Annotated in this window: 99 protein-coding genes, 4 pseudogenes and 1 riboswitch; of the genes and pseudogenes, 46 read left to right on the top strand and 57 right to left on the bottom strand. The window is 71.4% G+C overall.

What is annotated here, in order from left to right:
• Positions 1 to 77: 77 nt before the first annotated feature.
• The 5 genes and pseudogenes from OG331_RS42485 to OG331_RS42465 form a co-directional block, all read right to left on the bottom strand.
• Positions 78 to 1,277, bottom strand: a complete 1,200-nt coding sequence (locus OG331_RS42485) for an esterase-like activity of phytase family protein (protein ID WP_406207141.1) — start codon at positions 1,275 to 1,277, stop codon at positions 78 to 80.
• A gap of 58 nt (positions 1,278 to 1,335) precedes the next feature.
• On the bottom strand, positions 1,336 to 2,814 hold the full coding sequence (locus tag OG331_RS42480) for an MFS transporter (RefSeq protein WP_406210675.1): 1,479 nt from the start codon (positions 2,812 to 2,814) through the stop codon (positions 1,336 to 1,338).
• A gap of 199 nt (positions 2,815 to 3,013) precedes the next feature.
• A pseudogene (locus OG331_RS42475) lies at positions 3,014 to 3,678 on the bottom strand (cytochrome P450); the annotation flags it as partial.
• Between the two features lie 105 nt (positions 3,679 to 3,783).
• Positions 3,784 to 5,181 (bottom strand): FAD-binding oxidoreductase, encoded by a 1,398-nt coding sequence (locus OG331_RS42470; protein WP_406207138.1) that lies wholly within the window; start codon positions 5,179 to 5,181, stop codon positions 3,784 to 3,786.
• 223 nt (positions 5,182 to 5,404) lie between these two features.
• A complete protein-coding gene (locus OG331_RS42465; RefSeq protein ID WP_406207135.1) occupies positions 5,405 to 6,130 on the bottom strand; it encodes an ankyrin repeat domain-containing protein in 726 nt (241 codons plus the stop codon).
• 126 nt (positions 6,131 to 6,256) lie between these two features.
• Positions 6,257 to 6,340, top strand: a riboswitch (cobalamin riboswitch).
• A gap of 154 nt (positions 6,341 to 6,494) precedes the next feature.
• Between OG331_RS42465 and OG331_RS42460 the strand changes: the two genes are divergently transcribed.
• Genes OG331_RS42460 through OG331_RS42450 form a run of 3 tightly spaced genes read left to right on the top strand, consistent with a single transcriptional unit; the run spans position 6,495 to position 9,341 of the window.
• On the top strand, positions 6,495 to 7,547 hold the full coding sequence (locus tag OG331_RS42460; protein WP_406210672.1) for a FecCD family ABC transporter permease: 1,053 nt from the start codon (positions 6,495 to 6,497) through the stop codon (positions 7,545 to 7,547).
• A 2-nt stretch (positions 7,548 to 7,549) separates the two neighbouring features.
• Positions 7,550 to 8,317 carry an ABC transporter ATP-binding protein gene (locus OG331_RS42455; RefSeq protein ID WP_406207132.1) on the top strand — a complete coding sequence of 256 codons (768 nt, stop codon included), beginning with the start codon at positions 7,550 to 7,552 and terminating at the stop codon, positions 8,315 to 8,317.
• A gap of 25 nt (positions 8,318 to 8,342) precedes the next feature.
• Positions 8,343 to 9,341: an ABC transporter substrate-binding protein gene (locus OG331_RS42450; protein ID WP_406207129.1), complete on the top strand. Its 999-nt coding sequence runs from the start codon at positions 8,343 to 8,345 to the stop codon at positions 9,339 to 9,341.
• Here the strand turns inward: OG331_RS42450 and OG331_RS42445 are convergent.
• The 15 genes from OG331_RS42445 to OG331_RS42375 all read right to left on the bottom strand — a co-directional run bounded on the left by OG331_RS42445 (position 9,311) and on the right by OG331_RS42375 (position 24,864).
• A complete protein-coding gene (locus OG331_RS42445) occupies positions 9,311 to 10,282 on the bottom strand; it encodes an L-tyrosine/L-tryptophan isonitrile synthase family protein (protein WP_406210668.1) in 972 nt (323 codons plus the stop codon). The two genes, OG331_RS42450 and OG331_RS42445, sit on opposite strands and share 31 nt — an antisense overlap.
• A 170-nt stretch (positions 10,283 to 10,452) precedes the next feature.
• Positions 10,453 to 11,715, bottom strand: a complete 1,263-nt coding sequence (locus OG331_RS42440; protein WP_406207127.1) for a cytochrome P450 — start codon at positions 11,713 to 11,715, stop codon at positions 10,453 to 10,455.
• Positions 11,716 to 11,727: 12 nt separating this feature from the next.
• Positions 11,728 to 13,554 carry an asparagine synthase (glutamine-hydrolyzing) gene (gene asnB, locus OG331_RS42435; RefSeq protein ID WP_406207124.1) on the bottom strand — a complete coding sequence of 609 codons (1,827 nt, stop codon included), beginning with the start codon at positions 13,552 to 13,554 and terminating at the stop codon, positions 11,728 to 11,730.
• A 13-nt stretch (positions 13,555 to 13,567) separates the two neighbouring features.
• Complete coding sequence (locus tag OG331_RS42430; protein ID WP_406207121.1) at positions 13,568 to 14,926, bottom strand: MFS transporter; 1,359 nt, start codon at positions 14,924 to 14,926, stop codon at positions 13,568 to 13,570.
• A 112-nt stretch (positions 14,927 to 15,038) separates the two neighbouring features.
• Positions 15,039 to 15,263 carry a hypothetical protein gene (locus OG331_RS42425; RefSeq protein ID WP_406207119.1) on the bottom strand — a complete coding sequence of 75 codons (225 nt, stop codon included), beginning with the start codon at positions 15,261 to 15,263 and terminating at the stop codon, positions 15,039 to 15,041.
• A 29-nt stretch (positions 15,264 to 15,292) separates the two neighbouring features.
• Positions 15,293 to 16,153 (bottom strand): ABC transporter ATP-binding protein, encoded by an 861-nt coding sequence (locus OG331_RS42420; RefSeq protein WP_406207116.1) that lies wholly within the window; start codon positions 16,151 to 16,153, stop codon positions 15,293 to 15,295.
• Positions 16,150 to 17,217, bottom strand: coding sequence for a FecCD family ABC transporter permease (locus OG331_RS42415; protein ID WP_406207113.1), 1,068 nt, complete (start codon positions 17,215 to 17,217; stop codon positions 16,150 to 16,152). Before OG331_RS42415 ends, OG331_RS42420 begins: the two co-directional genes overlap by 4 nt.
• A 2-nt stretch (positions 17,218 to 17,219) precedes the next feature.
• The gene (locus tag OG331_RS42410; RefSeq protein WP_406207110.1) at positions 17,220 to 18,284 is read right to left on the bottom strand and encodes an ABC transporter substrate-binding protein; all 1,065 of its coding nucleotides are present in this window, start codon (positions 18,282 to 18,284) and stop codon (positions 17,220 to 17,222) included.
• 112 nt (positions 18,285 to 18,396) lie between these two features.
• Positions 18,397 to 19,077 carry a sigma-70 family RNA polymerase sigma factor gene (locus tag OG331_RS42405; RefSeq protein ID WP_406210665.1) on the bottom strand — a complete coding sequence of 227 codons (681 nt, stop codon included), beginning with the start codon at positions 19,075 to 19,077 and terminating at the stop codon, positions 18,397 to 18,399.
• 250 nt (positions 19,078 to 19,327) lie between these two features.
• Positions 19,328 to 20,059, bottom strand: a complete 732-nt coding sequence (locus OG331_RS42400) for a hypothetical protein (RefSeq protein ID WP_406207107.1) — start codon at positions 20,057 to 20,059, stop codon at positions 19,328 to 19,330.
• A gap of 184 nt (positions 20,060 to 20,243) precedes the next feature.
• The gene (locus tag OG331_RS42395) at positions 20,244 to 20,816 is read right to left on the bottom strand and encodes a copper chaperone PCu(A)C (RefSeq protein WP_406207104.1); all 573 of its coding nucleotides are present in this window, start codon (positions 20,814 to 20,816) and stop codon (positions 20,244 to 20,246) included.
• Positions 20,813 to 23,143, bottom strand: a complete 2,331-nt coding sequence (locus OG331_RS42390; RefSeq protein WP_406207102.1) for a heavy metal translocating P-type ATPase — start codon at positions 23,141 to 23,143, stop codon at positions 20,813 to 20,815. The genes OG331_RS42395 and OG331_RS42390 overlap by 4 nt, the downstream gene beginning before the upstream one ends.
• Positions 23,143 to 23,358, bottom strand: coding sequence for a hypothetical protein (locus OG331_RS42385; RefSeq protein ID WP_406207100.1), 216 nt, complete (start codon positions 23,356 to 23,358; stop codon positions 23,143 to 23,145). Before OG331_RS42385 ends, OG331_RS42390 begins: the two co-directional genes overlap by 1 nt.
• A gap of 107 nt (positions 23,359 to 23,465) precedes the next feature.
• On the bottom strand, positions 23,466 to 24,209 hold the full coding sequence (locus tag OG331_RS42380; protein ID WP_406207098.1) for a DUF1775 domain-containing protein: 744 nt from the start codon (positions 24,207 to 24,209) through the stop codon (positions 23,466 to 23,468).
• 55 nt (positions 24,210 to 24,264) lie between these two features.
• Positions 24,265 to 24,864, bottom strand: coding sequence for a DUF998 domain-containing protein (locus OG331_RS42375; protein WP_406207096.1), 600 nt, complete (start codon positions 24,862 to 24,864; stop codon positions 24,265 to 24,267).
• Positions 24,865 to 25,078: 214 nt separating this feature from the next.
• On the opposite strand from OG331_RS42375, the gene OG331_RS42370 reads away from it, so the two are divergent.
• Positions 25,079 to 25,567 carry a hypothetical protein gene (locus OG331_RS42370; protein ID WP_406207094.1) on the top strand — a complete coding sequence of 163 codons (489 nt, stop codon included), beginning with the start codon at positions 25,079 to 25,081 and terminating at the stop codon, positions 25,565 to 25,567.
• Here the strand turns inward: OG331_RS42370 and OG331_RS42365 are convergent.
• A complete protein-coding gene (locus tag OG331_RS42365; protein WP_406207092.1) occupies positions 25,536 to 25,940 on the bottom strand; it encodes a hypothetical protein in 405 nt (134 codons plus the stop codon). The genes OG331_RS42370 and OG331_RS42365 overlap by 32 nt on opposite strands.
• Positions 25,941 to 26,160: 220 nt before the next feature.
• Between OG331_RS42365 and OG331_RS42360 the strand changes: the two genes are divergently transcribed.
• Positions 26,161 to 26,316, top strand: a complete 156-nt coding sequence (locus OG331_RS42360; RefSeq protein WP_406207090.1) for a hypothetical protein — start codon at positions 26,161 to 26,163, stop codon at positions 26,314 to 26,316.
• A gap of 12 nt (positions 26,317 to 26,328) precedes the next feature.
• Here OG331_RS42360 and OG331_RS42355 read toward each other — a convergent pair whose 3' ends face one another.
• Positions 26,329 to 27,564, bottom strand: a complete 1,236-nt coding sequence (locus tag OG331_RS42355) for a PP2C family protein-serine/threonine phosphatase (RefSeq protein ID WP_406207088.1) — start codon at positions 27,562 to 27,564, stop codon at positions 26,329 to 26,331.
• A 345-nt stretch (positions 27,565 to 27,909) separates the two neighbouring features.
• Here OG331_RS42355 and OG331_RS42350 point away from each other — a divergent pair, with 345 nt between their 5' ends.
• Together OG331_RS42350 and OG331_RS42345 are read left to right on the top strand one after the other, a co-directional pair.
• Complete coding sequence (locus tag OG331_RS42350) at positions 27,910 to 28,473, top strand: hypothetical protein (protein WP_406207085.1); 564 nt, start codon at positions 27,910 to 27,912, stop codon at positions 28,471 to 28,473.
• 156 nt (positions 28,474 to 28,629) lie between these two features.
• Entirely contained in the window at positions 28,630 to 29,817 is a 1,188-nt protein-coding gene (locus OG331_RS42345) for a cytochrome P450 (RefSeq protein WP_406207083.1), read from the top strand.
• Between the two features lie 104 nt (positions 29,818 to 29,921).
• Here the strand turns inward: OG331_RS42345 and OG331_RS42340 are convergent, their stop codons facing one another.
• Complete coding sequence (locus OG331_RS42340) at positions 29,922 to 31,346, bottom strand: DEAD/DEAH box helicase (protein ID WP_406207080.1); 1,425 nt, start codon at positions 31,344 to 31,346, stop codon at positions 29,922 to 29,924.
• Positions 31,347 to 31,524: 178 nt separating this feature from the next.
• Positions 31,525 to 31,728, bottom strand: coding sequence for a cold-shock protein (locus OG331_RS42335; RefSeq protein WP_062705208.1), 204 nt, complete (start codon positions 31,726 to 31,728; stop codon positions 31,525 to 31,527).
• Positions 31,729 to 32,318: 590 nt separating this feature from the next.
• Between OG331_RS42335 and OG331_RS42330 the strand changes: the two genes are divergently transcribed.
• The 3 genes and pseudogenes from OG331_RS42330 to OG331_RS42320 all read left to right on the top strand — a co-directional run.
• Positions 32,319 to 32,888: a YceI family protein gene (locus OG331_RS42330; protein ID WP_406210662.1), complete on the top strand. Its 570-nt coding sequence runs from the start codon at positions 32,319 to 32,321 to the stop codon at positions 32,886 to 32,888.
• A gap of 89 nt (positions 32,889 to 32,977) precedes the next feature.
• On the top strand, positions 32,978 to 33,259 hold the full coding sequence (locus OG331_RS42325) for a hypothetical protein (RefSeq protein ID WP_406207078.1): 282 nt from the start codon (positions 32,978 to 32,980) through the stop codon (positions 33,257 to 33,259).
• Positions 33,260 to 33,752: 493 nt separating this feature from the next.
• A pseudogene (locus OG331_RS42320) lies at positions 33,753 to 34,175 on the top strand (6-phosphofructokinase); the annotation flags it as partial.
• 145 nt (positions 34,176 to 34,320) lie between these two features.
• Here the strand turns inward: OG331_RS42320 and OG331_RS42315 are convergent.
• Positions 34,321 to 36,660, bottom strand: coding sequence for an FdhF/YdeP family oxidoreductase (locus OG331_RS42315; protein WP_406207076.1), 2,340 nt, complete (start codon positions 36,658 to 36,660; stop codon positions 34,321 to 34,323).
• 166 nt (positions 36,661 to 36,826) lie between these two features.
• Complete coding sequence (locus tag OG331_RS42310) at positions 36,827 to 37,978, bottom strand: glutathione-independent formaldehyde dehydrogenase (RefSeq protein ID WP_365054973.1); 1,152 nt, start codon at positions 37,976 to 37,978, stop codon at positions 36,827 to 36,829.
• Between the two features lie 789 nt (positions 37,979 to 38,767).
• Here OG331_RS42310 and OG331_RS42305 point away from each other — a divergent pair.
• Entirely contained in the window at positions 38,768 to 39,865 is a 1,098-nt protein-coding gene (locus tag OG331_RS42305; protein WP_406207072.1) for a hypothetical protein, read from the top strand.
• Between the two features lie 11 nt (positions 39,866 to 39,876).
• Here OG331_RS42305 and OG331_RS42300 read toward each other — a convergent pair.
• The 6 genes and pseudogenes from OG331_RS42300 to OG331_RS42275 form a co-directional block, all read right to left on the bottom strand.
• A pseudogene (locus OG331_RS42300) lies at positions 39,877 to 40,140 on the bottom strand (alkaline phosphatase family protein); the annotation flags it as partial.
• 235 nt (positions 40,141 to 40,375) lie between these two features.
• A complete protein-coding gene (locus OG331_RS42295) occupies positions 40,376 to 41,191 on the bottom strand; it encodes a BTAD domain-containing putative transcriptional regulator (protein ID WP_406207070.1) in 816 nt (271 codons plus the stop codon).
• Between the two features lie 330 nt (positions 41,192 to 41,521).
• Positions 41,522 to 42,736, bottom strand: a complete 1,215-nt coding sequence (locus tag OG331_RS42290) for an alpha/beta hydrolase family protein (protein ID WP_406207068.1) — start codon at positions 42,734 to 42,736, stop codon at positions 41,522 to 41,524.
• Positions 42,733 to 43,419: a TetR/AcrR family transcriptional regulator gene (locus OG331_RS42285; RefSeq protein ID WP_406207066.1), complete on the bottom strand. Its 687-nt coding sequence runs from the start codon at positions 43,417 to 43,419 to the stop codon at positions 42,733 to 42,735. Before OG331_RS42285 ends, OG331_RS42290 begins: the two co-directional genes overlap by 4 nt.
• A gap of 5 nt (positions 43,420 to 43,424) precedes the next feature.
• A complete protein-coding gene (locus OG331_RS42280; RefSeq protein WP_406207064.1) occupies positions 43,425 to 45,032 on the bottom strand; it encodes a DHA2 family efflux MFS transporter permease subunit in 1,608 nt (535 codons plus the stop codon).
• Between the two features lie 351 nt (positions 45,033 to 45,383).
• Positions 45,384 to 46,040 (bottom strand): 4'-phosphopantetheinyl transferase family protein, encoded by a 657-nt coding sequence (locus OG331_RS42275; protein WP_406207061.1) that lies wholly within the window; start codon positions 46,038 to 46,040, stop codon positions 45,384 to 45,386.
• Positions 46,041 to 46,433: 393 nt separating this feature from the next.
• Between OG331_RS42275 and OG331_RS42270 the strand changes: the two genes are divergently transcribed.
• The 9 genes from OG331_RS42270 to OG331_RS42230 are packed head-to-tail and all read left to right on the top strand — an operon-like array spanning position 46,434 to position 57,021.
• Positions 46,434 to 48,254, top strand: coding sequence for a fatty acyl-AMP ligase (locus tag OG331_RS42270; protein WP_406207058.1), 1,821 nt, complete (start codon positions 46,434 to 46,436; stop codon positions 48,252 to 48,254).
• A gap of 35 nt (positions 48,255 to 48,289) precedes the next feature.
• A complete protein-coding gene (locus OG331_RS42265; RefSeq protein ID WP_406207056.1) occupies positions 48,290 to 48,622 on the top strand; it encodes an acyl carrier protein in 333 nt (110 codons plus the stop codon).
• Positions 48,619 to 51,675 (top strand): type I polyketide synthase, encoded by a 3,057-nt coding sequence (locus OG331_RS42260; protein ID WP_406207053.1) that lies wholly within the window; start codon positions 48,619 to 48,621, stop codon positions 51,673 to 51,675. Before OG331_RS42265 ends, OG331_RS42260 begins: the two co-directional genes overlap by 4 nt.
• Entirely contained in the window at positions 51,675 to 52,697 is a 1,023-nt protein-coding gene (locus OG331_RS42255) for a 3-oxoacyl-ACP synthase III family protein (protein WP_362379112.1), read from the top strand. The genes OG331_RS42260 and OG331_RS42255 overlap by 1 nt, the downstream gene beginning before the upstream one ends.
• Positions 52,694 to 54,628, top strand: a complete 1,935-nt coding sequence (locus OG331_RS42250) for an HAD-IIIC family phosphatase (protein WP_406207050.1) — start codon at positions 52,694 to 52,696, stop codon at positions 54,626 to 54,628. The genes OG331_RS42255 and OG331_RS42250 overlap by 4 nt, the downstream gene beginning before the upstream one ends.
• The gene (locus OG331_RS42245; RefSeq protein WP_250081147.1) at positions 54,625 to 54,864 is read left to right on the top strand and encodes a phosphopantetheine-binding protein; all 240 of its coding nucleotides are present in this window, start codon (positions 54,625 to 54,627) and stop codon (positions 54,862 to 54,864) included. Before OG331_RS42250 ends, OG331_RS42245 begins: the two co-directional genes overlap by 4 nt.
• On the top strand, positions 54,861 to 55,112 hold the full coding sequence (locus OG331_RS42240; RefSeq protein ID WP_328883286.1) for a hypothetical protein: 252 nt from the start codon (positions 54,861 to 54,863) through the stop codon (positions 55,110 to 55,112). Before OG331_RS42245 ends, OG331_RS42240 begins: the two co-directional genes overlap by 4 nt.
• Complete coding sequence (locus OG331_RS42235) at positions 55,109 to 56,218, top strand: alpha/beta fold hydrolase (RefSeq protein WP_406207046.1); 1,110 nt, start codon at positions 55,109 to 55,111, stop codon at positions 56,216 to 56,218. The genes OG331_RS42240 and OG331_RS42235 overlap by 4 nt, the downstream gene beginning before the upstream one ends.
• A complete protein-coding gene (locus OG331_RS42230; RefSeq protein ID WP_359053961.1) occupies positions 56,215 to 57,021 on the top strand; it encodes a thioesterase domain-containing protein in 807 nt (268 codons plus the stop codon). Before OG331_RS42235 ends, OG331_RS42230 begins: the two co-directional genes overlap by 4 nt.
• Here the strand turns inward: OG331_RS42230 and OG331_RS42225 are convergent.
• Genes OG331_RS42225 through OG331_RS42205 form a run of 5 tightly spaced genes read right to left on the bottom strand, consistent with a single transcriptional unit; the run spans position 56,960 to position 63,712 of the window.
• On the bottom strand, positions 56,960 to 57,838 hold the full coding sequence (locus OG331_RS42225; protein WP_362379105.1) for an MBL fold metallo-hydrolase: 879 nt from the start codon (positions 57,836 to 57,838) through the stop codon (positions 56,960 to 56,962). The genes OG331_RS42230 and OG331_RS42225 overlap by 62 nt on opposite strands.
• A gap of 35 nt (positions 57,839 to 57,873) precedes the next feature.
• On the bottom strand, positions 57,874 to 59,922 hold the full coding sequence (locus OG331_RS42220; RefSeq protein WP_406207043.1) for an AMP-binding protein: 2,049 nt from the start codon (positions 59,920 to 59,922) through the stop codon (positions 57,874 to 57,876).
• Positions 59,919 to 61,094, bottom strand: a complete 1,176-nt coding sequence (locus tag OG331_RS42215) for a thiolase family protein (RefSeq protein WP_406207040.1) — start codon at positions 61,092 to 61,094, stop codon at positions 59,919 to 59,921. Before OG331_RS42215 ends, OG331_RS42220 begins: the two co-directional genes overlap by 4 nt.
• A gap of 6 nt (positions 61,095 to 61,100) precedes the next feature.
• Positions 61,101 to 62,513 (bottom strand): MFS transporter, encoded by a 1,413-nt coding sequence (locus OG331_RS42210; protein ID WP_406207038.1) that lies wholly within the window; start codon positions 62,511 to 62,513, stop codon positions 61,101 to 61,103.
• Positions 62,510 to 63,712 carry an alpha/beta fold hydrolase gene (locus tag OG331_RS42205; RefSeq protein ID WP_406207035.1) on the bottom strand — a complete coding sequence of 401 codons (1,203 nt, stop codon included), beginning with the start codon at positions 63,710 to 63,712 and terminating at the stop codon, positions 62,510 to 62,512. The genes OG331_RS42210 and OG331_RS42205 overlap by 4 nt, the downstream gene beginning before the upstream one ends.
• A gap of 108 nt (positions 63,713 to 63,820) precedes the next feature.
• Here OG331_RS42205 and OG331_RS42200 point away from each other — a divergent pair, with 108 nt between their 5' ends.
• Positions 63,821 to 64,438 carry a TetR/AcrR family transcriptional regulator gene (locus OG331_RS42200; protein ID WP_328429343.1) on the top strand — a complete coding sequence of 206 codons (618 nt, stop codon included), beginning with the start codon at positions 63,821 to 63,823 and terminating at the stop codon, positions 64,436 to 64,438.
• Positions 64,439 to 64,491: 53 nt separating this feature from the next.
• Here OG331_RS42200 and OG331_RS42195 read toward each other — a convergent pair whose 3' ends face one another.
• A complete protein-coding gene (locus tag OG331_RS42195; protein ID WP_406207031.1) occupies positions 64,492 to 64,899 on the bottom strand; it encodes a DUF2690 domain-containing protein in 408 nt (135 codons plus the stop codon).
• Between the two features lie 22 nt (positions 64,900 to 64,921).
• Here OG331_RS42195 and OG331_RS42190 point away from each other — a divergent pair, with 22 nt between their 5' ends.
• Positions 64,922 to 65,380, top strand: coding sequence for a hypothetical protein (locus OG331_RS42190; protein WP_406207029.1), 459 nt, complete (start codon positions 64,922 to 64,924; stop codon positions 65,378 to 65,380).
• On the opposite strand, the gene OG331_RS42185 is transcribed toward OG331_RS42190, so the two are convergent.
• Entirely contained in the window at positions 65,353 to 65,775 is a 423-nt protein-coding gene (locus OG331_RS42185; protein WP_406207027.1) for a secondary thiamine-phosphate synthase enzyme YjbQ, read from the bottom strand. The two genes, OG331_RS42190 and OG331_RS42185, sit on opposite strands and share 28 nt — an antisense overlap.
• Positions 65,776 to 65,920: 145 nt before the next feature.
• Here OG331_RS42185 and OG331_RS42180 point away from each other — a divergent pair, with 145 nt between their 5' ends.
• The 6 genes from OG331_RS42180 to OG331_RS42155 all read left to right on the top strand — a co-directional run bounded on the left by OG331_RS42180 (position 65,921) and on the right by OG331_RS42155 (position 71,200).
• The gene (locus OG331_RS42180) at positions 65,921 to 66,004 is read left to right on the top strand and encodes a putative leader peptide (RefSeq protein ID WP_349817350.1); all 84 of its coding nucleotides are present in this window, start codon (positions 65,921 to 65,923) and stop codon (positions 66,002 to 66,004) included.
• Between the two features lie 143 nt (positions 66,005 to 66,147).
• Positions 66,148 to 67,038 (top strand): ABC transporter permease, encoded by an 891-nt coding sequence (locus OG331_RS42175; protein WP_406207024.1) that lies wholly within the window; start codon positions 66,148 to 66,150, stop codon positions 67,036 to 67,038.
• On the top strand, positions 67,011 to 67,814 hold the full coding sequence (locus OG331_RS42170; RefSeq protein WP_406207021.1) for an ABC transporter ATP-binding protein: 804 nt from the start codon (positions 67,011 to 67,013) through the stop codon (positions 67,812 to 67,814). The genes OG331_RS42175 and OG331_RS42170 overlap by 28 nt, the downstream gene beginning before the upstream one ends.
• Before the next feature lie 26 nt (positions 67,815 to 67,840).
• On the top strand, positions 67,841 to 68,866 hold the full coding sequence (locus OG331_RS42165) for an ABC transporter substrate-binding protein (RefSeq protein ID WP_406207018.1): 1,026 nt from the start codon (positions 67,841 to 67,843) through the stop codon (positions 68,864 to 68,866).
• A gap of 1 nt (position 68,867) precedes the next feature.
• A complete protein-coding gene (locus tag OG331_RS42160; protein WP_406207015.1) occupies positions 68,868 to 70,037 on the top strand; it encodes an LLM class flavin-dependent oxidoreductase in 1,170 nt (389 codons plus the stop codon).
• Between the two features lie 74 nt (positions 70,038 to 70,111).
• Positions 70,112 to 71,200, top strand: a complete 1,089-nt coding sequence (locus OG331_RS42155; RefSeq protein WP_406207012.1) for an NAD(P)-binding domain-containing protein — start codon at positions 70,112 to 70,114, stop codon at positions 71,198 to 71,200.
• Positions 71,201 to 71,326: 126 nt separating this feature from the next.
• Here OG331_RS42155 and mltG read toward each other — a convergent pair whose 3' ends face one another.
• The gene (gene mltG, locus OG331_RS42150; protein ID WP_406207009.1) at positions 71,327 to 72,193 is read right to left on the bottom strand and encodes an endolytic transglycosylase MltG; all 867 of its coding nucleotides are present in this window, start codon (positions 72,191 to 72,193) and stop codon (positions 71,327 to 71,329) included.
• A 43-nt stretch (positions 72,194 to 72,236) separates the two neighbouring features.
• A complete protein-coding gene (locus tag OG331_RS42145; RefSeq protein WP_406207006.1) occupies positions 72,237 to 74,039 on the bottom strand; it encodes an ABC transporter ATP-binding protein in 1,803 nt (600 codons plus the stop codon).
• Between the two features lie 93 nt (positions 74,040 to 74,132).
• On the opposite strand from OG331_RS42145, the gene OG331_RS42140 reads away from it, so the two are divergent.
• Positions 74,133 to 74,582 carry a MarR family winged helix-turn-helix transcriptional regulator gene (locus OG331_RS42140; protein WP_406207003.1) on the top strand — a complete coding sequence of 150 codons (450 nt, stop codon included), beginning with the start codon at positions 74,133 to 74,135 and terminating at the stop codon, positions 74,580 to 74,582.
• Positions 74,583 to 74,724: 142 nt separating this feature from the next.
• On the opposite strand, the gene OG331_RS42135 is transcribed toward OG331_RS42140, so the two are convergent.
• From OG331_RS42135 to OG331_RS42125, 3 genes are all read right to left on the bottom strand, one after another.
• Positions 74,725 to 76,236: a cation:dicarboxylate symporter family transporter gene (locus OG331_RS42135; RefSeq protein WP_406207000.1), complete on the bottom strand. Its 1,512-nt coding sequence runs from the start codon at positions 76,234 to 76,236 to the stop codon at positions 74,725 to 74,727.
• A 175-nt stretch (positions 76,237 to 76,411) separates the two neighbouring features.
• A complete protein-coding gene (locus OG331_RS42130; protein ID WP_406206997.1) occupies positions 76,412 to 78,049 on the bottom strand; it encodes a peptide-N4-asparagine amidase in 1,638 nt (545 codons plus the stop codon).
• A gap of 51 nt (positions 78,050 to 78,100) precedes the next feature.
• On the bottom strand, positions 78,101 to 78,847 hold the full coding sequence (locus OG331_RS42125; protein WP_406206994.1) for a hypothetical protein: 747 nt from the start codon (positions 78,845 to 78,847) through the stop codon (positions 78,101 to 78,103).
• Between the two features lie 630 nt (positions 78,848 to 79,477).
• Here OG331_RS42125 and OG331_RS42120 point away from each other — a divergent pair.
• From OG331_RS42120 to OG331_RS42105, 4 genes are all read left to right on the top strand, one after another.
• Positions 79,478 to 81,328 carry an ABC transporter transmembrane domain-containing protein gene (locus tag OG331_RS42120; RefSeq protein WP_406206991.1) on the top strand — a complete coding sequence of 617 codons (1,851 nt, stop codon included), beginning with the start codon at positions 79,478 to 79,480 and terminating at the stop codon, positions 81,326 to 81,328.
• The gene (locus OG331_RS42115) at positions 81,325 to 83,118 is read left to right on the top strand and encodes an ABC transporter ATP-binding protein (protein ID WP_406206988.1); all 1,794 of its coding nucleotides are present in this window, start codon (positions 81,325 to 81,327) and stop codon (positions 83,116 to 83,118) included. The genes OG331_RS42120 and OG331_RS42115 overlap by 4 nt, the downstream gene beginning before the upstream one ends.
• Before the next feature lie 805 nt (positions 83,119 to 83,923).
• The gene (locus tag OG331_RS42110) at positions 83,924 to 84,391 is read left to right on the top strand and encodes a DUF5709 domain-containing protein (RefSeq protein WP_406206985.1); all 468 of its coding nucleotides are present in this window, start codon (positions 83,924 to 83,926) and stop codon (positions 84,389 to 84,391) included.
• Between the two features lie 108 nt (positions 84,392 to 84,499).
• Entirely contained in the window at positions 84,500 to 84,748 is a 249-nt protein-coding gene (locus OG331_RS42105; protein ID WP_362379083.1) for a type B 50S ribosomal protein L31, read from the top strand.
• 113 nt (positions 84,749 to 84,861) lie between these two features.
• Here OG331_RS42105 and OG331_RS42100 read toward each other — a convergent pair whose 3' ends face one another.
• Complete coding sequence (locus OG331_RS42100; protein ID WP_383419229.1) at positions 84,862 to 85,656, bottom strand: metal-dependent hydrolase; 795 nt, start codon at positions 85,654 to 85,656, stop codon at positions 84,862 to 84,864.
• A 145-nt stretch (positions 85,657 to 85,801) separates the two neighbouring features.
• Between OG331_RS42100 and OG331_RS42095 the strand changes: the two genes are divergently transcribed.
• Positions 85,802 to 88,315: a DEAD/DEAH box helicase gene (locus OG331_RS42095; protein WP_406206981.1), complete on the top strand. Its 2,514-nt coding sequence runs from the start codon at positions 85,802 to 85,804 to the stop codon at positions 88,313 to 88,315.
• 19 nt (positions 88,316 to 88,334) lie between these two features.
• Positions 88,335 to 89,204 (top strand): acyl-CoA thioesterase, encoded by an 870-nt coding sequence (locus tag OG331_RS42090; protein WP_406206979.1) that lies wholly within the window; start codon positions 88,335 to 88,337, stop codon positions 89,202 to 89,204.
• On the opposite strand, the gene OG331_RS42085 is transcribed toward OG331_RS42090, so the two are convergent.
• Complete coding sequence (locus OG331_RS42085) at positions 89,191 to 90,105, bottom strand: DUF6397 family protein (protein WP_406206976.1); 915 nt, start codon at positions 90,103 to 90,105, stop codon at positions 89,191 to 89,193. The genes OG331_RS42090 and OG331_RS42085 overlap by 14 nt on opposite strands.
• A 126-nt stretch (positions 90,106 to 90,231) precedes the next feature.
• Positions 90,232 to 90,645, bottom strand: a complete 414-nt coding sequence (locus OG331_RS42080) for a roadblock/LC7 domain-containing protein (RefSeq protein WP_328883211.1) — start codon at positions 90,643 to 90,645, stop codon at positions 90,232 to 90,234.
• A gap of 96 nt (positions 90,646 to 90,741) precedes the next feature.
• On the opposite strand from OG331_RS42080, the gene OG331_RS42075 reads away from it, so the two are divergent.
• Positions 90,742 to 91,170: a PPOX class F420-dependent oxidoreductase gene (locus OG331_RS42075; RefSeq protein WP_406206972.1), complete on the top strand. Its 429-nt coding sequence runs from the start codon at positions 90,742 to 90,744 to the stop codon at positions 91,168 to 91,170.
• An 86-nt stretch (positions 91,171 to 91,256) separates the two neighbouring features.
• On the opposite strand, the gene OG331_RS42070 is transcribed toward OG331_RS42075, so the two are convergent.
• The 5 genes from OG331_RS42070 to OG331_RS42050 all read right to left on the bottom strand — a co-directional run bounded on the left by OG331_RS42070 (position 91,257) and on the right by OG331_RS42050 (position 96,217).
• Positions 91,257 to 91,862, bottom strand: a complete 606-nt coding sequence (locus OG331_RS42070) for a GTP-binding protein (protein WP_406206969.1) — start codon at positions 91,860 to 91,862, stop codon at positions 91,257 to 91,259.
• A gap of 123 nt (positions 91,863 to 91,985) precedes the next feature.
• The gene (locus tag OG331_RS42065; RefSeq protein ID WP_406206966.1) at positions 91,986 to 92,399 is read right to left on the bottom strand and encodes a DUF742 domain-containing protein; all 414 of its coding nucleotides are present in this window, start codon (positions 92,397 to 92,399) and stop codon (positions 91,986 to 91,988) included.
• A gap of 22 nt (positions 92,400 to 92,421) precedes the next feature.
• A complete protein-coding gene (locus OG331_RS42060) occupies positions 92,422 to 92,859 on the bottom strand; it encodes a roadblock/LC7 domain-containing protein (protein ID WP_406206963.1) in 438 nt (145 codons plus the stop codon).
• A complete protein-coding gene (locus OG331_RS42055) occupies positions 92,856 to 95,378 on the bottom strand; it encodes a nitrate- and nitrite sensing domain-containing protein (RefSeq protein ID WP_406206960.1) in 2,523 nt (840 codons plus the stop codon). Before OG331_RS42055 ends, OG331_RS42060 begins: the two co-directional genes overlap by 4 nt.
• Before the next feature lie 65 nt (positions 95,379 to 95,443).
• Positions 95,444 to 96,217 (bottom strand): MHYT domain-containing protein, encoded by a 774-nt coding sequence (locus tag OG331_RS42050; RefSeq protein ID WP_406206957.1) that lies wholly within the window; start codon positions 96,215 to 96,217, stop codon positions 95,444 to 95,446.
• A 152-nt stretch (positions 96,218 to 96,369) separates the two neighbouring features.
• On the opposite strand from OG331_RS42050, the gene OG331_RS42045 reads away from it, so the two are divergent.
• Complete coding sequence (locus OG331_RS42045) at positions 96,370 to 96,969, top strand: class I SAM-dependent methyltransferase (RefSeq protein WP_406206954.1); 600 nt, start codon at positions 96,370 to 96,372, stop codon at positions 96,967 to 96,969.
• Positions 96,970 to 96,973: 4 nt separating this feature from the next.
• Here OG331_RS42045 and OG331_RS42040 read toward each other — a convergent pair whose 3' ends face one another.
• Positions 96,974 to 97,729 carry an alpha/beta fold hydrolase gene (locus OG331_RS42040; RefSeq protein WP_406206951.1) on the bottom strand — a complete coding sequence of 252 codons (756 nt, stop codon included), beginning with the start codon at positions 97,727 to 97,729 and terminating at the stop codon, positions 96,974 to 96,976.
• A 143-nt stretch (positions 97,730 to 97,872) separates the two neighbouring features.
• On the opposite strand from OG331_RS42040, the gene OG331_RS42035 reads away from it, so the two are divergent.
• Positions 97,873 to 98,397 (top strand): PadR family transcriptional regulator, encoded by a 525-nt coding sequence (locus OG331_RS42035; protein WP_406206948.1) that lies wholly within the window; start codon positions 97,873 to 97,875, stop codon positions 98,395 to 98,397.
• Between the two features lie 38 nt (positions 98,398 to 98,435).
• Here OG331_RS42035 and OG331_RS42030 read toward each other — a convergent pair.
• Positions 98,436 to 98,763: pseudogene (locus tag OG331_RS42030) on the bottom strand (DUF2236 domain-containing protein); the annotation flags it as partial.
• 126 nt (positions 98,764 to 98,889) lie between these two features.
• Between OG331_RS42030 and OG331_RS42025 the strand changes: the two are divergent.
• The 3 genes from OG331_RS42025 to OG331_RS42015 all read left to right on the top strand — a co-directional run bounded on the left by OG331_RS42025 (position 98,890) and on the right by OG331_RS42015 (position 101,804).
• On the top strand, positions 98,890 to 99,186 hold the full coding sequence (locus tag OG331_RS42025) for a hypothetical protein (protein WP_406206946.1): 297 nt from the start codon (positions 98,890 to 98,892) through the stop codon (positions 99,184 to 99,186).
• A gap of 135 nt (positions 99,187 to 99,321) precedes the next feature.
• Positions 99,322 to 100,203 (top strand): hypothetical protein, encoded by an 882-nt coding sequence (locus OG331_RS42020; protein WP_406206943.1) that lies wholly within the window; start codon positions 99,322 to 99,324, stop codon positions 100,201 to 100,203.
• 203 nt (positions 100,204 to 100,406) lie between these two features.
• A complete protein-coding gene (locus OG331_RS42015; RefSeq protein WP_406206940.1) occupies positions 100,407 to 101,804 on the top strand; it encodes a tannase/feruloyl esterase family alpha/beta hydrolase in 1,398 nt (465 codons plus the stop codon).
• Here OG331_RS42015 and OG331_RS42010 read toward each other — a convergent pair whose 3' ends face one another.
• Positions 101,805 to 101,987, bottom strand: coding sequence for a hypothetical protein (locus tag OG331_RS42010; protein WP_406206937.1), 183 nt, complete (start codon positions 101,985 to 101,987; stop codon positions 101,805 to 101,807).
• Between the two features lie 397 nt (positions 101,988 to 102,384).
• Between OG331_RS42010 and OG331_RS42005 the strand changes: the two genes are divergently transcribed.
• The 3 genes from OG331_RS42005 (at position 102,385) to OG331_RS41995 (ending at position 108,140) form a co-directional block, all read left to right on the top strand.
• Complete coding sequence (locus tag OG331_RS42005; protein WP_406206935.1) at positions 102,385 to 105,252, top strand: SNF2-related protein; 2,868 nt, start codon at positions 102,385 to 102,387, stop codon at positions 105,250 to 105,252.
• Positions 105,249 to 106,550, top strand: a complete 1,302-nt coding sequence (locus tag OG331_RS42000; protein ID WP_406206932.1) for an SWF or SNF family helicase — start codon at positions 105,249 to 105,251, stop codon at positions 106,548 to 106,550. Before OG331_RS42005 ends, OG331_RS42000 begins: the two co-directional genes overlap by 4 nt.
• A 225-nt stretch (positions 106,551 to 106,775) precedes the next feature.
• The gene (locus tag OG331_RS41995; RefSeq protein ID WP_406206929.1) at positions 106,776 to 108,140 is read left to right on the top strand and encodes an esterase-like activity of phytase family protein; all 1,365 of its coding nucleotides are present in this window, start codon (positions 106,776 to 106,778) and stop codon (positions 108,138 to 108,140) included.
• Positions 108,141 to 108,181: 41 nt separating this feature from the next.
• Here OG331_RS41995 and OG331_RS41990 read toward each other — a convergent pair whose 3' ends face one another.
• Positions 108,182 to 108,481, bottom strand: a complete 300-nt coding sequence (locus tag OG331_RS41990; protein ID WP_406206926.1) for a hypothetical protein — start codon at positions 108,479 to 108,481, stop codon at positions 108,182 to 108,184.
• Positions 108,482 to 108,877: 396 nt separating this feature from the next.
• Complete coding sequence (gene xylA, locus OG331_RS41985; RefSeq protein ID WP_406206923.1) at positions 108,878 to 110,044, bottom strand: xylose isomerase; 1,167 nt, start codon at positions 110,042 to 110,044, stop codon at positions 108,878 to 108,880.
• A gap of 191 nt (positions 110,045 to 110,235) precedes the next feature.
• Here xylA and xylB point away from each other — a divergent pair, with 191 nt between their 5' ends.
• Both xylB and OG331_RS41975 read left to right on the top strand, forming a co-directional pair.
• Entirely contained in the window at positions 110,236 to 111,681 is a 1,446-nt protein-coding gene (xylB, locus tag OG331_RS41980) for a xylulokinase (RefSeq protein WP_406206920.1), read from the top strand.
• Between the two features lie 24 nt (positions 111,682 to 111,705).
• Positions 111,706 to 112,914 carry an ROK family protein gene (locus tag OG331_RS41975; RefSeq protein WP_406206918.1) on the top strand — a complete coding sequence of 403 codons (1,209 nt, stop codon included), beginning with the start codon at positions 111,706 to 111,708 and terminating at the stop codon, positions 112,912 to 112,914.
• The last annotated feature ends 357 nt before the right edge of the window (positions 112,915 to 113,271 follow it).

Genomic DNA, 113,271 nt, shown 5'->3' with positions numbered 1-113,271 from the left:
CAGCGGCTCCGGCACGCCCTGGTCGAGCGCCCGCGCCGGCCGGTCACCCGCTCGACCGGCCGGCGGCCTCACAGCCTTCAGCGCAACGCGCGCCTGTCCGCGTGCAGCGGGGCCGAGAGCCGGATGGTGATGAACTCGTTGTCGTCCGCCTTGCCCGCCGTACGGCCGGACGAGAAGGGGAAGTTGTTGTCGTTGAGGACCGCCAGCGTGCGGTCGTCGACGAGGTTCACGTCCTCGATCGTCTGGAACGGGAAGCGGAAGGTTTTCCCGAAGCCGCCGAGCCCCTTGGGGTTGGCGATGTCCAGCAGGTCGGCGACGAGGGTCTTGTCCATCAGGCCGTCGCCGTCGCGGTCCCGGGTGTCGGCCAGATAGATGCGCTTGAACTGGGCCGTGTCGCCCTGTCCGCCGTCGCGCTCGATGACCAGGAAGCGGTGCCGGTCGACGGCGATGGCGTCGCCGATGGCGTTCACGGTCGACTCCAGCCGATAGACGAACCGCTTGCCGGTGTAGGCGCGCTTACGCAGGTCGAACTCGCTGAAGCGCAGGTCGCCGGGGGTGTCGCCGGTCACCGTGCCTTCGAGGAGCGGGTAGAGGCGACGGCCGTCCACGGAGCGGACCATGCCCTCGAAGCCCTTGCTGCTCGCTATGTTCGGCTCGCCGCCGTTCAGGTACGGGTTCTCCGGCGCCCTCACCCCCTCCAGCGCGATGGGAGCCTCCAGGAGACGGCCACGGGCGGAGAAGTGCAGCAGCCAGGGGCCGAACTCGTCGCCCGTCCAGTACGTCCCGTCCGGCATCCGCACGATCGACTCGACGTCGAAGTCGGGGCCGGTGAGCACCCGGTCGGCCCGCGTGAGCGCGAACGGCACGTGGCGGTCGGGGTCGCTCAGGTTGAACCCGCCGAGCACCTTGACCTTGCCGGTCCGCGTGTCCGGCTCGACGCGGTGGACGCGGAGCAGGAAGTCGGCGCTGTTGGCCTTGTTGCCGTACCCGTTGTCCGAGAGCACGTCGAAGGTGCCGTCACGCCGGTTCACGACACCGCTGAAGCCCTGCACCGGCTGGTGTGCGAAAGGCGCCGCGATCCCGTTGAAGGGGCCGGCTCCGATCGCCGAGCCGGACGGCTCGCTGCCCGGCACGAACGTCTCGGCCGGCAGCGACGCGAAGCCGGTCAGCGTGGCCCGGCCGAAGTCCTGTCCGCCCCGGTCGGCCACGGCGGGAGAGGCGAGGGAGACGGTCAGCACCGCGGCGCTGACCATGATCGAAATCGAAGTTCTTCTCATGGCGTGCACGGTAAGAGCACCGAGTGACGGATGTGCCAACGACGGACGTCCTGCCGGTTCAGGGCGTCGGCGTCCCTCCGCCCCGGAGCCGCTCCAGGTCGGAGGGGCGGACCTGGATGACGAGGAGGGCGATCACCGCGGCGATGCCCGTGAAGATCGCGGCCACGATGAAGGCGGCGGAGACACCTGAGGTGAGGATCTCGTCGGCGTACTGCGACGGCAGCTGCCCGGTGCGTTCGAAGCGCAGCCGCTCCAGTGGGGTCGCCTGGGACAGGAACGCGGGGATCTGTTTTTCGGCTTCGTTGCTGCTGGCCGTGCCGAACGTGGTGACCAGGATGGACAGTCCTAGGGAGCCTCCGACCTGCTGGGTGGCGTTGAGGAGTCCGGAGGCCGCGCCCGTCTCCCGCGTGGTCACGTTGGACAGCGCCATCAGGGTCAGGGACACGAACTCCATGCCCATGCCGAGACTGAAGACGAGCATCGGGCCCAGGATGCTGCCCAGGTAGGTGGAGTCGACGTCGGTCAGGGTCAGCCAGGACAGGCCCGCGGCGGCCAGGATCCCGCCCGTCACCATGAACGGCTTGGGCCCGTACTTCGGCAGGAGCTGCGAGGCGATCCCCGCGCCCACCGCGATGACCGCGCTCACCGGCAGGAAGGCCAGGCCGGCCTGGAGCGGGCTGAAGTTCAGCACGTCCTGCACGAAGAGCGTGAGGAAGAAGAACATGCCGAAGATCGCGGCGGCCAGGCTCAGCATCATGCCGTACGTGCCCGCCCGGTTGCGGTCGGCGAACATGTGCAGCGGCGTGATGGGCTGTCTGGAGCGCTGTTCGACCAGGACGAACAACAGCAGGAAGACGACGGCCGCCCCGAACGCGGCCAGGGTGAACGCGTCCCGCCAGCCGTCCTGCGCGGCCCGGATGAACCCGTACACCAGCAGCACCATGCCGATGGTGGAGGTCAGCGCGCCGGCGATGTCGAAGTGCCCGGGGTGGCGTTCGGACTCCCGGATCCAGCGCGGGGTGGCGAGCACGATCAGCAGCCCGATGGGCACGTTGACGAACAGCACCCAGCGCCAGTTGAGCCACTCCACGAGCATGCCGCCCGCCAGCAGTCCGATCGCGCCGCCGCCCGCCGAGACCGCGGCGAAGACTCCGAACGCGCGGTTGCGTTCGGGCCCTTCACGGAAGGTCGTACTGATCAGGGCGAGGGAGGTCGGGGACGCGATGGCGCCGCCGACACCCTGCAGGGCGCGGGCGGCGAGGAGTTGCCAGGAGTTCTGGGACAGTCCGCCCAGCAGCGAGGCGAGGACGAAGAGCAGCACGCCGAAGACGAACACGCGTCGTCTGCCGAGGATGTCGCCCATCCTGCCGCCGAGCAGGAGCAGTCCGCCGAAGGTGAGCGTGTAGGCGTTGACCACCCAGGACAGGCTCGTCGTGGAGAAGTCGAGCGAGCGCTGGATCTCCGGCAGGGCGATGTTCACGATGGTGATGTCGAGCACCACCATCAGCTGGCACGAGGCGATGACCAGCAGCGCCATACCGCTGCCACGGCCCTCGCTCCGCTCCGTGTCCTGCGGGGTGGTCCGTGCTTGGGGTGTCGGCTCGGGATTGCTCATGGCATCGCGCCGTGACGGGGGTTCGGTGGCTGGTTCCCGCCACCATTCGACGGTACGCCGCTGCCGGACGGGCCTCCAGTCGATCACAGGGCCGGGCCGGGCCCCCCGCGACTCACGCAGGTCAGCGAGCGCCGCGGATCAGGCCCGTCAGGTAGCGCCACAGCGAGGAGCGCTGCCGTGCCGACCGGTCCGGCAGCACCGCGTCGGCCGATGCCGATGCCGGTGCCATCTCGGACGCCGTGCCCGCTGCCGACCCCGATGCCGTCGGCTGTGCAGGCCCGCGCTCGGGCGTCGCAGCGAGTTCGTACCGTACGGGCAGCGAGCGCAGGCCGCGCATGAACGGCGAGGAGCGCCACGGGAGTTGGTCGGCCGGCAGGGCGAGGTCCAGATGGGAGAACCGCTCGAAGAGCCGGCCCACGCCGACCGCAGCGACCGTCGACGCCAGCTCGCGGGCCGGGCACTGGCGGCGGCCCGCGCCCCAGGACAGGTGTGCCCGGGTGCTGATCGTGCTGCCCTGCGCGACATGGTCGGCGAAGAGCGGGTCGGCGTGCGCGGCGGCGGAGGAGACCCACACCGGGTCGCCCGCGCGGATCGTGTAGTTGCCGAGCGCGGTGTCCTCGGCGGCGAAGCGCGGTACGAAGTTCACCAGCGGCGGCTTGCGCATGACCACCGGTTCATGGTCTCCCTGATCATCCCGGCGGACAGGCTGGCGCGCACGCCGCCGTCGCCGTCGCCGTCGCCGTCCGAGGAGATGACCTCGCCCACCTGGGATTCCATCGTCCCGCCGCCCTCCGACACTCCCCGCACCGGCGTACTACCAGACAGTAGCCGACAACGCTCGGGACCCTGTCCCAGCGGTCCCGCACGGGTGCACGACGGGGGCGGCGGACGTCAGCCGCCCGTCGGCGGGATGTTCTGGTTGGCGTGGAAGAAGTTGTCCGGGTCGTAGGTGTGCTTGGTCGCGGCAAGGCGGTCGAAGTGGCCGCGGTAGGTGGCCCGGACACGGTCCGTGCTCTCGGCCTCGCCGATGAAGTTGACGTAGGAGCCGCCCATGGAGTGCGGGTGCAGGTCGGTCCAGTAGTCGACGCTCCACTGCCGGATCAGATCGGCGTTGGCGGGGTCCGGGTCGATTCCGGCGATCACTCCGGACCAGACGGCGTCCCGGTAGGCCCAGGCCGTGTCGTCGGGGCCGACCTCGTGGGCCGCCGCGTCCACGGGGTACAGGTGCATCAGCGACAGCGCGGTCGGGATGTTCTCGCCGTACTTGTGGTGCACCTCGATCGCGGCGTCGGAGATCGAGTCGAAGAAGTCGCCGCGCCAGTACCACTGGTAGCCCTTGGGGATCAGCTCGTCGAACATGCCCTGCAGCGCGGGGTAGGGCATGGGCGTGGTGAAGTGGAAGGCGGGCGGCGCCGGTTCGTTCACCGCGGTCAGCGTCTGCTCCAGGCGGTCGCCCTGCATGTCACCGGTGTAGCACCAGACGACACCGCACATCTTCTGCCCGTGGATCGGCTCGGGGAACGGCGGCCCGGGCGGTATGACGAAGACGCTGAAGAAGCCGTACAGGTCCTGTGGCGCCGCGGGCAGGAACTCGCGGTACCAGCGCAGCACTTCGGGGGTGCGGTCGACCGGCCACACCGTCACCGCGACGCCGACCGTGTCCACCGGGTGCAGCCGGAAATTGAACGACGTGACGACGCCGAAGTTTCCTCCGCCGCCTCGCAGCGCCCAGAACAGGTCCGGGTGATCCTCCTCGGAGGCGGTGACGAACGTTCCGTCGGCGAGGACGACGTCGGCGGACTGGAGGCTGTCGATGGTCAGGCCGTACTTGCGGGTGAGGTAGCCGTGGCCGCCGCCGAGGGTGAGGCCGCCCACGCCCGTCATCGAGATGATGCCGGCCGGCACACCCAGACCGAAGGTGTGGGCGGCGTGGTCCAGGTCGCCCAGCTGCGCGCCGCCGGCGACCTGTGCCGTCATCGCGGCGGGGTCGACGCGCACCCCGCGCATGGTCGACAGGTCGAGGACGAGCCCGTCGTCGACCAGGCACAGGCCCGGTCCGCTGTGGCCGCCGCCCTTCACCGCGAGCTCGACCCCGGTCTCCCTGGCGAAGGAGAGCACCGCCCGCACGTCCGCCACGTCCACGCACTGCGCGAAGGCCGCGGGGCGCCGGTCGATCATGGCGTTGTAGATGCTGCGGGCCGCGTCGTAGCCCGGGTCCTGCTCCGTGATGACGGGCCCCCGCACTGCCTCACGCAGACCTTCGAGTGCCGTTCCGTTGATGCCGCCCATGGCCGGACCCCTCTGTGTGGCTACGGTGAGCCGCGGACGGATGACGGCGCTTGACGTCCGGGCGGGCAGCGGGGGCGTGGTGCGCGGGTCCGTTCGCACCTCGTGTCGATGTCGGCAGGACGCATGGGCCCCGCCACATCCCAGTCTTCACCCAGCCGTGGACGGCCGCATGTCGGCGGCAGGCGTAGGTTTTCTCGTCCGCCCGGTGTCGGTCCGCCCGGTGTCAGACCAACTCCTCGGCGGACCTCGCCCCTTGATCGCGCAGCCAGGCGACCAGCGTGGGGTGGCCCGAGCGCTCGGCGGCGTCCAGCGGGGTCAGCCGGTCGTAGCCGACCCAGTTGACGTCACCGCCGCGTCGCAGCAGGTAGTCGGCCATCCCCTGCTGTCCGCCATGGCAGGCACACCACAAGGCGGCGGTGATGTCCTGCGCGGCCGGCGGCTCGGACTCGGACGTGAAGCACGCGGCTACCCGGTCGGCCTCGCCGAGGGCGGCGGCCTGCCACAGGTTGGCGCGGGCGCCGCGTGCCACCAGCCGCCGTGCGCTCTGCCACTGCCCGAAGGCCACCGCGTCCGCCAGCGGCGTGCCGTCGCCGATCACCCCGCCGTCCGCCTCGATGTCCGCGCCCAGGTCGAGGAGGGTGTCGAGGACGGGCACGTCGTCGCTGCTGGCCGCCCAGTGCAGCGGGGTCTCGCGGTGCGCGCCGGTGAACCGGGCGTTGACGTCCGCGCCCGCGTCGACCAGCACGGTCACCGTGCGGGGACCGCCCGGCACGTGGCCGGGCCAGTCGGTGGCGACGTGCAGCAGGGTCCGGGTGCTCTTCATGTTGCCCACCCGCGCCGTCGCCAGTCCCGGATGCGCGGTGAGCAGGTCCTGCAACGCCGCCACGTTGCCGGTCCGGATCGCTTCGACGGAAGCACGGGCCAGCGGAGCGGTCGTATCGATCAACATCGGGTCACCTCCCAGGTCCCCACCTGCATAACACGGCCGACTGACAACGCCTCCGGCGGCACCGCACGGCGGCCCTGCCCCGCAGCTCCCCGACACCCCTCTGTTACGCTCCCCGGGCCTCCCGCGGGGGAAGTCCGGTGAGAGTCCGGCGCTGACCCGCAACGGTGTGCGTGGGGACCTGTGCGGTCCGTCGCGTGAGCCCGATTGCCCGTGGTGGGTGCGACCCGTTGACTGCTCGCCGCGGACTGCGAGAGGGGACCGCGCGGCCGGCACGGTCGTACGGGCTGCCTCCCTGCTCGACGTTCACAGGCGGCCCCAGGCGAAGGACCGCCCGCCCGTGCACCGAAGTCCGCCCCGGACACCCATACCGAGATCCGGTCCGTCACGGCTGTCCGTGGTGTCCCTCGTCCCCGGCCTGGTCATACTCCTGCTCGTCTCGCTCCTGTGCGGTGTGGGGCTCGGAGCCGCCGGGATCGGGTGGGGCGAGGTCCTGCGGCTGCTCGGTGCCGGGCTGACCGGCGGGACCATCGACAGCCAGGACGTCGCCGCGTACACGATCGTCTGGGAGATCCGGCTGCCGCGCGTCGTGCTCGGCGCGGTCGTCGGAGCCGGGCTCGCGGCCGTCGGCGTGGCGGTGCAGGCGATGGTGCGCAACGCACTCGCCGACCCGTTCGTGCTCGGCATCTCCTCCGGCGCCGCGGTGGGCGCCAACGCCGTGATCCTGCTCGGCGCGTTCGCGGGGCTCGGGGTCTGGGCGCTGTCGCTGTCCGCCTTCGCGTCGGCGCTCGCGGCGATGGCGCTGGTGTACGCGGTGGCCCGGTCGCCGCACGGGCTCACCCCGCTGCGGCTGATCCTGACCGGGACGGCACTGGCGTACGGCTTCGAAGCCGTCACCACCGTCATGGTGTTCGGCGCGGCCCGGGGCGAGGCGGCCCGCTCGGCGATGATGTGGCTGCTGGGGAGCCTGGGCGGGGCGACCTGGGCCCAGGTGCCGCCGGCCGCGGTGACCGTGGCGGCCGGGTGGGTGTGGCTGCGATGGCGGGCCGAGGCGCTCAACGCCCTCGCGATGGGGGACGAGACGTCCGCCGCGCTCGGCGTCCGACCGGCACGGCTGCGCAGGGAGTTGTTCCTCGTCACCGCGGCCGTGACCGGCACGGTGGTCGCGGTCAGCGGCGCCATCGGGTTCGTCGGACTGATGGTGCCGCATGTCGTACGGATGCTGGTCGGCGCCGATCACCGGCGGGTGCTGGCCGTGGCGCCGCTCGCCGGAGCCGTGCTGCTGGTGTGGGCGGACCTGCTGTCACGGCTGCTGCTCGCCCCCGCCGAACTGCCCGTCGGCGTGATCACCGCCGTGGTCGGAGTCCCTGCCTTCCTGCTGCTGATGCGCCGGGGCGGCTACGCGTTCGGAGGCCGGTGACGATGAGGCTCGACATCGAGGACGTGACGGTCGAGGCCGCCGGTGTCCGGCTCGTCGAGGACGTCCGAATCGCCGCGGACAGTGGCGCGTTCGTCGGGCTCGTCGGCCCCAATGGGAGCGGCAAGTCGTCGTTGCTGCGCTGCGTGTACCGGGCGTTGCGCCCGGCCCGGGGAGTCGTCCGCCTCGACGGGACCGACCTGCACGCGATGGATCCGCGGGCCACCGCGCGGGAACTGGCGGCGCTGCCGCAGGAGTCGTCCGCCGAGTTCGACTTCACCGTCGCCGAAGTGGTCGCGATGGGACGCCTGCCGCACCGAAGCCGCACGGCCGCACGGGACCGCGCCCTGTGCGACGAGGCCATGACCCGCACCGGCGTCACGCATCTCGCCGACCGGGGGTTCCTCACCCTGTCCGGCGGTGAGAAGCAGCGTGTCCTGATCGCCCGCGCACTCGCCCAGCAGCCGCGGGTACTGGTCCTGGACGAACCCACCAACCACCTGGACATCGCGCACCAGTTGGACGTGCTCGCGCTGGTGCGCGGCAGCGGTCTCACCGTCCTCGCCGCGCTGCACGACCTCAATCTGGCCGCCGCGCACTGCGACGTCCTGTACGTCATCGACGGCGGCCGGATCGTGGCCTGCGGGCCTCCGCACGATGTGCTCCGGCCTGCCCTGCTCGCCGAGGTGTTCGGGGTGCGCGCCCATCAGGTGCGGCACCCGGAAACGGGCGCGCTCCAGCTCCTTTTCGATCTCCTCCAGCCCGTCCAGTGACCCTGTGAATCCCAGTGAGGACCCCATGCGCAAGTTGCTCGCCGCGGCCCTCTGCCTCGCGGCCGCCGCCACCGGCTGCGGTGCGAACGTCGAGTCGTCCACGGACGCGAAGTCCGCCTCCGTCACTCTCACCAACTGCGGCCGCAAGGTCACCTACGACAAGGTCCCCGAGCGCGTCGTCACCAACGACGTCGGCATCACCGAGCTGATGTTCGCCCTCGGCCTGGAGGACCGCATGGCCGGGTTCGCCATGCCCGACGACAAGGGCGATCTGAGCTCCGTGCCGTGGAAGGACGGCTACGACAAGGTCACGTGGCTCTCCAAGGACCAGCTCACCAAGGAGAACGTCGTCGACGCCCGCGCCGACCTCGTCTTCGCCGGCTGGAACTACGGCTTCCGTGAGGACGGCGGCTTCACGCCCGACGCCCTGAAGAAGCTCGGCATCCCGTCGTACGTCCTCACGGAGTCCTGCCACAACGGCCGTACGGAGACCGCGCGCGGCATCATGCCGCCCCTGGACGCCCTGTACGCCGACCTGACCAACCTCGGGAAGCTGTTCGGCGTCGAGAAGCGGGCCGCCACGCTGATCGCCGGCTTCAAGAGGCAGATCGCCGATGTGCGGGCGAAGGCACCCGAGCCGGCCGACCGGCCGAAGGTGTTCCTGTACGACAGCGGACAGGACCAGCCGTTCACCTCCGGCCGCTACGCCGCCCCGGAGCAGATCATCAGCGCGGCCGGCGGCGTCAACGTCATGCACGACCTCCAGGACTCCTGGACCACCGTGGGCTGGGAGAGCGTCGTCCAGCGCAACCCGGACGTCATCGTGATCTGTGACTACGGAAACGTCAGCGCCGAGCAGAAGAGGAAGTTCCTGCTCTCCTACGCGCCCCTGCGCAACGTCTCCGCCGTCAAGCACAAGAGGATCTTCGTCCTCGACTACGTCGACCTGGTCGAGAGCCCCCGCAATCCGTCGGCCATCGCCCGGCTCGGCACCTATCTGCGCAACGTGGCCAAGGAGCGCTGACCGTCGTCGCGTGACCGCTCGAAGTGGCTAGGTCTGCCGTCGCGGTGGACCATGCGGCCGAGCCGCTGGGCGCGGGCCCGCGGCATCAGGGTCCAGCTGCCGTCCTGCTCGCGCAGGGCGGCGGAGTGCCACGGGGTGGTCCAGGCGTCGGGGGCGTCGAGGAGGCGGATGCCGAACTTGGCGGCGCCGACCGGCTGGGGATGGATCGACAGGCGTACGGCGTGCGGGTGATGCTCGGCGATCAGCTCGCCCCAGGCCCGGCTGCGCTGGATGACGCCGTATGCCCGCCTCCGGCACTCGCGTTGGAGGGCGGAACGGGTGCCGGTGAAGCCGGCGGTGTCGTCGACGAGGAAGCGGGTGATACCGCGGTAGAGCGCGAGGGTGGGGGCGTCGGCGCGGACCTCGGCGCGCAGGGCGTCCAGGGTGGGGGCGTAGCGGTCGTGGACGTGGGCGCGTTTGGCGTCGTGGGGGAGGTCGCCGAGGACGTCGCGCAGGTCGAAGACGGAGAGGCGCGTCAGGTCCAACCGGCCGATGAGCGCCCTCAGTTCGTCGGCGTAGGCGTCGATTGGGTCATCGGGCACGCCGATCAGATCACCGAAGACATGGCCGTCGGAGCAGATGACGACGCGGGCGCCGGGCGGGTGGATCTTCTCGATCTCGCTGCACAGTGAGTCGAGGAAGGTGAGGGAGAGGCGTTCGCCCATGTCGGGGAGGTGCCCCAGGGTCTTGGCGGGGTTGGGCGACTTGCACGGGAAGCCGGGCAGGGTGAGGACGACGGGGGCACCCTCCCTGACGAAGTCCGCGATCCGGTGCAGTTGATGCGGGAAGTCCTCGGCCGAGGCGCGGTTCGGGTCGGTCGTGCGGTGGTGCGGCAGGAGCAGGTTCAGGATCTCGGCGCCGATGGTCGTGGGCGCTGTGTCCGGAGCGGTCATCAGCGGCATGTCGTTCCTCCGGGGGCGTGCGGGCATGGCGGAAGGGCGCCTTGGCGGGTGAGGCGCTGTCGGTGGGGGCTCGGCTCAGCCGGAGATCGGCTTCACAGCCGTCGGCCGCGGATCGGCTTCACAGCCGTCGGCCGCGGATCGGCTTCACAGCCGTCGGCCGGGGATCGGCTTCACAGCCGTCGGTCGTAGCCGACGGGCAGGCGGTTGGTGCCGCGGCCCAGGACGGCCGGGATCCACTCGATGTCCTCGTCGCCGATGGCGAGGTGCAGCCCGGGCAGGCGTCGCAGCAGGGTGGCGAGGGCGATCCGGAGTTCGGCGCGGGCCAGGGCGGCGCCGGGGCAGAAGTGGATGCCGTGGCCGAAGGCGAGGTGGGGGTTGGGCGAGCGGTCCAGGTCGAGTGCGTCGGGGTCGTCGAAGCGGCGCGGATCGCGGTTGGCCGCGCACAGGGAGACGATCACGGAGTCGCCGGCCGGGATCCCGGTGCCGTGCAGGTCGCTGTCCTGGTCGAAGAAGCGCCAGGTGGTCAGCTCGAAGGCACTGTCGTGGCGCAGGAGTTCCTCGACCGCGCGAGGCATGAGGGCGGGATCGTCGCGCAGCCGGTCGAGCTGGTCGGGGTGGCGGAACAGGGCGATCAGGGCCGTCGTGATCTGGTTCGTGACCGGTTCCTGACCGGCGACCAGCAGCTGGAAGATCATCGAGTCCAGCTCTTCCTGGGACAGTTCTCCCTGGTCACGGGCCACGACAAGGCGGCTGAGCAGGTCGTCGTCCGCGTGTTCCCGCTTGTGGGCGACGACCTCGGCGATGTAGTTCTGCAGCCCCTTCAGTCGGGCTTCGTACAGCGGGCGCCCCGGGTCCGTCGGCCCCACCGGCTGGACGACCTTGCCCCAGTCGCGGTCGAAGCCCGCGGCCAACTCCCCCGGCAGGCCGATGACTTCGGCGAGGACCCGGAACGGGAAGTGAGCGGCGAAGCCGGCCACGAGGTCGGCGGGCCCGGCCTCCGGGAGCGCGTCGACGAGCGCGTCGGCCAACTCCTGCAACCGGGGCCAGAGTTGTTCGACTCGGCGTGGCGTGAAGGCGTCCGTCACGAAGCGCCGCATGTGCGTGTGCTTCGGCGGGTCCTGGTGGAGGAGATGGACCTGGAGCTGCGAGTGCTGCGGCTCGGGCATGATCGAGGCGCGGGCCCGCCAGCGGTCGTTGCCCCGGTCGTGGTTCTTGCCGAGCCGGTCGTCGTTCAGCGCGGCGAGCGCGGCGTCGTACCCGGTGACGAGCCAGGCCTGTACGCCGCTGGGGAAGAGGACCCGGTGGACCGGCCCGGCCTCGCGCATCCGCTCGTACAACGGATAGGGGTCGGCCTTGTACGGGCACCCCTTCAGCGGGACCGGGTCGGTGAGCGGCTGCGCGTCCACGGCCGGAAGGGGCTCCTGGATGGTCATGGATGAGGCTCCTCAGAGGGCGAGTTCGGGCTGGTGGTGGTCCAGCCACAGGGCGAGGTCGACGACGCGTTCGAGGCGGAGGCGGTGGCCCCACTCCAGGTGCTCGGGCGGGGTGTCGAGGCAGGGCTTGATGCGGGTCTCGTCGGCCAGCGCCCGGACCTGCTCGACGGACAGGGCGTCGCGGGCCAGGTCCTGCAGGCCGCGGTTGTAGTCGGGGTGGTGCGTGGCCGGGTAGTGGTTCTTGGGACGCTGCAGTACCGAGTCGGGAGCCAGTCCCGCTCCGGCGGCGCGCAGCAGGCTCTTCTCGCGGCCGTCGAAGCTCTTCAGCGCCCAGGGCGTGTCGAAGGCGTACTGGACGAGCCGGTGGTCGCAGTAGGGGACGCGGACCTCCAGCCCCTGGGCCATGCTCAACCGGTCCTTGCGGTGCAGGAGTTGACGCAGCCAGCGGGTCAGGGACAGGTGCTGCATCTCGCGTTGCCGATGCTCGGTGGGGGTTTCGCCGTCGAGGTGCGGGACGGCGGCCAGTGCGTCGCGGTAGGTGTCGTCGCGGAACTCGCCGATGCGCAGGTCGAGTTCGGGGTTGAGCGGCATGGCCGCCTCGTCGCCGGTCACCAGCAGCCAGGGGAAGGTGGCGGCGGCCAGCGCCCTGGGGTTGTGGAACCAGGGGTAGCCGCCGAAGACCTCGTCGGCGGCCTCGCCGGACAGGGCGACGGTGGAGTGCCGCCGTATCTCCCCGAACAGCAGGTACAGCGAGGTGTCCATGTCTCCGACGCCGATCGGCGAGTCACGGGCGACGACCACGGCCTTGCGGTGCTCGGGGTCGAGCAGCGCACGCGGGTCGAGTACGACCGTGCTGTGGTCGGTGCCGATGAAGGCTCCGGCCTCGATGGCGTACGGGGTGTCGTGGCCGGTGCGCAGGACGTCGCCGGTGAACTGCTCGGCCTGGTCGCTGTAGTCGACGGCGTAGGAGCGGATACGGGCGTCGGGCCCCTCGCGCAGTCGGAGTTCGTCGGCGAGCAGGGCTGTCAGGACGGTGGAGTCGATGCCGCCGGAGAGGAGGCTGCACAGGGGGACGTCGGCTTCGAGCCGGCTGCGGGCGGCGGTGCTCACCAGGTCGTGGACGCGTGCGATGGCCGCGTCCCGGTCATCGGTGTGGGCACCGGCCTCCAGCTGCCAGTAGCGGCGCTCGCGGATGCCGTCGCGGTCCAGGACGAGCAGCCCGCCCGGCTCGACCTCCCGTACACCGGACCACACCGTCGGCCCGGTGTTGAACAGCAGGCTGTACGCCTCCCGCAGTCCGTCCGCGTCCACCCGGGGCCGTATCTCGGGGTGCCGGAAAAGCGCCTTGGGCTCGGAGGCGAAGGCCAGGCCTCCGTCGACGGCCGCCCAGAACAGCGGTTTCACGCCGAGCCGGTCGCGGACGAGCAGCAGCCGCTCGGCGCGCTCGTCCCAGACGGCGAACGCGAACATGCCGTCCAGGTGCTCGGCCACCGCTTCGCCCCACTCGGCGTAGGCACGCAGCACGACCTCCGTGTCGCTGCGGGTGCGGAACACGTGCCCGCGGCCTCGGAGTTCGGCGCGCAGTTCGTGGTGGTTGTAGATCTCACCGCTGTGACTCAGCACGGCCGTCGGCTCGCTCGGCCGGTCGGTCATCGGCTGTACGCCGCCTTCGAGGTCGATGACCGCCAGGCGGCGGTGGCCGATCGCGGCACGCTCGCCCAGCCATACGCCCCCGGCGTCGGGGCCGCGCCGGGTGAGCTCGGCGGTCATGGCCTCGATGACCGGGGCCTGGCTGCGGGCGTCCTGGTGAAAGGACGCCCAGCCGGTGATTCCGCACATGGGGACTCCTGGATCAGGTCGAGACGGTGTCGGTGGTGCGCTCGGGCACGGCGGCGTTCCGTCGGCCGGGCAGGGCGAGCAGCGGTACGGCGAGACAGGCGGCCACGGCGGCGAGAGCCAGCCCGGCCCGCGCCCCGTCGCCGGGGCCGGAGCCGGCGAGGGCCCAGGCGGCGGTGGCCAGGGCGGGGCCCAGGGTGAAGCCGAGGCCGCGGGCGACCTGCACGGTCGAGCCGACGGTGGCGGTGCGCTCCGCCGGGGCTGCGCCCATGACCAGAGCCTGGGTCGGGCCGCCGTTGAGGCCCATGCCGACGCCGGCCAGCGCCAGCCGCCACGCCACCTCGGGCGGGGACCAGGCATCGCCGAGCGGGATCAGCAGCAGGAGCCCGGCCGCGGTGAGGGAGGCGCCGGTGACCGCGACCCGTCGCAGGCCGTACCGGTCGGCGAGCCGTCCGCCCAGGGGCCCGGCCAGCGCCATGCCGAGCGGGAAGGCGAGCACGGTCAGTCCGGTCGCGGTGGCGCTGATGCCGTCGTCACGCCGGAGGTGCAGGGCGACGACGTAGTGCATGGCGGCGAACCCGGCCGCCAGCGTCAGCACCGAGCCGTGTGCCCGGAACAGCCCCGCCGCCCGCAGGACGCCCGTCACCGGACGCCCGCCCGGTCCGCGCAGCCACCACCACAGCGGCGGCACGGCGGCCACCGCGAGCAGGAACCACGGCGGCTCCCCGGACCCCAGAGTCAGGGCGAGCAGCAGCGCTGCCAACCCACCGGCCACCGCCGACGCGTCAGCCAGGGCCCGTCGACCGGGCACGCGCATCCTCCCGTCCTCGGGCATCGCCCTCCAGGCCACGATCAACGCCAGCAGACAGAACGGGATCTTGACCAGGAAGACCCAGCGCCAGCCCAGGTGGTCCAGCAGCAGCCCGCCCACCGCGGGGCCGGTCACGGCGCCGAGCGGGCCGAGCGTCGCGGGCACGCTCATGGCACGGGCGCGCGCTGCGGGCCGTACGGCACGGATCACCAGTACCGGCATCAGCACGAACAGCACGGCCCCGCAGGCGCCCTGGCCGATCCGGGCCGCGATCAGCCAGGCCGCCCAGGGAGACAGGGCGGCCAGGGCGCTGCACAGCGCGAATCCGACGGTGGCCGCCAGCAGCGCGGGCCGCGTGCCCGCGCCGTCCAGCCACCGGCCGACCGGCAACAGCAGGGCGACGACCGGGAGTTGGTAGCCCAGCGCCGCCCACTGTGCCGTGGCGGCCGAGACGTTGAGGCCCTCGGCGATGTCTGCCAGTGCCACGTTGACGATGTTCATGTCGAGCATCGCCACGAACGACAGCGCGCCCGCCACGGCCACGAGAACCCAGCGGTCCTTCACTCTCGCGCCCCTCCCCCTCACGGTCGGCTGCGGTCAGCAGCCTCGTTCCAGAGGTCGGGAGCACATGGGGCCGAGTTCCCGAGCGTGGCCGGAAATATGATGAAATACAGAATCAGTTCGTGGCGAGGCCGTCCAGCTTGCCGGACTTGGCCTCCGCGACCAGCGACGAGAACTGGTCCGCGCTCATCTGCACCCGCTGCCCGAAGTCGTCCGTGAGGATCACCCGGCGCTCGGCCGGGGCGGCGGGGTCGACGAAGAGTTGCGGACAGCCGCAGTCGCAGTTGCCGCAGAAGGTGGCCACCGGGTCCAGGCCGGCAATGCCTTCGATGTCGCTCATAGTTCGTGACCTTTCGCGATCGTGGGCGCTCACCGGTGTGACCGCCCGGGACCAGCCCCCGAGACGCCGCTCGGGGCCGACACGGGGACATCCCTGTTGTTGTGCCCGTCCGACGCGTCCGCGGGAGCCCGGTGGTCGAAGGCGATCAGCGGATCACCGGTCAGCGGGTGGTCCACGACGGTCGCTCGTACGCCGAACACCTCGGCCAACAGGGCGGGTTGCAGCACCTCGCGTGGCGGGCCGGAGGCGACCACCCGGCCGTCGTGCAGCACGTGCAGCCGGTCGCAGACGGAGGCGGCGGCGTTGAGGTCGTGCAGCGAGACCAGGGTCGTACGGCGCCCGGCCCGCAGCAGGGCGAGCAGTTCCACCTGGTGACGGATGTCCAGGTGGTTGGTGGGCTCGTCCAGGACCAGGACGTCCGGCTGCTGGGCGAACGCCCGGGCCAGCAGGACGCGTTGGCGTTCCCCGCCGGACAGTTCGGTGAACCGGCGCCCGGTGTGGTGCTCCATGCCGACATCCGCGAGTGCGCGGGCGACGACGTCCCGGTCGGTGGTGTCCTCCCCCGCGAAGGCCCGTTTGTAGGGCGTGCGGCCCATGGCGACGACCTCGCGGACGGTCAGCTCGAAGTCGCCGCCCCGCTCCTGCGGAAGCGCCGCGACATGGCGGGCCGTCTCGGCGGGAGTCAGCCGGCGCAGGTCGGTGCCGGACAGCAGGACCCGGCCTGCGGCCGGCTTCAGATGCCGGTAGACGGTACGCAGGAGCGTGGACTTGCCGCTGCCGTTCGGTCCGACGAGGCCGGTGATCTCGCCCTCCGCCGCGATGAGTTGGGCACCGGCGACGACCGTACGGCCGGCGTACGCGACGTGCAGGTCCTCGATGTCGATCCTCAACTGCCGCTCCCCAGGCGCCGGTCCAGCAGATACAGCAGTGCCGGAGCACCGATCAGCGAGGTGACGACGCCGACCGGCAGCTCCTGCGTGTCCATGGCCGTACGGCAGACGATGTCGACCACGACCAGGAGCAGCGCCCCGAACAGTGCCGAGACGGGCAGCAGGCGGCGGTGGTCCCCGCCGACGACCAGGCGGCAGACATGCGGCACCATCAGGGCGACGAAAGCGATCGCGCCCGAGACGGCCACCAGGACACCGGTGAGCACGCTGGTCACCGTGAACAGTTCGCGCCGCAGCCGGGTGACGTCGATGCCGAGCCCGGCCGCGGTCTCGTCGCCCATCAGGAGGGCGTTCAGTCCCCGGGCGCGTGCCTGGAGGCACAGCCACCCGGCCGGTACCGCGACCGCCGGGACGGCCAGCAGGTCCCAGTTCGCGCCGCTGAGGCTGCCCATGAGCCAGAACAGCACGCTGTGGGTCTGCTGCTCATCGCCGGCCTGGAGCACGAGATAGCTGGTGAACCCGGACAGGAACTGCCCGATCGCCACCCCGGCCAGCACCAGCCGCAGCGGCGCGAACCCACCGCCCCTGCGGGCCACGGCCCACACGAGCGCGAAGGTGGCCAGGGCTCCGGCGAACGCCGCCCCGGACAGCCCGAGCCCCAGCGCGCCACCGGCCCCGAGCCCGAGCACGATCGCGGCGACGGCGCCGAGGGAGGCACCGTTGGAGATGCCCAGGAGGTACGGATCGGCCAGCGGGTTGCGCACCAGCGCCTGCACCGCCGTACCGACGAGACCGAGTCCGGCGCCGACGAGGGCCGCCAACAGGGCGCGGGGGACGCGGAGTTGCCAGACGATGAGGTCGTTCGTGCCGGGACGCGGCGCCTCGCCGGACAGCCGGTGCCACACCACACTCCACACCTCCGCGGGCGGGACGGACGTGGAGCCCCAGGCCACGGCGGCCGTCAGCGCGGCCAGGAGCACGACGCCGAGTACCGACGCCAGCGGCCCGACGGGCACCGTTCGGGCCTCCGGAGCCGTCTCGCGCCGCGACAGCAAGGACGTCACGGTCAGCCGACCTTGCCCGGGTGGAGGGTCTTCGCGATCTCCTGGACGGTGTCGGCGTTCTCGACCCCGGCGATGGTGGTCTGCTCGGAGCCGATGCGCAGGAAGCGGCCCTCCTCGACGGCGTTCAGGCCCTTGGTGGCGGGGTTCGACTCCAGCCACTTGCGTGCCTCGTCGAAGGCCTTCTTGTTCGCGGCCTCGCTCCCCCGGTTGCGCACGCCGAGCTGGATCCAGTCCGGGTTCTTGGCGATCACGTCCTCCCAGCCGACCTGCTTGTAGTCGCCGTCGCAGTCGGCGAAGACGTTGCGGGCCCCGGCGAGGGTGATGACCGCGTTGGCGACCTGACGGTTGCAGACGGCCATGGGCTGCTTGGTGCCGGCGTCGTAGTCGAAGAAGAAGTAGGCCGGCCGCTCGCTCTCGGGCGTGCCGGCCACCGCCTTCCGGACGGCGTCCACCTTCTGCTTCATCCCGTCGACGAGCTCCTTTGCCTTGCCGCTCGTCCCGGTGACGGCGCCGAGGGAGGTGATGTCGTCCTCGACGGCGGACAGATCGGTGACCGGGCTCTTGCTCATGGCGGCGCAGGCCGTCGACTTCAGGTAGGCGTGCTTGATGCCGGCCGCCTCGAACTCCTCCTCGGTCGGCGCGTCCCCCATGCCTGCGCCCATGTTCATCGAGGCGAAGGTGTCGATGTACAGGTCCGCGCCGGAGCCGAGGAGTTTCTCCTTGGGGATGACGGTGTCGCTGAGCACCTTCACCTGCTGCGCCTGCGCGTCGAGGTCACCGGGCAACGTGCCCTTGCCGGGCGGGAAGCCGGTGCCGACCACCTTGTCCCCGGCGCCCAGCCGCAGCAGCAGTTCCAGGCTGGAGGCGTTGCTGGTGACGATGTTTTCCGGGGCCGAGCTGAAAGTGGTCTTGGCGCCCGCGCAGTCGGTGACGGTGACCGGGTAACCCGCCACGTCGCCCTTCCCGGCGGCGGGGCTCGCGGTGTCGCCGCTCCCGCCGCCACAGCCCGCCGCCAGTAGGCCGCCGACCACCGCGGCCGTCGTAGCCCGCCCCACACGAGAACGCATCGAAACTCCCCAGATCCACTAGCTGCACGGGCGGAACTCCGCCGCCCGATCCAGTAGTCGGGGCGAACCCGGTGTCAGTTCCCGGCAGGGGGAGCCGACACCGGGCAGCCGGTCACGCGGCCGCGACGGCCGGTTCGGCCACGACCGGTTCGGCGACGACCACGTCGTCCTCGGCCTCGGCCTCGGTCAGTTGCTCGACGAGAGTCGCCCGGGCGCGGGCCACGCGCGAGCGGACCGTCCCGACGGGGCAGTCGCTCATCTCGGCCGCCTCCGCGTAGGGCAGGCCCACCATCTGGGTCAGGACGAACGCCTCGCGGCGCTCGTCCGGCAGCGCGTCGAGCAGGTCGAGCAGCGCGATGCCGTCGTCGAAGCCCGGCAGGCCGGTCGGCTGTGCGCGTTCCGCCACCAGCGTCCAGTCGTCGGTGTCGCACAGCCGCGGCCGTGCGGCGGCGTACCGGTGACTGTCGATGACCGCGCGACGCGCGATGGACAGCAGCCATGCGCGCGCCGAGGAGCGGCCCTCGAACCGGTGCAGACTGCCGAGCGCGCGCAGGAACGTGTCCTGGGCCAGGTCGTCGGCGGCCTGCGGATCAGCGGACAGATGCGCCACGTACCGCACGACATCACGGTGCAGCGAGCGCACGAAACGGTCGGTGGCGTCCGGGTCACCACCACGGGCGGCCAGCGCCCACGCGGTCGTCGACTCGTCGCAGGACGCCGTTCTGGAGCCTTTTGCTGCCTTCGTCTGGCTCACGCGGGTCGCGCGTGAGGAGGGCAGGGCAGGAGTGATCACCTGAGTCCTTCTCGGTAGTCCGGACTCCGGCACGGCGGCCGACACGACGGCGGCGAGCGCTGCGGCGTCGCCGCCGGGCACCGGGCACGTAGGTGTACGGCGTACGGGCGCTCCGTATGCGCACTCCGTACCGGAGGAGTCCGGGGATGCAGGGGACACGGCCGTACGGCAGGTACGACCGGGGCCCGAGGCACGGCCGGCGTCGACGCGTCGACGTCCGTGTCCGTACGGCCTCGGGGAACCGGCTGTCTCAGACGACAGCGATCCCCGCCGGAGGCCCCCGAGAGGTGATCGTGTGGACGAGCGGAAGCAGCCGCGGCGCCCGCTCGGAACGCCCGCGCCGCGGACGCGGGAGCGGGCGGTGCGACGGTAGGGGCAGAACGAACGACAGCCGCAGCGGGGCGGCCAGCCATCCGGCGACGGCCCGCAGGATGCGGAACGCGGCACGCTCACCGTGTCCCAGCCACAGGCCGCACAGCAGCGCGGCGAGGGTGTGGGCGGCGAACATGCCGAGCGAGGAGGTGCCGGCCATGTCGTGGCCCATCCCCAGGTGGCCCGGGTCCATGTGGCTCATGCCCATGTGGCCGGTGTCCATAGGGGCGGAGCCCATGTGGTCCGTGGACATGGAGCCCATGGAATCCGTGGACATGTGATCCATGGAGCCCGTGTGCGCGGACATGGAGCCGGCCATGGAGCCCATGGCACCCATGTCGTGCCCGACGCCGACGGAGGACTGCGCGAACTCGAACGCCGCGTGCAGCCCGCCCTGGGCGGCCACCACGACGGACACGACGAGCGGGAGTCCCCGCTCCCGGCCCGCCAGGCACCAGCCCGCGCCGCCCGTGACGGCGGCACCGGCGGCCAGGGTCCACCACGGAACTGCGGCGCCCGACATCAGCACGTGGCCGAGGGCAGCGAGCAGCACACAGACGGACGCGAACACCGCGGCCCGAATCGCGCGCACACACCACCCAGCAGTCATGACGGCCCTCATCCTCGCATCCGGGGCCCACTCGTCACGGGTGGGTACGCACAACACCCCCATCCCGCACTCAAGCCCAGATGAGTGATACAGGACACATCGCGAAGAGGGAACTGGGCGCGCTCTCCGACCGACAGTTGGACGTGCGGCGGCTCTGGGAGCGTCGGGCGTTGTGGAGCTGCCCTCACCGCTGCCGGCCGGGGCGGATCACGACCGCCTGCACCTCGATCCGCCCGCCATGCTCGAAGTGGAGCGTGAACGGCACGTAGATGCCCGTCTGCCACTCCGGGTCGGCCCGCAGGGTCACGTCCAGGCCGTACGGCGACATGGCGATGCCGCCGCCGGCCTGCACCCGTGCCGAGTCGACCGTCTCCGCATACGCCATCCGGCCGCTGGTCATCCGGTGCCGACTGAGCGCCAGGTCGCCGTCGACGGCGGACGATGTCACCTTCAGCAGCCGGTCGTCCGCGCCCCCGGAGTTTGTGATCCGGAAGAACGCGGCGGTGTCGCGGACGTCGCCGTACGGCAGGAAGACCCGCCCGTCGGAGACCGCGATCCGCGCCGGGCTGCCCGCGTTGCCGGAGCCCACCCAGGTGGTCAGACCGGCCAGGGCGACGCCGCACGCTGCGACGGGAGCGAGTGCGGCGAGCAGGCCGTCGGTGATCCGACGACGGGTCGGGCGCCAGGCTCCGGGGTCGGTCGTACGCCCGGTCGTCGGCTCGGCCGTTCGCCGGGCCGTGGGGACAGGGACAGTCATGGGGTACGACCTCCAGCGCTGACGGGCCTACGGCCCCGGTCTTTGCCCTGCGCGCCCGCCCGGGCCGGCGCCGGCTGCCAGGCCCGTAGCCGCAGGCTGTTGCCCACCACGAGCAGTGAGCTCACCGACATGGCCACCGCGGCGACCATCGGGTTGAGCAGGCCGACCATGGCGAGCGGCACGGTCACCAGGTTGTAGCCGAAGGCCCACAGCAGGTTGGCGCGGATCGTGCCCAGGGTGCGCCGGGCGAGCCGGACCGCGTCGCCGAGGGCCTCGATGTCGCCGCGCACCAAGGTCACGTCGGCGGCCCCGATCGCGACGTCCGTGCCCGTGCCCATCGCGATGCCGAGGTCGGCACCGGCCAGCGCCGCCGCGTCGTTGACGCCGTCGCCGACGACCGCGACCCGGCGGCCCTGTGCTCTCAACTCCCGTACGAGGTCTGCCTTGTCCTTCGGTGTGCGGCGGGCGTGCACGTCCTCGATGCCGAGGGCGGACGCGACCGCCCGGGCGGGTGCCTCGCGGTCGCCGGTGGCGAGGACCGGGTGCACGCCGAGCCGCCGCAGCCGGTCCACGGCGCGGTAGCTGCCCGGTCGTACGACGTCCCCGATCTCGATCAGCGCCACCGTCGCCCCGTCGACGCGGACGAAGACGGGTGTGTGCGCGGCCGTCTCCGCCGCCGGGAGCGCCTCGGCCAGCGCCGCGGGCATCTCGTCGTCCGGCGCGAGGACTTCGACCAGCCGGCCCTCGACCCGGCCGCGCACGCCCCGGCCCGCCTCCGCACGGAAGTCGCTCACCTCGGGCAACGGCCCTTGCACGGTCCTGCGCGCGTACGCGACGATCGCGCGGCCGAGCGGGTGTTCCGAGCCCTGCTCCACCGCCCCGGCCAGCCGCAGCGCGGCTTCGTTGCCGAGCCCGTCGGGCACGGTCGTGACGCGGGTGACGCTCATGTGCCCGGAGGTGAGCGTGCCGGTCTTGTCGAGGACGACGGTGTCGATGTGCTGGAGCCCCTCCAGGGCCTGCGGGCCCCGGACCAGGACGCCGAGCTGCGCGCCGCGTCCGGTGGCGGCCATCAGCGCGGTCGGGGTCGCAAGGCCCAGCGCGCAGGGGCAGGCCACGACCAGGACGGCCACGCACGCGGTGATCGCCGCCTGCGGATCGGCCCCGGCGCCGAGCCAGAACCCGAGCACGGTGGCGGCCAGCGCCAGCACCATGGGCACGAACACTCCGGCCACGGCGTCGGCCAGCCGCTGTGCCCGCGCCTTGCCGGCCTGGGCCTCGGTCACCAGCCTTGTGATGCGGGCGAGTTGAGTGTCCGCGCCCACAGCCGTGGCCCGTACCAAGAGCAGACCGCCGGCGTTGACGGCGCCGCCCACCACCGTAGAGCCGGGTCCGACCTCGACGGGCTCGCTCTCCCCGGTGACGAGCGAGAGGTCCACGGCGGAGTTGCCCTCCGCCACCTCCCCGTCGGTGGCGACCCGCTCGCCGGGACGTACGACGAAGACCTGCCCGAGCGTCAACTCCTCGATGGCGATGAGGCGTTCGGTGCCGTCGTCCTCGCGTACCGACACGTCCTTGGCGGCGAGCCGGGCGAGTGAGCGCAGTGCCGCGCCGGTGCCGTGGCGTGCCCGCGCCTCCAGGAACCGGCCGGCCAGCACGAACAGCGGGACGCCGACGGCCGCTTCGAGGTACACGTGCGCGACGCCGTCCGAGGCGGAGGGCAGCAGGCTGAACGGCATCCGCATCCCCGGCGCGCCCGCGCCGCCCAGGAACAGGGCGTACGCCGACCAGGAGAAGGACGCCACGACGCCCAGGGAGACCAGCGTGTCCATGGTCGCCGTCGAGTGCCGCAGGCCGCGCAGCGCCCGCACATGGAACGGCCACGCGCTCCACACGGCGACCGGCGCGGACAGGACGAAGCACAGCCACTGCCAGTTGCGGAACTGCCAGGCGGGCACCATCGACAGTGCGAGTACCGGCACGGCGAGCAGCGCGGTGACCAGCAGCCGGTCACACTCCTGTCGGACGTCCTCGGCCCCCTCGGGCTCCTGCTCGCCCCGGCGCCCCTGTCCGTCCCGACGATGCCGGCGCTTCGGCGGCTCGGGCAACGCGGCCGTGTATCCGGCCTGTTCGACGGTCGCCACGAGTTCCTCGGGGCGGACGTCCGGCGGATGGCTCACGCGGGCGCGCCCGGTGGCCAGGTTGACCGTCGCGGTCACGCCGTCCAGCTTGGCGAGTTTCTTCTCCACCCGCCGCACGCAGGCCGCGCAGGTCATCCCGCCGACGGTCAGGTCCGTGGTGGTCATTGAGGGTGCCGGTTCGGTGGCCATCAGCCGCCGCCCCCGTGCCGCATGTCCATGTCTCCCATGTCCATGTCCCCGGAATCCGTGCCGCCGCCGTCACCGCTCGTCCCGGAGCGGTGCATGCCGGGCGCGACGGGCCCGGTGGCTGCTCCGACGGCGTACGACGCCGTGAAGATCAGGGCGAGCAGCAGCAGAAACCCGCAGAGGGCGGGTGGTGGCACAAGCTTGCGTGGTTCTCTCATCACCGGCCTCCTGAGGTGCGTTCCGCTTCAGGAGTCGGGCCCGGAGGGCAGGGAGTTCCCGGCCCTCCGGTGGTTCACCTCATGCGGATGCCTCGGCAGCCGCCGTCTCAGGAAGCTCCGCCCCGACGGCTCCTCAACCACCACGCCCCGGCGCCGAGCACGACGACGGCCGCGCCGATGCCGATCGGCAGGGCGACCGGCATGCCGTCGTCGCCGTCCGTGTCGTCGGCCGCGGCCTCCGCCGACGGGGACGACGGTGCACCGGTCGGGGGCGTGGGCGTCGCCGCCTCCTCGGTCGTCGGCTCCTCACCGGACGTGGGGCTGACGACCTTCGCGCCCGGTGCTGCGGCCTGCAGATCCAGGTGGGGCGCGGGGTGGCCGTGCCCGTGGCCGTCGCCGCCGCTCTCCTCCTCCAGCTCGATCCAGCGGTCCACCTTGCCGTCGCTGTAGCTCTGCAGGGTCTTGAAGACCAGCGACTTGGCGTCCGGCAACTGCCGTACGGTCACGACGTACTCGGCGTCCTCGCCGACCGCGAGCTTGGCCCCGGAGACGGTGTAGCCCCGGCTGGTGGGGGCGAACTTCCAGCCCTTGGGGCCCTCCTTGAAGGTGATGTCGGCCGGGGTGAGGCCCTCGGGAAGGATCACCTCGAGCTTGCTGATCCCGGCGGAGGCGGACTCCGACTCCGCGGTGAAGGTCAGGGCGACGTCCTGGTCGAGCGCCCGGGCACCCTCCGCCTCCACCTCGGTGTGCGCCGCGGCCGGTCCCGCGAAGGTTACGGCGACCGCGAACGCGACCGCGGTCAGGGCGCCGGTGCGGCTCAGGCGGCGGGTCAACAGGGTGGGGCGGGGCACGTGCGACTCCCTCGTACCGGTGATGTGGTCGCTGCATTCAAGCGCAGGGGACGGCTCAGCGCGAGGGGCTCTCGTCGGGAGGGTGGCGGAGGCAGGAGGCGACGACCACGAAGGGCCACAGGGACTGAATGGCCGTCACAAGGCGTTCGGCGACGCCTGCGGGACCGTCCTGAAACATCTCGATCATGAACCAGGCTGCGCTGACAAGCATCATCGCGGTCGCTGTCAGGGCGGGTCCGGGCCGCAGTGCCCACGGTGCGGCGACGCGGTGATCGGCGGCCAGTACGGGCCAGAGTGCCAGGAGGGTGAAGCCGACCCCGACGGCCGCACCGTGGCGCAGTGATCCCCCGCTGCTCGGCGGCGGGACCATCGCCACCACCACGGCCACCACGCCACCCGCGCCCAGCGCCACCCGCCCGGGCAGCGCGGCCGGCCGCAGCCCCCACGCGGTCACGAAATGGCAGACGCCCAGGGCGGCCAGGGCTCCCGTCATCACCCAGAAGCCCGCGGCGCCGTAGGCCGCCAGGACACTGATGGTCTGGGTGGCGGGATCGTAGCGGGGCCCTTCGAGCAGCGCCGCGATCGTCCAGCCCGCGATCAGCACGACCGGCGCACATCCCGACGACAACAGGGCCCATCTCGGGACAAGTCGCATCAGGCCACCGTAAAACGACCCTCGGTTCACTCGCCGCGCACACGCAGAAGACGGGCACCATGACGGCCTCGGAAGCGAACGGACCTGCGACTTTCGAACGAAACGACCGCAAACGCCAGGCCGCGCCACCCCTTCCGGCGCATAGAAATATCCACCAGCATGAGGGGCCCTGCCCGGGCCGGCAGGGTCGGCGAGTGCTGGGGGTAGGACAGACATGCAGCGCACCATGGGGAAACAGGCCGTCGACTGGCTGGCCTCGGCCGCCGCGGATCCTCGGGCGTGCAAGCAGCAGTGGGACGACGGTGCGGATGCGGTGCTGCTGGAGGCCGGACGGCTCTGGGACGTGCTCAGCGTCCCCGAACACCTCGGCCTGAGCGCCCTGGATCTGCTCAGACGGGCGCAGCCCCGGGCGTCCGGCCCCGTGCTGGTGAACTGCGGGGCGCGCAGGCTCGGCTTCTTCCTGCCGCCCGATCCGGCGGCCGAGTGGGTCGGACCGGGCGTGCGCCATGTCGGCAGGGGGTCATGGGTCGCCGTACCGCCGCCGTACCTGCGCGCCGGATGGCGCCTGGAGTGGCTGCTGCCACCCGACGGGACCGGCGCCCTCTACGACCCCGCCGTCGTGGAGCCGGCGCTGCGCGAGGCCGGCCGGGCAGGGTGCGGCCCGGCGCGCGTCAGTCGTCCGTACGCGGGGCGGCCACGCTGACGCGTCCGTTGCTCCCGCTCCACTCCCACAGCCCCACCGGTCCGGGCAGGCCCCGGGGGACGACGACGGCCGGTACGCGCTCGGCCGACTCGACGTGCCGCTCACTCGCCGGTTCGGCCCCGACGGCCCGGGCCAGTCCGGTGAACCGGCCGACCGTCCAGGAGGTGACTGCCTGCTCCTGGCCGTAGGCCGTGGCCAGGGAGTCCCACCGTGGGGCATGACGCCGGGGCACGGCCCGGCCGTGGGCCTGCCACTCCGCGACCAGCGCCGCGTAGATCGACGGCTGGCCCCGGACGCCGGTGACCGGTACGACGTACGACACGGGTGCGGCGTCGCCTCCGAGGAAACGCCGCGCCGCCTCAGTGCTGTCCATGCCGGGGCCAACGCCGAGGCGTGCGCCGGTGGTACGCCTGTCGCGCCCCCTACCACCCAGTCGGGTGAGCGTATCCCCCGGATGGAGCCATGGTGTGGCCGACGCGCACCACCCCCGCACCCTCCGGCGCCGCCCCGGCCATCCCCGCGGCGTCCGTGGCGGGAGACCGTCCGGCACCGCCGCGACACCGTTCGCCCCGATCGAGACAGGAGCCGCTTCCATGGACCGGAACGACAGCGAGGACATGGCCGACTGCCCGTGGTGCGCCGCACTGCATGAGGCGGGCCTGCCGCCGACGGCACAGCCTTCCGGATCGCCGGGACGGCGGCATGACCCGTACGTCTCGGGCGCGCAGTACGACGGCGACGACTGGTGAGCGCGGGACGGCTCAGCCCTGCGCCTCGCCCGGGAGCGGGGAGCGCTCGTGCAGCTGGGCGGCGAGTACGGCGACGTCGTCCTCGGCATTCGCGGCGTCGAGGCGGGCGAGCACCGTGTCGATGACGCCCTCGACGCCGACGCCGGACTCGAAGCCGACACCGGCCAGCCGGTCCAGGGAGTGGTCGATGTCCTCACCGCGATGCTCGACGAGTCCGTCCGTGAACAGCAGCAGGGTCTGGGCCGGCGCGAGCTTGTAGGTGGCCGGCTCGTAGCCGCCGAGTCCCGTGCCCAGGGGCGGGCCGACCGGCACCGGCAGCAGTGAGGTGCGCCCGTCTTGGTCGATCACGGCCGGGGGAAGGTGGCCGGCGCTGGCCAGGGTCACCTGGCCCCGGTTGGGGTCGAGGCGCGCGATCAGACACGTGGCCGGCCGGCGCTCCGGTTCCGTGGCGGCGATGTCGTCGAGCTGGCGCAGCACGCGGTGCGGCGGCAGATCGGCGGAGGCGATGTAGCGCAGGGCGGAGCGGTAGGCGGTCATGTCCACGGCGGCCTCCAGACCGTGCCCCATGACGTCGCCGACGACGAGCAGCGTCCGGCCGAAGTGCAGGCGGACGGTCTCGCACCAGTCGCCGCCGACGAGCGCGCTCTGCCCGACCGGCATGTACCGGATGGCGACGTCCAGGTTCGGGTGCGGTCGGCCGGGTTCGGCGAGCAGGGCCCGCTGGAGCTTGCCGACGACGCCCTTGACCCGCTCGTGCTCCCGGGCGTGCCGGATGTGGGCGGCGGCGCGTTCGGTGAGGAGAGCGAGGAACTCCGCCTCCGCCCGGGTGAACGGTGCCCGATCGCGGGCGCAGACCAGTACGCCGTACCGGAGCCCGTCGGTGACCAGGGGGACGCAGAGCACGGGCACGGGCCGGGCGCCGCCGGACGGCAGGGCCGCGGTCCTGCCCTCGCCCGGGCCGGTCGCCTCCCGTGCCGCATCCCTCGCCGCGGCCCTGGCCCACCGCATGTCGGGCAGCACCGCCGGATCTCCGTCGACGGCCACGTACCCCGCACCGGCTTCGCTCCTGCCCCGCAGGACCGCCGCCGTGCCACCCGTCTGCGCGGCCGCCTCCCGGGTCAGCTCGGCGTACGTGACGCCCTCGTCCAGCGCGGTGCCGATCCGCTCCACCGCCATGCGCAGCTCGGTCAGCCGGGACGGTATGCCGAGGTCCTGCTCGGGTACGCCGGGGGACGCGACGGGCTCCACCGTCGCCGGTCTATGAAATGTCTGGAACCAGCGCACCACACCAAACACTCTAAAAGAGTGACAAACCTACACAGGTGACGCACAGGTTGCCGAACGCCCACCACCGCCCGACGAGGGTTTGCCCTGCGTAACGGGGGCACGGGCGGCGCACGGATGGTGACCCGACTGCGACTGGCGGCAACGGGCGGACACAGGGGCGCACGCCCCGCATATATCTGCCTGTTTGATGCGCGGGCGCTCGCCCCATACGGGGAATTGAGCCCCGGCGTATGGCCGCGACCCCGGGCACCCGCTGCACTGAGGCCTCCACCTCTCGGTCGTCTGCGCACCTCAAGGAGGCTTTACATGGCACTCACGGAGTGGACGAGGTCAATGGAGTGGCTGGCCGCGGCATCGGAGGACCCCGGCGCCTGCAAACAGGAGTGGCAGAACGGCAGCACCGGCGTCACGCTCCTGGCCGCCGGACGGTTCTGGGACGTGCTGATCGTGCCGGAGGACCTCGGGCTGCGCGTCGCCGATCTCCTGGACGAGCTGTCCCTGCTCGACCGCGGCCCCTGTCTGCTGGACACCCGACGCCGGCACGTGGGCTTCCTGCTGCCCCCGGAGCCGCAGACCGTGTGGATCGGCACCGGCGTGCGCCTCCTCGGCGCGGGCACGTGGATCACCGCTCCCGCCCCGCACTGCCGCTGGGGCTCGCTGCGCTGGCTCGTCCCGCCGGACGGCACCGGCACCCTGAACTTGCCGGAGATCCTGGAGGTGGCCCTGCAGCGCTGCGCGGCCGAGCTGTCCCGCCGGCAGGGGCTCTGCACGACCGCCCCCGCACCCGGCGAGACCGCACCGCACGCCGGTGAGGAGACCGGGCCGCAGCTCGTACGGCAGCACGCGTCAGGTGCACGCCTGCGGGCTTGAGCGGGGCCAAGCGGGGCCCATGGGGCAGTCCCGAACCCGCAACCGGGGACGCATACTCTCGGAGTGGGCTCCGGGGAGGCCGGAATTCCAGGAACGGGAACTCCCAGGAACCGGGACAGGTACAGGTACAGGTACAAGAACAGGGGGCAGCTCCGTATGGTGACAGCGCGCCGCTTTCCGCTCGGCTCCGCGACCACGCTCACGGAGCTGGAGGACCACCCCCACCCCCGGCTGGCCCTGCTGCGCGCCCACGAGCCGGTCTCGTGGGTTCCCGTGCTGGGCGGCTGGCTGGTGACCCGGCGTGATCTCGCCCTGCGGGTGATGCGCGACGCAGCGACCTTCACGGTCGACGACCCCCGCTTCTCCACCGCCCAGGTGGTCGGTCCGAGCATGCTCTCCCTGGAAGGAGCCGAGCACAAACGCCACCGCGCCCCCTTCGCCGACCCGTTCCGCACGCAGGATGTGCACGACCGGTTCACCGGGTTCGTGGAACAAGAAGCCGCCCGGCTCGTGGAGCGCATCAGGCCGCGTGGCAGCGCCGAACTGCGCCGGGAAGTGGCCGGGCCCTTGGCCGTCGCCGTCGTCGCCGAGTCGCTCGGCTTGGTCGACGCGGACGCCGACGCGGTGCTGTCCTGGTACGACGCCATCGTGAGCGCGGTCGCCGACATCACCGCCGGCCTGTCGGCGAACCCCGCGGGGGCCGTGGCGTTCGACCAGCTACGGGGAAGCGTGGAGGCTACGGTCACGGCAGGAAGCGGGGCGTCCCTGCTCGTCGCGGCGGCCGAGAGCAAGCGCCTGACGCTGCCGGAGGTGGTCGCCAACGCCGCCGTGCTGATGTTCGGCGGTATCGAGACGACCGAGGGCATGATCGCCAACGTCGTACTGCACCTGTTGGCCCACCCGGATCAACTCGCCCTCGTGCGTGCCGATCCGGACCTGGCCGACGCGGCGATCGAGGAATCGCTCCGCCTGGAACCCGCGGCGGCGGTCGTGGACCGCTACGCCACCGCCGACGTGACGATCGGCGGGGCCGACGTCCGGCGCGGTGATCTGGTGGTCGTCTCGCTCGCCGGCGCGAACCGCGACCCCGAGGTCTTCCAGGACCCCGACCGATTCGACCTGCGACGGGACAACTCCCGCCTGCAGCTGGCCTTCGCGCACGGCCCGCACTTCTGTCTGGGCGCCCAACTCGCCCGTCTGGAGACCCGCGTCTGTCTCCTCACGCTGCTCGACCGCCTCCCCGGCCTGCGGCTCGATCCATCCTCGTCCACGGCCGCCGGGGGCCTGGTCTTCCGGAAGCCCCCGGCCCTGCGCGTGCGCTGGGAGGTGCCCGCGCAACGCTGACGCGACGCCGGGCCACTCCCTTTCCCTGACATGGCGATCAGGGCTTGCTTTCCCTGACATGGCGATCAGGGCTTGCAGTTGTACGAGGGGTCGTTGCTGCTCACCTATGCGCCACGGCGGACCCGGGCGGCCTTGCGAGCCTCGGCGATCTGGCGGGCCTCGGCAGACCGGCGGGACTCGCCACCGCCGGACCGCCCCGGCCGGGTGCCCAGACCGCGGAAGGGGGCACCGCCGCGCTTCGGGCGCTCGGCGGCCGGCCCGCTGCCGCCGACGGGGACATCGGAGGGAGCCTGGGCACCGGTGATACGGCTCAGCTCGGCCTCGCCGGAGCGGACCTGCGTGATCTGCGGCCTGATGCCCGCGTCGGACAGGAGACGGGCCATGTCCCGGCGCTGGTTGGGGAGGACCAGCGTGACGACCCTGCCGGACTCGCCGGCGCGGGCGGTACGGCCACCACGGTGCAGGTAGTCCTTGTGGTCGCCGGGCGGATCGACGTTGACGACGAGATCGAGGTCGTCGACGTGAATGCCCCGGGCCGCGACGTTGGTGGCCACCAGCGTCGTGACATCACCGGTCTTGAACTGTGCCAGGGTGCGGGTGCGCTGGGGCTGCGACTTGCCGCCGTGCAGGGCCGCGGCCTTTACGCCGCTGCTCAGCAGGTGCTTGGTGAACTGGTCGACAGCATGCTTGGTGTCCAGGAACATGATCACGCGGCCGTCGCGGGCAGCGATCTCGGTGGCGGTGGCGTACTTGTCGGCACCGTGCACCTGCAGCACGTGATGCTCCATCGTGGTGACCGCGCCCGCCGACGGGTCGACCGAGTGGACCACCGGGTCATGGAGGTAACGACGGACCAGGAGGTCGATGTTGCGGTCCAGCGTGGCCGAGAACAGCATGCGCTGGCCGTCGGGGCGTACCTGGTCCAGCAGTTCGGTGACCTGCGGCATGAAGCCCATGTCCGCCATCTGGTCGGCCTCGTCCAGGACGGTGATGCTCACTCGGTCCAGGCGGCAGTCCTTGCGCTCCACTAGATCCGCGAGGCGGCCAGGGGTAGCGACGACCACCTCGGCCCCGGAGCGCAGCGCGCCGGCCTGCCGGCCCATCGACATGCCGCCGACCACCGTGGCCAGCCGCAGCTTCAGCAACCGGGCGTACGGGGTGAGCTCATCGGTGACCTGCTGGGCCAGCTCGCGCGTGGGGGTGAGGACCAGGGCCAGCGGCTTCCGCGCCTCGGCACGCCGGCCGGCCGTGCGCACGAGGAGCGCCAGGCCGAAGGCGAGCGTCTTGCCCGACCCGGTGCGCGCGCGACCCAGCACGTCCCGCCCTGCGAGGGAGTTCGGCAGCGTGGTGGCCTGGATCGGGAACGGCTTGGTCAGGCCGCGGCTGGTGAGCATCTCCAGCAACGCGACGGGCATGTCCAGTTCGCCGAAGGTCGCTGCGGCGGGGAGGGCGGGGGTGACGGTGGCCGGCAGTGCGAACTCCCCCTGTGCTGTGGAGGAACGGGGCCCGGTGCTGGCTGAACGGCTCAAGGAGAACCTTCCTGATGAGGGCACGCATCAAGGAATTCCCGACAGTAATGAGCCGGACAAATTGCAAGAACGAGCCGAATGCAAATTCAAAGAATAAAGAATTCCGGCGGAATGCCGGAAAACGCAAGCTGAGGCCCCGCCGCAAGGCGGGGCCTCAGCTACCTCATACGCTTCGACGTCAGGCGGGAGTGATGTTCTCCGCCTGCGGACCCTTCTGGCCCTGCGTGACGTCGAAGTTCACCTTCTGACCTTCCTGAAGCTCGCGGAAGCCCTGGGCGGCGATGTTCGAGTAGTGGGCGAAGACGTCCGGGCCGCCGCCGTCCTGCTCGATGAAACCGAAGCCCTTTTCCGCGTTGAACCACTTGACGGTGCCGGTAGCCATATCTTTTCTCCTTTGGGGGCAGTACCCGGGGACCTACGCCGTGCGAACCCCTGCGGTGCCAAATAAGCCCCGTCCGGATAAGCACCTGAAGTTTCGGGAACCACAACTACAACTGTCATCAAGTTTAGCACGGCACGCGCATCCGGCATTACTCGAGGAAAGCCCATCACACCTCTGGAATCGGTGCCCTTGCCAGGCACCTAACCGAGGAAGCTCAGTCGCACCTGCCGGTTCGGGTTGTCCCGGTTGGTGTCCACGAAACTCCGTTAGGGCAACGCCGATCCTACCCAGACTGCCAACGCCTGGGCCAGGCAACAGGACCGGACTACGGCTGCAGCTATGGACGTCGACGCCTCGAAGTGGTTCGTCGTGGCGCCGCGATTCGTCAGCCAAGGACATCGGCGTGGCCGGTCTGGTCCTCTTCCGGCGAGGTTCATCTGGCTGACTTCCCTGACGGACGCGGCACGTTGGCACCGGCAGCGTGACCACGGCCCGGGTTTCTGGCTCCGCCACAACGCGCCATGAGGGGACACGCCGTCTGGATCGCGTCGACGGCCCCAGCCGCGTCCGCCCCTACCCTCGGCGCTGTGATGCTGACAGACGGAACATACCGGCTCGGCCCGACGACCGGCCGCCTCCTGATCAGGACCGGCCGCGCCGGGCTGGGCCGCCGGGCGGGACACGACCTCACCATCGAGGCCACGCAATGGTCCGGGGAGGCGGTGGTAAACGTCGGTGACCCCGACGGATCGTCGGTGAGTGTGACGGTCGAGACGGACTCGCTGGAGGTCCGGGAAGGATCCGGCGGTCTGAAGCCCCTCACCGACGCCGACCGGGCCGAGATCAAACGGACGCTGGCGGACGAGGCCCTGCTGCACACCGCAGCGCACCCCACGATCGCCTTCCGTTCCACCGGCATCACGGGAACCCCGCAGTCCTTCGAGATCACCGGGGAGCTCACCATCAAGGGCAGGACCCACCCAGTGACGGCGCACGGCAAGGGGAACGGCGACGGGCTGTTGCGCGGCTGGGCGACCGTCACGCAGTCCGCCTGGGGAATCAAGCCCTACACCGCGTTCCTGGGCGCGCTGCGGCTGGCCGACGAAATCAAGGTGGAGTTCGAGGTGGCCACGCTCGACCCGGTGGACACGCCAGAGTAGCCGCTGCACACGGGCCAGGCGCGACAGCCGATCACAGCCACTCGGTTCGAGGTCGCGGGCGGATCGGCTCCGCGGCCTACGGTAGAGATATGAGCGACATCGTCGTCGTGTACGAGCTCGACAAGCCGGTGGCCACACACTCCTCCCCCGGTTCACCGGGGGACGAAGAACTGCCCGTCCGCAGGGTGCACGCGGCACCCACCGCTCCGGGAGCGCCCACCACGACCGGACCACGAACCCTCTGCGGCAAGGACACGTTCGCCATGGAGACCGACCCCCGCAGGCCCTCCGAGCACCGTGGGGGGCCGTGGTACCCCACGGAGTACGCAACCGTGGTCTGCCCCGACTGCGATGCCGTGATGGCGATCTGACCGGCGCACGTACCAACAGCCTCCTGAGCGACTTCGCGCACGTACCCGCGGTGTACGGCTGGGCCGGCGCAGCATGATCAACGGCACTCTCCGGTGCACGACTCAATCCCCCGGACGCTCCCAGTCCGGATCGAACCTTCATCGCCGTCACCGCCGACGAGACATGGGTGGAGCGGCCCCGACCGCTGTCCGGTCCCCTTCCGTGACTCGTCGGGCGCCCCTCGAGCGGAAACATCCGCTGAGCAAGGCCAGCGCGGTCCGCAACCGCGCCGGGATCCTCGGCGGCGCCGTGATCGCCGCGCAAGCAGAAGCGGCGCTTTGGATCTACGGTGGTCTGCGAGGGGCCGGCAAGGCGAACCGACGTATTACGGAGGAGGCTTGCGATGGAGGAGCACTTCGTCTGGGTAAACGACCCGTCGACTTCAGCCGGGCGCCCTGTCCCCCTCCTGCAGCTCCTTGAAGCCCTCGCCCTGGATGGCGGAGAAGTGGACGAACGGACTGCACCTTCGGCTTCGACACCGCCGTGGGCATCGCGACGGAGGCCGTCGACCGTCTCCACACCACCGCCGAGTCGCACATGCGCACCCTGGTGGTGGAGGTGATGGGGCGGCACTCCGGGGGGGGATCGCCCTGCACGCCGGCATCGCCGGCGGCGCCAATGTGATCCTCATCCCGGAGCGGGCGTTCGACATTGATGACGCCTGTGAGCAGGAGAAGAGCTGGTTCGACATCAACTATGCGCCGATCGTCGTGGTCGCCGAAGGGGCAGTCCCCAAAGAGGGACAGATGGCTGGCCCAGGAGATCTCGGAACGCACCGGCAAGGACGCCCGCACCACCGTGCTGGGCCACGTCCAACGCGGCGGCACCCCTAGTGCTTTCGACCGGTGGCTGGCTACGCGCTACGGGTTGCACGCCGGCGTACGGCCAACAGGCAGACTGGATACCTGTCGTAAGCGAAGCGAGTCGGCGGTATGCGCTCCAAGGCCTCCCGGGCCCTCGCGCCCGCGGCGGACCACGACGTGGCGGGGCTGGTACGGGCCCAGCGCTCGGTAGCTGTCCGTCAAACCGAAAGGTCAGCTGTCCCGTTGGAGGGTTCGATGCGGATCACGATGGATTTGGTCGTGGGAGTGTTGCTGGTCTCGGCCGTGGAGTCCAGTGCGACCAGCACGTTCGTCTCCGGGTAATAGGCGGCGGCGCAGCCGCGCGGCGTCGGATAGCGGACGGCGCGGAAGCCGGGGGCCCGGCGTTCACCGTCAGGGTAGACGCTGATCAGATCGACCAGGTCGCCGTCGTGCAGGTGGAGGTCGCGGAGGTCGTCCCGGTTGACGAAGACGACCCGCCGTCCGCCCTTGATGCCGCGGTAACGGTCGTCGAGGCCGTAGACGGTGGTATTGAACTGGTCGTGCGACCGTACCGTCGTCAGCAGCAAGTGCCCCGGCGGGACTTCGGGCGCGGTCGGTGGGTTGACGGTGAAGCGCGCCTTGCCGGTCGGCGTGGGGAAAGTGCGGGAGTCGCGCGGTGCCCGGGGGAGCATGAAGCCGCCGGGCTGCCGGACGCGTTGCTCGAAGGCATGGAATCCGGGGACCACATGCTCGATGTGGCGGCGGATCACGGCGTAGTCGTCGCGCATGATGCGCCAGCCGAGGTCGTCGCCGAAGAGCGCGTGCCCGAGGTCGGCGATGATCGCGACCTCGCTGCGCAGGTGCGGTGATCCGGGAAGGAGCCGTCCGCGCGATGCGTGCACCATGGCCATCGTGTCTTCGACCGTGACGAACTGCTCGCCGGAGGCCTGCTGGTCGCGCTCGGTGCGGCCGAGGCAGGGCAAGAGAAGTGCCTCGGTGCCGTGGCACAGATGGGACCGGTTCAGTTTGGTCGCGACATGGACGGTGAGGTCGCAGTTGGCCAGTGCGGCCTCGGTGACCTCCGTGTCGGGCGTGGCCGAGGCGAAGTTGCCGCCAAGGCCGATGAACACGTCGACCTTGCCGTCGCGCATGGCCTTGATCGAGTCGACGGTGTCCAGGCCGTGGGCGCTGGGCGGCTCGAACCCGAACTCGTCGCGGAGCTTGTCCAGGAACGTGTCCGGCATCTTCTCCCAGATGCCCATGGTGCGGTCGCCCTGGACGTTGCTGTGTCCGCGGATCGGGGCGGGCCCGGCACCGGGGCGTCCGATGTTGCCGCGCAGCAGAAGGAAGTTGACGATCTCGCGGATGGTGGCCACCGCGTTGCGGTGCTGGGTCAGCCCCATCGCCCAGCAGACGATGACGCTGTCGGCGCCGAGCACGTCGGCCGCGCAGTCCTCGATTCTGCGACGGGACAGACCGGCCATCGTCTCGATCCGCGACCAGTCCAGGGCACGCCATGCCGCTGCCGCTGCCTCGTAGCCGTCGCAGTACCGGTCGATGAAGTCGTGGTCGAGGGCGGAGCCCGGCTGGGAGTCCTCCCGATCGATCAGGGCACGGTTCAGACCTGAGAACAGGGCCAGATCACCGTTGATACGCACCGGGAGGTAGCGGTCGGCCAGCTTCGTACCCGGGCCGACCAGGCCGCGCGCGGTCTGCGGGTTGTGGAAGCGGCCGAAACCGGCCTCGGGGAGCGGGTTGGCGGCGATGATGCGGGCGCCGCGCCGCTTGGCCTGTTCGAGCGCGGTCAGCATACGGGGGTGGCAGGTGCCGGGGTTCTGGCCCACGACGATGATCAAGTCTGCGTGATCGGTGATGTCGGGGAAGGTGATGAGGCCTTTTCCGACGCCGATGGTCTCGCTCAGGGCCGCGCCGCTCGACTCGTGGCACATGTTCGAGCAGTCCGGCAGATTGTTCGTGCCGAGCCTGCGCGCCAGCAACTGGTAGAGGAAGGCGGCCTCGTTGCTCGTCCGGCCGCTGGTGTAAAAGACGGCACGGCTCGGATCGGCGAGGCCGCGCAGGCGATCGGCGGTGAGCGCGAGCGCGCCCTCCCACGGGATGGGCGCATAGTGGGTCGCGCCGGGGGCGAGATGCATCGGCTGGGCCAGCCGGCCCTGCGACTCCAGCCAGTGACCGTCCCGCTCCCGCAGGGCAGCGACGGAGTGCTCGGCGAAGAATGCCGCGTCGACGCGTTTGCGTGTGGCTTCCCAGGCGACGGCCTTCGCGCCGTTCTCGCAGAACTCCGCGATCTTCCGGTGGTCGGGATCGGGTTCGCCCCATGCGCAGCTCGGACAGTCGAAACCGCCGACCTGGTTCACGGTCAGCAGCGTCTGCAGACTCCGCTTCGGCCCCATCTCGCCCATGGAATACCGCGCTGATTCGGTGATGCCGTGAATTCCGACACTGGACTTCTTGGGGCCTGACGAGGTCGGATCCGATGCGGGCGGAGGGACGCCCGCCGACCCGTGTGCATCCGTCGGGTTGATCGGTTGCTCAGCCATGACTGCCTCTTTGCCCACACGGGCCAACGGTCTGCGAGGGCGTAGTTGACCGCAGCCGCGTACGCGAGGTGCGTGAGCCGGGCGCCTGTGCGCACCCACCGCAAGGCGGGTGCGCACTCGGTGTCCGGCCTGACGGCGGCCGACACCTGTGGCTTCCTTCCCGCTCTTACGCCGCGAGCGCGTGACCGGGATGCAGTACGACCTTGGTGTAGCCCTCGATCCGCTGGTCGAACTTCTCGTACGCGCTCGGCGCCTGGTCCAACGGCAGTTCGTGGGAGACCACGAAGCTGGGCTTGGCGCGCCCCGCGATGATCAGGTCACGCAGCTGGCGGTTGTACTGCTTGACGTTGCACTGACCAGTGCCCATCCGCTGGCCCTTCTCGAACATCCTGCCGATGGAGACCAGCAGCTGACCGTGCTTGGCGTTCTCGTCGGGTCCGCCCGGGTCGGACGGCACGTACAGGCCCGGTACGCCCAGCATGCCCGTCGGCCGCACCGTCTCGACGAGTGTGTTGAGGACGACGGCGGGTTCCTCATGGCTCGCGTCGTGCGCCTGGGCCTGGTAGCCGACAGCGTCGACGCCCTTGTCCGTTCCCTCGCCTCCGGTCTGTTCCTTGATCCGCTCGGCCGGGTCGCCCTTGGTGAAGTCGATCGGAATGGCTCCGATCTCCTCGGCCTTGGCGAGCCGCTCGGGGACCCGGTCAACGGAGAACACCTTCGACGCACCGCGCAGCAGCGCGGAGTACGCGGCCATCAGCCCGACCGGGCCGGCACCGAAGACGGCCACGCTCTCTCCGGGGATCACCTGGGCGAGCTCGCATCCGTGGTAGCCGGTCGGGAAGATGTCGGCGAGCAGCACGAAATCGGTCTCGAACTCGTTGCCCGACGGCAGCTTCAGGCAGTTGAAATCGGCGAAGGGCACCCGCAGCAGCTCTGCCTGCCCGCCCTTGTACGGGCCCATGGCCACGTAGCCATAGGCTCCGCCGGCGAAGCCCGGATTGACCGTCAAGCAGAAGCCGGTCTTCCCGGCGAGGCAGTTCTTGCAGAATCCGCAGGCGACGTTGAACGGCATCACGACGCGGTCACCCTTGGACAGCGAAGTCACACCGGCGCCGGTTTCCTCGACGATGCCCATGTTCTCGTGTCCGAAGACGATGCCCGACTCGGCGGCCGTGCGGCCCTCGTACATGTGCAGGTCCGATCCGCAGATGGCGGTCGATGTGACGCGTACCAGCACGTCGTTCGGGTGCTGGATCTGCGGATCGTCGACGTCCCTGACGGTGACGCTGAAGGGCTTCTCATAGACGACGGCTTTCACCTGGATCACCTCCGCGGCGAACGCTGGGTGACGACGACCGCCCTACCGAGGCCCTTGCCGGGAGAACACGCAACTGGACGAAACCCCTCGGTCCGTGTCGTAGTCCCAGGCGCTCTTGCTTCACCAATCGATACTTCCAGGGAACGCCCGTACCGCATGCGGTGCAACCCCCATCGGCAGGAATCTCCCGGCGTAAGCAACGCACTGCACACGGAGGATCACCAAGAGAGACAAGGCAGGGCTCGTTCCTGGCGAGGGTTCCCGAACCGCGTGACCGCCGCCGGGTCGAATTTCCACCCTGTCGGCAGCTGTGCCATGGGCATCGGCTCCGACCCCGTGGTTGCCCCGGACGTGACCGTGGACGGCATCGAGGGGGCCGACCCCATCCGCGGGGCGAGACGGGCACAACGAACGCAGAAGCCGGGTCCTCCCCGCGGCACGGGGCTCATTTCCCGATGCTTCCCGATGTCCGCTTCCGGCGCTCCGTCTGGACCGTTTCCAGAACGGGCAGGTCCCAGCGCAGCGCCTACATCGGCCGCCGCTGCACGCCGGTGCGGCAACGATCAAGCCTCAGGGGCAGAGGGCGTCGAACCGCGGCGCCGGCGGTGGCATGCCGCTCTCCACACGCCCGCGCCCCACCCGTCTCAGACCCGAGCGCCGGAACCCCTACGGGCCTTTCCCGGAACCCTTGACCGCCCCGCGTTCCGCACCGCTTCGCGCTCGTCGATCTCCATCGCCCCCCTGGGCGCGCATCATCAAAGGAGGGGAGACCATCGACGAGGAGTTGCGATGAGGTTGTCGTTCCTTGACCCCCTCTACGCGGAGCCGGGCCCGTTCGCCTCCGTGTACCTGGACACCTCCCGAAACGTCGCGCATCCCGAGCGGGCGATCGCGCTGCGCTGGCGGCGACTGCGCGAGAGTCTGTCCCGTCAGGGCTCGGACCGGGCGCTGCTGAACGTACTGGAGGAGGTGGTCGGCGCCGACACACAGGTACCGGGGGTGCACGGTCAGGCCGTCTTCGCCACCCACGGCACGGTCGTCCTGGACGGGGAGCTGCCCAGGCCGCCCGAGCACGACTCCGCGCGCTACAGCACCCTGCCGCACGCGACACCCCTGGTCACCCAGCACCTTCCGGAGATCCCCTACATGGCCGTAGTCGTCCACTACGGCGGCCTTCCGACCGCCGAGACCCACGGCTGGGTCACTCTGGAGGCGGAAACCGGCACCTGGCCCGCGTCCACCGTCACCCCGGGTGAGCGGCTGCACCGCAGGGTCGCGGTGGCGACCTGGCACCGCACCTCCCTCCGGCTCGGCCACCGGCTGGACGAACGGGCGCGGCGCGCCCATGCCGACGCCGTCGTCGTGGGCGGGGACGAGTGGGCATGCAACGTACTGATCCGCCGCCTGCCGCACACCCTGCGGGACAAAGTCGTACGCGTGGGCGGCCGGACCCCCACCGACACCGGACGCGCCCTGTTGGAGCAGCAGCTCGACGGCGTCTTCCGCGGCCGCATGGCCGCGCACGACCGGGAACTCGTGGACATCTTCATCGGCCGGCGTGCCCTGGCCGGACCCATGACGGAGGGGCTGGCCGCCACCGTCGCCGCCCTCCAGCGTGGCCAGGTCGCGGCACTGCTGCTGAACCGGCCGCCAGGGTCTTCGCTGCAGCTCTGGGCGGGCTCCCAGCCCACTCAGCTCGCCCTGGCCGAGGCGGAGCTGATGTCCTTCGGCGTGCGGGCCCCGCGCGAGGAACGCGCCGACGAGGCCCTCGTCCGGGCCCTCGTCGGCACCGGTGCCGAGCTGGTCGTCGTACCGGAGAGCGAGCTGAGGCTGTACGAGGGCGTGGGCGCCCTGCTGCGGTACACCGACCCGGGGACCCCGTCCTGACGCCGACGCTGCGCCACGACGAGCATCGGCACACGCTGGCCGAGTCCGTACGGTCCGGCCGTGCGGATCGCGTCGCCCTGGTAGAGGTCCGGGCCGACATCAACCGTGGACTTGCCCCGCACGGCGGACTGCGGCGGGAACGGCGGCACTAGGTGGTCGAAGAAGCCGTCGTTCTCGTCGTACGTGATGAACAGGGCCGTCTGGCTCCACACCTCCGGGCCGGAGGTGAGCGCCTCGAGGACCGGGGAGATCTACCAAACACCGTAGTTGGCGGGCCGGCCGCATCCGAGGTGAAGGACTTCCGAAGAGCCACAGCATTGGGTTCGACGGACTTCCGAGACCAGCACCAGGGCCACGGTCACGGCACCGTGGCCGGTGCCGGCTCGTACACGGCCGAGCACGGCATCCCAGCTCCCCCCGCTGGTGCGGGGGTCAACTGCACGCTATCCATGGGCAGTTAAGCGACTGCAAATGACGTATAAAGCACGCACGGGTGCGCGGCCCCGCGTTTCAGCGGATGGCGGGGATGACGCCGGCGGCCTCCAAGCGTGCCGGATCCGCCCGGAGTATGGCCTCGTGGGCGAGGCGCAGGGTGGGCCCCGGCTCGACGCCGAGCTCCTCTCTGATCACCCGGCGGGCGCTGCGGTACGTCCCCAGCGCGTCCCCCTGACGGCCCGCCCGGTACAGGGCGACCATCAACTGGCGGTAGAAGGGCTCCCGCAGCGGATGCCTGACGAGGAGGCCCTTCAGGTCCTCGATCACCTCGTGATGGCAACCGAGTGCCAGCGTGGAGTCGATGCTCAGCTCGGTGCAATTCAGCCGCTTTTCCTCGTGCACGGCCGCGAACGATTCGATGTCCAACGACCCTTGAATTCCCTCCAGAATAGGCCCCCGGCACAGCGACGACGCCCTGCGGAGAAGTTCGGAGGCATGCAGAAAATCGGCCGCTCCGTATCGTTCTCGGCCACGAGTGTAGAGCACTTCGAATTCTTGGAAATCTGTTGTGGCGCCGCTCACATCAAGGATGTATCCCGGCGATGTCGTGGCGATCGGAGACGTTCCTATGGGTCCGTTCAGGATTTTCCGCAACTGTGAGACATACACGCGCAGACTCGCGAAGGCGCAGCGCGGCGGACCCTGCTCCCAGAGTTCCGCCACGAGCTTCTCCCCCGGTACGGTCTTGCCCGCCCTGATCAGCAGCAGGGCGAGCAGTTTGGTGAGCTTGGGCTGCTCGGGCGTCAGGTCGACTCCGCCACGGGTGACCCGCAGCCGCCCCAGCAGCTCGTAGCGGAGCGCAAGGTCGGCCTGTAAACAGGGCACGGACACGACAACCCCCCGAATGCGCGAAACGCATTCAATAAATATTCCGGTTCCCCCGCTCGACCCCAGGCATGGGGCCCCATATGGACAGCAGTTTACTGCTATGCCGTGCAGCATATGCGAGGTCGTTGCATGTTGCCAGTCCGTTCCGTTACACAGCCATTAAGGAGAATGAAAATCCAAAGACCCGGATACGGGCGGCCGAAGAAATATCCACCGCCGCCTACCGGGCGGCCGAACGACATTCAGCCAAAAGCCCGGCCCGCCGGTGAGCGGGCCGGGCTGTCCGGGCCGAGAGCATGCTCGCGTCTGCGCCGCCGGTCGGGCGGCCGCCGGTCAGGCCGCCGCCGGCCGGTCCGCCCCGAGTGTTTCCAGCAGCCAGGAGAAGAGCCGCTCGTGGAACAGCCGCATCGCACCCGAGTGGCAGTGCGCCCCACCCCCCTCGTCGGCCGTGAACACATGCAACGTCTTGGGCGAGTTGAGCCCTGTGTACACCTTCTTCGCGTGCTCCAGACCGGCGAAGAACAAGTCCTCCTCCGCGTCGAGGACGAGCACGGGGCTGCGCACTTGGCCGATCACCTCCGAGAGACCGAACGCGGTCAGCCTGCGCAGCAGTTGGGACGGGGTGTCGGCGCCGAAGGTCCACAGCGTCTGCCGCAGCAGCCAGCGGGTGAAGGTCTGCCGGGCGGCGATCCCCCACATCACCGGGTCGGCGAAGTCGTCGCATCCCTGCTCGACCCACTCCAGGACAAACGGCGGCAGCCCCACGACGTCGCCCAGCTGCCAGACCGCGTCATGGGCGACGCAGCCGGCCAGCCGGTGCTCGAACGCCGCGGCCCGCACCGCCAGCAGGCCGCCGAGGCTGGTGCCCATCAGCGTCAGACGGCCGGGGTCCACGCCGGGCAGGGACAGTGCGTGGTCCACGACCGGCGTGACCACCTTCTCCCAGTCGGGGCGGAAGACCAGCCCCTGCTCGCGCAGCACCGACCCCTGCCCGGGCCCCTCGAAGCACAGACAGTGGTACCCGCGGGCGAGGGCCGCCGCCGCCACGAAGAAGTAGCCCTCCTCGACGGTGGAGTCGAGGCCGCCGTGGTGGATGATGGTCGGCCTGGGCTCGCCCGAGTCGTCCGCCCGGTAGAAGTAGGCGGGCAGTGAGGTGTCCTCGTAGGGGATGCGGACGAACTCCGGCGGCCGGTCCATGAGTTCGGCCGCGTTGGCGAAGGTCTCCCGGGACAGCCGCATCAGTCGCAGGGCCTCCGGGTCCCGTGGTTGTTCGCGCTGGAAGAACTCGGCGGTCCGGTAGTAGTTGTGCGCCCGCAGCAGGGCGGAGCGGGCGCCGACGGTGCGGCCCTCGTCGCGGGCTGCGGTGCCCAGCCGGTGGACGCGTTCGGCGAGAGTGGCCCACGCGTGCCGCCAGGCTTCGGTGTCGCCGTCGGGGATGTGTGCGGCGACTGCGACGACCTCGCCGAGCTGCGCACCGCCGTAATCGGCGTAACCGGCGGTGCGCAGCGCCTGGTAGTCGAAGGCGGGGTCGTCGAAGAGGAACTTCATGACAGCGGCTCCTGTGGTGGTGGGAGGTGATCCGGAGCCGTGCCGAGGCCTGTCCCGGCACGGGTCGTGCGGGTTCCGTTCAGAAACGTGTCGACGATCGACTCGGCGAACGCCACTGATTCCACAGGGCGTTGACGAAGGATCAGCCGAGCGGCCATCGGACCGGTGAGCAGTTCGACCGCGTCGTTCAGGTCGAGGTCGGCACGCAGCTCACCGCTCGCGACGCCGTGCCGCAGCGCCCGCAGCATGGCTTCGCGTCGTGCGGCGACGACGGTGTCCTCGAACCTCTCGACCAGCTGCGGGCGGCGCACCGCCTCACCGAGCAGGCTGCCGATCAGGCGGTGCAGGTTGGTGTCCTGGCCGCGGTGGCGCAGCTGGTCCACGAGGGCCACCAGCTGGTCCCGCAGGCCGAGTCCTGCCAGCGGCGGCACGGGGAGATCGAGGGTGCTCAGCGCGGCCAGCACCAGCTCCTCCTTGTTGCGCCAGCGGCGGTAGATGGTGGCCCGGGCGACGCCGGCGCGTTGGGCGACCAGGTCCATGGACAGGTCGCCGAAGCTGCATCCCTCGCTGAGCAGGCCGAGCGTGCTGTCCAGGATCGCCCGGTCGGCGGCGGGGTCGCGCCGGCGGCCGCCCCGGGGAGTGTGTCCCGGGGCGGCCGCCGGACGTTCGACGTGTGGCGGCATGCGGTTCAGACCTCCGTGGTGTGGACCTCTTTGTTGGCGGTCGGCTCTTCGGCGCCGGGCGTCCCGGCTGCCGTACGGGAAGGCAGGAGCAGCAGGCAGACGAGGGCGCCGAGGAAGGTGACGCCGGCGGCGACGAGGGCCGTGAGGTGCATCGCGGACACGAACGCGTCGACGGCGCGGGCCGCGAGCGCGGAGCCGGGCGCCCCCAGCTTCTCCGCGACGGTGAGGGTGGCCGCGACGGACTCCCGCGCCGTGTCACGGACCGGGGCGGGCAGCGGCGTCAGGTGGTCCTCGACCCGGGAGCGGTAGGCAACGGAGAGCACCGAGCCGAGGACCGCGACGCCGAGGGCGCCGCCCACTTGCCGGAAGGTGGTGCTGACCGCCGCTCCGGTGCCCGCGCGGTCCCGGGCTACGGCGGACATCGCGGCGGATGTCGCGGGGGGCATGACGCAGGCGATGCCGATGCCCATGACGAAGAGGACGGACTCGATGACCCAGACCTCGGTGTGTTCGTCCATGGTGGCCACGGCGAGGAAGGCGAGCGAGGCGAGCAGCATGCCGCCGGCACACACCGGCCGGACCCCCACGCGCTTGGCGGCGAGCGTGGCCGGCGGCGAGAACGCCAACTGGGCCACGGCCAGGGGCAGCAGCAGGCAGCCGGCCTCCAGCGGGGTCCAACCACGGACACTCTGCAGGTAGAAGATTAGGAAGAAGGTGGCGCCGAGCAGGGCGAAGAAGACCAGGCCGATCACGGTCACGGCAGCGGAGAAGCGGCGGTTCCGGAAGAGGGCGAGGTCCAGCGCGGGGCGCGCGCTGCGGCGTTCCCAGAGAATGAAGAGCGCCAGGACGGCGAGGCCGCCGAGCATCGACCCCCAGACCGTGGCGTCCGCCCAGTCGTCCGACTCGCCGCCCTTGATCACGCCGTACACCAGGACGGTCAGGCCGGCCACGGAGAGGACGACGCCGAGGGGGTCGAAGCCGGTGCGCTCGGGATCGCGGGACTCGGGTACGACGAACAGGGTGGCGACGGCGCCGATCACGACGATGGGCAGGTTGATCAGGAACACCGAGCCCCACCAGAACCGTTCGAGCAGGGCACCGCCGGTGATGGGCCCCAGCGCGACGGCGAGTCCGGCGGCGCCGGCCCAGACGCCGATGGCCTTGGCGCGTTCGGCGGGCGGGAAGACGGCCATGATGATCGCGAGGGTGGCGGGCAGTACGAGGGCGCCGCCGACGCCCAGCCCGGCCCGGGCGATGATCAGTTCGTCGGCGCTGTGGGCGTAGGCGGACCACAGGGAGCAGCCGCCGAAGACGACGAGTCCGGCGAGCAGTGTGCGTTTGCGGCCGCAGCGGTCGGCGAGGACGCCAGTGGTGAAGAGCAGGACGGCGAAGACGAGGGTGTAGGAGTCGATCGACCACTGCAGCTCGCTCTGCCTGGCCCCGAGGCCGACGGGTGCCGGCTCGGCGAGTGTCTTCAGGGCCACGTTCAGGATCGACGTGTCCAGGACGACGAGGAGGAGGCTCACCAGCAGGACCGCGAGGACGCGCCACCGGTGCGGGTGCGCGGTCTGCGGGGTGTGCTCGGCGAGCTTGAGGCGGGGCTGAGATGTCACGGATTCCGCTCCTCGAAAGGAAGAGGGGGTGCGTGAGCCGAGTGCCGTTCTACTGCCGTGTGTTGTCGACGCTAGACCTGGCGGGCAATCGAGTCAACGGTGTATCGAATCATCGTTGACTCGATTGCCGGCTCCCCGCTGGGGCGCACTTCCGCGAGCCGTCACGGGCCGTCCGGTCCCGGCGCACTGCCGAGCAACCAGCCGTTCATCAATTGGCGAGTTACCGCCCATCCGGGGCCGGCGTGTGGCCGAACAACCGCCGTGCGGACCGGGCGCCCTGACAGTCGGCCACCGCCTTTCGATCCCGGACCGTTGCCGAAAGACCGTCGTACGGTGAGGCGCGCAGTCGGGCTACCCGCCTTCCGGGCCCAGCGCGCTGGCGACCACAAAGCGGCCCGCGACTTGTTCGCAGCGCAGGTGCCAGCCTCCTGCCGTTCGGTCCAACCGCCAGCCGCCGTCCGGCGGTTCGGGCCGGGGGCGCAGGCGGGAGAAGTCGTGCGCCAGGCCAACGCCGAGTGCCTTCGTGTAGGCCTCCTTCAGCGTCCACAGGCGTACCAGCCTCAGGTTCCGCTCGGCCGGCGGCAGCCCGCACAGTTCCGCCAGTTCTTCCGGGTGGCAGAACTTCTCGGCGAGTCCGGGTGCCAGCAGGGAGCGGTCCGAGGCCTCGACGTCCACGCCGATCCGGCGGCCGCGGGCGACCCCGACCACCAGCATCCCGGCTGTGTGACTGATGCCCACATCCAGTCCGGCGGGTCGGTGCAGGACCGGGCGCCCGCGGCCGTCACGGCCCACGACCACCCGGTCCGGTGCGGTGCCCGCCACGACGGCCACCGCGTGGCGCAGCAGCAACCGGGAGCCCAAAAGCCTTGCCCGTACGAGGGGTTCGCGCGCCGTCCGGTAGCGCGGCCAGTCCGTGCCGAGCACCTCACGCACGGCCGACACCATCCCCCCTCCGCTTGCCCAGTCGTCCAGCCGGCCGTGGCAGACCGCGTATCCGTGCCGCAGCACGGCCTCATGGACCGCGCGCCAGCCCACCGCGGGCAAAGGGCCAACAGGGAGCGGTCTCCCGCCAGTTGGGGAACCACCGGGAAGCGGCCCCCCATCAGGTAACGAGCCCCCGGGGGCCGCCCCCTCGAATGCCGCGTCCGAATCCACCATCGCCGTCTCCTTGGTCGCCTCGGTAGGCACTGCGTGCCAGCACCGACTGTGCCAGTTCGCGCACCCATCGTTGTATCCGCTCGGACAACGACCGCCCGGAGGCCCCCAAACCCGTGACGTGCGCGCCAATTTTCGCTTTACGTCTCCTTTTCACGGCACCTCAAGGCTGATGTCACCGGGTGGCACGCGGTGCCTCCCCAAGGTTCCACACCGCACCAGTACCAATCGCGGAAAGGACAGCCCGTGCCTCACCAGCCTGACCCCCGAACGTTGACGGACGCCGTACGAGCCGGCGTGGAACGCCATCCCGACCGTGCCGCCTTCGTGTACCTGCACGAGGACGGCCTGGGGATGAGGCCCGAGGAGCTCAGTTACGCCGAACTGGACCGGCGGGCCCGCGTCGTGGCCGCCCGGCTGCGCCAAGCGTCCAAGGGCGACCCTTCTCGCCCGGTCCTGCTGCTCTACCCGCCGACCCTGGACTTCGTCACAGCCTTCCTGGGCTGCTTCTACGCCGGCCGTACGGCCATTCCGGCCCCACTGCCCGACGAGCCCGGCGAACGGCTGGCCCGGGTCAGCGGCATCCTGCGGGACGCCAAGGTGGGAGCGGTCCTGACCCTCCCCCAGTACCGGCAGGCCATCAGCGCCTGGCTGGCCGCCTCGGGGGAGCAGGACGTGGTGTGCCTGTCAACCGGCGCCGACGAGGACGACGGCACCGATCCGGACCTGTGGACCCCGCCCCAGGTACGCGGCACCGACGTGGCTTTCCTCCAGTACAGCTCCGGCTCCACCAGCGAGCCCAAGGGCGTGATGGTCACGCACACCAATCTCGCCGCCAACCAGGAGGCGATCCGTTCCGCCATGAAGACGCCGCAGGGTGTCGTGGCGGGCAGCTGGCTGCCGCTCTACCACGACATGGGGCTCATCGGCATGACGCTGCAGCCGCTGTGGGTGGGAGGCACCAGTGTGCAGATGTCACCGATCTCGTTCATCAAACAGCCGGGGCGCTGGCTACGCATGATCCACGACTACCGGGTGGAGGGCACCGCCTCGCCCAACTTCGGCTACGAGCTGTGCGTCCGGCGCGTCTCCGAGGAGCAGTCGGCGGGGCTGGACCTGTCCAGCCTGCGGGTGGCGCTCAACGGGGCCGAGCCCGTGCGCGCCGACACCCTGCGCGCCTTCGTCCGGCGGTTCGCCGGCAACGGACTGCGCGCCGAGGCCGTACTGCCCTGCTACGGCCTGGCCGAGAACACGCTGCTGGTCTCCGGCAACGACCCCGAGTCGCCGCACCTGGAACTCGCCGTCGACGCCCAGGCCCTGGAGCAGGACGAGCTGCGTCCCGCCCGCACCGACCGCCTGAGCCGCACCCTGGTCAGCTGCGGCCGCCCGAAGGACACCGAAGTGCTGATCGTGGACCCGATGACCCTGCGGGTGCTGCCCGGCGGGCAGGTCGGCGAAATCTGGCTGCGCGGACCGTCGGTGGCCGCCGGCTACTGGAACCGGAGCGAGCTCACCGCCGACACCTTCCGGGCGGTGACGGCGGACGGCCGGGCCGGCTACTTGCGCACCGGCGACCTCGGGGCGCTGCGCGACGAGGAGCTCTATGTCACCGGGCGGATCAAGGAGATGCTCATCCAGCACGGCCGCAACCTCTACCCGCAGGACATCGAGCAGGCCGTTCAGGAGTCCGGGGACGCGTTCCGGCGTGGCGGCGGCGCGGTGTTCAGCGTCACCGACGAGGCGTCCGAACGCGCCCACATGGTCGTGGTGCAGGAGCTCAGGGCCTGGGCGACCAGCGACGAGGAGGCCCTGGCCCGCCTCGCCGCCTCCGTGCAGGCGCTGCTCAGCCGCCAGTTCCAGCTGCCCGCGGTGAGCGTGGTGCTCGTACGGCCCGGGGTGATCCGCAAGACCACCAGCGGCAAGACGCAGCGCACGCTCATGCGGCGGCTCTTCCTCGACGGCGGCCTGCCCGTGCTGCACCAGCGCCTGGCACCCGCGGTCGTCGCCCTGCTGCCCGCCACGGACGCGGCACCCGCGCCCACCGCCGCCGTGTCTCCCCGCCCCTGAGATCCGCGTCCGAGATCCCGAGAAAGAAGTACGCCATGAGCATCGCCCCAGACACGCGTACCGCCACCCCCCAACCCCTGGACCGTTCCTTGCCGCATGGGAACGCCCCCGACCTCGAGCTGTGGCTGACCGAACGGGTGGCCTTCCACCTGCACCGGGCGTGCGACGAGATCGACCCCGACACCCCGCTCGCCGACTACGGCATCGACTCGGTCGCGGCCATCAGCATCTGCGGCGAGATCGAACAGCACTACCGGCTCGCGGTCGCCCCCACCATCGCGTACGACTTCCCGACCGTCCACGCGATCACCGGTCACCTCGCCGAGCGCCTGGCCGACAAGACGAAGCACGACGAGGAGCCCTCATGACCGAACGCGAACCCATCGCGGTCGTCGGCCTCGACTGCCGCTTCCCCGGCGCCCGCAACGCCCAGGAGTTCTGGTCTCTCCTCATGGACGGACGCGACGGCACGGACCGCGTGCCCGAACAGCGCTGGGACGCCGACCGCTACTACGCCCCTCCGTCGGCCGCCCCGCAGAGCGCCCGCGAGGCCCGGCCGCGGGGCCGCAGCAACTCGGTGCGCGGCGGCTTCATCGCCGACCCCGATGCCTTCGACCCCGGCTTCTTCGGGATCGCCCCGCGCGAGGCCACCGCCATGGACCCGCAGCAACGGCTGCTACTGCAGTGCTCGTGGCGGGCCATCGAGGACGCCGCGCTCGCTCCGCAGGACCTGGCCGGCACCGAGACCGGCGTGTTCGTCGGCGTGATGGCCAACGAGTGGGCGTTCCTGCAACTCGCCGATTACGACCGGATCACCGCTCGTTACGGCTCGGGCAACGGCTACTTCATGGGCGCGAACCGCGTCTCGTACCACCTCGACCTCAAGGGCCCCAGCCTGGCGGTGGACACGGCCTGCTCCTCCTCGCTCGTAGCCGTCCACCTCGCGGTGAACGCGCTGCGCGCCAAAGAGTGCGACCACGCCCTCGCGGCCGGCACCAACCTGATCATGACGCCGGTCATCAACATCTTCTACGCCCAGGCCGGCCTCTCGGCACCGGACGGCCGCTGCAAGCCGTTCAGCGCCTCCGCCGACGGGATCGGACGGGCCGAGGGCGTGGCGGTGCTGGTGCTGCGCAGACTGAGCGACGCCCTGGCGGACCGCCAGCCGGTGTACGCCGTGCTGAAGGAGACCGGGATCAACCAGGACGGGCGCAGCAACGGCATCACGGCGCCCAACCGCTGGGCGCAGCAGCAGCTGATCGAGTCCGTGTGGCGGCGGGCCGGCGTCACCGCCGATGACATCCGCTTCGTGGAGGCGCACGGCACCGGGACCCTGCTGGGCGACTTCATCGAGGCCCAGGCGCTCGGCGAGCTGACCAGTGGCCGCGGCGGCGGAAGCGTCGCGCTGGGCTCGGTCAAGAGCAATTTGGGGCACGCGGAGGGCGCGGCCGGGATCGCCGGGCTCATCAAGGCCGTCCTCGCACTGCACCACCGCACGGTGCCGCCGAGTCGGTTCGCCGACGACGAGAACCCGAAACTGGATCTGTCCGGGCGCCGGCTGTCCCTGCTGAGGTCGCCGCTCAAGCTGCCGTCCGGCACCGTGCACGCCGCGGTGAGCAGTTTCGGCATGGGCGGCAGCAACGCGCACGCGGTGCTGGCTTCCGCGCCCCGCGCGGTCCACCACAGCCAGCACGCGGCACCGGGCGTGTTCACCCTCTCCGCCCGCACCCCGGAGCGGCTGCGCGCGAATCTGCTGGCGCAGGCCGACGCCCTGTCCCGCCGTCCCGGGAGCCAGCTGGCGCAGCTGTGCTGGACCAGCAACCGCGTCAAGTCCCGGCTGCCGCACCGCGCGGCCGTGGCAGCGGGCGATCTGCCCACGCTGGTCGCCGGGTTGCGGAAGGCCGCGGAGCGCGCCGAGGGGACCGCGCGGGTGGACGGCGGGCGGCGCGGGGTGCCGTCGGTGGCGTTCGCCTTCACGGGGCAGGGCGCCCAGCACCCTCGTATGACCGCGTCCTGGTACCGGTCGTGCCCCGCCTACGCGCGCCACCTCGAGGAGATCGACACGCTGCTCGCCCCGCACACCGGAGTGTCCGTGCGCGACCAGCTGCTCGACGGAGACGCGGAGGTCCAGCGCGCGCGGCTGGCCCAGCCCGCGCTGTTCGCCGTGGGGTACGCGATGGCCGCCACCCTGACCGAGGCCGGGATCAGGCCGTCGTACGTGATCGGGCACAGCATCGGCGAGTTCGCCGCCGCGTGCGCGGCCGGGGCGCTGGACGTGGCGGACGCGGCGCGACTGGTCGCCCGGCGCGGGGCGCTGATGGAGAAGCTGCCCAAGGACGGCGGGATGCTCTCGGTGAGCCTGGGCGCCACGGAGGTGGAACCGCTGCTGGTGGGGTGGGCGCGGCTGGGCGTGGCCGCGGTCAACGGCCGGCGCAGCACCGTGATCGCCGGGGACCTCGACGAACTGGCCGCGGTGGAGAAGGAGTTGGCCGAGCACAAGGTGTCCGTCCGGCGGCTCACCGTCTCGCATGCCTTCCACTCTCCGCTGATGCGGCCCGTGGTCGAGGAGTTCCGCCGGGAGTGCGCGGACGTGTCCGACCGGCGGCCGGCGCTCCCGGTGTTCTCGACGGTGTACGGCCGTGAGTTGAGCGGCGAGGAGACCATGGACGCCGCGTACTGGGCGCGGCAGATCACCGAGCCGGTCCGGTTCGCCGAGGCCGCGGGCGCGCTCCTCGCCACCGGCGTCACCCATGTGGTGGAGATCGGCCCACGCGCGGTGCTCACCCCGCTGCTGTCGACGTTGCGGGCGGACGGGGACCATGCCGTGAGCCTGCACAGCGCGCACCCGGGGGAGCACGCTCCCGGACACCGCCCCCAGCAGCTGTTCGGGGAGCTGTGGTGCGCCGGTCTCACGCCGGACTGGGACCTGCTGTACGACGCGGCGGACCGGGTTCCGCGCCGACTGCCGCCGTACCTGTTCGACGAGTCGTTCCGGTCCTGGCGCTCCGGTGCCGCCCCCGGACTTCCGGAACCGTCCACGCCATCCGTCCCCCCTGGCGCGGACACCGCCGCGGTACCGAGTGGCGCGGACCGCGGAGAACCGTGCCCGCCGGCCCCGGCGGGGGACCTGCCCGACTCCCTCGCCGTGGTGACACGCCGTCTGGTGTGTCGGGTCGGCGGGCACGACCCGCAGCACGTGCACGACCACGACCGGCTCCACGAGGACCTGGGCTTCGACTCGATCCGGGTCATGGAGCTGAAGACCCGAATCGAGGACGCACTGCCGCAGCTCGGGTCGCTCCCGATCGAGGACCTGCTCGCCAGCCTTCGCACGGTGGCCGACCTGGTCGCCTACCTGCGCAGCCAACTCCCCCACGGCTCCGCCACCCCCCTTCCCATGACTATGGAAGGAACACGTTGATGGCACCTCCCACCGCGTACCTGGCCTCGGTCGGCACCTGCCTGCCCGGGGACCCGGTGGACAACGCGACCCTGGCCAAACTCGTCGGCGTCGACGAGACATGGGCCGAGATGTTCACCGGCAACATCAGCCGGTACTTCGCCGTCGACCTGGCGACCGGCCAGATACGGCACAGCCTGGCCGACATCGCGACGACCGCGGCCGACCGGGCGCTGGCGGAGGCCGGCCTGGAGCCGGGTGACGTCGACTGCGTCGTACTGGGCACGGCCACCCCGGACCATCTGATGCCCGCCACGGTGAACCTGGTCGCGGACCGGCTCGGCGTCGACAACGTCCCCACGTACCAGCTCCAGTCCGGTTGCGCCGGTGCCGTACAGGCCCTGGACGTGGCCCGCACCCTGCTGCTGGCCGGACGCTGCACCACCGCGCTGGTGATCGGCGGTGACGTGTGTGCCAAGCATCTTCAGACGGACTTCGACCCTGGCAGCCGTACCTCCGCCGAACTCGTCAACTACGTGCTCTTCGGCGACGGGGCCGGCGCGGCCGTGCTCAGCACCGAGGCCAGGGGCCAGGGCATCGAGATCCGGCAGGTACTCAACCGGCTGGTGGGCCTGGGCCGGGAGCCCGGCCAGGTCATCGACTGGTTCGGGCTCGGCGACCGGCACAGCGACCGCACGGCTGTCTTCGAGGACTACAAGGCGATCGAGGAGGCGGTGCCGGTCATGGCCGGGCAGATGTTCTGGGAGCTCCTGGAGGACCTCGGCTGGAGCGCCGACGCAGTGGACTTCCTGCTGCCCCCACAGCTCTCCGGCCGGATGAGCGACCGCATCTCCGCGGGCATGCCCGCCCCGGAAGCCCGGCGTATCAACGTGGTGCGCACCGTCGGGAACAACGGCAACGCCCTGCCGTTCCTCCAGCTCGCCGAGCTGCTGCGGCAGTGGGACGGCCCCGGGCGCGCGGTCGCGGTCGCCATCGAGTCCAGCAAGTGGATCAAGTCGGGTATCGCCCTGGAGCGTTCATGACCGAGACCGGGAACCGCACCTTCGGCGCCTCCGGCACCTGGCACGACCCCCAGGCTCTCGGCACCCTGCGCGCCCTGCATCGGGCGGGCACGCTCGCCACGGAGTACGGACGGGTACGGGCCCTGCTGGCACGCATGCCCGCGACCGACCTGCCGGCCGCGGGCCAGCTGCTGGCCCGGCTCGATGCGAAGGAGGTATGCCGCCACGCCGACGCGCCGGTGGTCACGGTCGCCGTCACGGGCCACTCCACGGTAGCCCCCCTTGTGGCCCCCCTCACCGCCGAACTGGCCCGGCACGGGATGCTGTTGGAGGCGAAAGTCGCACCGTACGGTTCCTATTTGCAGGACCTGATGCGGCCCGCGGCGGCCGGAGACGAGCAGCCGCAACTCACGCTGTGTCTGCTCGACGCGCACACGGTCTTCGACGACGTCACCGTGCCCTGGCGGGTCGAAGACGTCGAGGCAGCGGCACGGGCCCGGCTCTCGCTCGTCGCCGGCGCCGTGCGCACCCACCAGAAGGCCGGGCGTGGCCTGCTCGTCCTCAACACCGTGCCCCTGCATCGCCGTTACACCCACCAGCTGGTCGACCTGCGCTCCCGCGCCCGGCTCGGCGCGGTGTGGCGGGACTTCAACCGCGGTCTGCTGTCCCTCGCCGAACAGCACCCCGGGGTCGTCATCGTGGACCTCGATCCGCTGGTGGCCGAGGGCGTTCCCGCGTGCGATCCACGCACAGCGCAGTACGCCCGCGCCCGGCTGTCCGACGCGCTGCTCGCCGCCTACGCCCGGGAGGCCGCCCACGTCGTCCGCGCGCGCGTGGGCCGCACCCGCAAGTGTCTTGTGCTGGACCTGGACGGCACGCTGTGGGGAGGGGTGCTCGGCGAGGACGGGCCCGGCGGCGTCGACCTCGGCTCCGGCCTGCGGGGCGAGGCCTTCCAGGAGTTCCAGCGGGTGCTCGGGCAACTCGGCGCGCAGGGCGTGCTGCTGGCGGTCAGCAGCAAGAACGACACCGACGCGGTGCGCGAGACACTGCGCACCCATCCGGCCATGGTGCTGCGCGAGGACGACTTCGTCCGCGTCAACGCCAACTGGAAGGCGAAGCACGACAATCTCCGCGACATCGCCGACCGGCTCGGGCTCGGCCTGGACAGCTTCGTCTTCGTCGACGACAGCCTCTTCGAGTGCGGGCTGGTCGCCGAGCAGCTGCCCGAGGTCGCCGTCGTCCGGGTCGACGAGGAGCCCGCCCTGCACCCCTCGGCGCTGCTGGCCGACGGCTGGTTCGACCTGTTCGAGCTCACCGAGGCCGACCTGGAACGGGCCGGCCGCTACCGCACCGAGGCCCTGCGGCAGGATTTCCGCGAGGACTTCGGTTCCTACCAGGACTATCTCGAAGGACTCGGGCTGGAGGTACTCCTGCGGCCGCCGGAGGAGTCGGAGATCGCCCGGGTCTCCCAGCTCACGCTGCGCACCAACCAGTTCCACCTGGCCACCGAACGCCTGCAGGTCCCGCAGGTGTCGGCGCGGATGGAGCGCCCGGGGCTGCACGTGATCGCGGTGCGGGCGCGCGATCGGTTCGGCGACCACGGCCTGGTCGGCGCCCTGTTCCTGCGGCACGACGCAGAGGTGCTGCGCATCGACAACTTCGTCCTCAGCTGCCGGGTGTTCTCCCGGGGCATCGAGAGCGCCTGCGTGACGGCGGTGCTGGAGTTCGCCCGTGACACCGGCGCGGGCGCCGTGACGGGCCGCTATCGGCCCACGCCCCGCAACTCCGCGTTCGCCTCCTTCTACGCCGAGCACGGCTTCGCCGTCACCGGCACCGATCCGGATCACCCCGACGCCGTCACCTTGCGACACGACCTCGGCGACATCACCCCTGCCCCCACCCATCTGCGGCTGCAAGCCGCGTTCGGGCCGTTCGACGGAGACTCCGCATGACCACTGCCCTCGCCGACACCGAAGAGTTCCGCACTCTCCTGGAGGAGGAACTCGGCCTGCAGGTCCGGGCCGAGGACCTCGACCGCCCCCTGGACGACTTCCCCGACTGGGACTCGGTGCTGCTGCTGCGGCTGGTGACCGTCGTGGAGAACCTCGTCGGCCGACGCATCCCAGTGGTCGACATGCTGGAGACGAGGACCTTCCGGCAGATGTACGAAGTGGTGGCGGGCCGGTGACCACGCCCCAGGTCGATCCCGCACTCGTATCCGCCGAACCCGAGGCCTGCCTGCACTTCCGCGCCCTGTTCCTCGACACCCAGCTGGACCTCGTCCTGTCCCCCGGCTTCGGCAGGCGGATGCGGGCCGGCCTCGCCCGCCTCGTCACCGGCGGTGGGAACGGGCCGGGGACCGGCGGCGCGTCCGAGGTCCCGGCGCGTGTCCCGGAAGAGGCACGTGTCCCCGAAGAGAAAGGAACGGCCCGGTGATCCCCGTAGCCGAGTTGCGTAGGTTCGCCCTTCCCCACGCGTACGCCCAGGGCATCCCCGGAGATGTCGTCCACCGGGTGATGCGGAACTTCAATGAGGACGCCAAGGGCGAAGGCCCCGGCGTCTGGACCCATGTGTGGTCGTCGCTCGCGAAGGCGGCCGAGGCACGCGGCCGCGATCTGGACGCGGTTCGCTACTACACGATGGCCCGCTTCCCGTACGTCGATGGGCCGAGCCGGCAGGCGGCACAGAACGCCGGTGTGGAGGCCTTCGACCGCTGGCGCAAACGCGTCCGCGGCATCTCCCGGCTCGATCTGCCCTTCGACGGGGCGGGCTTCGCCTGCTGGGCCGCCGGGCTGTCCCAGCGCAGCAGTCTCCCGCTCATCCTCGTTCTGGGCGGCGTCACCAGTACGAAAGAGCAGTGGGCCCCGGTGCTGGCCGGAGCCGACCGGCTCGGCGCGGCCGTCGTGGTCACGGAACTGCCCGGCGTCGGCGAGAACACCCTCACTTACGGATCGGACAGCACGCGCATGCTCATGTATCTCCTCGACCTGCTCGGCCGTGCCGCCGACGCCTCCCGTACCTGTGTCGTGGGCCTGAGCTTCGGCGGGCATCTCGCCCTGCGACACGCGCTGGAGGACGATCGCATCCGGGGACTGGCGACCGCCGGGGCCCCGGTGCGCGACTTCTTCACCCGCGCCGCGCACCGCACGCCGCTGCCCCGCCTGATGACGCTGACCCTGTCCCATGTGATGCGGACGCCGGTGGACCGGCTCCCGGCCGCCCTCGCCGACTGGGGCGTCGACGAGGAGCGGCTGACCCGACTGCGCACCCCGGTCGCGTACGCGGCGAGCCGCGACGACGAGGTCGCGCCGCCGTCCGACGTCCGGTTGCTGGAGCAGACCCTGCCGCACCTGCGCCTGGTCGAGAACGACGCCCTCGGCGGCCGGCCCGACCAGGCTGCCGAGACCCGGCTGTGGTTGCTGTCGCAGGCGCTGCGCATGGCCGGCACGGCGAGCGGCGTCCGCCGGGCCGCCTCGGCCCGGGCCCGGGTCCTGCGCGCACGCCGCCGCCTCGCCCGTACATTGCCCGGAGCCCCTGCATGACCACTACGGCTCCGGCGTCCTGCCTCGGCCGGGCGCCCCGCGAGGGCGCCCGGCTCAGGCTGTTCTGCTTCCACCACGCGGGCGGCGGCGCCTCGTTCTTCAGCTCGTGGCCCGGTCGCCTTCCGTTCGACGTCGACGTCCTGCCGGTGCAGTTGCCGGGCCGCGAGGCGCGCTACCGCGAGCCCCGCTTCCAGGACGCGGGCGAGGTCGTCGAGGCCCTCGGGCGCGATCTCGCGCCTCGGCTCGACGAGGGGCCTTGGGCCGCCTACGGCCACAGCATGGGCGCGATGGTGGCCTTCGCGCTGACGGCGGCCCGGCTTCGCGAGGGTGGCCGCCCTCCCGAGGCCCTGTTCCTCGGGGCGTACGCGGCGCCGTATGTGTCGCCGTCGCTGCCGCCGCCCGACCGGTACGACGACCACGAACTGGCCCGTCTCCTGGTGGACTTCGGCGGGCTGAGTCCGCGGTTCCTCGGACGGGACGATTGGCTGCGGGTGCTGCTGCCCATCCTCCGCGACGACCTGCGGGTCTGCGCGACCCACCACCGGGCGGGACTGCCGGACCCGGACGACGAACGGGCCCGGCTGCCGCTCCACGTCGAGGCTTTCGCGGGCGTCGACGACCCGCTCGTCACCCCGGGCGCGGTGCGGGCCTGGGGGAGGTACGTGAACAGCTTCCGCATGACCACCGTCCCTGGCGGTCACTTCTTTCCGCGCCAGGCACCCGATCCGTTCTTCGACCGGCTCAGCCCTTCGCTGGCCCGGCTTCTCGCGGAACTGGGCGCACCACCTTCGGCACCCGGTTGATGCGTCGTTGGATCTCGTCGGCGTTCTTCTCGTACAGCTTGGGCTGCTCCTTGACGCCCGGCATGACCCACAGCGGGCGTGACGAGGCGTCGGCGAAGCGGAGTCCAAGGGTGTCGGGCCGCAGTCCGGTCAGGGTGAGCGCGAAGGGTTCCAGGTAGTCGATGCCGGCGTCCGACGTGAGCCGGAACGGGCGGTCGTGGCCCGGGTAGACCACGTCGGACACAGTAAGGACCCGTTCGATGCTGCGGGCGGCCTGGTCGGCGTCCCAGAAGACCAGGGGGTTGCGTTTGGTGAGGGCGACGTACGCGAAGTGCAGGGCGTCGCCGGTGATGGTGGCGCGCCCCCGCTCGGTCTGCACGACCACGCCGATGCTGCCGGGCGAGTGGCCGGGCAGGCCGATGACGTCCACGCCCGGGATGATCTCCTCCCCGTCCGTGACCTCGCGGACGGGGAGTTGTTCGAGGAGCAGCCCCGTCCAGGCGGGCGTGGCCCAGTCGTTGGCGTGCGGGGTGTGCGCGTACCGGCGCTCGTCGGGGTGGAGGACGAGGGTGGCCTGCGGGAACAGGTCGATGTTCTGGACGTGGTCCCAGTGGGCGTGGGTGAGGACGACGGTGTCGATGTCCTCGGCGTCGAGGCCGTGTGCGGCGAGCGCGTTCCACAGGAAGGGGCGGCGGCCGACGTGGGCGGCGTCGACGAGGATGTTCCGGTGCCGTCCGGCGGCGTCCGGGCCGCGTACCAGGAACACCCCGCAGAAGGCGGGATAGCCCTGGTCGGTGTCGATGGCGAAGCCGGGCAGGAGGATGTCGATCGTCGGCATGGAACTCCCTTGGTCCGTGGGCGGGTTGCCCGCTTTCACTGTTCCTGCAGGGCGGTACGGATCGCGTCGAGGCCGGCCGGGTTGACGAGGGTGGACAGGTCACCGAGCGCCTCGCCGGTGACGAGGCTGCGGATGAGCCGCCGCATCACCTTGCCGTTGCGGGTCCTGGGCAGCTCCGGTACGGCGACCACCCGGCTGGGCCGGAACGCGGGGCCGAGCGCGTGGGCCACCCGTCCGCGGATCCGCTCGGCTTCCGGTGCGCCGAGGGGCCGCCCGGCCGCCGGGACCGCGAAGCACCACAGGGCCTCGCCCTTGACGGGGTGCGGTATCCCGACTGCGGCCGCCTCGGCGACGGCCGGGTCTCCGACGACGGCGTCCTCGACCTCGGCGGGTCCGAGGCGTTTGCCGGCGACCTTGATGATGTCGTCGAGGCGGCCGTGGACGAACCACTCGTCACCGGTCCGGGAGACGAGGTCGCCGTGGGACCAGCGGCCCGGCCTCCGGCTGAAGTAGGTGTCGGCGAAGCGTTCCCGCGCTCGCCACAGTCCCCGGGTCATGCCGGGCCAGGAGTGCCGCACGACCAGTTCACCGACGTGTCCTTCGGGCGGCTCTGTGTCCTGGTCGTCCTCGATCGCCGCGTCGATGCCCAGGCAGGGCCCCGAGAAACTGCACGGCGACTGGGGCAGGGTGGGCGCGGAGGCGAGCAGGGATCCGCCGACCTCGGTGCCGCCGCAGATGTTGATCACCGGGCAGCGTTTGCCGCCGAAGTCGGCGAAGTACCAGCGCCACGCCTCCTCGGTCCACGGCTCGCCGGTGGAGCCGAGGACGCGCAACCGGGACGGCGCCGGATGCTTCGGGTCGCGGCCCATCAGCATGCGGGCCAGGCTGGGCGAGCTGCCGAAGACGGTGACCCCGTGGTCGTCGAGCAGCCGCCACAGGCGGGTGACGTCCGGATGGTCGATCGTGCCCTGGTACGCCAGGACGCAGGCGCCGGCGAGGGTGGCGCCCACGGCGACGAGCGGGAACATGATCCAGCCGGGGTCGGTGACCCAGAAGGCCACGTCGTCCGGCCGCAGGTCGAGGTTGTACCGGGTCTCGCTGCCGACCTGGACCGGGAAGCCGCCGTGGGTGTGGATCGCGCCCTTGGGGCGCCCGGTGGTGCCCGACGTGTGCAGCAGGAGGAAGGGGGTGCCGGTGGGGAGCGAGACGGTCTCGGCAGGCTCGGCGCCGGAGAGCCGGTGCCAGGTCGTCGTCGCGGGCCCCGGCGAGGCGGTCGGCTCGCCCTGCGACACGTCGCCCGCCCAGGAGGGCCTCGACGCACGGGGCGTTGCGCCCGCCCCTACGGGTGCGGATGGCATGTTCCGGCGGCTCTGCCCGGAGGGATCCAGCGGGGCGCCCGGCTCTTCTGGAACGACGACGAGATGACGTACGCACGTGGCCTTTGCCAGTGCTGTACGGGCCACCGTCTCCATGTCGTACCGGCGGCCGTGCCGGGTGGCGGCCGCCGCGGTGACCAGGACCCTCGCCCCGGCGTCGACAAGCCGTACGGCGATCGCCTCGGTGCCGAAGCCGGAGAACAGCGGCACCAGCACGGCGCCGATGCGCGCGCAGGCGAAGAGCAGGACGAAGGCCTCGGGACCGGCCGGCAGATACCCGGCCACCCGGTCGCCCTCCACGACCCCGAGGGCGCGCAGTCCGCCTGCCACCCGGGCGCTGCGGGCAGCGACCTCGTCGTACGTGAGAACCCCCTTCGTGCCGTCCTCCCGCTCCCAGCGCAGTGCGGGAGACCGCCCGCGCCCCTGCCGTAGATGGCGGTGGAGACAGGAGTCCACGAGGTTGGTGCGTCCGCCCGGGAACCAGCGGGTGGAGGCGATGCCTCCGGTGTCGTCGCACACGCGCGTCGGCGGCGTGTGCCAGACGATGCCGATGTCCGCCGCAGCCCGTTCCCAGAACCACTGGGGGTGGGTGACGGACCTGTTCTGCAGTTCGCGGTAGCCGCCTTCGATGCCGTGCTTGCGGCAGAAGGCCGCGATGTTGCCGTGTTCGGTGAACTCCGGCGTGGGGTGCCAGACGTGCTCGCTCATCGGGTCCCGTCCGGGTTCTCGATCAGTGCGGCGATTCCCTGGCCGCCGCCGATGCACAGGGCGATCACGGCCAACCGGCCGCCCGTGCGGCGCAGTTCGTGAGCCGCCTTGAGCAACAGGACGGTTCCCGTAGCGCCGATGGGATGGCCGAGGGCGATCGCCCCGCCGTTCGGGTTGACGCGGTCCGGATCGAGCTTGAGTCCGTCCATGACGGCCAGGACCTGGGCGGCGAACGCCTCGTTGAGTTCGATCACGTCGATCGCGTCCAGGGTGAGGCCGTTGCGATGCAGCAGGCTGCGGATCGCCTCGGCCGGGGCGACGCCCATGATCTCCGGCTCCAGCGCGGTGACGACCGCGTCGCGCAGCCGGCACAGCGGTGCGGCGCCGGGGGTGAGATCGGCCGAGCGCATCATCAGCACGGCGGCAGCGCCGTCGTTGATGCCGGCGGAGTTCCCGGCGGTGATCGTGCCGTTCTGCGAGAACACGGGAGCCAGGCCGGCGAGCTTGTCCACCGTCGTGCCGGGCCGGGGATGTTCGTCCCGCTCCACGACGCCGCCCGGGGTGGCCACGGGCACGATCTGCTCGTCGAAACGTCCCTCGCGGACGGCGACGGCGGCCCGGCGCTGACTCTCGGCGGCCCATTCGTCCTGGCGCTGCCGCGAGATGTCGTACCGGTCCGCCACCACCTCGCCCGTCATGCCCATCGGGTAACGCCCGAAGGGGTCGGTGACCAGGGAAACGGTGCCGTCCACGGTCGGCTCTCCCGGCACCTCGTCGGGGGCCCGTTCGCTGTAGTCGAGCAGCGGCTGACGGGTCATCGACTCGTTGCCGCCCGCCACGACGACGTCCGCCTCGCCGAGGGTGAGGCTCTGCGCGGCCGACCAGACGGCCTGCAGTCCGGACCCGCACAGCCTGTTGACGTTGTACGCGGGGGTCGTCACGGGTAGCCCGGCGGCCAGGGACGCACGCCGGGCGTTGAACGCGTCGGGGCCCACCTGGCCCACGCAGCCCAGGACGACCTCGCTCACGGCGCCGAGGTCCAGCCCACCGCCGACGACCGCCTCGCGGATCACGAGGGCGCCCAGCCGGTGCGCGGGAGTCGAGCTCAGTGCGCCCTTGTATCGGCCGATCGGGGTACGCGCCCCGTGGACGACGGCGATGTCTACGGGCATCGGGGGTCACTCCTTCGCTGTGGGCTCCGCGTCCGCACTGGAGGCGGCGGACACGCTGGAGGCGGCGGACGCGCTGGACGTCGCCGGGTGTGCGGCGAGCAAGGTGAGGGCGTCCCGGTCGGGTCGGATCAGGAGCGCCGAGACCACGGCACCGGCGATCAGCAGACAGGCGGCCAGGTCGAAGGCCCGACCGTAGCCGGCGGCCTCGGTGGGCGCCGCGTCGATGATCCGCCCGGTGACATAGGGGGCGAGCAGGCTCGAGAGGGCGGCGAGGGCGTACGAGAGGCCCAGGGCGGCGCTGCGCCGGCCGGCCGGGCAGATGTCCGCGATCGCCGCGTTGGTCAGGGGGGTCTGTCCGTTGCCCGCGGAGAACGCCAGGACCAGCAACGGCAGCAGGAGGGGGGCGGGACCGGCCCGAGTCGCGAGTAGCAGACACAGGCCGGCGAGAAGCGGCAGCAGCGCGCCGACCAGTCCCTGCGCGACCCGGGCGGTCACCCCTCTCCGCAGCAGCCGGTGCGCGACGGCTCCCGCGGTGAGGACCAGGACGGCCATGGACAGGGCCGGCAGCCCGACGATCCCGCTGATCTCCGCGTCGCTGAAGCCCACCTGGTCCTCCAGGAAGAGCGGCAGCCAGGCGAAACCCAGGGAGAGCGTCCACATGACCGCGAAGGTGGAGAAGGTGGCCCCGAGCCAGGTGCCCGTTGTGACGATGCGCCGGAAGGGGACCGTGGGGCGCGCCCCGTCGGCGGAGACCGTCGGGACGTCCCCTGCCGACGGTTCGTCGTCTGCCTGTCCGGGGCCCAGGTGTGCGGCGTACGGCCCGCCGCCGCCGACCCGCAGCCAGACCAGGGTCCACACCACGCCTGCGGCCCCGAGCAGGCCGAACGCGGCCCGCCAGCCGAGGGTGTTGGTGACCAGGACGACCAGCGGGGCGGCCAGGACGGTGCCCCCCGCGCCGCCCGCGACCACGACGGCCGAGGGCAGCGCGCGCCGCTTCTCCGGAAACCAGGTGAACGCCGTGTAGTTGGCCAGCGGGAAGCCCGGCCCCTCACCCGCACCGAGCACGATCCGGGTGGCGACGAGGGCTCCGAATCCTGTGGCGGGGAGGAGGATCGGCAGTTGCGCCGCCGCCCAGACGAGGGCGAGCACGGCGAGCAGGGGCCGGGGGCGGATGCGGTCGCCCAGGAAGCCGACCGAGACGGCCGAGAGACTGAACAGGAGGTAGAAGCTGCTGGCGATGGCGCCGAACTCGGTGGCGGAGAGCCCGAGGTCGTCCTTGATGGGGCCCGCGGTCAGGCCGAGGACGGCCTTGTCAGCGGCGTTGACGACGATGAAGAGCGCCAGCAGGGCCAGGACGGTGCGGGCCCGGCGGCGGGTGCCGTCCGCCGTGGCCGACCGGGTGTCCGCCCCAACGGTCATGCGCGGGCCAGACGTTCGTCGAGCCAGTCGAAGACCCGCTGGTGAAAGCGGAGTGCCGCGCCCTCCTGACAGTGTTCGCCGGCCCCTTCGGCGACGGTGAACAACATCAGCTCCTTCGCGCAGCGCAGCGCCTCGTGCACCCGCCGGGCCTCGCCGTGAAAGGCCAGGTCGTTCTCCGCGTCGAGGACGAGCGTGGGGCAGGTGATGTGCGCGGCCGCGGTGTCGAGGTTGTACGGCGCGCAGGCGCGCAGCGCCTCGGGGGGCGTCTTGGCCCCGAAGACCCACATGCCGTGCCGCACGAACCAGCGCGCCTGGGTGCTCTGGGCCATGCTGACGGCCAGCGCGGGCCCGGCCACGTCGTCCCGGCCGTCCGTCACCCACTCGCCCAGGTAGGGCGGAATGCCGCGAAGGGGGACCTCGTAGAAGTCGTAGACCCCGTTGTGCAGGACGCACGCGGCGAAGCGGTCCTCGAAGGCCGTGGCGCGGGCGGCCAGCAGTCCGCCGAAGCTGGTGCCGAACAGCACAAGCCTCTCAGGGTCCACCTCAGGGCGGGTCAGGGCGTGGTCCACCACGGGCGTGACCACGTGTTCCCAGTCCGGCCGGAAGACCAGTCCCTGCTCCCGCCGGACGGACTGCTGGCCTGGGCCTTCGAAGGCGAGGACGTGGTAGCCGCGGCGCAGTGCCCCGCCGGCCGCCATGAAGTACAGCTCCTCCAGGGTGGAGTCGTATCCGCCGTGGTGGATGACGGTGGGCCGGCTGCGGCCCGTGTCGTCCACGAGGAACAGGTATCCCGGGAGGGTGGTGTCCTCGTAGGGGATCCGCAGGGGCACGACCGGAGTGTCGAACAGCTGTGCCGCCTGCGCGAAGGTCTGCCGCGAGCACCGGGCGAGGCGGGCCGACTCGAGGTCGGCGTCCCGGTCCTCGACGCGGAAGAAGTCGGCGGTGCGGTAGTAGTTCGAGGCCCGCAGGAGGGACTCGCGGGCGCTGACCCGGTGGCCGGCGGCGAGTGCCTCGGCACCGACACGGTGGAGGCGTTCGGCGACGGCGGTCCACCCCCGGCACCAGGCCTCCTCGTCGCCGTCGGGGATGTTGCGGCAGGCGGCCAGGACCTCGCCGAGATCGGCGCCCGCGTAAGCGGCGTGCCCGGCCGTGCGCAGCGCCTGGAAGGAGAACGCCGCGTCGTCGAAGAGGAACTTCATCGGGACCCCTTTCAAGATGGAACGGAACAGGGCCGTTCCGTCTCGCGCCGGAACGTACACCCGGCCCGGACGGAACGCAACCGTTCCGTTCGGTGTTAATCTCCCGCAGTGGAATCGACCAGCCGTGACGACGTCGACCGCAGGCCCACGGGCTCCGCGGTCCTGCGGGAGTCCGTGACCGAGACGATCAGGCGCGCGGTGTTCGAGGAGCTCGCCCAGACCGGGTTCGCCCGGATGTCGATGGAGGCCGTGACCCGCCGGGCCCGCGTCGGCAAGGCGGCCCTCTACCGCCGCTGGCCCTCCAAGGAGGCGATGGTCGTGGAGCTGGTCTCCGAGGCCGCCGCCGAACACCTCCCCGCGACGGCCGACTCCGGATCACTGCCCGACGACGTCGAACGGTTCGTCCGGGACACCATGGCCGACCTCCGCCATCCACTCGTCGGCCGGATCGTCCCCGACCTGGTTGCCGAGTCGGCCCGCAACCCCTCGCTGAGTGCCGCGCTCCACGAGGCGGTCCTCGCCCCCCGGCGCGCCGCGGTGGCGACGGTGCTGCACCAGGCGATCGACCGCGGAGAGCTGCCGGCCGACATCGACATGGGCCTGGCCGTCGACCTGTTCGGCGCCCCGTTGTACTTCAGGATGCTCGCGGTCGGCGGACCCACCGACGACGCCTACGTCGCCCGCCTCACCCGCGCCGTCCTCTCGGCACTCGCCGCCAGCCGCTGAGCGAGGCCCCAAGGCGCGACGCACTCGCGCGCGTCACCGGACGCGGGCATGAGTCAGGCGTGCAGCGCCGAGAGCTGTCGTGCCGGGACCATCTGCGTGAAGAGGTACCCCCTGGCGTCGAACTTGTCGGCGACGGCGGCCCGTTGGGGCGGGCTTCCGGGTGCGGTGATCTCGACGCGATCGCCGACCCGGGTCTGCCAGATCCGCGTCCAGGCCGCATCGCATCGCGCGCTGAACCTGATCTCGAACCCGGCTCCCGCGCGGGTGCGCCAGCCGGCCGGCGTGCGCGCGTCCCGTCCGCAGGCCATGCTCCGCGGATCGCCGCCCTCGCAGGCCTGTCCACGACAGCCCGGCGGCGGAACCGACACCGTCGTGGCCTCACCGGGTGACACCTCCCCGCCCGTCAGCCAGACCATCCCCACCGCAAGGGCGACGGCAGTCCCGACCACGAGGGCCGTCACACGCCGCGCCGTCCGGCCGACCTTGGGGGACTCCCCCGACGCCCCGCGCGACGCGCTGGAGTTCGTCACCGTGCACTGCTGCGAGGAGAAGCCGTACCACGAGGGCGAGGCCTACCTGAAGATGCCCTTCGACGTGCAGAAGCGCCTGGCCACGAGAAGTGGGAGCCGGGCAAGCAGGACCCGCGCGGCTCCCGATGGACGGCATGCGCTCCCGAATCGCGGACCGCCTGCGGGGCAAGCCGGGCGGCGGCGGAGGCTCCGCCCCCGGCCCCGGCCCCGGCCCGAGTACGAGGCGCTACCGGGCGCCGGTTCCTTCCAGATCTGCCGCCGCGACCCGCTGATCACCGCCATGGGCAAGCGCCTGGTCGCGGAGGGCTGCGGCCGTTACGAGGAGGGCCCGAGCCCCGCCCGCCGACAAGCGGGCAGACGGTCGCCAGGACAGTCCCGCTCGGTTCACCCCATGAAGCTCAATCGCACCTGACGGCTCGGATTATCCCTATTCGTATCCACGAGGCACACCGACTGCCACGTCCCGAGTTCCAGCCGCCCGTTCAGCACCGGCAGCGTCGCGTGCGGCGGGACGATGGCCGGGAGGACGTGGTCGCGGCCGTGGCCGGGACTGCCGTGGCGGTGCTGCCAGCGGTCGTCGGCGGGGAGCAGGGTGTGCAGGGCGGCCAGGAGGTCGTCGTCGCTGCCGGCGCCCGTCTCGATGATCGCGATGCCGGCCGTGGCGTGCGGCACGAAGACGTTCAGCAGACCGTCGCGGCCCTGCGCCACCTCCCGCAGGAAGGCCTCGCATTCGCGGGTGACATCCACGACCCGCTCCGAGGAGCCGGAGGCGACGTTCAGAACTCGGGTGGTGAAGGCGTCTGACATGTTCTCCATCCTGGCCCATCCATGGGAGTTCACGCGCGAGGACACGTGCCGGCGGCGGCAGCGTGACGACCGGGCCGCGATACACGAGGTCCACTTCGCGAGACACCGTTGACCGTCACGGCGCCATCTGGCTAATTTCAGCGGCATGTTGCGTTCAGCCCTGCTCACCACGCGCGGTCACATCGACCTGCTGCGGGTGGCCTCCGCCGCGTGTCGCCGCGGCTGCTGACGCCCTTTCCTCGCTTCTCCCGCGTTCCTCGCGCCTGCTCACCCCCCTGCCCGCACGCCTGATGCCCTGATCGTGCATCCGGCGCGGCGGGTCCGCGGCGCGGCGCGTCTCATCACCTGCCGCTCTCCTCCCGTGGAGCACTCATGAGCATCAGCCACGCCCCGCCCGATTCAGTTGAATCCGATATTTCCGATATCGCCGATCCAGTCGGCGTCGCTGAGGGCCCCTCCCCCGACCTCGTCCCGCTCGTCCCCACCTCCTCCCGCCGCACCCGCGTGCCCCGCTGGCTGCGTCGCACCACCGGACCGCTGCTGCTGCTCGCCCTCTGGCAACCCCTCAGCAGCACCGGTGTGTTGACTGCGGACGTGCTCGCCTCACCCGGCCGGATCGCGCAGGTCGGGGGTGACCTGATCGCCGACGGCTCGCTGACGTCCGCCATGGGCACCTCACTGCAGCGCGTCGCGCTCGGGCTGCTGCTCGGCACGGTCGTCGGCACCGGACTCGCCCTGTTGTCCGGGCTGTTCCGGATCGGTGAGGACCTCGTCGACGCGCCCGTGCAGATGCTGCGGACCGTGCCCTTCGTCGGGCTCATCCCGCTGTTCATCATCTGGTTCGGCATCGGCGAGGCCCCCAAGGTCGCCATCATCACGCTCGGCGTGACGTTCCCGCTCTACCTCAATGTGTACGCCGGAATCCGCGGCGTGGACGCCCAGTTGATCGAGGCCGGGGAGTCCCTGGGGCTGTCCAGGTGGGGGCTCGTACGGCACGTCGTACTGCCCGGCGCGCTGCCGGGTGCCCTGACCGGCCTGCGCTACTCGCTCGGCATCGCCTGGCTCGCCCTCGTCTTCGCCGAGCAGGTCAACGCCGACTCCGGCATCGGGTTCCTCATGGTGCAGGCACGGGACTTCCTGCGGACCGACGTGATCGTGGTCTGCCTGATCGTCTACGCCTTCCTCGGCCTGTTCGCCGACTTCATCGTCCGCTCCCTCGAAAGGCTGCTGCTGCAATGGCGACCGACGTTCACCGGCCGGTGAGCCCCAAGGCCACCGAGGCCGTGCCTACCACCCGGGCCGCCCAGGCCGCCCATGTCGCCGCACAGACCGTCCAGGCCGTGCACGTCGAGGGGCTGACCCGCTCCTTCGACGGGCGAGCCGTCATCGACCGGCTCCACCTGGACGTCCGCCCCGGCGAGTTCGTCGCACTCCTGGGCCGCAGCGGCTGCGGCAAGTCCACGCTGCTGCGCATCCTCGCCGGCCTCGACCGCGACATCGAGGGCACCGTCCTGGTACCGCGCCGCAAGGCCGTCGCGTTCCAGTCGCCGCGGCTGATGCCCTGGAAGAAGGTGTGGCGCAACGTGCTGCTCGGCCTGCCGGGCAAGCCCGGTCGTGCCGTCGCCGAGCAGGCGCTCAAGGAGGTCGGCCTGGACCACCGTAGGGACGCGTGGCCCAAGACTCTCTCCGGCGGCGAGGCCCAACGGGCCTCTCTCGCCCGGGCGTTGGTCCGCGAGCCGGATCTGTTGCTGCTCGACGAGCCGTTCGGTGCGCTCGACGCGCTCACCCGGATCAAGGCTCAGCGCCTGGTCGGCGAGTTGTGGCAGCGGCGCGGCTGCGCGGTGCTGCTCGTCACGCACGACGTGGAGGAGGCGGTCCTCCTCGCCGACCGCGTCCTCGTGATGGACGACGGGGTGATCGCGCACGAACAGCGCATCGACCTCGACCGGCCCCGCGACATCGCAGACCCCCGGTTCGCGGAACTGCGCGCCGGACTCCTGGAGCGGCTCGGCGTCGACACCGCCGCCGAAGCCGCCTGAACCACCCACCCCAGAACGGAACCATCATGCGACGACGTCTCGTCCCCGCCGCGCTTCTCCTCCCCCTCGCGCTCCTGCTCACGGCCTGCGGCGGGAACTCGTCCGCCAGCACGGGGTCCGACACCGACGGCCAGGGCTCCCTCACCCTCAACGTCGGTGACCAGAAGGGTGGTTCGGAGGCGATCCTGCGCGCCGCCGGAGAGCTCGAGAACCTCGACTACAAGATCAAGTGGTCCACCTTCAGCTCCGGCCCGCCGCTTCTGGAGGCCGTCAACGCGGGGGCCGTCGACATAGGCGGTGTCGGCAACACGCCGCCCGTCTTCGCGGCCGGCGCGGGCTCGAAGATCAAGGTGGTGGCCGCCTGGCACGGCACGTCCAAGGGCGACACCATCCTCGTCCCGAACGACTCCAAGCTGTCCGGGACCGCACAGCTCAAGGGCAAGTCGATCGCCGTGGCCCAGGGTTCCTCCGCCCACTACCAACTGGTCGCCTCCCTCAAGAAGGCCGGGCTGAGCCTGAGCGACGTGAAGGTCAAATACCTCCAGCCGGCCGACGCGCTGGCCGCGTTCACCTCCGGCAAGGTAGACGCGTGGGCGGTGTGGGACCCGTACACCTCGCAGGTGCTCAAGGCGAAGCAGGGCCGTGTCCTGACCACCGGCGACGGCATCACCAACGGGCTGACCTTCCAGGTGGCGGCGCCGAGCGCGCTGCAGGACAAGAAGAAGGCCGCCGCCGTCAAGGACTACCTGGAGCGGCTGCGGCGCGCCCAGCAGTGGGTGTACTCGCACGAGGACGACTGGGCCAAGGTCTGGGCGAAGGACACCGGGCTGCCCGAGGACGTGGCGCTGGCCGCGGTGAAGCGGACGTACACCACCCGGGTCGCGGTGGCCGTCGACAAGCCGCTCATCGCCTCCGAGCAGGAGATCGTCGACACGTTCGCCGATCTGAAGCTCATCCCGAACAAGGTCGACTTCGGCGCCTTCACCGACACCCGGTTCAACGGTGACCTCCCGCCGTCGACCGCCGCGCCCCGTCCCTCGGAAGGCTCGTGACATGACCGTACGTCTCCACTGGTTCCTGCCGACGGGCGGCGACGGCCGCACCCTCGTCGACCGGCACGCCTACGGGTCCAACCAGGGCGGGCGGCCGAGCGGGGTGCGCCCGCCGGACATCGACTACCTGGCCCAGATCGCCAAGGCCGCCGAGCAGTTGGGCTTCGAGGCGGTCCTCACGCCGACCGGCACCTGGTGCGAGGACGCCTGGCTGACCACGGTGGCCCTGGCGCAGCACACCGAACGCCTCAAGTTCTTGGTGGCGTTCCGGCCGGGCCTGATCTCGCCGACGCTCGCCGCGCAGATGGCGGCGACCTACCAGCGCATCACGCGCGGGCGGCTGCTGCTCAACGTCGTCACCGGCGGCGACTCGGCCGAGCAGCGCCGCTTCGGCGACCGCCTCGACCACGATCAGCGCTATGCCCGCACGGACGAGTTCCTGTCCGTCGTACGCGGGGTGTGGCGCGGTGAGCCGTACGACTTCCACGGCGCCCACTACCAGGTCGACGGCGGGCTGACTGCACTGCCGCCGGAGCCGGTGCCGCAGCTGTTCTTCGGCGGTTCCTCCCCGGCGGCCGGGCCGGTCGCGGCGCGGCATGCGGACGTCTATCTGACCTGGGGCGAACCGCCGGCGCAGGTGAAGGAGAAGATCGACTGGATCCGCTCGCTCGCCGAGCGGGAGGGGCGCACGGTCCGGTTCGGGATACGGCTGCACACCATCTCGCGCGACTCGTCGGCGGAGGCCTGGTCCACCGCCAACCGGCTGCTCGACGACCTCGACGCCGACACGGTCGCTGCCGCGCAGGCGGCACTGGGCCGCAGCGAGTCGGTGGGCCAGCGGCGCATGCTCGCCCTGCACGGCGGTTCCCGCTCCGACCTGGAGATCCACCCGAACCTCTGGGCGGGCGTCGGACTCGTCCGGGGTGGCGCGGGGACGGCGCTGGTCGGCAGCCATGCCGAGGTCGCGGATCGGATCGAGGAGTACCACGCGCTGGGAGTCGAGCACTTCGTGCTGTCCGGGTATCCGCATCTGGAGGAGGCGTACTGGTTCGGGGAGGGGGTGATTCCCGTACTGGCGGCGCGCGGGTTGATCGGCGATATCGCCGACATCCCCGATGCGGCCTCGGAGGCGGTGGCCGGGGTTCCGCTGCTGGTCGCGGGCGGGCGCTGAGCTCTCGGGGCCGGCGCCGCCGGCCCCCTCCGGGCCTCGGGAAGATCCACGGCCTCGATGCGGTTGGTAGAACCGTGAATGATGCCGAGGCGGTCAACATCGTCGACGTGGTCGTCATAGGCGCTGGTCAGGCCGGTCTGTCCAGCGCCTATCACCTGCGGCGCACCGGGTTCGAGCCGGACCGCGACTTCGTCGTGCTCGACCACTCCCCCGGTCCCGGCGGCGCCTGGCAGTTCCGGTGGCCGTCCCTGACGTACGGCAAGGTCCACGGGATGCACGCGCTGCCCGGGATGGAGCTGACCGGCGCCGACCCCGAGCGGCCGTCGTCCGAGGTCATCGCCGAGTACTTCGACCGCTACGAGCGCACCTTCGGCCTACGCGTCCGACGGCCCGTCGACGTGGCGGCCGTGCGCGAGGGTCCGGACGGGCGGCTGCTCGTCGAGACCTCGGCGGGGACCTGGTCGACGCGGGCGCTGATCAACGCGACCGGCACCTGGGACCGGCCGTTCTGGCCGCGCTATCCCGGCCAGGAGACGTTCCGGGGACGGCAGTTGCACACCGCCCACTACCCCGGGCCGCAGGAGTTCGCCGGGAAACGGGTCGTCGTGGTGGGCGGCGGCGCCTCCGGTACCCAGCACCTGCTGGAGATCGCCCGGTACGCGGCCGCCACGACGTGGGTCACCCGGCGCCCGCCCGTGTTCCGCGAGGGTCCCTTCACCGAGGAGTTCGGCCGGGCCGCCGTCGCGCTCGTCGAGGAGCGGGTCCGGCAGGGGCTACCGCCGAAGAGCGTCGTCTCGGTCACGGGGCTGCCCCTCAACGACGCCATCCGGCAGGGGCTCGCGGACGGCACCCTGGACCGGCGGCCCATGTTCGACCGGATCACGCCGGACGGCGTGGCGTGGAACGACGGGCGCCGCGTGGACGCCGACGTCATCCTCTGGGCGACCGGCTTCCGCGCCGCCATCGACCATCTGTCCCCCCTGCACCTGCGCGAGCCGGGCGGCGGCATCCGCGTGGAAGGCACACGCGCGGTCGCCGATCCCCGCGTCCACCTGGTCGGCTACGGCCCGTCCGCCAGCACGATCGGCGCCAACCGAGCCGGCCGCGCGGCCGTACGGGACATCAGGCGGTTGCTGGCCGAGGAGCCGGTGGCGGCCGCGTGACGGGCGGGCGAGCCATCCGGCCCGGCGGGCGCGGCGTTGCCCGAGGCGCCGACGTCCACCGCACACGCACGCCCGCCCACCGGTCCACGTCCCGCCGCGCCGGGTCGCACAAGACACCCCGCCGGCTCACTTCGTCGGCTTCGGGCTCGCCTTCTGCTTCTTCAGCTTCTTCTGCTCGGCGTTGAACTCGGCCACGTTGCGCTGGTGTTCCGAGTAGTCGGCCGTGAAGCGGGTGTCGCCGGGTTTGACGGTGACGAAGTAGAGCCAGTCGCCCGCGGACGGATTGATCGCGGCGCGCATCGCCTCCTCGCCCGGGTTGGCGATCGGCGTGGGCGGCAGGCCCATGCGCTGGTACGAGTTGTACGGGCTCTCGATCCGCGTGTCGGCCTCGGTGGTCCTGAGCGTGGAGCGGTTCAGGGCGTAGTTGATGGTGGAGTCCATCTGCAACGGCATCCCGCGTTCCAGCCGGTTGTAGACGACCCGGGCCACCTTGCCCATGTCCGGCTTGGTGGCGGCCTCGGCCTGGACGATGCTCGCGATGGTGACCGCCTGATAGACGTTCATCGAGTTGCGCTGCGCGCCGGCGGCGATCGGGGCTCCGCTGAACTTCTTGTTGGCGGTGTCGACCATGGCCGACAGCAGGGAGTCGGGCGTAGCCCTCTTCCCGTCGCGCTCAAGCGGATACGTCGCCGGGAAGAGGTAGCCCTCGGGGTTGCCGTCGGCGTCGTTCGGCAGTTTGAGGTCGAGCTTCGCGAGCGACTTCTTCGTGGTCCCGGCAGGCAGGGTGAGCGCCTTGTCGACGGCTGTGTAGATCCGGCTCGCGCGCCAGCCCTCCGGGATCACCAGCGTGGTGGGCTTCGCCTCCTCCTCACCCACGCTCAGCAGCGGCACCGCCACGGCGGTGCCGGCCACGACGGCGCCGGCGGCGATGAGGGCGATACGGCCCCGGCGCGTCAGTCGAATCGTGCTCCGTGACGGAGTGTTCATGTGCATGCGGGCACGGTAACCCCCACATGCTCACAAACTCGGCATAACGTCACCCCGTCGGCTCCAGTTGGGCGTCTCGGCGGACCAGCCCCGCATACCGCCCGTCCCGCTCCAACAGCTCCTCATGGGTGCCCCTTTCAGCCACACGCCCCGCATCGAGTACCACGATCTGGTCGGCGCCCCGAATGGTGGACAGACGGTGCGCGATGGTCACCGTGGTGCGGTTGGCGGACAGGGCGTCGATGGCCTGCTGGACGGCATGTTCGGTGCGGGTGTCCAGGGCGCTGGTCGCCTCGTCGAGGATGAGGACCGGCGGGTCACGAAGGATGGTGCGGGCGATGGCCAGCCGCTGCTTCTCACCGCCGGAGAAGCGATGACCGCGCTCGCCGACGACCGTGTCGTAGCCGTCGGGCAGGGCCGCGATGTGGTCGTGGATCTGGGCCGCCTTCGCCGCCGCATGCAGTTCCTCGTCGGTGGCGTCCGGCTTGGCGAAGCGCAGGTTGTCCGCGATCGACGCATGGAAGAGGTACGTCTCCTGCGAGACGACGCCGACCGCGCGGGCGAGGGTGTCGAAGTCGAGGTCGCGCACGTCGACCCCGTCGAGGGTGACCCGGCCGCCCGTCACGTCGTACAGCCGCGGCACGAGGTGGCCGAACGTCGACTTCCCGGCGCCGGTCGGGCCGACGACCGCGAGGCTGCCGCCCGCCGGGACGGTCAGGTCGATGCCGTCCAGGATCGGGCCGCTCTTGCCGTCGTACCGGAACTCGACGTTCTCGAAGCGGACCTCGCCCTTGATGTTGTCGAGGCGGGCGGGGTTGTCCCGCTCGGTGATGTCGATGGGCAGGTCGAGGTACTCGAAGATGCGCTGGAAGAGCGCGAGCGAGGCCTGGATCTGGACGCCGGTGGACAGCAGGCTGACCGCCGGACGGAACAGGCCCTGCTGGAGCGAGACGAAGGCGACGATCGTGCCGATCGAGACCTGCGGGCCGCCGAGCTGGAGGGCCATCCCCGCGGTCCAGTAGATGAAGGCGGGCATCGCGGCCATGACGATGGTGATGACGGCCATGCGCCACCGGCCGGCCATGTTCGACCTCACCTCGAGGTCGACCAGTCGCTCGGACTCGTCCGCGAAGGTGTCGGTCAGCGAGTCGGAGCGGCCCATCGTGCGGCCGAGCAGGATGCCGCTGACCGAGAGCGACTCGGTGACCGTGGCGGCCATCGCGGCCATCTGCTTCTGGCGCTGGGTGGTGATCTTCTTGCGTTCGTTGCCGACGCGCCGGCTGATCCAGACGAAGGCCGGCAGCAGGAGCAGCGAGACGACGGTCAGGCGCCAGTCGAGGGCGAGCATCGCGACGATCGTGGCGACCACGCTGGTCAGGTTGGAGACCAGGGAGGTCGCGGTGGACGTGACGGTGGCCTGCATACCGCCGATGTCGTTGGCGATGCGGGACTGGACCTCGCCGGTGCGGGTGCGGGTGAAGAAGGCGAGGGACATGCGCTGGAGGCGGCCGTAGACCGCGGTGCGCAGGTCGTGCATGACGCGCTGGCCGACCGTCGTGGAGATCAGGGTCTGCAGCACGCCGAAGACGCTGGTCAGGACCGCGCTGAGGATCATGCCGAGCGCGAGCAGGCTGAGCAGGCCGGTGCGGCGCTCGGGGATGGCGACGTCGAGGATCGCCTTGAGGAGGAAGGGCGTGGCGACGCCGACCAGCGACGAGGCGCCGACGAGGAGGCCTACGACGGCCAGGCGGCCGCGATAGGGACGGAAGAGCTTCAGGATGCGGCGCACCTGCCGGGGCTGTTCCTGCTCCTCGGCGAGTGGCGTCCGGACGGGTTCGTGCTCGGGATGCATGGGCTCCTACGGAGGTGTGGCGATGCGGACTGACGGAGCTTAGCTCATTGTTACCTATGCTCACAATGAATGTAGTCCTGATATTGTTCCCGCATGACCACCCCCGATCCCGACGGCCCGCTCACCGAGCAGCTACTGCGCTTCACCCGCCGGGTGCACCGGATCCAGAAACGCCACCTGCACGAGTGCGGCCTGGGCGTCACCCCGGCCCAGTCCCGCCTGCTGCGCACGCTCGCGCACTACGACTCACCACCCCGGATGGCCGATCTCGCCGAGCGCCTGGAGGTGGTCCCGCGCGCGGTGACGACGCTGGTCGACGGGCTGGAGGCGAGCGGGAAGGTACGGCGGGTGCCGGATCCGACGAACCGGCGGGTGATCCGGATCGAGCTCACCGACGACGGGCGGGGGGCTCTGCGGGAGCTGCACGGTGCACGCCGGTCGGCCGCGGCGGAAATTCTCGCGCCGCTGACGGACGAACAGCGTGGGGTGCTGGGCGAGTTGCTGGACACGCTGATCGACGGGGCTGCCGAGCCGCGGTGTTGAGCGGCCTTTGGCGAGGGGGCACGTCGCGCCGAGAGGGCACGCGAAGCCGAGAGGGCACATGAAGCCGAGGGGCACATGAAATGGCCGCGGCCACCGCTCCATGCTGCTGGAGTGGTGGCCGCGGCCATTGCGGTGGGCGGGCTCAGCCGGCCCCGGAAGCCGTCTCCTTTGCACCCTGGACCGGCACGGCGACGGGCTCCTCGGGACCCGGAGCCTCAGTCCCGGAGGTCCCGGAGGTCCCGGAGGTTCCGGAGGTCCCGGAGGTCCCGGAGGTCCCGGAGGTCCCGGAGGTCCCGGAGGCCCCGGGCGTCCCTGGCTTCCCGAGCCGCACCTTCTCCGATTCCTCGTCGTCCAACTCGACCACGATCTCGCCGTCCAGCACCTTCTTCGCCCGCTCCTTGTCGAGAGCCCCCTCCCAGCGGGAGACCGCGAAGACGGCGACGCAGTTGCCGAGGAGGTTGGTGACGACGCGCATCGAGTCCATGATGCGGTCCACGCCGAGGAGCAGAGCGACGGCTCCGGCCGGGATGGCGCCCAGCGAGGAGGCGGTCGCCGACAGGGCGAGGAAGGCCGAGCCGGGGATGCCCGCCATGCCCTTGCTGGTCAGCATCAGCACCAGGACCACGGTGATCTGCTGGCTGAGACTGAGGTCCACGCCCACGGCCTGGGCGATGAACAGCGTGCCGATGGACAGGTAGAGCGAGGCACCGTCGAGATTGAAGGAGTAGCCCGTCGGCAGCACCAGGCCCACGGCGTCGTCGCGGGCGCCCGCCTTGCGCAGCTTCTGCATCACACGCGGCAGGACGGACTCGGTGGAGGCGGTGCCGAGCGCGAGCAGCATCTCCTCGCGGATGTAGCGCAGGAACTTCCAGAGGCTGAGCCCGGTGACCACCTTCAGGGCGACGGCGAGCAGCGCGATGAAGAGCGCCGCGGCGGCGTAGCACAGCACGATCAGCTTGCCGTACGTCTCGATGACGCCGAGCCCGTAGTTGCCGATGAGGACGGCCATCGCGCCGAACACCGCGATCGGGGCCAGCCGCATGACGAAGCCGACGATCGCGAAGATGATCTCCTGGGCCTGCTCGATGGCGGGCAGCACCTGCGGCACCTTGGTGTGGCCGAGATGCAGCAGCGCCGCACCCACCAGGCAGGCCAGGACGAGCACTTGGAGGAGGGAGTTCTCCGCGAAGGCCCCGATGAACGAGGTCGGGATCGCCTCCAGCGCGAACTCGGTCGTCGAAGGCAGCTGCCCGCCGCCCGTCTTCGCGTCGACCGCCGAGGCGTCGAGCGTGGACGGGTCGACGTTCATCGCGGCACCGGGCTGGACCACGTTGGCGGCGAGAAGGCCGATGACCAGCGCGAGCGTGCTCGCGACCTCGAACCAGATCAGCGCCTTCAGCCCGATCCGGCCGAACGCCTTCAGATCACCGGCCTTGGCGATGCCGACGACGACCACGCAGAACACCAGCGGGGAGATGATCGTCTTGATGAGCCGGATGAAACCGTCGCCGAGCGGCTGGAGGTCCGCGGCGAATCCGGGCCACAGCTTCCCGACGACGATTCCGAGTACGAGCGCGCAGGCGACCTGCGCGAAGAGAGAGGTACGCAGTGTGCGTGCGACGCGTCGCGGAAGGGACGGTACGGGCGGCGGCACGGGAACTCCTTGGGGACGGCGGCACACAGAAGCCCCAAGGGGACGGCGGGACTTCTGCCATACGGAAAGCGCATTCCGTGGCGATCACATTGAGGGTGATGTTGGTCCCGCACAAGACCCCCGTGTTGCATCCGCGTAAATCACGCCCCGAGTGGCACATCGCACACAACTGGCCTCAACAGCCCCGGCGATCCTCGGTGAGTACCCCCTGGACGCTGGTGAGTGAGCGGTCGTAACAGCCGCCTGCCCCGCCCGAGCCGCCCGGGCCGCGGGAGCCGCCCGAGCCGAACAGCCGATAGCGCTCGCTCGTCGTGCCGACCGCGTGCCGTTGGTCGCGTGGCACGTTCAACGTCCATGCGGCGTCGCCCTCGACGGTGTCATCGAGCCACGACCACGCGGTCCGCCGTCCGCCTTCGGTCGTCACGACCCCGGCACGGTCACCGAGGGTCAGCACCGTGCGCAGCCGGTCGTCCGCGCCGATCGTGATCGAGCCGTCCATCGTGTACGTCCGCTGCGTGCGCGTCGTCCGGGCGGGCCCGCGTCCGTCGACGGTCACCGACTGGTCGTCCGTCCAGGTGGCGTCGAGGGCGTCCAGGTTCTCGCCGTCGGTCCAGCGGTGCGCGGAGCTGTTCGCGAGCGACCGGCGCACGGTGGTCGTCACCCGGCCGTGCGAGGTGTCGACGTATCCGGCGACGGTCAGCCGGTGACCACCCTCGGTGATCACCCGGTGCTCCGAACCGGGCGTGTACGTCGAGGAGTTGGCGAGGTCACCGACCTTGTGCGCGGTGAGTCCGCCGGTGACGTGGGCACTCTTCGCGTCCTGGCGGACGAGGACGTTCACGGGCGCACTCCAGCCGCTCTGCCCCTCCGGGACGCCGACGACGGAGACCTCGACGCGGTGCGGGCGCCCGTCGCTGAGGAGCCCGGCGAACGGCGTCAGGTCGTATTCGATCGGCTTGACGTCGAACGCCCGCGGTCCCGGAGTGACGTACCAGAGGAAGGGGTTGGACCAGCCGCCCGTCCAGACGTGCGGGAACGGCGCGGCGATGCCGGCGAGTTGACCGTCGACCTCGACCTGCACCTCACGATAGGGGCCGCCGGCGGCCTTGCAGGAGTACGGCGCCGGCTCGGGCGCCGACAGGTACCAGAACTCCTCACAACCGCCGCCGGAGCCGGTGGCGTACACCTCGGCGACGATGCGTTCGCTGTTGCGCGGCGTGGTGAGCGTGCCGTCCCGGAGGGTCAGGACGCGGTCGGGGGTGCCGGCGGCTGGGCGGCCGGCGTAGAACGTCAGCGTGACCTTGACGTCGATGACGCCGGTGTACGTGTCGTCGACGACGTTCCCGATGAGCATCTCGACGTCCTGGCTGCGCCGGAAGGTGTCGCTGTATCGCGTGACGTCCTTCTCCACGGACCACTCGATCCCGTCCGGGGACGGCTCCGGGGTCGACGTACGGAAGACCTCGACCCCGCCGACCTGCAGATGGCCGAGCCGGTCGTACTGGCGCCCCTTGACCTTGCCGTCCATCCGCAGCACGACCTTGCTCCAGCGGTCACCGCAGCCGTCGGGCGGGGTGTAAGTGCCCTTGTACGGGGTGAAGTCGCGGAACTGTGCCTCGGCGACGGTGACTTGGCAGGACTTGCCGGAGGGCTCGGTGACGGGCGGGGCGGCGGTGAGGGGGTCGTGCCAGTCGGTGCCGAACTCGGCGGGAACTTCGGGGAGTTGGGCCGCGGGAGCGGGGCGCGCTCCGAGGAGGGTGCTCGCCAGGAGGGTCACTCCCGCGAGCATGGACATGACGATCCGTCTCTTCATGGCCGGTGTTCTACGGCGAGTCGGGCATCCTCCGCAATGACGCCTACCGCGTCAGTGCGGGCGCTTCAGGTCACCCCTGTCCCCCATCACCACCACGGGATGGCGATCGGGGTCGAGCGTGCGCAGCAGGTACTCCATCGCCGATCCGGACAGACTGACGCAGGCCGACGTGCCGCTGCCGTGGTCCATGTGCAGCCAGATGCTGCCGCCCTTGTGCCGGCCCTCGGGACGGGTGGGGTCATTGGGCGGGGTGCCCTTGACGCGGTTGTAGTCGATGGCAATCACGTAGTCGAAGTCGTGCCAGTACGACTTCGCCCACCAGCGCGGCGCGGCGAACGCACCTGACCGCGTGTACGGCAACTTGGACCCGGGGTTCTTCCGTACGCCGCCCGCGTCGCTGAGCGTGAACACCCCTACGGGGCTGCGGTTGTCGCCCTCGTGATGGTCGGTGGTCCAGCCCTTCTTGCCGTTGTGCGCGGGCCAGCTGCGCATGCGGTCCCAGGCGGAGCCGCGCTTGGTGTAGAGCACGACCGTGGCGTCCGGGGAGTTCTTGCCATCGCCGTAGACCGCCACCACCTGGCGCGACTCGGCCGGGATGCGGCGCTGCCACCGGTCGCCGACGCCCGGGATGCGCGTCGGGTCCACGGTGGCGGCCGGTCGCGTGGGCGCAGCTTTGCCGCCGCCCGAACCGACGCCGTGCTGCGCGCCGCCGCACGCGGTCAGGGTCGTGAGGGCCGTCAGGAGGGAGCCGAGGGCCGCCGCCGCGACCATGACTCGCCGTAGTCCGCCGTTCCGCATCGGTCCATGGTCGCACCGCAGTCGGGGCGGTGGCGGGAGCGACGGCTGGCCGGTCGCGACGGCTGACCGGGGGCGACAGCCGACCGGGGGCGAGCACGGCAGCCGGCGGGCAGCGCGGGCAGCGGCCTACCGGCGGGGAGAGCCACTGCCCTGGCGGCAACGTGGGCGGCGCCGGTCGACGGGCAGCCGGGGGTGGCGAGGGCGGCTACGGCTTCAGCAGCGAGCAGCGGGGCGCGGCAACGGCCTCAGAGCAGCGAGCGGCGGCGGGGGGCGGCAATGGCCGCAGGCAGAGGGCCGGGCCGACAGCGGGAAGCCGCAACGCCGTCGGAGGCCTCAGCGGTAGCGGGGGCCATCACGGCTTCTCGGGCCGGACTGGCAACCGGAGCCGCAACGCTTCTCGGGCCGGACTACCACCGGAGCCGCAACGCTTCTCGGGGCCGGCGCGGCAGCCGGATCTGTGCGGCGGCCGGGAAAACCGCTTGCGTCCGGCCACGCTGCGACGCGAATCTGTCACGGTTTGCTGCTCCGCGGCGCCGATCCGCCGAGCGCTGCCCGCTCCCCGTATCGGCACCCGAACCGCACCTCATCCCCATCCCTGATCCCCCCACTGACACGAGCCACTGGGACGTCATGCAGATTCAAGACCTTCCGTATCCCGATCCAGGTGTGCCGGACGCACGCTCGGGTCCCCGATTCCTGTGGTGGCTCTTCCGGAACCAGCTGGACGGACAGCTGAAGGCCCTGGCCTGGGGGCTGCTGCACTTCCTGTCCGTCTCCGCGCTGCCGTTCTGCGTCGGCGTCGCCGTACAGGCCGTCGTCGACCGCTCCGGCAGACAACTCGCCCTCGCGGGCGGCCTGTTGGTGCTGTGCTGCATCGGGAACGCGCTCGGCGACACCTTCCTGCACCGCACCGCCGTCACCAACTGGATCACTGCCGCCGCCCGCGTCCAGCAGGTACTGGCCCGCAAGGCCGCACAGCTGGGCTCGGCGCTGACCCGGCGCGTCGCGGCCGGTGAGGTCGTGGCCGTATCCACCGGTGACGTCGAGAAGATCGGCTGGTTCGTCGAGGCCTGGTCACGGTTCACGGCGGCTGCGGTCACCCTCGTGGTGGTCTGCGTCGGCCTGGTCGTCTACCAGCCCGCGCTCGGTGTGGTGATCGCCGTGGGGCTGCCCCTGCTGGCGGTCGCCGTGCTGCCGCTGCTGCCCCGGGCGACCCGACGCGCCGACCTCCAGCGCGAGAAGGCGGGCCGCGCCACCGAGCTGGCCTCCGACACCGTCGCCGGCCTGCGCGTCCTGCGCGGCATCGGCGGCGAGGAGCTCTTCCTCGACCGCTACCGCAGCGCCTCCCAGGAGGTACGCCACGCGGCCGTGCGCAGCGCCCGGATGTGGTCCCTGATCTCGGCGATCCAGGTGCTGTTGCCGGGCCTGCTGCTGATCGCGGTGGTCTGGTACGGCGTCCACCTGGCCCGCCAGGGCCGGGTCACCGTCGGCGAACTGGTCACGGTCTACAGCTCGGTCATGATCCTCACCTATCCGCTCCGCCACTTCGAAGAGATCGCGATGGCCTACTCCTTCTCCCGGCCCTCGGCCCGACGGGCCGCACGTGTCCTGTCGCTGGAGCGGGTCACCGACACCGACGGGTCCCGCGACGGGTCCGAGATGCCCTCCGGGGATCTGTACGACCCGGACACCGGACTGCTCGCCCCCTCCGGCCGACTCACCGCCGTGGTGTGCGGCGACCCGGACGCGGCGGGACGGCTGGCCGAACGGCTGGGCGGACACCCCTCGGAGGAGGGCGCGTCGGTACTCCTGGGCGGTGTCCCGCTCGACGAGTTGCCGCTCGACAACGCCCGTACGGCCGTCCTCGTACAGGACAAGGACCCCGTACTGCTCTCCGGGACACTGCGCGAACTGTTCGACGTACCCAGGTCCGGCGACGTCGGTGCCGAGGAAGCGCTCGCGGCGGCGCAGTGCGAGGACGTCCTCGCCGCACTGGTCCAGGGATCGCTCGACACCGAGGACCCGATGGAGGCCCGCATCACCGAGCGCGGCCGGTCCCTGTCCGGCGGCCAGCGCCAGCGCATCGCGCTCGCCCGGTCGCTGGTCACGGACCCGGAGGTGCTCGTCCTGGACGAGCCGACCTCGGCCGTCGACTCGCACACCGAGGCCCGGATCGCCGAGGGCGTGCGGAACCTGCGGGCGGGGCGCACGACCGTCGTCTTCACCTCCTCGCCCCTGCTCCTGGACCGCGCCGACCGGGTCGTGCTCGTCCACGAGGGCGAGGTCGCGGCGGTCGGCGTGCACCGCGAACTGGTCCACGCCGAGCCGCGGTACCGGGCCGTCGTGACCCGGGAGACCGAGGATGAGGCGGCCCGCGACGAGGCACTGCCCGAAAGGGCCGCCCGCCAGAGCGGATTGCGTGAAGGGTCCGCCCTCAATGACGTCCTGAAGGAACTGGAAGAGATCGAGGAGTCGGCATGATCGGCGTTGCGCCACCGGCGTACGACCCGGCGGCCCCGACGACGGCGAACACGCTGCCGGTCGGCGCCCCCGCGACCGTACGCGCCTATGTCGTCGAGTTGTTCCGCCGGCACCGCCGCGCCTTCGTGCTCCTCGTCATCGTCAACACGGTCGCCGTGGTGGCTTCCATGGCGGGGCCATGGCTGCTGGGCGGGCTGGTGGAGCGGGTGTCGGACGACACCGGCACCGGCACCCGTGAGCTTCATCTGGAGCTCACCATCGGCCTGTTCGCGGTCGCCCTGCTCATTCAGGCCGCGTTCGTCTGGCAGGTGCGGCTGCGCGGCGCGATGCTCGGCGAGCGGATGCTGGCCGACCTTCGCGAGGACTTCCTCGTACGGTCGGTCGGCCTGCCGCCCGGTGTCCTGGAGCGCGCCGGGACCGGTGACCTGCTGTCCCGGATCACGACGGACATCGACCGGCTGGCCAACGCGATGCGCGAGGCCGTGCCCCAGCTGGCGATCGGCGTCGTGTGGGCCGCCCTGCTGCTGGGCGGGCTCGTCGTCACGGCGCCCCCGCTCGCCGCCGCCGTGCTGCTCGCCGTGCCGCTGCTGGTGGTCGGCTGCCGCTGGTACTTCAAGCGTGCGCCCGCCGCCTATCGCTCGGAGGCCGCCGGATACGCCTCCGTGGCCGCCGCGCTCGCCGAGACCGTGGACGCCGGGCGCACCGTCGAGGCCCACCGCCTCGGCGGACGCCGGATCGAGCTGTCGGAACTGCGGATCAAGCAGTGGACGGCGTGGGAGCGCTACACGCTCTGGCTGCGGTCGGTGCTCTTCCCGGTCATCAACGTCACCCATGTGACCGTGCTCGCCTCCGTTCTGATCATCGGCGGGGTGTTCGTCCTGCAGGGCTGGATCGGGGTCGGTCAGCTGACGACGGGTGCGCTCATCGCCCAGATGCTGGTCGACCCGGTCGGACTGATCCTTCGCTGGTACGACGAGCTGCAGGTGGCCCAGGTGTCGCTGGCCCGGCTGGTCGGAGTCCGCGACATCGAGCCGGACGCCGGGGACGCCCGGCTGGCACCCGACGGCCGCGACGTGCACGCCGACCGGGTGCACTTCGGGTACCTGGAGGGCGTGGACGTGCTGCGCAAGGTCTCCCTCGAGGTCGCCCCCGGCACCAGGCTGGCGCTGGTCGGCCCCTCGGGCGCGGGCAAGTCGACCCTGGGCCGGCTGCTCGCGGGCATCTACGCGCCCCGGGACGGCCGGATCACCCTCGGCGGCGCCGAACTGTCCCGGATGACCGCCGAGCGGGTCCGCTCCCACGTGGCCCTGGTCAACCAGGAGCACCACGTGTTCGTCGGCTCCCTGCGCGACAACCTGCTGCTGGCCCGCACCGACGCGACCGACGCCGAGCTGTGGGCGGCGCTGGGCGCGGTCGACGCGGACGCGTGGGCCCGTGCACTCGACGACGGTCTGGACACCGAGGTCGGTTCGGGCGGGTTCGCGCTCACTCCCGCCCAGGCCCAGCAGATCGCGCTGGCCCGTCTGGTGCTGGCCAACCCGCACACGCTGGTCCTGGACGAGGCGACCTCGCTCCTCGACCCCCGCGCGGCCCGCCATCTGGAACGCTCCCTGGCCCGCGTGCTCGACGGCCGCACCGTCGTCGCCATCGCCCACCGCCTCCACACCGCCCACGACGCGGACGTCATCGCCGTCGTCGAAAACGGCCGGATCAGCGAGCTGGGCAGCCACGACGAGCTGGTCAGGGCGGACGGGGCGTATGCGGCGCTGTGGCGGTCGTGGCATGGGTGAGCAGGCGAGACGGGAGGAGGGGAGGCCGGCCGGGCCGCGGGGCCTGGAAGGCTGATCCCGGGTATGCCGCCGGCTGAGCGAGGGGCGTGGGCTGCCGGGCGGGGCGGGTGGGCAGGTCGGGCAGGTCGGGCCGGTCGGGCGGACGGGTCGGACCAGTCGGACAGGCCGGGGACGCCGGCCGGTGGGCCGAGTGAGGCCAGGGTCCTGTCCCACCCGACTGAGAGCACGCAGGGCTGAGCGGGGTGGCTCGGGTGACTGGAGCGGGAGGCGCGGTCCCGGGGCCCCAGGTGTCGGGAGCCGGGGCCCAGGTCCGGGCCGGGTGGACAGCCGGGACGGGCTGGGCCACCGGGCCACCGGGCCACCGGGCCACCGGGCCACCGGGCCACCGGGCCACCGGGCCACCGGGCCACCGGGCCACCGGGCCACCGGGCCACCGGGCCACCGGGCCGGAACGACCGGCGCCCGGGTATGGCGACCGTCGCCCGGAACACGGGGCGATGCAGTCGGGGCCTGCCCCGTCGCAGGCGGGGCGGAGGTAGGCCCGGGTCCGCTCGGCCCCGTGCGACGGGACGATCTCGGGGCCCGGAGATCCGGAGGCCCAGCCGTGGCCCCATCCCGCCGCACCGGAGCGCACCCGTGCCGTTGCGCCGGGGTGAAAAGGGGTGGAAGGCTGGATAGCGGCACCGGTTCGGGGAGCACCCGGGAACCACGCGGTTCGCGCCGGGTGCGGCTTGTGCCCCGCGCCGCGGCGGCCCGCCGTCGCCCGCGGTGAGTTCGGGCCCGTCCCCACCACCTGGAGGTACCCGTGAACAGCGCCGACGGATGGGGTGACGACGTCTACCAGCCCGACGCATCCGATCAACGCGAGGACACAGGGCTGCTCGACGCCGAGGACACCCTCGAGAACGACGGCGTCGACGACCCCCTGGACCGCGGCTGGTCCCCTCCGGAGCGACCCTGGGCGGTGGAGCACGCCGGTGTCACGGCCGCCGAGCGCCACCAGGGCGAGACCCTCGACCAGCGGCTCGCCGAGGAGCAGCCCGACCTGGTCGCCCACGACGGCGACGGCCTCGGCGACTCCGAGGGCACCGACGGGGAACTCGTCGACAACGAGGTCGGCGCCGCCCGCTCCGGCCGCCTCGTCGCACCCGACGAGGGCGTCCACGAGGACGAGGAGAGCGCGCTCGTCGCGACGGACGTGGGCATCGACGGCGCGGCGGCGTCCGCCGAGGAGGCCGCCATGCACATCGTCGACGAGGACACGTACGGCTGACCTCCGCGGTCCCTGCACGGCTGATCCCCGCAGCCCCCGGGCCACAGTCCCCGCGCCTTTGGCGCCACGTCGTCGGCCCTTGCCGATGCCGCAACACGAGGAGCTCGCATGCAGCAGGACAAGCACCCCGACTACCACGAGGTCGTCTTCCGCGACCGCGCCGCAGGCTACGCCTTCCTGACCCGGTCCACCGCGACCAGCGACCAGACCATCGACTGGGACGACGGCGAGACCTACCCGGTCGTGGACGTCGAGATCTCCTCCGAGAGCCACCCCTTCTACACCGGGAAGGCACGGACGGTGGACTCCGAGGGCCGGGTCGCGGCCTTCGAGCGGCGTTACGGCGGCGGAGCCTGACAGGGCGGCTGATCCGCAGAGCACACCTGACGTCCGGCCCGTCCCTTGGCCCGGCCGGTCACGGCCGGCCGCAGGCCGATCACCGGCGTCACGACCTGGACGCCACCGCCCGCTCAGATCACGTTGAGCGCCGCCGCGCAGCCCACCCCGCCCAGCACCATGAACACCGGCATCAGCACCTTGAGCTCGACCCAGCTGCCCGCCCGGAACCGCATGGCCTTCGGCGGACCCAGCGGGTACCAGCGCTTGCGGCCCACCGGAATCGGCCACAGGATCGGGCAGCCGGACACCGTCAGCGCATCGCCGATGTCGTGCACCAGCGCACCCAGCACGATTGGCAACCCAAGCCACAGGTACTCCTGGCCCGGCGCCGTGAACAGCCAGTCCGAGCCGTTGCCCGGCTTGTCCAGCACGCCCGCGATGATCCACGCGCTGGTCGCCGCCAGCAACCAGACGAGGACGTCGGCACTGGAGCCCCGGGTCGCACGCCACAGCAGGCCCTCGATGGCCAGCACCATGTGCGCGAACAGGATCGCCAGCACGGCCCAGCGGCCCCCGGTGATCGCCAGGGCGGAGGCGCCCCCGCCGATCATGACCGCCCACAGCCAGGTGTGCGTGAGCGTGCGATGCCCACCGGAGCGCCGCGGGTCGCCCTGCTTCTTCGTCGCCTTGTAGACCGCGTACGACAGCTTGTCGACGATCTCGCAGAGCCAGCGCGACAGCGGACCGAAGGCCCGCGAGATGGTGGCCGCCTTGTGATCGAGGTCCGGGGCGAGGGCGGCCCCGGCGCAGATCAGCGCGCCGGCGAGGAGGACCGGCCAGGGCATTCCGTGCCCGGCAGCGGCGGCCGCCGCTCCGACGCCGAGCCAGGCGGCAGCGCCCGACAGTGAGTGTGCTGGTCCCATCATCGGTGTTGCCCGCCCCATTCCTCGTGTGCCGCTGTCCAGTTGACCGGGTTCGCTGACGTGTCGTCGGCGACACAGCGTAGCGTTCGCGATCTTCGCGCCCGCAGCCGATTCCCCTCTGGGCCAGGACGGCAGGCAAGATGGGTGGGTGACCCTCATCGATCAGCTGCCGCCGACCGCCGACCCCGACGCCCTCTACGAAGCCTTCGAGTCGTGGGCCCAGGAGCGGGGTCTGACTCTGTACCCCCACCAGGAGGAGGCGCTGATCGAGGTGGTCTCCGGCGCGAACGTGATCGTGTCGACGCCCACCGGCTCCGGCAAGAGCATGATCGCCGCGGGCGCCCACTTCGCCGCGCTGGCCCGGGACGAGGTCACCTTCTACACCGCTCCGATCAAGGCGCTGGTCTCGGAGAAGTTCTTCGAACTGTGCAAGATCTTCGGCACCGAGAACGTCGGCATGCTGACCGGTGACGCGTCCGTCAACGCCGACGCTCCCGTCATCTGCTGCACCGCCGAGGTGCTCGCGTCGATCGCCCTGCGCGACGGCAAGCAGGCGGACGTCGGCCAGGTCGTCATGGACGAGTTCCACTTCTACGCGGAGGGGGACCGCGGCTGGGCCTGGCAGATCCCGATCCTGGAGCTCCCGCAGGCGCAGTTCATCCTGATGTCGGCGACGCTCGGCGACGTCTCGATGTTCGAGGAGGACCTCACCCGGCGCACCGGGCGCCCGACCTCGGTGGTCCGCTCGGCGACCCGTCCGGTGCCGCTGTCCTACGAGTACAAACTCACCCCGCTCACCGAGACCCTGACCGAGCTGCTGGAGACCAGGCAGGCGCCGGTCTACATCGTGCACTTCACCCAGGCTCAGGCCGTGGAGCGGGCGCAGGCGCTCATGAGCATCAACATGTGCTCGCGCGAGGAGAAGGACCAGATCGCCGCGCTGATCGGCAACTTCCGCTTCACCACCAAGTTCGGCCGCAACCTTTCCCGTTACGTCCGGCACGGCATCGGTGTCCATCACGCCGGCATGCTGCCGAAGTACCGGCGACTGGTGGAGAAGCTCGCGCAGGCCGGTCTGCTGAAGGTCATCTGTGGCACGGACACGCTCGGTGTGGGCGTCAACGTCCCCATCCGCACGGTGCTGTTCACGGCTCTGACCAAGTACGACGGCAGCCGCGTCCGTACCCTGCGCAACCGGGAGTTCCACCAGATCGCGGGCCGCGCCGGGCGCGCCGGCTTCGACACGGCGGGCTTCGTCGTCGCTCAGGGTCCCGAGCACGTCATCGAGAACGAGAAGGCGCTCGCGAAGGCCGGCGACGACCCGAAGAAGCGCCGCAAGGTCGTCCGCAAGAAGGCGCCCGAGGGCTTCGTCGGCTGGACGGAGAACACCTTCGAGAAGCTCATCGGCTCCGAACCGGAGCCGCTGACTTCCCGCTTCCGGGTCACGCACACCATGCTCCTGTCGGTGATCGCCCGACCCGGCAACGCCTTCGAGGCGATGCGGCACCTGTTGGAGGACAACCACGAGCCGCGCAAGCAGCAGCTGCGGCACATCCGGCGCGCGATCGCGATCTACCGTTCGCTGCTGGACGGCGGCATCGTCGAGAAGCTCGACGAGCCGGACGCCACGGGGCGCATCGTCCGCCTCACGGTCGACCTCCAGCAGGACTTCGCGCTGAACCAGCCGCTGTCCACCTTCGCGCTGGCCGCGTTCGAGCTGCTGGACCCGGAATCGCCCTCCTACGCCCTGGACATGGTGTCCGTCGTCGAGTCCACCCTGGACGACCCGCGGCAGATCCTGGTCGCCCAGCTGAACAAGGCGAAGGGCGAGGCCGTCGCCGCGATGAAGGCGGACGGCATCGAGTACGAGGAGCGCATGGAGCGCCTCCAGGACATCACGTACCCGAAGCCCATGGAGGAGCTGCTCTTCCACGCGTACGACACGTACCGCAAGAGCCACCCCTGGGTCGGCGACCACCCGCTGTCGCCGAAGTCCGTCATCCGGGACATGTACGAACGCGCCATGTCCTTCACGGAGCTGGTGTCCTTCTACGAGCTGGCCCGCACCGAGGGCATCGTGCTGCGCTACCTCGCAAGCGCCTTCAAAACCCTCGACCACAACATCCCCGACGACCTCAAGTCCGAGGATCTGCAGGACCTGATCGAGTGGCTCGGCGAGATGGTGCGCCAGGTCGACTCCAGCCTGCTCGACGAGTGGGAGCAGCTGGCCAACCCGGAGGAGATGACCGCCGAGGAGGCTCAGGAGAAGGCCGACGAGGTCAAGCCGGTCACCACCAACGCCCGCGCCTTCCGCGTCCTCGTCCGCAACGCCATGTTCCGTCGCGTCGAGCTCGCCGCCCTCGACAACGTCGAGGAACTGGGTGAGATGGACGCCGACGCCGGCTGGGACGCGGATGCATGGGGCGAGGCGATGGACAAGTACTGGGACGAGTACGAGGACCTCGGCACCGGCCCCGACGCTCGCGGCCCCAAGCTGCTGGTGATCGAGGAGGAACCGGCGAACCATCTGTGGCGGGTCCGCCAGATCTTCGACGACCCGAACCGCGACCATGACTGGGGCATCAGCGCGGAGATCGACCTCACTGCCTCCGACACGGAGGGCCGCGCCGTGGTCCGTGTCACCGCCGTAGGCCAGCTGTGAGCACAGGAGAATCCCACTCATGACGACGAACCCGGCCGAGAGACTCGTCGACCTGCTCGACCTGGAGCAGATCGAGGTCAACATCTTCCGCGGCCGCAGCCCGCAGGAGTCCCTGCAGCGGGTCTTCGGCGGCCAGGTGGCGGGCCAGGCGCTGATCGCCGCGGCGCGCACCACGGACGGGGACCGTCCGGTGCACTCGCTGCACGCGTACTTCCTGCGCCCGGGGCGGCCGGGCGTGCCGATCGTGTACCAGGTCGAACGGGTGCGGGACGGCAGGTCGTTCACGACCCGCCGGGTCACCGCCGTGCAGCAGGGGCGCACGATCTTCAATCTCACCGCCTCCTTTCACAAGCCTGAGCAGGGGAGCTTCGAGCATCAGCTGCCGCCGGCACGCAAGGTCCCGGACCCGGATTCACTGCCGACGGTCACCGAGGAGATCCGGGAACATCTGGGCACGCTGCCCGAACAGTTGGAGCGGATGGCGCGCCGTCAGCCCTTCGACATCCGCTACGTGGACCGGCTGCGCTGGACCGACGAGGACGTCAAGGGTGCCGAGCCGCGAAGTGCCGTGTGGATGCGCGCGGTCGGGCCGCTCGGCGACGACCCGGTCGTGCACACCTGCGCGCTGACCTACGCCAGCGACATGACGCTCCTGGACGCCGTCCGGATCCCGGTCGAACCGCTGTGGGGACCCCGGAGTTTCGACATCGCGTCGCTGGATCACGCCATGTGGTTCCACCGGCCGTTCCGCGCGGACGAGTGGTTCCTGTACGACCAGGAGTCGCCGATCGCGACCGGCGGACGGGGCCTCGCGCGTGGGCGGATCTACGACATCGAGGGACGCCTGCTGGTGTCCGTCGTCCAGGAGGGACTGTTCAGGGCGTTGTAGCCCGCGGAGCCTTGCGCCGGAGCCAGCTCAGCAAGCCGCGCGGTGGCTCCGGCTCCACGGGCTGGGACGCACCGAGGTGCCGTGTCTGGCGCGCTGGATCCGGGGCCCGCTTCGCTGCCGGACGCGGCGCGGGCCGCCTCTCTCGCGCTTCCTCCAGAACCGCCGTCAGTTCGGCCCGCAGCAGGCTGATCTCGTCCGGGTCGTCCGCCGTCATGAGCCTCTCGGCGATGAGCGCGGAGGGTGAACCCGGTGCGCCGGACGCCGGTGGGCCTGGGCGGAAGCGGTTGACGTGGGAGCGCTCATAGGGGTCGGGGACGAGCTCGGCGATCTGGACGGGTTCGAGGAAGGCGGCCAGCGCGCCGGCGCTCTCCCACGGGTGCTCGGCCAGTCGAAGCAGGAATCCACGATGGCGGCCCCGCCAGTTGCGCGGACGCAGATCCACCCCCGCATCCAGCATGCCGCGCAGTCCTTCGGGCATACGCCGGTCGTGCAGCAGTGGGCCGTTCTTCCCGTCGGCGGCGAACTGCTTGAGCTCCTCGGCCAGATACAGCCAGACCACGGCTCGATAGCGGTTCAAATACCATTTCACCGGCGCCACCAGGCCCAGCCGTGCGAGGCGTGTGAACCTTCCGGGGGACACGTGGATGAGGTCCGCGCCCTCGGTCGTGCCCACCACCCGCACACGGTCCACCAAGGACTCCGGGAAACCCAGCCCCGAACTCACCCGGTCGATCTCGGACCGCGGGACACGCCGGGCCCCGCTTCCCTCGTCGGGCACGGTCCGGATGAGGCCGAGATGGATGGCGAGGTCCAGCTCGCCTCGTTTCACCCCCAGTTCCCGGGCTGCGCGGCTCGGCGTGCAGGACAGGAGGTGCGGTTTCGTAATGGTGTCGCCTGACATGGTCGATCTCCCCCGTGGAGTCGGTTGCTCACGCTCTGTGCGTTCGCCGTGACAAAACCGTAGCCGCTCGGCCGGATCTCGTGGCGAGCCTGTGGATAACTCCGCGGGGGACGATGAACCAGCAGGTCAGAGGTCTGTGAGAGGTGCCCGCTCGGGCTGTCGGGCGTCCACGTCGAGGTGCTCACCGACCCGGTTGACGAGCAGGGTCATCTCGTAGGCGATCTGGCCGATGTCGACCTCCGCGCCGCTGAGCACGCACAGGCAACTGCCGGTACCCGCCGCCGTCACGAACAGCACGGCGTCGTCGAACTCGACCATCGTCTGGCGAACCTTGCCCGCGCCGAAGTGCCGTCCGGAACCCTTGGCCAGGCTGTGCAGCCCGGACGAGACGGCGGCGAGGTGCTCGGCGTCCTCGCGTCGCAGTCCCGTGCTCGCGCCCGTCACCAGACCGTCGTTGGACAGCACCAACGCGTGCCGCACATGGTCGACGCGCTCAGTCAGGTCGTCCAGGAGCCAGCCAAGTCCCTGGTTCTGCGCCATGATCCGGTCTCCCCGTGTAGATGTCTCCCCCTGCGCTGGAGGAACTCTTCGCCACCCTTCCCGACGATCCGGCCCTCGGGCAAGGAGGATGGGGGCATGGCGAAGAAGATGACCGATGAGGAATGGCGGGCATTCGTCTCGCAGGGCACACGCACCGGAAAGCTGTCGACCGTGCGAGCCGACGGGAGTCCGCATGTGGCGCCGATCTGGTTCGTGCTCGACGGGGAGGATCTGGTGTTCAACACCGGCAAGTCGAGTGTCAAGGGACGCAATCTTGTCCGCGACGGCCGGCTGGCGCTGTGCGTGGACGACGACCGGCCGCCGTACGACTTCGTGGTGCTGCAGGGCCGCGCCCGGATTTCGGAGGATCTCGACGAGCTGAGGCACTGGGCAAGTCGTATCGGGGCGCGCTACATGGGCGAGGAGCGCGCGGAGGAGTTCGGGGCCCGCAACGGCGTACCGGGTGAACTCCTCGTCCGCGTCACGATCGACAAGGTCCTGGCGGAGAAGGGCGTCGCCGAATAGCGGCGGAGCGAACGCCGATCGAAACAGGGCCGGCAGCGGCTGAGGCACCAGTCGGCTCAGGAGGCCGGCCGGACCCTCGGAGCCAGTCAGCCCACCGAGTCGAGCAGCCGGGCGGTGTGCATCCGCCCGGCGTACTCGACGAGCCGGATCAGCACCTCCTTCCCCGAGTCGCGGTCGCGGGCGTCGCAGAGCACCACGGGCGTTCCCCGGTCCAGGTCGAGGGCGCGTGAGACGTCTTGTGCGCCGTAGCTGCGGGCGTCCGCGAAGCAGTTGACGGCCACGACGAACGGGATGTGCCGGTGCTCGAAGTAGTCCACTGCGGGGAAGCAGTCCTCCAAGCGCCGAGTGTCGGCGAGGACCACGGCGCCGAGGGCCCCCTGTGACAGTTCGTCCCAGAGGAACCAGAAGCGGTCCTGGCCGGGGGTGCCGAAGAGGTAGAGGGACAGGCCGGACCGGATGGTGATACGCCCGAAGTCCATGGCGACCGTCGTGGTGACCTTGTGGTCCACGCCGTCGGTGTCGTCCACCCACTGCCCGGCTTCGCTTAGCAGTTCTTCGGTGCGCAGCGGCCTGATCTCGCTGACCGCGCCCACCAGGGTGGTCTTGCCCACGCCGAATCCGCCGGCGACAAGTATCTTCAACGCGAGCGCGGCGGTCTCACCGTCGGTGGCGTCGGAGTGCTCGGAGACCATCGTTCACTTCTCTCGGGAGTGCCGGTATCGGTCGAGGTCACTGTGCGAAGTCAGCATCATGACAACTGCTGCTGCCCTTCGTGGCGTTGGACCGCTTCTTGCCGCCTGGTTCCGAAATGTCATCTACAGCGCCCGCAATCCTTCGATGACCTCGCGCAGAATCCATTCGTCAGGAAGCTGTGCCGGAGGTACCGGACGGCTGACGGTGACGCAGCCGAGTTCCAGGAGGTCCCCCAGGAGCACCCTGACGACCCCTACAGGCAGATCGGCGCCTGCGGCGAGTTCGGCGACCGACTGGGTCTCCGGTCGGCAGAGTTCGATGAGGGCCCGGTGTTCCGGCCCGAGCGCGGTGTCGTCGTCGGCAGCGGGCGCGGCGGCGTCCAGGGTGACGAGGGCGATCAGATCGAAGGGCACGCCCGTGGGGCCGGGTCTGGTGCGCCCGCCCGTCATGGCGTACGGACGGACAAGGGGCCCGGCCTCGCCGTCGTACCACTGGCTGCCCTGCTCTCGCGGGGTGCCCGTCGTGTCCTCGTTCATATGCGCGGACCGCCCTTCCGGCTCATCCCGCCGCGGGCGGTCGCGCGGCGGCGCGTGTCGGCGTGTAGAGGTGCTCGCCGACGCGCTTGACGAGTCGTGCCATCTCGTACGCCACCAGTCCGATGTCGGCGGTCACGGCGGTGAGGACGGCGAGACAGGAGCCGTCGCCGGCGGCCGCCACGAACAGGAAGGCGTCGTCCATCTCCACCATGGTCTGCCGCACGCCGCCGGCGCCGAAGTGGCGGCCGGCGCCCTTGGCCAGGCTGTGGAAGCCGGAGGCGACCGCGGCGAGGTGCTCGGCGTCCTCACGGCGGAGGTCGCTGGAGGCGCCCACGGCGAGCCCGTCGTTGGACAGCACGACGACGTGCCGTACCTCACCCACGCGCAGTACCAAGTCGTCCAGCAGCCATTGGAGTTCACCGGACCGCTGGGCGGCCCTCATGCTCGGATCCTGCATCATGCGGGGTCTCCTTCGCTGCTGTCGCTGCGGGCTCTGGAATCGGGCGTGGCGCCGCTACCGGGCTGCCTGCCGCCGCCGCGCACCCAGCCTTCGCGGTAGGCGGCCATGCGGTCCCGGACGAGTTCGGGTGTGCGACGGCCATCGTCGTCGGAGGCGGTCGTCCCTGCCGCCTCGTCGGGGCGTCCCTCGCGCAGTTGGGGGGCGAGGTTCGCCTGCCGTACGCGGCGTGGGAGGTCGTCGGAGGCTGCGGAGTCGTCCGGGGGTCGGTGCAGTCGCAAGGTGGTGACTCCCGGAGGTGGGGTGTCGGTGTGGGGCTGCGCCGCTGCCGGTGCGGGAGCCACCAGCGCGGGCCGGTCGGCGACCGCGTGGACGGCCTCCTGGTGCGGCTCGGCGGCGGGCACACGCGCGTACTCGTGTTCGGCGTGCCGATCGGTGCCCGCCGACTTCTCGGGGGAACGTTCCTCCGTGGCGTTGTGCAGCAGGGCCGTGGGCAGTAGGACGACCGCGGTGGTGCCGCCGTAGGGCGAGGTGCGCAGATGCACCTTGATGGCGTGCCGGGACGCGAGTCTGCTGACCACGAAGAGGCCGAGCCGGTCGCTGTCGAACAGGTCGAGTGCCTCGGACTGTTCGATGCGCCGGTTGGCCTCGGCGAGTGTCTCCTTGCCCATGCCGAGGCCGCGGTCCTCGACCTCGACGGCATAGCCGTTGCCGACGGGCTCGCCGGTGATGCGCACACGCGTGTGGGGAGGCGAGAACTGGGCGGCGTTCTCGACGATCTCGGCCAGCAGGTGGGTGAGGTCGGCGACGGCAGCGCCGATGACGGACGCCTCGGGTAGCTGCCGTACCTCCACGCGCGCGTAGTCCTCGACTTCGGAGACTGCGGCGCGGACCACGTTCGTCAGGGAGACCGGCATCCGCCACGCCCGCCCGGGTGCCGCCCCGGAGAGGATGATCAAGCTCTCGGCGTGGCGTCGCATGCGGGTGGTGAGGTGGTCCAGCCGGAAGAGGTCGCTGAGTTCGTTCGGGTCGTCTGAGCGCCGCTCCATGCTGTCCAGCAGGCTCAGTTGACGGTGCACGAGGACCTGGCTGCGGCGGGCGAGGTTGACGAAGACGCCGGAGATGCCGCTGGCGAGTTCGGCGCGCTCGACGGCGGCGCGGAGCGCGGCTCGGTGGACGGTGCTCAGGGCCTCGCCGACCTGACCGGTCTCGTCCTCGGCGGGCGGTCCGGGCGGCGCCTCGGCCCGGATGTCGATCTCCTCGCCGGCGCGCAGCTTCCGCATGGCCTCGGGGAGTTTGCGCCGGGCGATTTCCAGGGCACTGTTGCGCAGGCTCACCAGCTCGATGACGAGGCCGCGACCGATGCGGACGGAGATCACGAGTGAGGCGGCTACGGCGGCGAGACCGAAGAGCACAGCGGCGCCGGCCGGGGTCAGCAGACCGCGGGTGAAAGGGTCGGCGCGATCTGCGACGCCGCGCCCGGCGTCCTGCTCGATCGTCCGCATCGCGTCCTGCACGCGTGCGTGTGCCTGACCCCAGGTGGCTTCCCCGGCCGCGTCGATCGCCCGCGCGCCCGGTGCGGTGGCCAGGACCCTGTCCTCGACTGCGGCCACGGTCGCGTAGGCGCTGCCCTCGGCGAGGCTCTGCCAGGCCGCGCCCTCCGGGCCGCGCAGATCGCCGACGGCCGCCTCGATGAGGGTACGGCGGGTGTCGACGGCGCCGGTGAACAGCCGCAGCCGCTCGCCGTCGAGGCGCCCGGCGAGACGTGCGCTGTCCAGCACCACGTCCTCCTGCGCCAACGCCTCGCCCGCGCGGGCGAATTCGAGCAGTACGCGCGCGTCGGAGCCAAGCTCGGCGTCCTGGATGCCGGTGAGCGCGCCGCCCACCGAGAACGCGCTCGCGATGGTCGTCGTGTACCGCCCGTACGCCTCGTCCCAGCCGGCGCTGCGGTCCAGAACGGCACTTCGTACGGTGCTCAGCTGCTCGGCGCCGCTGACGAAGGCCTCAAGTCGCCGGGCCACTCCGGCCGGGAGTTCCTCGCCGTCGGCGACCGTGTTCCGGTCGCCGAGCCGCAGCCGCGCCACCGCTTTGTCGGTGTCCTGCGCGAGCTTCTTGAAGTCGTCGCTCTGTCCGGCGGACGGGTCGGTCGCGTAGCGCACGGCGGCCTCGCGTTCCGCCTGCAGGGCAGCGACGGCAGTTGCGGCGGGCGCCCTGACCCCGGAGTCGACGCGCTGCAACTGGCGCAGCCTGGAGACGTCCTGGGCGGTCGTGACGGTGGCGTGGGCCCACAGGGCCAGAAGCGAGACGACCGGCACCATCAGCAGGCAGACGATCTTGGCTCGGACGGTGCGCGGACGGATGCGCCAACGCTCCGCGCGCGTGGGTATGTCGTCGGGCGCCGCGCCCAGGCTCTCGTCCGGGCCTTCGTCGGCCGGCGGTCCGGCATGGGCGCGGCGACCGCGCGCGGGGGGCGATGACGGCGTCCCGGCGCCGGCTGCGGTGGTCCTACGGGGTGTACGCATGGCCTCCTCGCTCGGAAGTGGTTCGGGGCGGGTGTTCCCGGGCCGTCCTCGGTCCGGGCCCGCCGCTAGCCCGCGACGCGCTCGACCGCTCCCTGGGCCGACGCGGATGCCGCGCGCTCCCCCGTGGTGGGCGACAGCGCGACGAAGGCGGAGGTCAGGAAGAGGTAGGACCCGAGGCCGACGGCGAGGGGGAAGATGAACTGCATCGCCGTGGCCCCGGGCAGGACATCACCGGCGGGCGTGACGTCCACGCCGACCGCGAACATCCCGGTGTAGTGCATGCTGCTGACCGCCGCGCCCATGATCAGGGAGGCGATGGTGACGGCGACGGGCGACTTAATGTTGAGCGCCGCCCACAGGGCCGCCGTCGCCGCGACGACGGCGATCAGGACGGAAACTCCGACGAGGGCGGGGTCGTAGGTCACGTCGCCGTGGAGTCGTACGGCGGCCATGCCCAGGTAGTGCATGCTCGCGACGCCGAGCCCGGTGGTGAGCCCACCGAGGAACAGCGCGCGGGTCCGGTCACGGCTGTATCCGACCGCGAAGACGCCTGCACAGACGACGGCCATGGCGACGAGGAGGCTCACGATGGTGAGCGGCACGTCGTAGCGGATGTCGGTGCCGCTGACGCTGAAGCCCAGCATGGCCACGAAGTGCATGGTCCAGATGCCGGTGCCGATCGCCGAAGCGGCGGTGATGAGCCAGTTGCGGCGCGACCGGCCGGTGGCGCCGAGGGCGCGGACGGTGCAGCGAAGTCCCAGCGCGGCGCCTATGCACGCCATCGCATAAGACAGAACGGGGGTCAGCCAGCCGAGGGCGGCGTGGTCCAGGTGTCCCATGGCCCAGGGACGCTAGCCGGGGCAGGGGCGCGCGAGGGGGGCGCATTTCGAAAGCTGTTGGAATATGACACGGAGATGCAGCGGAACGATCGCGTCACGCTCGAACGTGTGCACAGCGGCGTCATCCGTGCCGGTGAGGGATCATGCGGAGCATGAGCGACGACCACACACATGTGCAGGAGTTCTTCGGGGCCCGCGCCGCCCGCTGGGACAGTCGGTTCCCCGACGACGGGCCCGCCTACGCGGCTGCGGCCGCCGCGCTCGGACTGCGCGAGGGGGATCGCGTGCTCGACGCCGGCTGCGGCACAGGGCGCGCCCTGCCGCCGCTGCGTGCCGCTGTGGGGCCCTCGGGGGTGGTCCTCGGGGCTGATCTGACCCCCGCCATGCTGGAGGCCGCCGTACGGGCCGGACGCGGCGCGGACGGGCAGTTGCTGCGCACCGACGTGGCCGCGCTGCCGCTGCGGTCGGAGTCGCTCGATGCCGTGTTCGCGGCCGGCCTCATCGCGCACCTGCCCGATCCGGCGCAGAACTTGCGGGAGTTGGCACGTGTGGTGCGCGCCGGTGGCACCCTCGCTCTGTTCCACCCGATCGGCAGGGCGGCGCTGGCGGCACGCCAGGGCAGGCAGGTCACCCCGGACGACCTGCGGGCCGAGCCCAACCTCCGGCCATTGCTGGCGGGGTCGGGGTGGCGCATGACGTCGTACGTCGACGAGGACGACCGTTTCCTGGCGCTGGCCGTGCGGGAGTCCTGAGGTCTCAGCTCTGCCCGGCGACGGCCGCCACAAATGCGTTCGGGTTGTCGAGCATGACGTTGTGGCCGGCACCGGGCACGGTCACCACGCGTATGCCCGCAGCCTCCAGGGCTGCACTGCCCGGGAGTTCACCCGTGAGCTCGCCCTGAAGGTACACGCGGTCGATCGTCAGTCCTTCGAGGATGTCGCGCATGATCGGCTCGGAACCGTGCCGCAGCCCGACTGCGCTGCGGTACAGGGCGCGCGGGTCGGCCAAGCGCATGGTCGCAGCCCACAGGGGCCCGACCGCTTCCAGCACGTGCGCGTGCGCCTCACCGACGAACTCCTCCTCCTCATAGGCCGTGATCCACGTGCTCCCGGCACTGGGCGGAGGCGAGGCGTCGAGGTTGGCCTCGGTGAGTACCAGCCGGGAGACGAGGTCGGGCCGTCGGTGGGCCAACACAATGGCGACGGAGCCGCCCATGCTGTGCGCAATCAGCTCCGCGCCGCTCACCCCCGCCGCGTCCAGAGCCGCGGCCAAGGCGTCGGCGTGGTCCTCCAGCCGGTAGCCGAAGCCCTCGGGCCGGTCGCTGATGCCATGCCCCGGCAAATCGACGAACAGACTTCGTCGCCCTGCGAGTTCGGGCCGGGCTGCGATATGGGCGTGGTAAACGGAGGAGACCGACCCCAGCCCGTGCACATACACGCGCGCGGGTTCCTCTCCCGGCGCCTCCGTCCAGCGGATACAGCTGCCCTTGCCGTCGAACTCGGCCTGCCTCATCGCGTCCTCCTGGGTACCTGGTCGGCCACGCCTTGCCGACTTCGTCATGCCGATGAACTCAACGATATACATCGGCGCCGATGTATCAATAGTTCGATGTATACCAAGTCGGATGTACAGCGGATGTGAGCGAGAATGTCAGCATGCTGGAGCTCGCCATCCTCGGATTCCTCTACGACACACCGCTCCACGGCTATGAGCTGCGCAAACGCCTCACGGCGCTGACGGGGCACGTGAAACCGGTCGCCGAGAGCACGCTGTACCCCGCCATCAAGCGGCTGGAGAAGACCGGCCTGCTCGCCCGCACCACGGAGCCCGGGGCAGTGGCTGCTCCGCGTCATGTCCTGACGTTGACCCAAGGGGGCCAACAGGAACTGCGCCGCCGACTTGCCGAGCCCGACCCGCGCGACATCAGCGACGAGAACCGGTGGTTCACGGTGCTCGCCTTCCTGCGGCACCTGGACGACTCGGCTGCCCAGTCGGCAGTACTGCGACGCCGGCTGGCCTTCCTCGAAGAGCCCGCAAGCTTCTTCTACGACGGCGACCGGCCCCTTGCCGCCGAGGAGCTGGACGATCCCTTCCGGCGCGGCATCCTGACCATCGCGCGGGCTACCTCCCGGGCCGAACTCAGATGGCTGCGCGAGACGATCGCCTCACTCGACGGCTGACGGGCCGATCGGCCGCACGGGCCGCCGCGGACGCCGGGAGGCATGACGACGAACGTGCACAGTACGTACCGCATGTCGTCGTTGCTGATGTCGTAGCTGCCGGGCATCTGGTTGATCCGACGGATACCGTGCGACCCTGCTCACTGTCGAACCCGTGCTCGACGACGGCACCCAGGATCAGCGAGGTGTCGTCTCAGCGCTTCCGTGTGCGGTCGGCCAGCTCGGCCGTCTCGGCGAGCAGCCGACCGATGGCGGGCACGGCCTACGTGCGGTAGAGCCCGAGTTCGAGCGCCGCGTGAAGTCCCAGGGGAATTCGTACGCCGAGCTGAGCCGGTAGATCTCCGAGGCTTCGCGGAACGGGTCCATCCGCCGGATCTGTTCGAGCCGCTCGAAGCCCTTCACCGTGCTGTCCCCCTTCTGTCGCCTAGGCTCCAACTCTACGTTGGGTATTGGAAGATGAAAGATCAGTCACGCAGGGGGAAGGCGATCAATATGTGGAGCAGGGTGCGCGAGTCGGGTGCGAGAGTTCTCCGCTCATTTCGCATGGAGCCGGACACCGGCAAGGACAGGCACGCACACAATCTGTTCGAGGCCGCCGCCGTGTATGTGTCGGCCTGCGCGGAGGACGACCAGGAGCAGATCGACGAGGCCGCCGGCTGGGTGTCTCCGGAAGCGCTGTCGTTCGGGGTGAGCGAACTGGCGTGCCGGGCCGTCATCGCGCTGGCACGGGAACGCGACGAGTCGCCGCAGACCGTCGCCCGGACCCTCCTCGGACTCCCGGCGGCCTGACGTCGCGGACGATCTCGGTCGATTCGCCCCGACCAGTCGGAAAGCTGCAGCTCCGGGTGCGCCTGGGAGTCGTGACAAGCGGCTTCCGGTCGCACTAGGGTGCGCGCCGTTGGACGAACCGATGGGGAGGCTGGGATGGCAGAGACGGACGAGGAGGCCGTCGCCGCCGCGGACGATGCGCTGTACGTGCTCACGGCGGTGCTGCTGACGCCGGCGAAGTTCCCGAGCGTGCTGGGCGACGACTACCCGGAGGCCTGCGCGGCGCTCGGTCTCGCGCCGCTCGCCGACGGATACGGCCTGGTCATCGGCCAGGACGGCGACGGCGCCCGGTGGACGGTCGTCATCGACGACGTCTCCTTGGTCGCGGTCGCCATCGCGTCCTGGGACTGCGGCATGGAGTACGACCTGTCGCCCGACGAACGTACGGTCGTGGCCGCGCTGCCCGGCTGGCCCCTCGCGGTGGCCGTCGCCGCCCCGAATGTGCCCGCCCCGCACGATCCCGAGCCCGACATCGCAGACGGTCCGCCACTCACACCGCCGGACACGAGCGTGTGGGGGCCGGCCCAGCGGCGCCTGGGCGCCGACGAGATCGCCCTGCAGTGGGCGGTGTGGCGCGAGCAGATCGACGACGCCGACTTCGCGACGCCGGGCGCCGGCGCGGACGCCGCCAAGGACACGAACGACGCCGAGGACCAGGGACCAGAAGCCGAGAACGCCGAGAACGCCGAGACAACCGAGAAGCAGGGCGGCCACAGCGGTATCCGGCGGGTCCTCGCCGAGGCACGCGCGTACGTGGAGTCCCCGCCGCCCCTCGGTCGCGTCCGGTCCTCCTTCGCCTCGGGCGACGCACGGACCCTGCGCGCGGACGGGCCCGGCTGGTCGCTGGTCGCCAGGACCGACGACATCGCCTTCGTACTCCTCGACGACGAGCCCGGCGAGGTCCTGCCGGTGGGTCGCGGGGCGGAGCTGCCCGGGCTTCTGGAAGCGCTCGACAAGATGGCGGTACGTCCTTCCTGAGCCCTCCCGACGCCCTCCTGACCTGCGCACCGAGCGGCGCGGCAGTGCGCCCGGACAGAACTGCCGATGTCTGGTGGCCCCATTCGGCGACAGCGTCACATGTGGCCCCAACCCATGGATGGCACGGCTGCAGGACCGCACCATGAGGCAGCCTTCACGGCTCCGCTCCCTCATGTGCCCGTCCCTTCCGCCAGGAGGCCGTCATGCGCCTGTCCCGAGGTCTTCCGTTCCTCACCGCCACGCTGCTGGCCGGCGCCCTCAGCTGGCCGACTCCCGTAGCGGCCACGGCAGCCGGCGAGCAGCACTGCACACGTCAGGAACGCGTACGGGTGCCCGGAGCGGACCACCAACAGAGCGCCTGCCTCCCGGATCTGACCACGTCGGGACTCGCCGGCACGCCGTACACCGACATGGCCGACCAGGCCGGGCTCACGGCACGGGGCACCCGGACCCCGACGGGGGTGCCCGGTATTCAGATCGACGGCTACTTCCCGGACTCCTCCCGCTTCAACGCCACGCACGGATGGCGTCACGACGCACAGTTCGTGATCCGGCTGCCGGACCGCTGGAACGGCGGGCTGGTCGTCACCGGCGCCCCCGGCACCCGCAGGCAGTACGCGACGGACACAGCGGTCTCCGATCAGGTCCTCGCACTGGGCTACGCCTACGCGGCGACGGACAAGGGCAACAACGGCTCGGACTTCTACCGCGACGGCAAGCGGCCGGGTGATGCGGTCGCCGAGTGGAACGCGCGCACCACTCAGCTCACCCGGGCCGCCCGCAAGGCGGTGGCACAGCGCTACGGGCAGGCTCCCCGTCGCACGTACATAACCGGCATCTCCAACGGTGGCTACCTCACCCGCTGGCAGCTGGAGAACCATCCCGAGCTGTACGACGGTGGCGTGGACTGGGAGGGCGCCCTGTGGACCGCGGACGGCCCCAACCTGCTCACCTCCCTGCCCACCGCGGTGGCACGCATACTCGGCTCCGCACGGGACGAGGACCTGTACGCGGTCGGCTTCGCGCGCGGCTCCGAATTTCTGTGGCCCTATCACGAGCAGGCCTACTGGGGCGTCACGCAGAAGATCTACCGCGCCGAGTTCGACCCGGCGTACGACCCCGGTTGTCCCGGCCCGTCCGCCGGGACCACGCCGGAGCAGATCCTGGCACCGTGCGCCTCCGATGCCGCGTACGACTACGCGTCGCGTCCGGCGTCCGTCCGTCGCGCCGTGGCCCGCGTCGCTCTGACCGGGCGCATCGGAAGACCGCTGATCACGCTGCACGGCGATCTGGACGCGCTGCTGCCGAAAGCAGCCGACTCGGACGTCTACGCACACATGGTCGACGCGAGCGGGCGAGGCCCACTGCACCGGTACTTCACGATCGCGGGCGGCACGCATGTCGACGGGCTGTACGACACCTATCCGGACCGGCTCCGGCCGATCCTGCCCTGCTACCGGTCGGCCTTCGACACGCTGGTCGCGTGGGTGGAGCGGGGCACCCGACCGCCCGCGGACCGTACCGTCGGCAGGCCCGCGAGCGGCGATGTGCTCAATTCGTGCGCGCTGTCCACCCCGGCCGCACCGACGGCCGGGCGATGATCAGCGACCGAGCTCCTTGCGCGTGGAGCGGCGCAGCCTGCGCCGCTGTGACGGGTCGAGCGCGAGGTAGGCGGCGGCCGGGACTCCCAGGACTATCAGGAGCGCGGCCCACCAGGGCAGCCAGATCAACAGGATGAGACCGGCCGCCACACCTCCCGCGGCGATCTTCGCGTTCTTCGACATGTGCGTCGCCTCCTTCGCGGCCACTGCCGCTCTCTGTCCTGAAAACGGGCCCGCGCTTCCAGCGGTTCCGAACCGCGACCCTGAGACGACCCTGAGGTGCGGCCCCTACTGGTCCCGGAGCTCCGGCGCCGACCGAAGTCCGATGTCCGCTGCCCGACGCCTGACGCCGACGCGTGACGCCCGACGCGTGACGCGTGACGCGTGACGCCCACGCCCACGCCCACGCCCAGTGTCCGCTGTCCGAGGCCGATCGACCCGCCGGATTCCGTACAAGGGGGATACCCACGCCGACCGGAGAGTGACCCGGGTCACATCCGGCATTTCGGATGGGCCGCCGAGTGCTGTACCCTCGGCCCCTCAATCCAGAGTAGTCAAGTTTGAGGAGTGCTGCAGAGCTGTGCCGAGGCTTCCCGAGGCAACACCGTTCGAGATCTCTGACCTGGCCGGGTGCTGTGCCGTGTTCGTACCCGGTGACCCGGCCCGCACCGGCCGGGTCGCCTTCTGGCGAGCCGACGGGGGCACCGTTCAGCTCGCCGCAGCCGGATCCGCCGAGGAAGCGGCCGTCGAGGACCTGACCGTCGCCCTGCCCGGCGATGACGGTGTCGAGCTGGTGAGCGTGCCGGCCGTCCTGCTGCCGGTGCGCGCCGCCCTGCCTGTGCTCACGCGTGCACGGGCGTCCGCGCAGGCTCACCGAGCGGGCGTCTTCTGGGGCACGGCGGCTGTGCTCGCCCTGCAACTCGTCGCACGCGGACTGCTCTTGCCCGGCCTCTCGGCGGACGATCACGACGCCTGGCGAGCCGGTCCCCTGCAACCCGAGGACGTCGAACGTGTTCGCGCCCTCGCCGCCGCGATGCCACCCGAGGCGCACGCCGTGCCGCTGGGCGACGTGGAGCCGCTGATGCTGCCGGATCCGGAGCGGCTGCTGCGGGCCTTCCTGGACGCGGTCACCGACGCACTCCCCCGCTCCCCCGCCGCGAAGCTCATCACAGGCGGTCCCTCCTACGCGGCCCAGGAGCCGCAGCGCCTGCCCGAACAGCGCGCATGGGCAGCCGATGTCGCCGCAGGCCACGACGCGGGCGTACGGCTCTCCCTGCGGCTCGAAGTGCCCGGCCTCGGCAGGGCGACGCAGGATGACGGGGCACTGTCGTTCCGGGCTGTTCTGCAGCTGCACAGCGTGAGTGATCCGGCGCTGGTCGCGGACGCCGCCACCGTGTGGGCGGCGCCCGGCGCCTTCGGCCCACGTGCGCGGCTGGACGCCCTGCTGGCACTGCGCCGCGCAGCTCGCGCCTGGGCACCGCTTGCGCCGTTGCTGTCTGCGGCCGTGCCGGACGCGGTGGAACTGGCCGACGACGAGGTGACCGACCTCCTCCAGGAGGGTGCTCGAACCCTCGCCGGAGCCGGCGTCGACGTGCACTGGCCCAAGGAGCTGACCCGCAACCTCACCGCCCGCGCGGTGATCGGCCCGCCGGACGAGGAGTCCGCGCCGGGCAGAGTGTCCTCGGACACCCCGTCGTTCCTGGCCGCCGACGCGCTGCTCGCCTTCAACTGGTGGTTCGCCCTGGGCGACCAGCGACTCACGCGCGAGGAGCTGGACCGTCTGGCGGAGGCGAACCGCCCCGTGGTGCGGCTTCGTGACCAGTGGGTCCTCGTCGATCCTCAGGAGGTACGCCGCGCCCGCGCGCAGCAGGACCACAAGGTGACGCCCATCGACGCGCTCGGCGCCGCGCTGACGGGCTCCACCGAGGTGGACGGCCGCCAAGTGGAGGTCCGGCCCACGGGCTGGCTGGCGGCGCTGCGCGAGCGCCTCGCGGACCCGGAGGGTCAGGAACCGGTGGCCCAGCCTGCCGCGCTCGCGGCCACACTGCGGGACTACCAGCGGCGCGGCCTGAGCTGGCTGGCCCGGATGACATCCCTCGGCCTGGGCTGCTGTCTGGCCGACGACATGGGTCTCGGCAAGACGATCACGTTCATCGCGCTGCATCTGCACCGGCAGTCCGACGACTCGTCCGCCGGTCCGACGCTGGTCGTGTGTCCGACCTCCCTGATGGGCAATTGGCAGCGCGAGATCGAGAAGTTCGCGCCCGGCACGCGCGTGCGCCGCTTCCACGGGTCACGGCGTGACCTGGCTGCCCTGGCGGACGGGGAGTTCGTGCTCACCACATACGGCACGATGCGGCTGGACGCGCGTCGGCTCGCCGAGGTGCCCTGGGGCATGGTCGTGGCGGACGAGGCCCAGCATGTGAAGAACCCGTACTCCGCGACCGCGCGGGAGCTGCGCTCGATCGGCGCACGCGCGCGCGTGGCGCTCACCGGCACCCCCGTGGAGAACAACCTGTCGGAACTGTGGGCGATTCTCGACTGGACGACGCCCGGCCTGCTGGGCCGCCTCGGCACCTTCCGCACGCGGTACGCCCAGGCCGTCGAGGGCGGCCAGGATCCGGCTGCCGCCGAGCGACTCGCCCGGCTGGTACGCCCGTTCCTGCTGCGCCGACGCAAGTCGGATCCGGGGATCGCGCCGGAGCTCCCGCCGAAGACGGAGACCGATCGCGCCGTGTTCCTCACCACGGAGCAGACCGGTCTGTACGAGGCAGTGGTCCGCGAGACGCTCGCGGAGATCTCCGGCGCCGACAGCATGGCGCGGCGCGGCCTGATCGTGAAGCTCCTGACGGGCCTGAAGCAGATCTGCAACCACCCGGCGCAGTTCCTCAAGGAGGAGCGGCCGAGGATCGCCGGGCGCTCGGGGAAGCTGGAGCTGCTGGACGAGTTGCTCGACACCATCCTCTCCGAGGGGGCGAGCGTCCTGGTCTTCACGCAGTACGTGCGCATGGGGCGCCTCATCGAACAGCATCTGGCGGCTCGTGGCTTGCCCTCTCAGTTCCTGCACGGCGGAACACCTGTGGCCGAACGCGAGGCCTTGGTTCGGCGCTTCCAGGACGGTGAAGTGCCCGTCTTCCTGCTGTCCTTGAAGGCCGCGGGAACCGGCCTGAACCTCACCCGCGCCGAGCATGTCGTGCACTACGACCGCTGGTGGAACCCCGCGGTCGAGGCGCAGGCCACCGACCGCGCGTACCGCATCGGCCAGACCCGGCCCGTACAGGTGCACCGGCTGATCGCCGAGGGAACCATCGAGGACCGTATCGCCGAGATGCTGAGCCGCAAGCGGAAGCTGGCCGCCGCGGTGCTCGGCGCGGGCGAGGCGGCGCTCACCGAGCTGACGGATGCGGAGCTGGCCGATCTGGTGGAACTGCGAGGGGGCGCCCGATGAATCGACACGACGGTGACATGGAGCGCACGTTCGCCGCGCTGCCGCCCGCGCACGGGCGGGGATTCGCACAGACGTGGTGGGGACAGGCCTGGCTGCAGGCGCTGGAGGAGTCGGCACTGGACTCGGGGCAGCTCAAGGCCGGCCGCAGGCTCGCACGCGCGGGAGCCGTCGGCGCGGTGTCGGTGCGTCCCGGCCGCATCACGGCGATTGTGCAGGGCCGCGACCGTACGGCGCACCGGGCCGACGTGCTGCTGGAGGAGCTGTCCGCAGAACAGTGGGACCGCTTTCTGGACATGGCCGTCGAGCGGGCCGGGCATGTCGCCGCGTTGCTGGACCGCGACATGCCACCGCACCTGGTGGAGGACGCGGCCGCCAGGGGCATCGAACTGCTGCCGGGCATGGGTGATCTGGAGCCCGAGTGCGGCTGCGGCGCCTGGGACCACTGCGGGCACACGGCGGCCCTCTGCTACCAGGTGGCACGGCTGTTGGACCAGGACCCCTTCGTCCTGCTGCTGATGCGCGGACGGGGCGAGCGCGACCTCCTGGACGACCTGCAGGCCCGCAGCGCCGCCCCCGCGACCCCGTCGTCCGAAGCGTCCGAGGCGTCCACCTCTCCCGATGCGGAGGGCGTGGATGCCTCTGAGGCGTATGCGACCGGCGACATCCTGCCGCCGCTGCCCGAGCTGCCCGAGCTGCCCGCTGAGCCGGGAGTGCCGCCGTCCTTGGACACCGAGACGCCGCCCGCGCCCGGCGTCGATCCGGCTGCCTTGGAGTTCCTGGCTGCCCGGACCGCCGCCGAAGCGCACCGCATGCTCGCGGAAGCGCTGCGGCCGGGTCCGGGACAGCGGGTCGTGGAAGCGGAGTTGACGCTCGACCAGGACGCGGTGCGCCTCGCCGCGGGCGCCCCTCTCGCCGACGTGGCGGAGCGACTGGCCGACGGATCGGGACGCGGCCGGGAAGGACTGGTGACGGCCGTACGCGCCTGGCAACTCGGAGGAGTCGTCGCGCTGTCCGTGCTCGACGAGGAGTGGACCGTCGAGGGCGAGAGGCTCGCACGCGCGCGTGCCGCCCTGGACTCCGCCTGGGACGAGGACGAACGGCCGTCGCTGCGAGCGAAGGGCAACCGCTGGACTGTCGTCGGCGCGCCGCGTCAGCTGCGCCTGGGACAGGACGGACGGTGGTGGCCGTACCGCAAGGAAGGGAGCCGCTGGGTGCCCGCAGGGGGCCCTGCGCAGGATCCGGCAACGGCTCTGGCCGCGGCGCAGGCTGGCACCGAGGAGGCGTCCTCACAGCCGTAGGTCATGCCGGGCGGCTCCGATGAGCACCCCTCCTGCAGCACGACGTCCGGCGAACGGGCATGGCTGCTGGGCGGGTTCGATGGACTGAGAGCGACCTCGGCTCGGCTGAGAGCGACCTCGACTCGACGAGCGGCCGTCGCCCCGCGTTCATCCCTCGGACGAACCGCGTTACGCCTGAGCTCCAAATCTGGCCGCTGTCAAACAACTTGGTCTTCAGGAGGCCCGATGCCCCCGCACGCCACCGGCCGGCGCCACGCCCAACGTCTCGTCGCCGCGGGCGTACCCCTCGCCGTGATCGCGGCGCTCGCGGCCACCGGCCCCGCCGCAGGTGCGGGGGACGAGGGCAGCGTCGCGAGCAAGAGCCGCGCCGCACACGTCGTACACACGGCGACCCTCGGCGACATCCCGCTCGGCGCGTTCAGCAACACACTGCTGCCGGGCAGCGTGGACAACGACCGGGGTGTGGACCTGGGCGGCATCGGCAGCGACATCTACCCGGCGGGCCGCAAGGGCGAGTTCTGGACCGTCACCGACCGCGGCCCCAACGGCCAGATCAAGGTGGACGGCACGAAGCGGCGGACGTTCCCCGTGCCGGGCTTCGATCCGGCGATCGTGAAGATCCGGGTGGCCGGAGACACCGTGCGGGTGCTGGACGCGATCCCGATCACGACGACGTCCGGGAGGCCCGTCACCGGACTGTCGAACCAGGCGAGCCGCGACGAGGCGCCGTACTCCTATGACGCGCGGACACCGCTTGCGTTCAATCCGAACGGGCTGGACACCGAGGGCATCGTGCGCGCCGCTGACGGGAGCTTCTGGCTCGCCGACGAGTACGGGCCCTCCCTTGTGCACGTCTCCGCGCGCGGGAAGGTCCTCACGCGCTACGTGCCCGAGGGGCTCCGCCTCACCGGCGCGGACTACCCGGTGGTGGAGGCGCTGCCCTCCGTCCTGCTGCACCGGAAGATCAACCGCGGGTTCGAAGGGCTCGCCCAACTGCCCGCCGGTGACCTGGTGATGGCCGTGCAGAGCCCGCTGTCGCTGCCGGACACGGATGCCGGGGAGGCTTCTCGCACCACGCGCCTGCTGCGCTTCTCGCCGAAGAAGAAGGCGGTCACAGCGGAGTACGCGTACCGCTTCGACCCGGTGAACGTGGTGGACCCGAGCGAGGACGACACCTCCGAGCTGAAGATCTCCTCGGTCGTGGCCGTGGGCGGCAACCGGCTGCTGGTCGAGGAGCGCACCGACAAGGCCGCGCGGCTGCACCTGGTGCGCCTGGACCGTGCGGCGAACATCCTCGGCGGTCCCTGGGAGGACGACACGACGTCGCCGTCCCTGGAGCAGCTCGACGACCCGGCGGGCTCGGGTGTGCCGGTGCTGTCCAAGCGGCTGGTCGTCGACCTGGGCACGGTCAAGGGTGTGCCCGGGAAGATCGAGGGCATCGCGCGCGTGGACCGCGACACGCTGGCCCTCATCAACGACAACGACTTCGGGATGACGGACGGCGAGGGTGCGTTCGACGCGCAGGGCAGGCTCGTCGACAGCGGTATCGAGACGTCGGTGATCTACGTGCGGCTGCCGCGCGGCATCTGACGGCCTGAGGCAGTTCGCCCGCAGGAGACGGGAGCGACGCCCTAGGGGAGTTCGTCCGGAAGCGACGGGAGCAGCGATTCGAGATCACTCGGAAAGCCGCTCGGCAGCTCGGTGGGGAATCCTGACGGCAGTTCGGTCGGGAACCCCGACGGCAGTGATGTCGGCAGCTCGCTCGGCAGCTTGCTTGGAAGCTCGGTCGGGATGCTGAAGGACGGCTTGGGCGAGCTGCTCGTGCTCTCGGCGGGCGTCTTCCCGTCGGGCGAGTCGTCGTTCCCGGAGGCCATCAGCACCACGGCCACCACTGCTCCGACGACCACGATCGCGGCGAGCAGGATGACCAACGGAGTCCGCCGCCTTGGTCCGCCGCCTCCGTCGGGTGATTCCGGGGGCGGCCAAGCACCGTACGTGGGTGGGCCGCTGTCCCCCGGAGGGGGGCCGTAGCCTCCAGGAGGCGGTCCGAAGCCACCGCCCGGCGGCGGCGTGTCACCCGGCGGTCCTGGCGGCTGAGGCGGTACGGGCGGCATGGCCATACCGACAAGCCTCGCCTCGTCCCGGCCAGGACGCGAGCCCTTCTCGGGAGTTGATACGGGCCCATGCCGTGGAGCGCATGGTTCCGGAACATTCCGCGCGGAGACCGGTCGATTACCGGCACCAATTGCCGGCACCCTCTGCCCGTCCCGCGTGTGACTGGCCTCTGCGCAAGCAGGTCACACGCGGTCGGGCACACGCGCGTGGCCTCAGCCGCGCGCTCCCAGCAGGTGATCCATCGCCAGCTGGTCGAGGTGCTCGAAGGCCATCCCGCGCGCGGCCGCCGCCTCGACGTCGAACTCCTCGAACGCTGCGCGGTCCGCGAGCAGCGACTTCAGGCCGTCCGCCGCCGTCGGCTGCGCCAGCTCGTCCAGGCGTGCGGCACGCAGAGCCTCCTGGACCTCCGGGTCGGCACGGAAGGCGGCCGAACGCTCCTTGAGGATGAGGTAGTTGCGCATGCAGCCCGCGGCCGACGCCCACACTCCGTCGAGGTCCTCCGTCCGCGGCGGCTTGAAGTCGAAGTGGCGGGGCCCGCTGTAACCGGCGCTCTCCAGGAGGTCGACCAGCCAGAAGGCGGCACGCAGGTCGCCCGCGCCGAAGCGCAGGTCCTGGTCGTACTTGATGCCGGACTGGCCATTGAGGTCGATGTGGAAGAGCTTGCCCGCCCACAGCGCCTGCGCGATGCCGTGCGGGAAGTTGAGGCCGGCCATCTGCTCGTGCCCGACCTCGGGGTTGACGCCGTACAGCTCCGGCCGCTCCAGGCGCTCGATGAACGCAAGCGCGTGGCCGACGGTCGGGAGCAGGATGTCGCCGCGCGGCTCGTTCGGCTTGGGTTCGATGGCGAACTTGAGGTCGTAGCCCTGGGAGGTGACGTACTCGCCGAGGAGGTCGAAAGCCTCCTTCATGCGGTCGAGAGCCACGCGTACGTCCTTGGCGGCGCCGGACTCGGCGCCCTCGCGCCCGCCCCAGGCGACGTAGGTCCTGGCGCCCAGTTCGGCCGCCAAGTCGATGTTGCGGATCGTCTTGCGCAGGGCGTATCGGCGCACGTCGCGGTCGTTGGCGGTGAATGCGCCGTCCTTGAAGACGGGGTGGGTGAAGAGGTTCGTGGTGGCCATCGGCACCTTCATGCCGGTGGCGTCGAGGGCCTCGCGGAAGCGCTTGATGTGCGCCTCGCGCTCGGTGTCCGAGGACCCGAAGGGGATCAGGTCGTCGTCGTGGAAGGTGACGCCGTGGGCGCCGAGCTCGGCCAGGCGCTGCACCGTCTCGACCGGGTCGAGGGCCCGGCGGGTGGCGTCACCGAAGGGGTCCCGTCCCTGCCAGCCGACGGTCCACAGGCCGAAGGTGAACCTGTCCTCGGGGGTGGGCTGGTAGCTCATGCCGCGGCTCCTCGCTTGCTGACGACTGCTTGCTACGACTATTTCGTCATGGCTGTTTACAAATTAGTATGCCGACGCGTCCCTGGGAAGGGACAAGATGTCCCCGAAGGGGTGAGGTCCGGGTCGTGACGCTCCGGGCACCCTCGAAACAGCAGGTCGGTTCCCGCAGAGCCGCGGAAAGGGAGAGCCCGATGTCAGCAGCCGAGGGTCCGCTCGTCGTCGGCGTGGACACGTCCACCCAATCCACCAAGGCGCTGGTCGTCGACGCGTCGACCGGGCAGGTCGTCGCGAGCGGCCAGGCGCCGCACACGGTGTCCTCCGGCGCCGCGCGCGAGAGCGATCCACGCCAGTGGTGGGACGCCCTGTGCGAGGCGCTGCGCCAGTGCGGCGAAGCCGCGCACGAGGCCGCGGCAGTGTCGATCGGCGGGCAGCAGCACGGCCTGGTCACGCTGGACGACCGGGGCGAGCCGGTGCGTCCGGCTCTGTTGTGGAACGACGTGCGCTCGGCGCCGCAGGCCAGCCGACTGACCGAGGAACTGGGCGGCGCGAAGTTCTGGGCCGAGCGCACGGGCTCCGTTCCGGCGGCCTCGTTCACGGTCACCAAGTGGGCATGGCTTGCGGAGAACGAGCCGGAGTCCGTCCGGGCCACCAAGGCCGTACGTCTCCCCCACGACTACCTCACCGAACGCCTCACGGGGCAGGGCACCACCGACCGCGGCGACGCCTCCGGTACGGGCTGGTGGGCGTCGGCGACGGAGGCGTACGACGAGGAGATCCTCGCGCGCGTGGGGCTCGACCCGGCGATGCTGCCCCGTGTGGTCCGGCCCGGGGAGATCGCGGGCACCGTGCGCGACAGCCATGAGCTGCCGTTCTCCAAGGGCACCCTGGTCGCACCCGGCACCGGTGACAACGCCGCCGCGGCACTCGGCCTCGGCCTTCGGCCCGGCATGCCCGTACTGAGCCTCGGCACCTCGGGCACGGTGTACGCCGTGTCGAGGCGGCGCCCCGCCGACCCGTCCGGCACCGTGGCGGGCTTCGCCGACGCGCACGGCGACTGGCTGCCGCTTGCCTGCACCCTGAACTGCACGCTCGCCGTCGACCGCCTCGCCACCCTGCTGGGCCTCGACCGCGAGGCCGTGGAACCCACCACGGGCCTCACGCTCCTGCCCTACCTGGACGGCGAACGCACCCCGAACCTGCCGAACGCCTCCGGTGTGCTGCACGGCCTCCGTCACGACACGACCGCCGGCCAGCTCCTGCAGGCCGCCTACGACGGCGCCGTCCACGCGCTGCTCGGCGCCCTGGACCTGGTTCTGGACGAGGACGCGGACCGCTCCGCCCCGCTGCTGCTGATCGGCGGCGGCGCACGGGGGACGGCCTGGCAGCAGACCGTACGACGGCTGTCGGGGCGGCCGGTGCAGGTCCCCGAGGCCAGGGAACTGGTCGCGCTCGGCGCCGCGGCCCAGGCGGCCGGCCTGCTGACCGGCGAGGATCCGGCCGCGGTCGCCCGGCGTTGGAACACCACGCGCGGGCCGGTGCTGGACGCCGTGGAGCGGGACGACGAGACGCTGGCCAGGATCAGCGGGGTACTCTCCGACGCGGCCCCGCTGCTGGAGCGGAGCCCCGAGGCTCACTGAGGACTGACGAGGATTGACGGAGGCATGACCGCACCGCTGCACGAAGCCCACCCGACCGGAGCCGGGCGCGCGCTGCCGAACACCCAGCAGGGCATGCGCCGCCGCAACCTCGCCCGGGTGATGCACACCGTCAGCGCCAACGGTCCGCTCTCGCGTGCCGCCGTCGCCTCCCGGATCGGGCTGACGCGCGCGGCTGTGTCTACCCTCGTCGACGAGCTGATCCGCTCGGGACTACTGGAGGAACTCGGTCCCGAGCGGCCCGGCCGGGTGGGCCGCCCCGGCTCGGCGCTGGCCGTCAGCGGGCACGGTCCGGCCGGAATCGGGGCGGAGGTCGGCGTCGACCATCTCGCCGTCTGCGCGGTCGATCTGCGCGGCGTGGTGCGGTCCAGGGCGGTGCGGCACGGCGCGAATCGGGGCCGGGCGCCCGCACCGGTGATCGAGGAACTCGGCGAGTTGGTGCGCCGAGTCGTCACCGAGGCCGAGCACGAGGGGTTGTGGCCAGCCGGCCTGGCGGTCGCTGTGCCGGGTCTGGTGGCTCGGGACGCGCGCACGGTCGTCCGTGCTCCGAACCTCGACTGGCGGGACGCGGACCTCGGCGGTCTGCTGCCCGTGGACTTCCCGCTGAGCGTGGGCAACGAGGCCAACTTCGGCGCGCTCGCCGAACTCTGGCTGGGCGACGGTACTCCGCGCGACTTCGTGCACGTGTCGGCGGAGATCGGTATCGGTGCGGCGGTCGTGGTGGACGGCGGGCTGCTGCGCGGAACGCACGGTTTCGCGGGCGAGTTGGGGCATGTGCCGGTCCAGCCGGACGGACCCGCGTGTCCGTGCGGGGGGCGCGGATGCCTTGAGCAGTACGCGGGTGAGGAGGCGGTGCTGCGCGCGGCCGGACTGGAGCCGGGCGAGGACCGCGTCGGCCTGCTCGCCGACCGTGCCGCCGAAGGCGACGAGGACGTACGGCGCGCCCTGCACGACGCGGGAACGGCGCTCGGCATCGCACTGACGGGCGCGGTCAATCTGCTGGACCCGGAGAGCGTGGTGCTGGGCGGCGCGCTGGCCGGACTGGCCCCCTGGCTGCTGCCGTCGCTGGAGGCCGAGCTGGACCGGCGCACCGCGGGGCCGGCCTGTCCGGTCTCCGTGTCGCAGCTGGGCCCCGAGGGGCCGTTGCTGGGCGCAGCGCACTCCGTGGTGCGGGCCGTGCTGGACGATCCGGCGGGGGTGGCGGAGCGGGCCTGAACCCCGACGGAGCCGGGCACGTAGCCAAGCCGGCTCCCGGACGTCCGGCGGCAACATGCCTGATGCGATTCCATACGGGCCCGATTCCAGATTCCGCACCAGATCCGATTCCAGATTCCACAACGGGCCGGGTTCCAGGCTGAGTTCACTCGTGTGAGTGAGCGGGTTATCCACAATCCCGCGGCTGTCCACGGAAATCGACGCTCGCTTCTGCCCAACCCGGCAGCGCCGTACCGTGAATCACGTGAGCCGCGGTCAGCGCATGGCTACGGCACGACGCGATCGTTCCATTTCCCACCTGCCCCACATGCGATACCTGCCCCACTTGTCCGACCCATCCCACCGGCCTTCCGCAGA

Origin of the sequence: Streptomyces sp. NBC_01017 (genome assembly GCF_045162795.1) — a bacterium.
GTDB lineage: Bacteria > Actinomycetota > Actinomycetes > Streptomycetales > Streptomycetaceae > Streptomyces > Streptomyces machairae.
The sequence above is the reverse complement of the archived record's forward strand: the minus strand, read 5'-3'. Positions and strand labels throughout refer to the sequence as shown.

Excerpts from the sequence above, each read along its gene's own strand:
- OG331_RS42485 (WP_406207141.1), bottom strand. The coding sequence starts at position 1,277 with ATGAGAAGAACTTCGATTTCGATCATGGTCAGCGCCGCGGTGCTGACC.
- OG331_RS42480 (WP_406210675.1), bottom strand. The coding sequence starts at position 2,814 with ATGGCGCTGCTGGTCATCGCCTCGTGCCAGCTGATGGTGGTGCTCGAC.
- OG331_RS42470 (WP_406207138.1), bottom strand. The coding sequence starts at position 5,181 with ATGGGCGGCATCAACGGAACGGCACTCGAAGGTCTGCGTGAGGCAGTG.
- OG331_RS42465 (WP_406207135.1), bottom strand. The coding sequence starts at position 6,130 with ATGTTGATCGATACGACCGCTCCGCTGGCCCGTGCTTCCGTCGAAGCG.
- OG331_RS42455 (WP_406207132.1), top strand. The coding sequence starts at position 7,550 with ATGAGGCTCGACATCGAGGACGTGACGGTCGAGGCCGCCGGTGTCCGG.
- OG331_RS42450 (WP_406207129.1), top strand. The coding sequence starts at position 8,343 with ATGCGCAAGTTGCTCGCCGCGGCCCTCTGCCTCGCGGCCGCCGCCACC.
- OG331_RS42445 (WP_406210668.1), bottom strand. The coding sequence starts at position 10,282 with ATGCCGCTGATGACCGCTCCGGACACAGCGCCCACGACCATCGGCGCC.
- OG331_RS42440 (WP_406207127.1), bottom strand. The coding sequence starts at position 11,715 with ATGACCATCCAGGAGCCCCTTCCGGCCGTGGACGCGCAGCCGCTCACC.
- asnB (WP_406207124.1), bottom strand. The coding sequence starts at position 13,554 with ATGTGCGGAATCACCGGCTGGGCGTCCTTTCACCAGGACGCCCGCAGC.
- OG331_RS42425 (WP_406207119.1), bottom strand. The coding sequence starts at position 15,263 with ATGAGCGACATCGAAGGCATTGCCGGCCTGGACCCGGTGGCCACCTTC.
- OG331_RS42410 (WP_406207110.1), bottom strand. The coding sequence starts at position 18,284 with ATGCGTTCTCGTGTGGGGCGGGCTACGACGGCCGCGGTGGTCGGCGGC.
- OG331_RS42400 (WP_406207107.1), bottom strand. The coding sequence starts at position 20,059 with ATGACTGCTGGGTGGTGTGTGCGCGCGATTCGGGCCGCGGTGTTCGCG.
- OG331_RS42395 (WP_406207104.1), bottom strand. The coding sequence starts at position 20,816 with ATGACTGTCCCTGTCCCCACGGCCCGGCGAACGGCCGAGCCGACGACC.
- OG331_RS42390 (WP_406207102.1), bottom strand. The coding sequence starts at position 23,143 with ATGGCCACCGAACCGGCACCCTCAATGACCACCACGGACCTGACCGTC.
- OG331_RS42385 (WP_406207100.1), bottom strand. The coding sequence starts at position 23,358 with ATGAGAGAACCACGCAAGCTTGTGCCACCACCCGCCCTCTGCGGGTTT.
- OG331_RS42375 (WP_406207096.1), bottom strand. The coding sequence starts at position 24,864 with ATGCGACTTGTCCCGAGATGGGCCCTGTTGTCGTCGGGATGTGCGCCG.
- OG331_RS42370 (WP_406207094.1), top strand. The coding sequence starts at position 25,079 with ATGCAGCGCACCATGGGGAAACAGGCCGTCGACTGGCTGGCCTCGGCC.
- OG331_RS42365 (WP_406207092.1), bottom strand. The coding sequence starts at position 25,940 with ATGGACAGCACTGAGGCGGCGCGGCGTTTCCTCGGAGGCGACGCCGCA.
- OG331_RS42360 (WP_406207090.1), top strand. The coding sequence starts at position 26,161 with ATGGACCGGAACGACAGCGAGGACATGGCCGACTGCCCGTGGTGCGCC.
- OG331_RS42350 (WP_406207085.1), top strand. The coding sequence starts at position 27,910 with ATGGCACTCACGGAGTGGACGAGGTCAATGGAGTGGCTGGCCGCGGCA.
- OG331_RS42345 (WP_406207083.1), top strand. The coding sequence starts at position 28,630 with ATGGTGACAGCGCGCCGCTTTCCGCTCGGCTCCGCGACCACGCTCACG.
- OG331_RS42335 (WP_062705208.1), bottom strand. The coding sequence starts at position 31,728 with ATGGCTACCGGCACCGTCAAGTGGTTCAACGCGGAAAAGGGCTTCGGT.
- OG331_RS42330 (WP_406210662.1), top strand. The coding sequence starts at position 32,319 with ATGCTGACAGACGGAACATACCGGCTCGGCCCGACGACCGGCCGCCTC.
- OG331_RS42325 (WP_406207078.1), top strand. The coding sequence starts at position 32,978 with ATGAGCGACATCGTCGTCGTGTACGAGCTCGACAAGCCGGTGGCCACA.
- OG331_RS42315 (WP_406207076.1), bottom strand. The coding sequence starts at position 36,660 with ATGGCTGAGCAACCGATCAACCCGACGGATGCACACGGGTCGGCGGGC.
- OG331_RS42305 (WP_406207072.1), top strand. The coding sequence starts at position 38,768 with ATGAGGTTGTCGTTCCTTGACCCCCTCTACGCGGAGCCGGGCCCGTTC.
- OG331_RS42290 (WP_406207068.1), bottom strand. The coding sequence starts at position 42,736 with ATGAAGTTCCTCTTCGACGACCCCGCCTTCGACTACCAGGCGCTGCGC.
- OG331_RS42285 (WP_406207066.1), bottom strand. The coding sequence starts at position 43,419 with ATGCCGCCACACGTCGAACGTCCGGCGGCCGCCCCGGGACACACTCCC.
- OG331_RS42265 (WP_406207056.1), top strand. The coding sequence starts at position 48,290 with ATGAGCATCGCCCCAGACACGCGTACCGCCACCCCCCAACCCCTGGAC.
- OG331_RS42260 (WP_406207053.1), top strand. The coding sequence starts at position 48,619 with ATGACCGAACGCGAACCCATCGCGGTCGTCGGCCTCGACTGCCGCTTC.
- OG331_RS42255 (WP_362379112.1), top strand. The coding sequence starts at position 51,675 with ATGGCACCTCCCACCGCGTACCTGGCCTCGGTCGGCACCTGCCTGCCC.
- OG331_RS42250 (WP_406207050.1), top strand. The coding sequence starts at position 52,694 with ATGACCGAGACCGGGAACCGCACCTTCGGCGCCTCCGGCACCTGGCAC.
- OG331_RS42245 (WP_250081147.1), top strand. The coding sequence starts at position 54,625 with ATGACCACTGCCCTCGCCGACACCGAAGAGTTCCGCACTCTCCTGGAG.
- OG331_RS42230 (WP_359053961.1), top strand. The coding sequence starts at position 56,215 with ATGACCACTACGGCTCCGGCGTCCTGCCTCGGCCGGGCGCCCCGCGAG.
- OG331_RS42225 (WP_362379105.1), bottom strand. The coding sequence starts at position 57,838 with ATGCCGACGATCGACATCCTCCTGCCCGGCTTCGCCATCGACACCGAC.
- OG331_RS42220 (WP_406207043.1), bottom strand. The coding sequence starts at position 59,922 with ATGAGCGAGCACGTCTGGCACCCCACGCCGGAGTTCACCGAACACGGC.
- OG331_RS42215 (WP_406207040.1), bottom strand. The coding sequence starts at position 61,094 with ATGCCCGTAGACATCGCCGTCGTCCACGGGGCGCGTACCCCGATCGGC.
- OG331_RS42210 (WP_406207038.1), bottom strand. The coding sequence starts at position 62,513 with ATGACCGTTGGGGCGGACACCCGGTCGGCCACGGCGGACGGCACCCGC.
- OG331_RS42205 (WP_406207035.1), bottom strand. The coding sequence starts at position 63,712 with ATGAAGTTCCTCTTCGACGACGCGGCGTTCTCCTTCCAGGCGCTGCGC.
- OG331_RS42185 (WP_406207027.1), bottom strand. The coding sequence starts at position 65,775 with ATGTCAGACGCCTTCACCACCCGAGTTCTGAACGTCGCCTCCGGCTCC.
- OG331_RS42180 (WP_349817350.1), top strand. The coding sequence starts at position 65,921 with ATGTTGCGTTCAGCCCTGCTCACCACGCGCGGTCACATCGACCTGCTG.
- OG331_RS42175 (WP_406207024.1), top strand. The coding sequence starts at position 66,148 with ATGAGCATCAGCCACGCCCCGCCCGATTCAGTTGAATCCGATATTTCC.
- OG331_RS42170 (WP_406207021.1), top strand. The coding sequence starts at position 67,011 with ATGGCGACCGACGTTCACCGGCCGGTGAGCCCCAAGGCCACCGAGGCC.
- OG331_RS42165 (WP_406207018.1), top strand. The coding sequence starts at position 67,841 with ATGCGACGACGTCTCGTCCCCGCCGCGCTTCTCCTCCCCCTCGCGCTC.
- OG331_RS42160 (WP_406207015.1), top strand. The coding sequence starts at position 68,868 with ATGACCGTACGTCTCCACTGGTTCCTGCCGACGGGCGGCGACGGCCGC.
- mltG (WP_406207009.1), bottom strand. The coding sequence starts at position 72,193 with ATGCACATGAACACTCCGTCACGGAGCACGATTCGACTGACGCGCCGG.
- OG331_RS42145 (WP_406207006.1), bottom strand. The coding sequence starts at position 74,039 with ATGCATCCCGAGCACGAACCCGTCCGGACGCCACTCGCCGAGGAGCAG.
- OG331_RS42140 (WP_406207003.1), top strand. The coding sequence starts at position 74,133 with ATGACCACCCCCGATCCCGACGGCCCGCTCACCGAGCAGCTACTGCGC.
- OG331_RS42130 (WP_406206997.1), bottom strand. The coding sequence starts at position 78,049 with ATGAAGAGACGGATCGTCATGTCCATGCTCGCGGGAGTGACCCTCCTG.
- OG331_RS42125 (WP_406206994.1), bottom strand. The coding sequence starts at position 78,847 with ATGCGGAACGGCGGACTACGGCGAGTCATGGTCGCGGCGGCGGCCCTC.
- OG331_RS42120 (WP_406206991.1), top strand. The coding sequence starts at position 79,478 with ATGCAGATTCAAGACCTTCCGTATCCCGATCCAGGTGTGCCGGACGCA.
- OG331_RS42115 (WP_406206988.1), top strand. The coding sequence starts at position 81,325 with ATGATCGGCGTTGCGCCACCGGCGTACGACCCGGCGGCCCCGACGACG.
- OG331_RS42105 (WP_362379083.1), top strand. The coding sequence starts at position 84,500 with ATGCAGCAGGACAAGCACCCCGACTACCACGAGGTCGTCTTCCGCGAC.
- OG331_RS42100 (WP_383419229.1), bottom strand. The coding sequence starts at position 85,656 with ATGATGGGACCAGCACACTCACTGTCGGGCGCTGCCGCCTGGCTCGGC.
- OG331_RS42090 (WP_406206979.1), top strand. The coding sequence starts at position 88,335 with ATGACGACGAACCCGGCCGAGAGACTCGTCGACCTGCTCGACCTGGAG.
- OG331_RS42085 (WP_406206976.1), bottom strand. The coding sequence starts at position 90,105 with ATGTCAGGCGACACCATTACGAAACCGCACCTCCTGTCCTGCACGCCG.
- OG331_RS42080 (WP_328883211.1), bottom strand. The coding sequence starts at position 90,645 with ATGGCGCAGAACCAGGGACTTGGCTGGCTCCTGGACGACCTGACTGAG.
- OG331_RS42075 (WP_406206972.1), top strand. The coding sequence starts at position 90,742 with ATGGCGAAGAAGATGACCGATGAGGAATGGCGGGCATTCGTCTCGCAG.
- OG331_RS42070 (WP_406206969.1), bottom strand. The coding sequence starts at position 91,862 with ATGGTCTCCGAGCACTCCGACGCCACCGACGGTGAGACCGCCGCGCTC.
- OG331_RS42065 (WP_406206966.1), bottom strand. The coding sequence starts at position 92,399 with ATGAACGAGGACACGACGGGCACCCCGCGAGAGCAGGGCAGCCAGTGG.
- OG331_RS42060 (WP_406206963.1), bottom strand. The coding sequence starts at position 92,859 with ATGATGCAGGATCCGAGCATGAGGGCCGCCCAGCGGTCCGGTGAACTC.
- OG331_RS42055 (WP_406206960.1), bottom strand. The coding sequence starts at position 95,378 with ATGCGTACACCCCGTAGGACCACCGCAGCCGGCGCCGGGACGCCGTCA.
- OG331_RS42050 (WP_406206957.1), bottom strand. The coding sequence starts at position 96,217 with ATGGGACACCTGGACCACGCCGCCCTCGGCTGGCTGACCCCCGTTCTG.
- OG331_RS42045 (WP_406206954.1), top strand. The coding sequence starts at position 96,370 with ATGAGCGACGACCACACACATGTGCAGGAGTTCTTCGGGGCCCGCGCC.
- OG331_RS42040 (WP_406206951.1), bottom strand. The coding sequence starts at position 97,729 with ATGAGGCAGGCCGAGTTCGACGGCAAGGGCAGCTGTATCCGCTGGACG.
- OG331_RS42035 (WP_406206948.1), top strand. The coding sequence starts at position 97,873 with ATGCTGGAGCTCGCCATCCTCGGATTCCTCTACGACACACCGCTCCAC.
- OG331_RS42025 (WP_406206946.1), top strand. The coding sequence starts at position 98,890 with ATGTGGAGCAGGGTGCGCGAGTCGGGTGCGAGAGTTCTCCGCTCATTT.
- OG331_RS42020 (WP_406206943.1), top strand. The coding sequence starts at position 99,322 with ATGGCAGAGACGGACGAGGAGGCCGTCGCCGCCGCGGACGATGCGCTG.
- OG331_RS42015 (WP_406206940.1), top strand. The coding sequence starts at position 100,407 with ATGCGCCTGTCCCGAGGTCTTCCGTTCCTCACCGCCACGCTGCTGGCC.
- OG331_RS42010 (WP_406206937.1), bottom strand. The coding sequence starts at position 101,987 with ATGTCGAAGAACGCGAAGATCGCCGCGGGAGGTGTGGCGGCCGGTCTC.
- OG331_RS42000 (WP_406206932.1), top strand. The coding sequence starts at position 105,249 with ATGAATCGACACGACGGTGACATGGAGCGCACGTTCGCCGCGCTGCCG.
- OG331_RS41995 (WP_406206929.1), top strand. The coding sequence starts at position 106,776 with ATGCCCCCGCACGCCACCGGCCGGCGCCACGCCCAACGTCTCGTCGCC.
- xylA (WP_406206923.1), bottom strand. The coding sequence starts at position 110,044 with ATGAGCTACCAGCCCACCCCCGAGGACAGGTTCACCTTCGGCCTGTGG.
- xylB (WP_406206920.1), top strand. The coding sequence starts at position 110,236 with ATGTCAGCAGCCGAGGGTCCGCTCGTCGTCGGCGTGGACACGTCCACC.
- OG331_RS41975 (WP_406206918.1), top strand. The coding sequence starts at position 111,706 with ATGACCGCACCGCTGCACGAAGCCCACCCGACCGGAGCCGGGCGCGCG.